Origin of the sequence: Pseudomonas sp. lyk4-R2A-10, assembly GCF_030209075.1 — a bacterium.
Taxonomy (GTDB): Bacteria; Pseudomonadota; Gammaproteobacteria; order Pseudomonadales; family Pseudomonadaceae; genus Aquipseudomonas; species Aquipseudomonas glycinae.
In genome coordinates, this window is record NZ_JARVSR010000007.1 from 1 (window position 1) to 89,275 (window position 89,275).

Annotated in this window: 59 protein-coding genes and 5 tRNA genes; 18 read left to right on the forward strand and 46 right to left on the reverse strand. The window is 61.5% G+C overall.

Annotated features, from left to right (window positions below; genetic code table 11):
* Window positions 1–145: 145 nt before the first annotated feature.
* The 16 genes from QRN46_RS11190 to leuC all read right to left on the reverse strand — a co-directional run bounded on the left by QRN46_RS11190 (window position 146) and on the right by leuC (window position 18,344).
* Entirely contained in the window at window positions 146–922 is a 777-nt protein-coding gene (locus QRN46_RS11190) for an SDR family oxidoreductase (RefSeq protein ID WP_041475192.1), read from the reverse strand.
* On the reverse strand, window positions 919–2,130 hold the full coding sequence (locus tag QRN46_RS11195) for an O-succinylhomoserine sulfhydrylase (RefSeq protein WP_201817704.1): 1,212 nt from the start codon (window positions 2,128–2,130) through the stop codon (window positions 919–921). The genes QRN46_RS11190 and QRN46_RS11195 overlap by 4 nt, the downstream gene beginning before the upstream one ends.
* 80 nt (window positions 2,131–2,210) lie before the next feature.
* The gene (gene purF / locus QRN46_RS11200) at window positions 2,211–3,716 is read right to left on the reverse strand and encodes an amidophosphoribosyltransferase (RefSeq protein WP_007956466.1); all 1,506 of its coding nucleotides are present in this window, start codon (window positions 3,714–3,716) and stop codon (window positions 2,211–2,213) included.
* Window positions 3,717–3,757: 41 nt separating this feature from the next.
* Window positions 3,758–4,318 carry a CvpA family protein gene (locus tag QRN46_RS11205; protein WP_007956464.1) on the reverse strand — a complete coding sequence of 187 codons (561 nt, stop codon included), beginning with the start codon at window positions 4,316–4,318 and terminating at the stop codon, window positions 3,758–3,760.
* 98 nt (window positions 4,319–4,416) lie between these two features.
* Window positions 4,417–5,097, reverse strand: coding sequence for an SPOR domain-containing protein (locus tag QRN46_RS11210; protein WP_285354679.1), 681 nt, complete (start codon window positions 5,095–5,097; stop codon window positions 4,417–4,419).
* A complete protein-coding gene (gene folC, locus QRN46_RS11215) occupies window positions 5,081–6,388 on the reverse strand; it encodes a bifunctional tetrahydrofolate synthase/dihydrofolate synthase (RefSeq protein ID WP_285354680.1) in 1,308 nt (435 codons plus the stop codon). Before folC ends, QRN46_RS11210 begins: the two co-directional genes overlap by 17 nt.
* Entirely contained in the window at window positions 6,385–7,305 is a 921-nt protein-coding gene (accD, locus tag QRN46_RS11220; RefSeq protein WP_011333359.1) for an acetyl-CoA carboxylase, carboxyltransferase subunit beta, read from the reverse strand. Before accD ends, folC begins: the two co-directional genes overlap by 4 nt.
* A gap of 192 nt (window positions 7,306–7,497) precedes the next feature.
* Complete coding sequence (locus QRN46_RS11225; protein ID WP_285354681.1) at window positions 7,498–8,112, reverse strand: phosphoribosylanthranilate isomerase; 615 nt, start codon at window positions 8,110–8,112, stop codon at window positions 7,498–7,500.
* 64 nt (window positions 8,113–8,176) lie between these two features.
* Window positions 8,177–9,001 (reverse strand): tRNA pseudouridine(38-40) synthase TruA, encoded by an 825-nt coding sequence (truA, locus tag QRN46_RS11230; RefSeq protein ID WP_011333357.1) that lies wholly within the window; start codon window positions 8,999–9,001, stop codon window positions 8,177–8,179.
* A 150-nt stretch (window positions 9,002–9,151) separates the two neighbouring features.
* Window positions 9,152–11,803 (reverse strand): motility hub landmark protein FimV, encoded by a 2,652-nt coding sequence (locus QRN46_RS11235; protein ID WP_285354682.1) that lies wholly within the window; start codon window positions 11,801–11,803, stop codon window positions 9,152–9,154.
* Window positions 11,804–12,012: 209 nt separating this feature from the next.
* Window positions 12,013–13,023 carry an aspartate-semialdehyde dehydrogenase gene (locus tag QRN46_RS11240; protein ID WP_285354683.1) on the reverse strand — a complete coding sequence of 337 codons (1,011 nt, stop codon included), beginning with the start codon at window positions 13,021–13,023 and terminating at the stop codon, window positions 12,013–12,015.
* Window positions 13,024–13,135: 112 nt separating this feature from the next.
* A complete protein-coding gene (asd, locus tag QRN46_RS11245; RefSeq protein WP_011333354.1) occupies window positions 13,136–14,248 on the reverse strand; it encodes an aspartate-semialdehyde dehydrogenase in 1,113 nt (370 codons plus the stop codon).
* Between the two features lie 66 nt (window positions 14,249–14,314).
* Window positions 14,315–15,397 carry a 3-isopropylmalate dehydrogenase gene (leuB, locus tag QRN46_RS11250; protein ID WP_285354684.1) on the reverse strand — a complete coding sequence of 361 codons (1,083 nt, stop codon included), beginning with the start codon at window positions 15,395–15,397 and terminating at the stop codon, window positions 14,315–14,317.
* Between the two features lie 69 nt (window positions 15,398–15,466).
* Window positions 15,467–16,234 carry a class I SAM-dependent methyltransferase gene (locus QRN46_RS11255; protein WP_011333352.1) on the reverse strand — a complete coding sequence of 256 codons (768 nt, stop codon included), beginning with the start codon at window positions 16,232–16,234 and terminating at the stop codon, window positions 15,467–15,469.
* 35 nt (window positions 16,235–16,269) lie between these two features.
* Window positions 16,270–16,914, reverse strand: a complete 645-nt coding sequence (leuD, locus tag QRN46_RS11260) for a 3-isopropylmalate dehydratase small subunit (protein ID WP_011333351.1) — start codon at window positions 16,912–16,914, stop codon at window positions 16,270–16,272.
* Between the two features lie 11 nt (window positions 16,915–16,925).
* Window positions 16,926–18,344, reverse strand: coding sequence for a 3-isopropylmalate dehydratase large subunit (gene leuC, locus QRN46_RS11265; RefSeq protein ID WP_011333350.1), 1,419 nt, complete (start codon window positions 18,342–18,344; stop codon window positions 16,926–16,928).
* Window positions 18,345–18,484: 140 nt separating this feature from the next.
* Between leuC and QRN46_RS11270 the strand changes: the two genes are divergently transcribed.
* The 3 genes from QRN46_RS11270 (at window position 18,485) to QRN46_RS11280 (ending at window position 24,521) form a co-directional block, all read left to right on the forward strand.
* Complete coding sequence (locus tag QRN46_RS11270) at window positions 18,485–19,375, forward strand: LysR family transcriptional regulator (protein ID WP_285354685.1); 891 nt, start codon at window positions 18,485–18,487, stop codon at window positions 19,373–19,375.
* 68 nt (window positions 19,376–19,443) lie between these two features.
* The gene (locus tag QRN46_RS11275) at window positions 19,444–22,722 is read left to right on the forward strand and encodes a bifunctional diguanylate cyclase/phosphodiesterase (protein WP_285354686.1); all 3,279 of its coding nucleotides are present in this window, start codon (window positions 19,444–19,446) and stop codon (window positions 22,720–22,722) included.
* A 107-nt stretch (window positions 22,723–22,829) separates the two neighbouring features.
* Entirely contained in the window at window positions 22,830–24,521 is a 1,692-nt protein-coding gene (locus tag QRN46_RS11280; RefSeq protein WP_285354687.1) for a molecular chaperone HscC, read from the forward strand.
* Here the strand turns inward: QRN46_RS11280 and QRN46_RS11285 are convergent.
* From QRN46_RS11285 to gltX, 12 genes are all read right to left on the reverse strand, one after another.
* On the reverse strand, window positions 24,518–27,214 hold the full coding sequence (locus tag QRN46_RS11285; RefSeq protein WP_285354688.1) for a J domain-containing protein: 2,697 nt from the start codon (window positions 27,212–27,214) through the stop codon (window positions 24,518–24,520). The two genes, QRN46_RS11280 and QRN46_RS11285, sit on opposite strands and share 4 nt — an antisense overlap.
* Entirely contained in the window at window positions 27,211–27,906 is a 696-nt protein-coding gene (locus QRN46_RS11290) for a DUF1266 domain-containing protein (protein ID WP_285354689.1), read from the reverse strand. Before QRN46_RS11290 ends, QRN46_RS11285 begins: the two co-directional genes overlap by 4 nt.
* Before the next feature lie 186 nt (window positions 27,907–28,092).
* Entirely contained in the window at window positions 28,093–28,536 is a 444-nt protein-coding gene (locus QRN46_RS11295; protein WP_011333344.1) for an Hsp20 family protein, read from the reverse strand.
* 121 nt (window positions 28,537–28,657) lie between these two features.
* The gene (locus QRN46_RS11300) at window positions 28,658–29,617 is read right to left on the reverse strand and encodes a tRNA dihydrouridine synthase (protein ID WP_085667876.1); all 960 of its coding nucleotides are present in this window, start codon (window positions 29,615–29,617) and stop codon (window positions 28,658–28,660) included.
* A gap of 35 nt (window positions 29,618–29,652) precedes the next feature.
* Window positions 29,653–30,114 carry an acyl-CoA thioesterase gene (locus tag QRN46_RS11305; protein ID WP_285354690.1) on the reverse strand — a complete coding sequence of 154 codons (462 nt, stop codon included), beginning with the start codon at window positions 30,112–30,114 and terminating at the stop codon, window positions 29,653–29,655.
* 47 nt (window positions 30,115–30,161) lie between these two features.
* Window positions 30,162–30,995, reverse strand: a complete 834-nt coding sequence (locus QRN46_RS11310) for an alpha/beta fold hydrolase (protein WP_285354691.1) — start codon at window positions 30,993–30,995, stop codon at window positions 30,162–30,164.
* A 30-nt stretch (window positions 30,996–31,025) separates the two neighbouring features.
* A complete protein-coding gene (locus QRN46_RS11315) occupies window positions 31,026–31,565 on the reverse strand; it encodes a TetR/AcrR family transcriptional regulator (protein ID WP_011333341.1) in 540 nt (179 codons plus the stop codon).
* 183 nt (window positions 31,566–31,748) lie between these two features.
* Window positions 31,749–31,824, reverse strand: a tRNA-Glu gene (locus tag QRN46_RS11320).
* Window positions 31,825–31,902: 78 nt separating this feature from the next.
* Window positions 31,903–31,978 (reverse strand) — tRNA-Ala (locus QRN46_RS11325).
* A 53-nt stretch (window positions 31,979–32,031) separates the two neighbouring features.
* A tRNA-Glu gene (locus tag QRN46_RS11330) sits at window positions 32,032–32,107 on the reverse strand.
* 79 nt (window positions 32,108–32,186) lie between these two features.
* Window positions 32,187–32,262 (reverse strand) — tRNA-Ala (locus tag QRN46_RS11335).
* A 202-nt stretch (window positions 32,263–32,464) separates the two neighbouring features.
* The gene (gltX, locus tag QRN46_RS11340; RefSeq protein WP_007956429.1) at window positions 32,465–33,946 is read right to left on the reverse strand and encodes a glutamate--tRNA ligase; all 1,482 of its coding nucleotides are present in this window, start codon (window positions 33,944–33,946) and stop codon (window positions 32,465–32,467) included.
* Window positions 33,947–34,176: 230 nt separating this feature from the next.
* On the opposite strand from gltX, the gene QRN46_RS11345 reads away from it, so the two are divergent.
* Window positions 34,177–35,226, forward strand: coding sequence for an HlyD family secretion protein (locus QRN46_RS11345; protein ID WP_221615649.1), 1,050 nt, complete (start codon window positions 34,177–34,179; stop codon window positions 35,224–35,226).
* On the forward strand, window positions 35,216–36,766 hold the full coding sequence (locus tag QRN46_RS11350; protein WP_489105191.1) for an MDR family MFS transporter: 1,551 nt from the start codon (window positions 35,216–35,218) through the stop codon (window positions 36,764–36,766). Before QRN46_RS11345 ends, QRN46_RS11350 begins: the two co-directional genes overlap by 11 nt.
* A 60-nt stretch (window positions 36,767–36,826) precedes the next feature.
* Here QRN46_RS11350 and uvrB read toward each other — a convergent pair whose 3' ends face one another.
* Window positions 36,827–38,842, reverse strand: coding sequence for an excinuclease ABC subunit UvrB (uvrB, locus tag QRN46_RS11355; RefSeq protein ID WP_285354692.1), 2,016 nt, complete (start codon window positions 38,840–38,842; stop codon window positions 36,827–36,829).
* A gap of 335 nt (window positions 38,843–39,177) precedes the next feature.
* Between uvrB and QRN46_RS11360 the strand changes: the two genes are divergently transcribed.
* Window positions 39,178–40,374 carry an amino acid aminotransferase gene (locus QRN46_RS11360; protein ID WP_039770139.1) on the forward strand — a complete coding sequence of 399 codons (1,197 nt, stop codon included), beginning with the start codon at window positions 39,178–39,180 and terminating at the stop codon, window positions 40,372–40,374.
* A gap of 112 nt (window positions 40,375–40,486) precedes the next feature.
* A complete protein-coding gene (locus QRN46_RS11365) occupies window positions 40,487–40,687 on the forward strand; it encodes a hypothetical protein (RefSeq protein WP_007956421.1) in 201 nt (66 codons plus the stop codon).
* Here QRN46_RS11365 and QRN46_RS11370 read toward each other — a convergent pair.
* A complete protein-coding gene (locus QRN46_RS11370; protein WP_085655209.1) occupies window positions 40,684–40,914 on the reverse strand; it encodes a hypothetical protein in 231 nt (76 codons plus the stop codon). The two genes, QRN46_RS11365 and QRN46_RS11370, sit on opposite strands and share 4 nt — an antisense overlap.
* Window positions 40,915–41,142: 228 nt before the next feature.
* Between QRN46_RS11370 and QRN46_RS11375 the strand changes: the two genes are divergently transcribed.
* Window positions 41,143–41,218 (forward strand) — tRNA-Asn (locus QRN46_RS11375).
* 121 nt (window positions 41,219–41,339) lie between these two features.
* Here the strand turns inward: QRN46_RS11375 and QRN46_RS11380 are convergent.
* Window positions 41,340–42,860: a nucleobase:cation symporter-2 family protein gene (locus tag QRN46_RS11380; protein ID WP_011333335.1), complete on the reverse strand. Its 1,521-nt coding sequence runs from the start codon at window positions 42,858–42,860 to the stop codon at window positions 41,340–41,342.
* A gap of 348 nt (window positions 42,861–43,208) precedes the next feature.
* On the opposite strand from QRN46_RS11380, the gene QRN46_RS11385 reads away from it, so the two are divergent.
* The gene (locus QRN46_RS11385) at window positions 43,209–43,538 is read left to right on the forward strand and encodes a BrnA antitoxin family protein (protein ID WP_085655211.1); all 330 of its coding nucleotides are present in this window, start codon (window positions 43,209–43,211) and stop codon (window positions 43,536–43,538) included.
* A 3-nt stretch (window positions 43,539–43,541) separates the two neighbouring features.
* Here the strand turns inward: QRN46_RS11385 and QRN46_RS11390 are convergent, their stop codons facing one another.
* The 4 genes from QRN46_RS11390 to QRN46_RS11405 form a co-directional block, all read right to left on the reverse strand.
* A complete protein-coding gene (locus QRN46_RS11390; RefSeq protein ID WP_285354693.1) occupies window positions 43,542–44,369 on the reverse strand; it encodes an arylamine N-acetyltransferase family protein in 828 nt (275 codons plus the stop codon).
* 101 nt (window positions 44,370–44,470) lie between these two features.
* Window positions 44,471–45,265 carry an exodeoxyribonuclease III gene (locus tag QRN46_RS11395; protein ID WP_221615645.1) on the reverse strand — a complete coding sequence of 265 codons (795 nt, stop codon included), beginning with the start codon at window positions 45,263–45,265 and terminating at the stop codon, window positions 44,471–44,473.
* Window positions 45,266–45,340: 75 nt separating this feature from the next.
* Complete coding sequence (locus tag QRN46_RS11400) at window positions 45,341–46,783, reverse strand: mechanosensitive ion channel family protein (protein ID WP_285354694.1); 1,443 nt, start codon at window positions 46,781–46,783, stop codon at window positions 45,341–45,343.
* A 138-nt stretch (window positions 46,784–46,921) separates the two neighbouring features.
* Window positions 46,922–47,788, reverse strand: coding sequence for a pirin family protein (locus QRN46_RS11405; protein WP_011333330.1), 867 nt, complete (start codon window positions 47,786–47,788; stop codon window positions 46,922–46,924).
* Between the two features lie 222 nt (window positions 47,789–48,010).
* Between QRN46_RS11405 and dkgB the strand changes: the two genes are divergently transcribed.
* Window positions 48,011–48,814, forward strand: a complete 804-nt coding sequence (gene dkgB / locus QRN46_RS11410; protein ID WP_285354695.1) for a 2,5-didehydrogluconate reductase DkgB — start codon at window positions 48,011–48,013, stop codon at window positions 48,812–48,814.
* 4 nt (window positions 48,815–48,818) lie between these two features.
* On the opposite strand, the gene QRN46_RS11415 is transcribed toward dkgB, so the two are convergent.
* The 7 genes from QRN46_RS11415 to QRN46_RS11445 all read right to left on the reverse strand — a co-directional run bounded on the left by QRN46_RS11415 (window position 48,819) and on the right by QRN46_RS11445 (window position 59,215).
* A complete protein-coding gene (locus QRN46_RS11415; RefSeq protein WP_285354696.1) occupies window positions 48,819–52,028 on the reverse strand; it encodes a transporter substrate-binding domain-containing protein in 3,210 nt (1,069 codons plus the stop codon).
* 7 nt (window positions 52,029–52,035) lie between these two features.
* Window positions 52,036–52,665 (reverse strand): response regulator transcription factor, encoded by a 630-nt coding sequence (locus QRN46_RS11420; RefSeq protein WP_011333327.1) that lies wholly within the window; start codon window positions 52,663–52,665, stop codon window positions 52,036–52,038.
* Window positions 52,666–52,772: 107 nt separating this feature from the next.
* A complete protein-coding gene (locus QRN46_RS11425) occupies window positions 52,773–53,207 on the reverse strand; it encodes a hypothetical protein (RefSeq protein WP_041475191.1) in 435 nt (144 codons plus the stop codon).
* Window positions 53,208–53,316: 109 nt separating this feature from the next.
* Window positions 53,317–54,033 carry an MgtC/SapB family protein gene (locus tag QRN46_RS11430; RefSeq protein WP_011333325.1) on the reverse strand — a complete coding sequence of 239 codons (717 nt, stop codon included), beginning with the start codon at window positions 54,031–54,033 and terminating at the stop codon, window positions 53,317–53,319.
* Between the two features lie 54 nt (window positions 54,034–54,087).
* Window positions 54,088–56,787, reverse strand: a complete 2,700-nt coding sequence (gene mgtA, locus QRN46_RS11435) for a magnesium-translocating P-type ATPase (RefSeq protein WP_011333324.1) — start codon at window positions 56,785–56,787, stop codon at window positions 54,088–54,090.
* 494 nt (window positions 56,788–57,281) lie between these two features.
* Complete coding sequence (locus tag QRN46_RS11440; protein ID WP_011333323.1) at window positions 57,282–58,619, reverse strand: lysine N(6)-hydroxylase/L-ornithine N(5)-oxygenase family protein; 1,338 nt, start codon at window positions 58,617–58,619, stop codon at window positions 57,282–57,284.
* A 113-nt stretch (window positions 58,620–58,732) separates the two neighbouring features.
* Window positions 58,733–59,215 (reverse strand): sigma-70 family RNA polymerase sigma factor, encoded by a 483-nt coding sequence (locus QRN46_RS11445; protein ID WP_011333322.1) that lies wholly within the window; start codon window positions 59,213–59,215, stop codon window positions 58,733–58,735.
* 318 nt (window positions 59,216–59,533) lie between these two features.
* On the opposite strand from QRN46_RS11445, the gene QRN46_RS11450 reads away from it, so the two are divergent.
* The 3 genes from QRN46_RS11450 to QRN46_RS11460 are packed head-to-tail and all read left to right on the forward strand — an operon-like array spanning window position 59,534 to window position 64,082.
* Window positions 59,534–60,706 (forward strand): efflux RND transporter periplasmic adaptor subunit, encoded by a 1,173-nt coding sequence (locus tag QRN46_RS11450; RefSeq protein WP_285354697.1) that lies wholly within the window; start codon window positions 59,534–59,536, stop codon window positions 60,704–60,706.
* Window positions 60,707–62,680, forward strand: a complete 1,974-nt coding sequence (locus QRN46_RS11455) for a MacB family efflux pump subunit (protein WP_011333320.1) — start codon at window positions 60,707–60,709, stop codon at window positions 62,678–62,680.
* Between the two features lie 7 nt (window positions 62,681–62,687).
* A complete protein-coding gene (locus QRN46_RS11460; protein WP_285354698.1) occupies window positions 62,688–64,082 on the forward strand; it encodes an efflux transporter outer membrane subunit in 1,395 nt (464 codons plus the stop codon).
* A gap of 33 nt (window positions 64,083–64,115) precedes the next feature.
* Here QRN46_RS11460 and pvdP read toward each other — a convergent pair whose 3' ends face one another.
* Window positions 64,116–65,726 (reverse strand): pyoverdine maturation tyrosinase PvdP, encoded by a 1,611-nt coding sequence (gene pvdP / locus QRN46_RS11465; RefSeq protein WP_011333318.1) that lies wholly within the window; start codon window positions 65,724–65,726, stop codon window positions 64,116–64,118.
* A 184-nt stretch (window positions 65,727–65,910) separates the two neighbouring features.
* On the opposite strand from pvdP, the gene pvdM reads away from it, so the two are divergent.
* From pvdM to QRN46_RS11490, 5 genes are all read left to right on the forward strand, one after another.
* Entirely contained in the window at window positions 65,911–67,281 is a 1,371-nt protein-coding gene (gene pvdM / locus QRN46_RS11470; RefSeq protein WP_285354699.1) for a pyoverdine-tailoring dipeptidase-like protein PvdM, read from the forward strand.
* Window positions 67,278–68,573, forward strand: coding sequence for a pyoverdine-tailoring periplasmic protein PvdN (gene pvdN / locus QRN46_RS11475; RefSeq protein ID WP_285354700.1), 1,296 nt, complete (start codon window positions 67,278–67,280; stop codon window positions 68,571–68,573). Before pvdM ends, pvdN begins: the two co-directional genes overlap by 4 nt.
* Window positions 68,574–68,612: 39 nt before the next feature.
* Complete coding sequence (gene pvdO / locus QRN46_RS11480; RefSeq protein WP_041475190.1) at window positions 68,613–69,521, forward strand: dihydropyoverdine dehydrogenase; 909 nt, start codon at window positions 68,613–68,615, stop codon at window positions 69,519–69,521.
* Window positions 69,522–69,608: 87 nt separating this feature from the next.
* Window positions 69,609–71,267: a cyclic peptide export ABC transporter gene (locus QRN46_RS11485; protein ID WP_011333314.1), complete on the forward strand. Its 1,659-nt coding sequence runs from the start codon at window positions 69,609–69,611 to the stop codon at window positions 71,265–71,267.
* Between the two features lie 36 nt (window positions 71,268–71,303).
* Window positions 71,304–75,455: a non-ribosomal peptide synthetase gene (locus tag QRN46_RS11490; RefSeq protein WP_285354701.1), complete on the forward strand. Its 4,152-nt coding sequence runs from the start codon at window positions 71,304–71,306 to the stop codon at window positions 75,453–75,455.
* 153 nt (window positions 75,456–75,608) lie between these two features.
* On the opposite strand, the gene QRN46_RS11495 is transcribed toward QRN46_RS11490, so the two are convergent.
* From QRN46_RS11495 to QRN46_RS11505, 3 genes are all read right to left on the reverse strand, one after another.
* Window positions 75,609–78,089: a TonB-dependent siderophore receptor gene (locus tag QRN46_RS11495; protein ID WP_011333312.1), complete on the reverse strand. Its 2,481-nt coding sequence runs from the start codon at window positions 78,087–78,089 to the stop codon at window positions 75,609–75,611.
* Between the two features lie 346 nt (window positions 78,090–78,435).
* Entirely contained in the window at window positions 78,436–81,648 is a 3,213-nt protein-coding gene (locus QRN46_RS11500; protein ID WP_285354703.1) for a non-ribosomal peptide synthetase, read from the reverse strand.
* Window positions 81,645–89,275 (reverse strand): non-ribosomal peptide synthetase (locus QRN46_RS11505; RefSeq protein ID WP_285354705.1); only part of this gene is annotated, 7,631 nt, incomplete at its 5' end. The genes QRN46_RS11505 and QRN46_RS11500, both read right to left, overlap by 4 nt.

The following is an 89,275-nucleotide window of genomic DNA, read 5'->3' on the forward strand; positions in this document are numbered from 1 at the left end:
AACCGCCGACATTCTGCTTGTAAGGCAGACGCTCTCCCAGCTGAGCTAATCACCCGTTTGCATCTCCGAGGCCGCGAAATTTACGCAGGTAGCGAACCTAAGTCAATAGCAGGATTGAAGTTTTTCTAAAAAAGACGAAATTGCTTCATTCCGTATAAATCATCTTCTTGGTCATGCCGCCATCGACCACGAATTCCTGCCCCGTCACAAACCCCGCATTCTTCGACAGCAACCACGCCACCATCGCCGCCACATCCTCGACCGTCCCTACCCTGCCCGCCGGATGCTGGGCATGATCGGTATCGGTCAGCGGTTCCGCGCGCCGCGCGGATGGATCCCGCGCATCGATCCAGCCCGGGCTGACCGCATTGACGCGAATCTCCGGCCCGAGACTGATCGCCAGCGCGTGAGTCAGCGCCAGCAAACCACCCTTGCTCGCCGCATAGGCTTCGGTATCCGGTTCCGACTGCGCCGCACGGGTCGAGGCCAGATTGACGATCGCCCCGTTGTGCGCACGCAGATACGGCGCGCAGTGTTTGGCCAGCAACATCGGCCCACCGAGGTTCACCGCAAGCACCCGATTCCAGTAAGCCAGATCGAGGCTTTCCAGCGTGATGTTGTGCGGATCGGCCACGGCAGCGTTGCACACCAGCGCATCCAGACGACCGAATTGCCCCAGCACCTCAGCGACACCGAGCGCCACCTGACTTTCGTCCGCGACGTCCATGGCGATGAACCAGGCGTTTTCGCCGAGCACCTTCGCCACTTTCGAACCTCGCACACGATCCAGGTCAGTCAGCACCACCTGCCAGCCTTCGCTGATCAGCCATGCCGCGATGCCCAAGCCGATCCCGCGCGCGGCACCCGTGACCAATGCAACGCGGCCATGGGTGCCGATCTTTGGCGTAGACAACTCGATCACAACGCCGCCAGACCGCGCGACAGGTCGGCTTGCAGGTCAGCCACGTCTTCCAGACCGACCGCGATGCGGATCAGGCTGTCACGAATGCCGGCTGCCTCACGCTCCTGCGGCGCCAGACGGCCGTGGGACGTGGTGCTCGGGTGGGTGATGGTGGTTTTGCTGTCACCCAGGTTGGCCGTGATCGAGATCAAACGGGTCGCATCGATAAAGCGCCAGGCGCCCTCTTTGCCGCCCTTGACCTCAAAGCTCACCACCGCGCCGAAGCCCTTCTGCTGACGCAGAGCCAGTTCGTGCTGCGGATGGCTCTTGAGACCGGCGTAATGCACCTTCTCGATGCCATCCTGCTGCTCCAGCCACTCAGCCAGTTGTTGGGCATTGGCGCAGTGCGCCTTCATCCGCAGGTTCAGGGTTTCCAGCCCCTTGAGGAAGATCCAGGCGTTGAACGGGCTGAGGGTCGGCCCGGCGGTACGCAGGAAGCCGACGACTTCTTTCATCTGTTCGCTGCGACCGGCAACCACGCCGCCCATGCAACGGCCCTGGCCATCGATGAACTTGGTGGCCGAATGCACAACGATGTCTGCGCCCAGCTTCAGCGGCTGCTGCAAGGCAGGCGTGCAGAAGCAGTTGTCGACTACCAGCATCGCACCCTTGGCGTGCGCGATTTCCGACAGCGCGGTGATATCCACCAGCTCAGCCAACGGATTGGACGGCGACTCGACGAACAGCAATTTGGTGTTGGACTTGATCGCTGCGTCCCAGGCCGACAGATCGGCCAGCGGCACGTAATCGACTTCCACGCCAAAACGCTTGAAGTACTTCTCGAACAGACTGATGGTCGAACCGAACACGCTGCGCGACACCAGCACATGATCGCCGGCGCTGCACAGACTCATCACCACCGCCATGATCGCGGCCATGCCGGTGGCCGTGGCCACCGCCTGCTCGGCGCTTTCCAGCGCGGCGATGCGCTCTTCGAAGGCGCGAACGGTCGGGTTGGTGTAACGCGAGTAGACGTTGCCCGGCACTTCCCCGGCAAACCGCGCAGCCGCATCGGCGGCGGTGCGAAACACATAGCTGGAAGTGAAGAACATCGGATCACCGTGCTCGCCTTCCGGCGTACGGTGCTGACCGGCACGTACGGCCAGGGTATCGAACGCTACGCCTTCGAGGTCGCTGTCCAGCCGACCGGCATCCCATTCCTGACTCATGCTGTCACTCCTTGCCCTGTTCTCGATAAATAAAAGTCTTTTGCCAGATACAAAACCGGCCCCTAAGGGCCGGTTGAAACTCAGTTGTTGTACAGATCGATGATCGCACTGACCGCCTGGGTCTTGACCTTCGAGGCATCGTTGCGTGCCTGTTCGATCTTGTTCAGGTAAGCCTCGTCGACATCGCCGGTGACGTACTTGCCGTCAAACACTGCGCAATCGAAGTTTTCGATCTTGATCTTGCCGCCACCGACCGCTTCGATCAAGTCAGGCAGGTCCTGATAGATCAGCCAGTCGGCGCCGATCAGGTCGGCGACATCCTGAGTCGAACGGTTGTGAGCGATCAGCTCGTGAGCGCTCGGCATGTCGATGCCGTACACGTTCGGGAAGCGAACAGCCGGAGCCGCCGAGCAGAAGTAGACGTTTTTCGCGCCGGCTTCGCGGGCCATCTGGATGATCTGCTTGCAGGTGGTGCCGCGAACGATCGAGTCGTCCACCAGCATCACGTTCTTGCCGCGGAATTCCAGTTCGATGGCGTTGAGCTTCTGGCGTACCGATTTCTTGCGCGCAGCCTGGCCGGGCATGATGAAGGTACGGCCGATGTAACGGTTCTTGACGAAGCCTTCGCGGAATTTCACGCCCAGATGGTTGGCCAGTTCCAGTGCTGCGGTGCGACTGGTGTCCGGAATCGGGATGACCACGTCGATGTCGTGTTCTGGACGCTCGCGCAGGATCTTCTCGGCCAGCTTCTCACCCATGCGCAGACGGGCTTTGTAGACCGACACGCCGTCGATGATCGAATCCGGACGCGCCAGGTAGACGTGTTCGAAGATGCACGGAGTCAGGGACGGGTTGGTCGCGCACTGACGAGTGTGCAGCTTGCCGTCTTCAGTGATGTAGACCGCTTCGCCCGGTGCCAGGTCGCGGATCAGAGTGAAGCCAAGCACGTCCAGCGAAACGCTTTCGGAGGCGATCATGTACTCGACGCCTTCGTCGGTGTGACGCTGACCGAACACGATCGGGCGGATGCCGTGCGGGTCACGGAAGCCGACGATGCCGTAACCGGTCACCATCGCCACAACGGCGTAACCACCGACGCAACGGTTGTGCACGTCGGTCACGGCGGCAAACACGTCTTCTTCGGTCGGTTGCAGCTTGCCGCGCTGGGCCAGCTCGTGGGCGAACACGTTCAGCAACACTTCCGAGTCGGAGCTGGTGTTGACGTGACGCAGATCGGATTCGTAGATCTCTTTGGCCAACTGTTCAACGTTGGTCAGGTTACCGTTGTGCGCCAGGGTGATGCCGTAAGGCGAGTTGACGTAGAACGGCTGAGCCTCGGCCGACGTCGAGCTGCCGGCAGTCGGGTAACGGACGTGGCCGATACCCATGTGGCCGACCAGGCGCTGCATGTGACGCTGTTGAAACACGTCACGCACCAGGCCATTGTCCTTGCGCAAGAACAACCGGCCATCATGGCTGGTCACGATACCGGCAGCGTCCTGGCCGCGGTGCTGGAGCACGGTTAGCGCGTCATACAGCGCCTGATTGACGTTCGACTTACCGACGATACCGACGATGCCACACATGCGACGCAACCCCTACTTAATGGATCTGAACTGAACAACACTCACTGAGGCGTTTTGGCCGACGGCAAGAGTTGCTCCTTGAACGGAATATCAGCGGGTACGCTGATTCCGCTGGCAAGCCACTGACTGCTCCACCCGAGAATCAGGTTCTTGGACCAGTCTGCGACCAATAGAAACTTTGGCACGAGCTGTGATTCTTTCCACCACCCGTCCTGCTGTACCGGCCCCAGGCTCAACAGCCCGACCGCCACGACCACCAGCAACACGCCACGCGCAGCGCCGAAGGCCATGCCGAGGAATCGATCGGTCCCGGACAACCCGGTGACGCGAACCAACTCGCCGATAAGATAATTGATCATTGCGCCCACGATCAGTGTGGCGACAAACATGATGGCACAGCCCGTGATCACACGAGCCGACGGTGTTTGAATGTATCCGGCGAGGTACTCGGACAGTGAGCCACCGAACATCCAGGCAACGGCTCCTGCAATGATCCAGGTCACCAGCGACAATGCTTCTTTGACGAAGCCGCGGCTCAAACTGATCAAAGCGGAGATGGCGATGATTGCAACGATCGCCCAGTCAACCCAGGTAAATGGCACAGTGCAGCCTACAGACGGATAAGGCGGCGCATTTTAGCAGAGCGCATGGCTGTCGGTAAGCTGCGATTTTCAGTGCATTTCTATCGAAGTGATAGATATCAGCCGCGCTCGGGCTGGAAGCGCACCACAAACCCCTTGAGGTTCTGCTGGCGGCTCAACAGATCACGCAGACGATCAGCTTCTGCGCGCTCGATCAGCGGGCCGACGAACACCCGGTTCTTGCCATCGGCCGAACGGATGTAAGCGTTGTAACCCTGGCTGCGCAGGGTTTTCTGCAGGCTTTCGGCGCTGGCGCGGCTCGACAGACTGGCCAGTTGCACCGACCAGCTCACCGACAGGCCATTGGCATCGACGCGGCTCTGGGTGGTATCCGGCTTGGCAGACAATGCAGCGATCGGCTGAGCCGGGGCCGTGGTTGGCTTGACCACGGGAACGGGAACGGGAGCGGGAGCGGGAGCCGGCGCAACCGGTTTGGCCACCGGCGCCGGAGCCGGGGCTGGCGCGGCGGAAGCAATCGGCGCCGTCGGCACAGCCTGCTCGGCGACTTCGTCATCGCTCGGCACTGGCTCTTGCGGCAGAACCTGAGGCTCGGGTACGGCCACGGTTTCCATCTGGATCTGCGCCACGGCGGGCGCTTGCGGCGCAGCCGGCGCCTCGACGGTCACCTGACGCTGTTCATCCTGACGGGAAAACAGCATCGGCAGGAAAATCACCGCCAGCGCCACCAGCACCAGGGCACCGACCATGCGCTGTTTGTACGCTTTATCCAGCAAAGCCATTTGCCGCTTCCTCCGTGGAGCGCCGAGACAGCCATTCAAGGGCCTCGGCGACACAATAAAATGATCCGAACAGCAAGATCTCGTCGTCGCTGGTGGCCACTGCACACTGCCCTTCCAGCGCAGCCGCCACACTGTCATAAGACGTGACCGAGGCGCCAAGGTTCTGCAGTGCAACATTCAATTCAGCCACCGGACGCGCACGCGGCGAATCCAGCGGCGCCACCGCCCAGTGCTGGACGCCGGCATTCAATTCACCGATGACACCCTCCAGATCCTTGTCCGCCAACAGGCCGAATACCGCCAGTCGCTTGCCGACCGGCGGACGCGCAGCCAGACGCCGCGCAAGATACTCCGCCGCATGCGGGTTATGGCCAACATCCAGCAACAGGTTCAGACGCTTGCCGTTCCATTCGAACGAGCGACGATCAAGGCGACCGACCACGCGAGTCGCCTGCAGCGCCGCAGCAATCTGCCCGGCATCCCACGGCAAACCGAGCAGCAGATAAGCCTGCAACGCCAGCGCAGCGTTTTCCATCGGCAGATCAAGCAGCGGCAAATCGCGCAGCTCGACGACCCGACCTTCAGCATCGGTACCGCGCCACTGCCAGAATTGATCAGTGATGCCGAGATCGAAATCCCGCCCGCGCAGGAAGAACGGGCAAGCAAGCTCGCGCGCCTTGTCCAGCAGGGGTTGTGGAGGATTCAGATCGCCGCACAGCGCAGGCTTGCCCTGACGGAAAATCCCGGCCTTCTCGAAGGCCACGGATTCGCGGGTATTGCCCAGGTAATCGGCATGATCGACACCAATGCTGGTGACCAGCGCGATGTCGGCATCGACCACGTTGACCGTATCCAGACGCCCGCCCAGCCCGACTTCCAGCACCACCGCGTCGAGCCCGGCCTGTTGAAACAGCCAGAACGCCGCCAGGGTGCCCATTTCGAAGTAAGTCAGGGAAGTGTCGCCGCGCCCCGCTTCGACCGCCGCGAAGGCTTCGCACAGCTGCGCGTCAGTGGCTTCGACGCCATTGAGCTGCACCCGCTCGTTGTAACGCAGCAAGTGCGGAGAATTGTAGACACCGACGTTCAGGCCCTGCGCTCGCAGCAATGAAGCCACGAACGCGCAGGTCGAACCCTTGCCGTTGGTGCCGGTGACCGTAATCACCCGAGGCGCCGGCTGGCCCAGTCCCATGCGGGACGCTACCTGTTGCGAACGCTCCAGCCCCATGTCGATGGCCGATGGATGCAACTGTTCAAGGTAGGCGAGCCACTCGCCAAGGGTGCGCTCGGTCATACGTTGGCAGGCACCGGCGGAACGACGATCGGCTCGATCGGCGCAGCAACGAATTTAGGCGTCGGTTTGCCGGTCAGTTGCGCCAGCAGGTTACCCAGACGCGGACGCAGTTCGCGACGATCGATGATCAGGTCGATGGCGCCGTGCTCCAGCAGGAACTCGCTGCGCTGGAAGCCTTCCGGCAGTTTTTCGCGCACGGTCTGCTCGATCACACGTGGACCGGCGAAGCCGATCAGGGCTTTAGGCTCGCCGACGATCACGTCGCCCAGCATCGCCAGACTGGCGGAAACGCCGCCGTAGACCGGGTCGGTCAGCACCGAGATGAACGGAATGCCTTCTTCACGCAGACGCGCCAGAACAGCCGAAGTCTTGGCCATCTGCATCAGCGAGATCAGGGCTTCCTGCATGCGCGCACCACCGGAGGCGGAAAAGCAGACCATCGGGCAACGGTTTTCCAGCGCGTAGTTGGCGGCGCGCACGAAGCGCTCACCGACGATGGCGCCCATGGAACCGCCCATGAAGCTGAATTCGAACGCCGAAACCACGACCGGCATGCCCAGCAGGGTGCCGCTCATGGAAACCAGTGCGTCTTTCTCGCCGGTCTGTTTCTGGGCAGCGACCAGGCGGTCCTTGTACTTCTTGCCGTCACGGAATTTCAGCCGGTCAACCGGCTCAAGGTCGGCGCCCAGTTCGGTACGGCCTTCGGCGTCCAGGAAGATGTCGATGCGCGCACGTGCGCCGATGCGCATGTGGTGGTTGCATTTAGGGCAAACGTCCAGGGTCTTTTCCAGCTCCGGACGATACAGCACAGCCTCGCAGGACGGGCATTTGTGCCACAGACCTTCAGGGACCGAGCTCTTCTTGACCTCGGAACGCATGATCGAAGGGATCAGCTTGTCTACCAACCAGTTGCTCATGCTTTCTTTCTCCAGTACCGGCGGCCCGAACGCTCTGGTTCGCGGCCCCGCGTATGCCCTTCAGCTAAATTCATGTGTGGCGATGATCGTCCGGACTGCCGGGTCAGCGGAACTGACCTGCGCACACCCCGAAAAGACCCTCAGCCTCTTTTCTACAGAGCTGTGGACGGCGGCAGTCTGCCAGCCGTCACATCAGCGTACGGCGTTGATGAATGCACGAATCTTTGCGTGATCCTTGATGCCCTTGCTCGCCTCTACCCCGCCGCTGACATCCACGGCATACGGCCGCACCCGGGCTATCGCATCGGCGACGTTCTCCGGCGTCAGGCCGCCGGCCAGAATCAACGGCTTGCTCAAACCTTGCGGAATCAATGACCAGTCGAACGCCTCGCCGGTTCCGCCGGGCACGCCTTCGACATAAGTGTCGAGCAGCACGCCGCTGGCGCTCGGGTAGGCATCGCAGGCAGCGGCAATATTATCGCCCGCCTTGACCCGCAAGGCCTTGATGTACGGCCGGTGCCAGCCTTCACACTCGGCGGCGGTTTCGTCGCCATGGAACTGCAGCAGATCCAGCGGCACGGCATCGAGGATTTCCCCGAGCTCGCAGCGGCTGGCATTGACGAACAGCCCGACCGTGGTCACGAACGGCGGCAATGCGGCGATGATCGCCCGCGCCTGCTGCACGGTCACGGCCCGGGGACTTTTAGCGTAGAACACAAAACCGATGGCATCGGCCCCGGCCTCGACGGCTGCCAACGCATCCTCCATGCGGGTAATCCCGCAAATCTTGCTGCGAACGGCTGACATGTCGATAAAAACCCCAAGGCAAATCCGAGAAAGTCCCGGATGGTAACAAATGCGTTCGAGGGCGTCAGCCGTCAAGTTCCGCGAAACCCGTAAGGAAATGTGGCCCGATGAAACGCTCGGGCAACGGGAACTCGTCGTGATACTCGACCTGCACCAGATACAGGCCGAACGGATGCGCCGTGACCCCGCCGGAACGCCGCTCACGGCTCTCCAGCACTTCTTTCATCCACTCCACCGGCCGCTCGCCGGCACCGATGGTCATCAGCACGCCGGCGATGTTGCGCACCATGTGGTGCAGGAACGCGTTGGCGCGGATGTCCAGAACGATCATTTTGCCGTGACGGGTCACGCGCAGGTGATGCATCTGCTTGATCGGCGACTTGGCCTGGCACTGGCCGGCACGGAAGGCACTGAAATCATGGGTACCGATCAGGTACTGCGCGGCCTCGGCCATGCGCTCGACGTCCAGCGGACGGTGATTCCAGGTGATTTCTTCGTTGAGATGCGCCGGGCGGATCTGATCGTTGTAGATCACATAGCGATAGCGCCGGGCAATCGCCTTGAATCGCGCATGGAAATGCGCCGGCATGATCTTCGCCCAACTGACGCTGATGTCGTGGGGCAGATTGATGTTGGCGCCCATGACCCAGGCTTTCAGCGAGCGGTCGACCTGGGTATCGAAATGCACCACTTGCCCGCACGCATGCACACCGGCGTCGGTGCGCCCCGCGCATTGCAGCGAGATCGGCGAGTCGGCGACCTTCGACAGGGCTTTTTCCAGGGTTTCCTGCACGGTGAGCACACCGGTGGACTGACGCTGCCAGCCGCTGTAGCGCGAGCCCTTGTATTCAACGCCCAGCGCGACGCGGAAAAAGCCTTCGGGTGCCATTTCGGCGGCCGGGTTATCTATGTTTGCCAAGTCGGTACAGCCTGCTGATCTACAAAGGCGGGCATTATAAGGCGGCGGGACGGGGAAACCAGACCCAAACAAAAACGGCAGCCTCATGGGCTGCCGTTCTGTTTAGCGCTGAATGCCGACTCAGGCCAGATGCGAAAGCATTTCGCTCGCTTCGCTCTTCTGCTTGTCGTTCCCCTCGCTGATGACTTCATTGAGGATGTCGCGCGCACCGTCGTTGTCGCCCATGTCGATGTAGGCCTGCGCCAGATCGAGCTTGGTCGCGGCTTCGTCGGTGCCGGACAGGAAGTCGAAGTCATCCTCACCCAGATCATCACCCAACGCAGCATCAGCTTCGGTGAAGCTTGGCTCGTTGATGCTGCTCGACAGACGATCCAGCTCAGCGTTGACGTCATCCAGCTCGGCGGCGAACGCATCCGGCTCGGCTGGCGCAGCGTCCATTTCGTCAGCCAGGGACAGGTCGAAATCGGCTGGCAGCTCCAGATCGTCCTGCGGCACGTCGGTAACGGCCGGGGTTTCGACCAGCGGCAGATCCTTCACGCCTTCGTCCAGATCCAGCAGGAAGTCATCGTCTGCCAACTCGACCGGCGCAGGCGCAGGGTCGGCACCGAGATCCAGATCCAGGTCGAAGTCCGACAGGTCGTCGAGGTTTTCCTTGATGTCGGTCTGCTTTTGCAGCACCGACTCGAAGCTCAGGTCGTCGTCAGTCGGGAATGCGTCCAGCTCGACCGGCGTTTCCGGCTCGACAGCCGCCACAGGTTCAACTGGCGTGATGTTGTCGAGATCATCGAGGCTCAGGTCGAAAGCGCTGTCCAGATCGTCATCTGCCGCAGCAGAAGCAGCCGGCGCTTCAGGCTCGTCGAGCAGCAGCTCCTTGACGTATTCCGCGTCCAGCTCGGCGGCAATGGCCGCTGCCGCAAGACTGCTGGCCGCGACGACCGCCATGGCCGGGAAGCGGCTTTTCAGCTCTTCGACCTTGGCGAAGTTGTCGCCATTGGCAACCAGTTGACGCTCCTGACCGACGAAGGCATCGCGATCACCCTGGCGACCGTAAACCTCCATCAGCTTCAGACGCAGATCGCTGCGCTGCGGCTCCAGGCTCACGCCCTCCTCCAGCAACGCGGCGGCCTGATTCAAACGACCGCCGTCGATGTGCGACTGCGCCTTGTCCAGCACGTCGTCGGAACGCTCGGCGGCCGGCGCCACCAGCGGCGCGGCGATCGGCTCGGCCATCACGACGGGCGCAACTACAGCAGCGGCGGCAGGCGCCGCAGCTGGAGCTGGAGCTGGAGCCGGGGTCAGCTTGACGCTGGCGGCTGGCACCTCCAGACCTTCGAAGCTGCTTTCCGGCAGATCGAGATCCTGGGAGAAGGACTGCTCCTCCAGCGCACGTGCCATACGCAGGTGTTTTTCGGCTTCCTGTTGCGCCTTGCGGCGACGGGCCAGCAGCAACAACAGGAGCAGCAGGACCACTGCACCGCCACCGACCAGACCCAACAGGATTGGATTGGTCAGCAGTTCATTGAAGGTTTTTTCGTCATTGGCGGCCGGCGTCGTTTCAACCACAGGCTCGACAACCGGCTCGACCGGGGCCGGAGCAGCGGCCTCAGGCGCAGGTGCGACTGGCGCAACCTCTGCAGGAGTCGCCGGTGGCGTGGTTGCCAGTTCCGCAGTGATCGCAGGAACAACAGGGGCCGTTGTGGCCGGAGCCGAGCCCGAACCTTCGGCCTGCATTTTCGCCAGTTGATTGTTCTTCAGCTCGATCAGGCGTTGCAGCTTGTCCAGCTGGCTTTGCAGATCGGCCATGCGGCTTTTCAGCTCTTCGTTGTCACGACGGGTGGTGTCGAGACTTTCCTGAGTGACCGCCAGTTTGTTGCTCAGGGCCTTGGCATCGCCGGCCGGACCCTTGCCACGCGCCTTGGCGCTTTCGGCTGACACCAGGCTCAGGTTGTCCTTGGCGTTTTGCGCAGCACCGGTATTGGCGCGACCACGATTGGTCGCATCGAGCTGCTGCTGACCGGTGCCCGGCTTGGCCACATAACGACGACCCTGCCGCCAGGCTTCGTTCTGCGCCGCCACTTCGGCAATCGCTTTGGACTGCGGCAGTGCGGTGCTTTGCACCTGATCCGGCAGACGCAGCACCTGACCGGTTTTCAGGCGGTTGATGTTGCCGCCGATGAACGCGTCCGGGTTCAGGGCCTGGATCGCCAGCATGGTCTGCTGCACCGAACCGCCGGTGCGCGCCTTGGCGGCGATTTCCCACAGAGTGTCGCGCGGCGTGGTGGTGTGGGTCGAATGCGTGGCGCCGGTAGTCGGTGCGGTGATGGTTTGCGCTGGCGCGGGTTGAGCGGCGGCATCAGCGGTCTGCGGCGAGAACTTCGACGGATCCAGCAGCACGCTGTAATCACGCAGCAGACGGCCGTTCGGCCACATCACCTGCACGAGGAACTTCACCATCGGTTCCGACAGCGGCTTGCTCGACGTTACGCGCAGCACGCTTTTGCCGCTGGCGTTGAGCACCGGGGTGAAGGTCAGATCATTGAGGAAGGCCTGGCGATCGACACCGGCCTTGGCGAAATCTTCCGGCGAGGCCAGGCTCGGCACCACTTCGGCAGCGGTCAGATCCTTGACATCGAGCAGCTCGATTTCCGCCACCAGCGGCTGGTTCAGGGTCGACTTCAGGGTCAGCTCCCCGAGCCCGAGGGCATGCGCCATACCGGAGGACAGCGCCGAGGCGGCCGCTATTGCTAACACCAGTTTGCGAACTTGAACCATAGCCTCTTCCTTTGTTTGAACGTTCCTCGGCCAGCGAGAAGATGTTGATAGTCGCTGCCGTAAGGCATTGCGCGCGACGACGACAGCATGCCGCGCGCGATCATTTCTTTGATGCCCCGGAAAGTCCCGGAGGGTGTCGCGTCATCAAGCGATCTGGCCAAGCATAGCGCCCGGCTAGAATCAGTCGACAAATTGTTGCCAAGTATCTTTTACAGCAGGTCTTTTATCAACAACTCGGCGACCTGCACGGCGTTGAGGGCCGCACCTTTGCGTACGTTATCTGACGTCAGCCACAGATTAAGTTCCGACGGCTCGTCGACACCGGCGCGCACCCGCCCGACATAGACCACATCCTGCCCGACCGCGTCACCGACGGCGGTCGGATAATCGCCGGCCTCGACCAGCTCGATACCCTCGGCCTCTTCAAGCGCGGCGTTGACCTTTTCCAGGTCGACCGCGCTCGCTGACTGCAAGGTCACGCTAAAGCTATCGCCAAAAAACACCGGGGCTTGAACACAAGTTGCGGAAATCTTTAATAAAGGCTTGGCCAGCACCTGACGCAGTTCGCGCACCAGACGTTTTTCCAGCAGCGTATGACCTTGCGCGTCGGGCGTACCGACCTGGGCCAGCAGGTTGAAAGCCATCTGCCGGTCGAAGAATGTCGGCTCCAGCGGACGCATGTTCAGCAGTTCGGCGGTCTGGCGCGCCAGTTCGGTCACGGCTTCGCGGCCCTGAGCGGAAACCGCCAGATTGGCGGTGACATGTACATAGTGCAGCTCGATCAGATCGAGCAGCGGCGCCAGCACCACGGCCAATGTGGTGGCCGACGGGCTCGGGCTGCTGACCTGGAACGGTGCTTTCAAACCGGCCAGCACATCGGCATTGGCTTCCGGCACCACTTGCGGCGCCTGATCCGCCGGCAAGGCGCCAGACAAATCGACCAGCGAGCAACCCGCCGCGTGAGCGCGGGCGGCGTAACTCAGGGTGATGGCCGGGCCGGCGGCGAAGAACGCCAGTTTGACCTTGCTGAAATCGAACTCGTCGACTTCGCGCACGCGCACGTTCTTGTTGCGAAACAGCACCGAGCTGCCGGCGGATTCGCTGCTGGCCAACAGGTGCAAGGTGCCGACCGGGAAGTCGCGCTCCTCGAGAATCTGCACGAGGGTTTCGCCGACAGTACCGGTGGCGCCGATCACGGCAATATCAAGGGTCTGGGTCATGTTGCTACCTCTGGCGAAACGGGGGGAGCGGCACTTTACCGGGTGGCCGCCACGCAGGCAAAAAAAACCCGCGCCTCGTGCAAGGCGCGGGTTCTTTCATTGCATCAAGCGATCAACGCTCAAGCAGGATCCGCAGCATGCGACGCAGCGGTTCGGCCGCGCCCCACAGCAGTTGGTCGCCGACGGTGAAAGCACCGACGAACTGCGACCCCATGTTCAGCTTGCGCAGACGACCGACCGGTACGTTCAGGGTGCCGGTGACTTTCGTCGGGCTCAGCTCCTGCATGCTGATTTCACGGTTGTTCGGCACCAGCTTGACCCAAGGGTTGTGCTGACTGATCAGCCCTTCGATGTCGGCGATCGGCACGTCTTTGTTCAGCTTGATGGTCAGCGCCTGGCTGTGGCAACGCATGGCGCCGATGCGCACGCAGATACCGTCGACCGGGATCGGGCTCTTGAAGCGACCGAGGATCTTGTTGGTCTCGGCCTGGGCCTTCCACTCTTCGCGGCTCTGGCCATTCGGCAGTTCCTTGTCGATCCACGGGATCAGGCTGCCGGCCAGCGGTACGCCGAAGTTTTCGGTCGGGTACGCGTCGCTGCGCATGGCTTCGGCCACACGACGGTCGATGTCGAGGATCGCGCTGGCAGGATCGGCCAGTTGATCGGCGACAGCGGCGTGGGTCGCGCCCATCTGCTTGATCAGTTCACGCATGTTCTGCGCGCCGGCACCGGACGCCGCCTGATAGGTCATGGCGCTCATCCACTCGACCAGACCGGCTTCGAACAGACCGCCCAGGCCCATCAGCATCAGGCTGACGGTGCAGTTGCCGCCGATGTAATTCTTGGTGCCCGCGTCAAGCTGCTGGTCGATGACCTTGCGGTTGACCGGATCGAGGATGATGACGGCGTCGTCATTCATCCGCAGGCTCGAGGCCGCGTCGATCCAGTAACCCTGCCAGCCGGCTTCGCGCAGCTTCGGGAACACTTCGCTGGTGTAGTCGCCGCCCTGGCAGGTCAGGATCACGTCGAGGGTCTTCAGCTCTTCAATGCTGTAAGCGTCCTTGAGCGGAGCAATGTCCTTGCCCACGGACGGGCCTTGGCCACCGACATTGGAAGTGGTGAAAAACACCGGCTCGATAAGATCGAAATCCTGCTCTTCCAGCATCCGCTGCATGAGCACGGAACCGACCATGCCGCGCCAACCGATCAGACCTACACGTTTCATCGCAACTACACCTTCTTGAAAAGTGGGCCGCTGCTTTGTATTGAATTTCGCAGCGGGCCCGAGAGATTACAGATTCCGCAGCGCGGCGACTACTGCGTCACCCATTTCCTGCGTACCGACTTTAGTGCAACCGGTCGAAAAGATGTCGCCGGTGCGCAGACCCTGATCCAGCACCACGCTGACCGCTTTCTCGATGGCATCCGCCGCGTCCTGCAGATTGAAGCTGTAACGCAGCATCATCGACACCGAGAGAATGGTCGCCAGCGGGTTGGCGATGCCTTTGCCCGCGATGTCTGGCGCGGAACCGTGGCAAGGCTCGTACATGCCCTTGTTGTTGGCGTCCAGCGAGGCCGAAGGCAGCATGCCGATGGAACCGGTGAGCATCGACGCTTCGTCGGACAGGATGTCGCCGAACATGTTGTCGGTGACGATCACGTCGAACTGCTTCGGTGCACGCACCAGTTGCATGGCGGCGTTGTCGACGTACATGTGGCTCAGTTCGACGTCCGGGTAATCCTTGGCGACCTGCTCGACCACTTCACGCCACAGCTGGCTGGACGCCAGCACGTTGGCCTTGTCCACCGAGCACAGTTTCTTGCCACGCACGCGGGCCATGTCGAAACCGACACGGGCGATACGGCGGATTTCACTCTCACTGTACGGCAGGGTGTCGTAGGACTGGCGCTCGCCGTTTTCCAGGGTACGGGTGCCGCGCGGCGCGCCGAAGTAGATGCCGCCGGTCAATTCACGGACGATCAGGATATCCAGGCCGGCAACGATTTCCGGCTTCAGGCTCGAAGCGTCAGCCAGTTGCGGGTACAGGATCGCCGGACGCAGGTTGCCGAACAGGCCCAGTTGCGCACGGATTTTCAGCAGGCCGCGCTCAGGGCGGATGTCACGCTCGATGGTGTCCCATTTCGGGCCGCCCACGGCGCCCAGCAGCACAGCGTCGGCAGCGCGGGCACGATCGAGGGTTTCGTCGGCCAGCGGCACGCCGTGCTTGTCGATGGCGGCGCCACCGATCACGTCATGGCTCAGCTCGAAGCCCAGGCTGTACTTTTCGTTGGCCAGCTCCAGCACCTTGACCGCTTCGGCCATGATTTCCGGACCAATACCGTCGCCTGGGAGAATCAGAATCTGCTTGCTCATGCTTTCCTCGTGTCTTCAGTCGGTGCGCCATCGAGGGGCGCGCCGGGAAAAATGCTTGTCGTTCGAAACTTACTTTTCGGCCCAGAGCACCAGTACATCTGTACTGAACGAACCATCGGCCTCAATCTCAAAATATTCGCGCACTTCGTTGCCCATCGATTGCTGCAACTGGCGGATCGCGGCGCGCATCACTTCGGGTGTGCGCATGCGCTCGACCCAGCTGTTGTACTCCAGACGCAGGCGCTGACGCGTGGTGCTGCGGGTGTGCAGACCGGCCTCGCTGACCTGGCGCAGCCACTCACCGGCGGAATAATCGCGCACATGGCTGGTGTCGCGCAGCACTTCGACGCTCTGCAAATAGGTGTCGAACAGCGGACTGCCCGGCGACAGCACATCGATGAACGCCGCCACGCCACCCGGTTTCAGCACCCGGCGCACTTCGCGCAAGGCCACGCCGAGATCGCTCCAATGGTGCGCCGAATAGCGGCTGAACACGAAGTCGAATTCGCCATCGGCAAACGGCAGACGCTCGGCGGCGCCGTTGACCGTGGACACGTTGCTCAAGCCGCGATCAACGGCAGCGGCGGCCACCACGTCGAGCATCTGCTGCGACAGGTCATAGGCCACCACTTCTTTCACCAACGAGGCGACGTGAAAACTCACGTGCCCGGCGCCACAACCCAGATCCAGCACCCGCGCCTCGCCCTGCCCCGCCAGCTCAGCCTGCAGCAGCGCAAATTCAGTGCCTTGAGCGTGAACGGCGCTGCTCAGGTAGGCGGCGGCCTGTTCACCGAATTGCTTTTGTACAACCTGACTGTGCTGGGCGGTGCTGGTCATGGGTACGTCCTTTTCTGGGTTTCAACCTTTCAGATTCACGCGTCGCGGAACAACCATGGCTGGCTCGCGCGATGCCTGGCTTCAAACGCGGCAATCGCATCGCCGTCCTGCAGGGTCAGGCCGATGTCGTCCAGACCATTGAGCAGGCAGTGTTTGCGGAAGGCGTCGATCTCGAAGCGATAGACCTTGCCGTTCGGGCTGGTCACGGTCTGCTCGTGCAGATCGATCTGCAACTGATAGCCCGGCGCGGCCTCGACCTGTTTGAACAGCTCGTCGACTTCGGCGTCGCTCAAGATGATCGGAAGCAAGCCGTTCTTGAAGCTGTTGTTGAAGAAAATGTCGGCATAGCTCGGCGCGATGATGCTGCGGAAACCGTATTCTTCCAGCGCCCACGGCGCGTGTTCACGGCTGGAGCCGCAGCCGAAGTTTTCGCGGGCCAGCAACACGCTGGCGCCTTGATAACGCTCGGCGTTGAGTACGAATTCCTTGTTCAGCGGACGCTTGGAGTTGTCCTGATACGGCTGACCCACATCCAGGTAACGCCACTCGTCGAACAGGTTCGGACCGAAACCGGTGCGCTTGATCGACTTCAGAAACTGCTTCGGAATGATCTGGTCGGTGTCGACGTTGGCACGATCCAGAGGCGCGACGAGACCAGTGTGCTGGGTAAAAGCTTTCATGCTGCGCTCCTTTAGATCAATTCACGAACGTCGATGAAACGACCGTTCACCGCCGCCGCAGCGGCCATGGCCGGGCTGACGAGGTGGGTACGGCCACCGGCGCCCTGACGGCCTTCGAAGTTACGGTTGGAGGTCGAGGCGCAATGCTCGCCGGACTCCAGACGGTCCGGGTTCATCGCCAGGCACATCGAGCAACCCGGCTCGCGCCATTCGAAACCGGCTTCGAGGAAAATCTTGTCCAGACCTTCGGCCTCGGCCTGCGCCTTCACCAGACCCGAGCCCGGCACGACGATGGCCTGCTTGATGGTCGACGCAACCTTGCGACCCTTGGCGATCACCGCCGCAGCGCGCAAGTCTTCGATGCGCGAGTTGGTGCAGGAGCCGATGAACACGCGGTCGAGCTGAATGTCAGTGATCGCCTGATTGGCGGTCAAACCCATGTATTTCAAGGCGCGGACGATCGAGTCGCGTTTGACCAGATCCATCTCTTTAGCCGGGTCCGGCACGTTCTGATCAACGGCCAAGACCATTTCCGGCGAAGTGCCCCAGCTGACCTGCGGCTTGATCTGCGTGGCGTCGAGCTCGACCACGGTGTCGAAATGCGCATCGGCGTCGGACACCAGGTCTTTCCAGGACTCGACCGCCAGATCCCACTCGGCACCTTTCGGTGCGAAAGGACGACCCTTGACGTAATCCACAGTCTTCTGGTCCGCCGCCACCAGACCCACGCGGGCGCCGGCTTCGATGGACATGTTGCAGATGGTCATGCGGCCTTCGATGGACAGATCGCGGATCGCGCTGCCGGCGAACTCGATCGCATGGCCGTTACCGCCAGCGGTGCCGATCTTGCCGATCACCGCGAGGACGATGTCCTTGGCGGTCACGCCGAACGGCAACTGACCTTCGACGCGCACCAGCATGTTCTTCATTTTCTTGGCGACCAGGCACTGGGTGGCGAGCACGTGCTCGACCTCGGAAGTGCCGATCCCGTGGGCCAAGGCGCCGAACGCGCCGTGGGTCGAGGTGTGCGAGTCGCCGCAGACCACGGTCATGCCCGGCAAGGTCGCGCCCTGCTCCGGGCTGATCACGTGAACGATGCCTTGGCGCACGTCGTTCATCTTGAACTCGACGATGCCGTATTCATCGCAGTTGTCATCGAGGGTCTGAACCTGCAAACGCGAGACCTGGTCGGCAATGGCTTCGATGCCGCCCTTGCGCTCCGGAGTGGTCGGTACGTTGTGGTCCGGGGTGGCGATGTTGGCATCGATGCGCCACGGCTTGCGTCCGGCCAGACGCAGGCCTTCAAAGGCTTGCGGCGAGGTCACTTCGTGAATGATATGACGATCGATATAGATCAGCGCCGAGCCATCGTCGCGCTGCTTGACCAAATGCGAATCCCAGAGCTTGTCGTAGAGCGTTTTGCCGGCCATCAGACGGTTCCTCATCAGCTTGTTTCTATGCCCTGGGCTTATCAATAACCCTTTGGCTTGTGAGGCCGATCCTATGGGGTTAGATTAAATAACTCAAATTCATATTTTTTATGCTTTGGATAACCAACTGGAATGCGAACATGGACCTGGCCAACCTCAATGCTTTTATCGCGATTGCCGAGACTGGAAGCTTCTCCGGCGCCGGCGAACGGCTGCACCTGACGCAACCGGCGATCAGCAAACGCATCGCTGGCCTGGAGCAGCAACTGAATGTGCGGCTGTTCGACCGGTTGGGCCGTGAAGTGGGTCTGACCGAGGCCGGCCGGGCCTTACTGCCACGGGCTTATCAGATTCTCAACGTACTGGACGACACGCGCCGTGCTCTGACCAACCTGACCGGCGAAGTCACGGGTCGCCTGACTTTGGCCACCAGTCACCACATCGGCCTGCACCGCTTGCCACCGCTGTTGAGGGAATACACTCGCCGCTACCCGCAGGTGGCGCTGGATATTCAGTTCCTCGATTCGGAAGTGGCCTACGAGGAAATTCTCCATGGCCGCGCTGAGCTGGCGGTCATCACCCTGGCGCCGGAGCCGCATACGCTGGTCAAAGCCACGCCGGTCTGGGATGACCCGCTGGATTTCGTGGTCGCCCCGGAACATTCATTGATCAGGAACGGCGCCGTCACATTGGCGGACATTGCCGGCCATCCGGCAGTTTTCCCCGGCGGCAACACCTTTACCCACCACATTGTCCAACGGCTGTTCGAGGCTCAGGGCCTGACGCCGAACATCGCCATGAGCACCAACTACCTGGAAACCATCAAGATGATGGTGTCGATCGGCCTGGCCTGGAGCGTTTTGCCGCGCACGATGCTCGATGAGCAGGTGGCGCGCATACCTTTGCCGGGCATACAGCTCAGTCGCCAGCTAGGCTATATCCTGCACACTGAAAGGACGCTGTCGAATGCTGCACGGGCGTTTATGGCCCTGCTGGACGCTCAAATCGATCTGCCAGGGACTCTCGGCTAACTTGTGCTACTCCTATAGAGCTGCCGCCCCTGTGCCAAACGCCCAAATCAGCTCAAGGCCCCTTAACAATGCCGAAATCTGTTGACCGTATTCCGCCGATGCCGCGTATTCAGGCCATTGATCCACGGCGATCCGAGCAGAGCTGGGAGAGTGCGCCGCAATTGCTCGCGGCGCTCAACGGTGCCCGGCTCGGCGCCTGGTACTGGGACATCGAGCGCGGGCAGATCAGCTGGTCGCGCGGCACTCAGGCCTTGTTCGGCTTCGATCCGCGGCAACCGCTGCCCGAAGACCTGGAATACCTCGACCTGCTGCCACCGGAAGACCGGGCGAAAACCATCCGCGCCTTCCACGCGGTGATTGCCGGTGCGCCGCTGGAACAGGCGATGCACCACCGCATCCGCTGGCCCGACGGCAGCCTGCACTGGCTGGAGATCAACGGCAGCCTGCTGCCGGACAAACACGGTCGCCCCCGAATGATCGGGGTGATCCGCGAAATCACCCACCAGCGGCAACGGGAACAGGCGCTCAGCAGTTCGGAGAAACGTTTTGCGACACTGTTTCACCTGTGCCCGAACATGGTGCTGTTGACCCGCCAGGAAGACGGCCTGATCAGCGAGGCCAACCAGTATTTCGAAAGCCTGTTCGGCTGGCCGGTGCAGAGCGCCATCGGTCGTACCACCCTGGAGCTGGGCCTGTGGGTGCATCCCGAGCAACGGGCGGAGCTGGTCAAGAAAACCAAGGCCAAGGGCGAACTGATCAGCATGGAGGTGCAGTTCCGCGCCAGCAACGGCCAGATCCACGACGGCATCCTGAGCGCGCAAAAGGTCGAACTCGAAGGCCAGCCGTACCTGCTCAGTACCTTCCTCGACACCACTGAACGCAAAGCCGCCGAACATGCCCTGAAAGACAGCCAGGAACGCCTCGACCTGGCGCTGGATTCGGCGCAACTCGGCACCTGGGACTGGCACATTCCCAGCGGCATGCTCTACGGCTCGGCCCGCGCTGCGCAATTACACGGCCTGGAGCCGAAACCGTTCCACGAATCGTTCGAAGAGTTTTTCGAGGGCGTACCCGGCGAAGAGCGCGACAGCATGCGCGACGCCTATCGCAGCCTGCGCGAAGGCCCGGCGGGCAATTATCAGCTGACTTACCGCGTGCAATTGCCGGACGGCAGCTCGCGCTATCTGGAAAGCCGCGCCCGCCTCTATCGCGACGACAACGGCGTACCGCTGCGGATGGCCGGCACCCTGCTGGACATCACCGATCAGGTTGAACGCGAGCAACGGCTGGTGGCTTCGGAAGAGAAATTCGCCACGCTGTTCCAGGTCAGCCCTGATCCAATCTGCGTGACCCGACAGGAAACCGGGGAATTCATCGAGATCAACTCCAGTTTCTCCCAGACCTTCGGCTGGAGCGCCAGCGACGTGATCGGCCATACCGCCGAAGAAATCGGCCTGTGGGACGCCTCGGCGAAAAGCCTGCAACGCATAGAACGGGTGATCCGCGAACAGGGCCTGAGCAATGTTGCGATCATCGTTCAGCACAAGGAGGGCCAGTCGCTGACCTGCGTGATTTCCAGCCGTCAGATCAGCGTCGGCAACCAGCCGTGCATCGTTACCACGCTGCGCGACATCACCCAGCAACAGCGCTCGGAAGCGGCGCTCAAGGCCAGCGAAGAGAAATTCGCCAAGGCGTTCCACTCCAGCCCCGACGCCATCACCATCACCGAGCGCGACACCGGACGCTATCTGGAGGTCAACGACGGCTTCTGCCGCCTCACCGGCTACCGCGCCGACGAAGTGGTGGGCAAAACCGTGTATCAGGTCGGCATCTGGGCCGAAGAAAAACAGCGTTCTGCACTGCTTGCGGAGCTGCAGATCAAGGGCCGCGTACACCATCAGGAAATGCTCGGGCGCAACAAGCGCGGCGAGATCCTGACGGTGGAGGTCTCGGTCGAGCCGATCACCCTCAACGAAACCGCCTGCCTGCTGCTTACCGCCCGGGACGTCAGCCTGCTGAAGAACGCCGAGGCGCAGATCCGCCACTTGGCGTATCACGATCCGCTGACCAACCTGCCCAACCGCGCACTGCTGATGGATCGCCTGAGCCAGCAGATCGCCCTGCTCAAGCGCCACAACCTGCGCGGCGCGCTGCTGTTTCTCGATCTGGATCACTTCAAGCACATCAATGACTCGCTGGGTCATCCGGTCGGTGACACGGTGCTGAAAATCATCACCGCACGGCTTGAGGCCAGCGTACGCATGGAAGACACGGTTGCGCGGCTCGGTGGCGATGAGTTCGTGGTGTTGCTCAGCGGACTGGAAGGCACGCGCAATGAAGTCAGTGCCCAGGTGCGCGAGCTGGCCGACACCATTCGCGAGTTGCTGTCGGAGCCGATGTTCCTCGACGGCCAGCGCCTGCAAGTGACGCCGAGCATCGGCGTGGCGCTGATTCCCGATCACGGCTCGACCCCGACCGACCTGCTCAAACGCGCCGACATTGCGCTGTACCGGGCCAAGGATTCGGGGCGCAACACCACGCAGATGTATCACAACACCATGCAGAAAGCGGCCAGCGAACGGCTGCGCATGGAGACCGACCTGCGCCTGGCGCTGTCCCGTGGCGAATTCGACGTGCATTACCAACCGCAAATCGACGCCCGGGACAATCGCATCATCGGCGCCGAAGCCCTGGTGCGCTGGAATCACCCGGAACTCGGCGCGCAATCACCCACCGAATTCATCAAGGTGCTGGAAGACAGCGGGCTGATTCTGGAGGTCGGCACCTGGATCCTCGACGAGGCGTGCGAAGCCTTCAAGCAATTGATCGCCGAAAAGCTGATCGATCCTCTGGCCTTCAGCCTGTGCGTGAACATCAGCCCCCGGCAGTTCCGCCAGAACGACTTCGTCGAGCGCATCGAACACAGCATGAGCAGCCACGGCCTGCCCTGCTCGTTGCTGAAGCTGGAGATCACCGAAGGTATCGTCATTCAGAACCTGGAAGACACCATCAGCAAAATGCGCCGCCTGAAAAAACTCGGCGTGAGTTTTGCCATGGACGATTTCGGCACCGGCTATTCATCGCTGACCTATCTGAAACGATTGCCGGTAGACACGCTGAAGATCGATCAGTCGTTCATCCGCGACGCCACCACCGACCCCAACGACGCCGAAATCATCCGCGCCATCGTCGCCATGGCCCGCAGCCTGGAGCTGGAAGTAATCGCCGAAGGCGTGGAAACTCCGGAACAATTGGCCTTCCTGCAGGGGTTGGGCTGCCATTTGTATCAGGGTTATCTGCACAGCCGGCCGTTGCCGCTGGAGGGATTGAAGGGATTGCTGGAATGACCCAACACCTGCGATTGCTTGTCGCAAGTATTGACCCAGGCCGGTAATTGCCAGGGTTGGCGGCAACCTGTAGGGTCGCGTTTTTTCGCGCTGTTTCGAGATCGATCATGCAGGATGCAACCCTCCCCCGCCCGGCCCTGCTGGGCATTGACCTTGGCACCACCAACAGTTTGATCGCCGTCTGGCAGGACGGTCAGGCCCGATTGATTCCCAACGCCCTAGGCGAGGTACTGACCCCGTCGGTGGTCAGCCTCGATGAAGACGAGACCATCCTGGTCGGCAAAGCCGCACGCGCACGCCTCACGACCCACCCGGAACGCACAGCCGCCGCGTTCAAGCGATTCATGGGCAGCGACCGGCAGATCGAACTCGGCACCAAAACCTTCAGCCCCGAAGAGTTATCGGCACTGGTGCTGGGCTCACTCAAGCAGGACGCCGAAGCCTTTCTCGGTCATCCGGTTTCTGAAGCAGTGATTTCCGTACCGGCGTATTTCAGTGACGAGCAACGCAAACGCACACTGTTCGCCGCCGAACTGGCGGGCCTGAAGGTCTCCCGACTGATCAACGAGCCTACCGCCGCTGCAATGGCGTACGGGCTGCACGAGCAAAAATTCGAACGCACGCTGATTTTCGATCTGGGCGGCGGGACATTCGATGTCACGGTGCTGGAATATGCGTTGCCGCTGATTGAAGTGCATGCGTCCACCGGGGACAACTTTTTGGGTGGGGAGGACTTTACCGCTGCACTGCTGAATGCCTGTCTGAAAAACTGGCGACTGACCCCGTCGATGATTGATCCGCAAGGCATGGCCAGCCTGGGCGATGCCCTGGAACAACTCAAATGCGAACTCGGCGAAGGACCTCAATCGCTGAGCTGGCACCATGCCGACAAACTGTACGAATGGTCGCTGGATGAAGCCGCTGCCGTGAAGATCTGGGAACCGTTGCTGGTACGATTGCGCGCGCCGATCGAACAGGCCCTGCGCGATGCGCGCTTGAAACCACGGGATCTCGACAGTCTGGTGCTGGTCGGTGGGGCAACGCGAATGCCTGCGGTACAACAGTTGGTCGCCACACTGTTCGGACGCCTGCCCTACCGGCATCTTGATCCCGACACCCTCGTTGCATTGGGTGCGGCCACGCAAGCGGCCTGCAAGGCGCGCGATGGCGCGATCGAAGAACTGATTCTGACCGATGTCTGCCCGTATACACTGGGCATCGCAACCATGCGTGGCAAAGGCATCGACGGCGCCTTTTCGCCGATCATCGAACGCAACACCATCATCCCGACGTCACGGGTAGAGCGCTACCACACAACCCATCCCCGGCAGGAGCTGCTGCGCATTGCCGTTTATCAGGGTGAGCGGCCGTGGGTACGTGACAACATCCTCATTGACGCTTTCGATGTCACCTTGACGCCCACCGATAACATTCAGGAGCTGGACGTACGCTTCAGTTACGACATCAACGGTTTACTCGAGGTCGACGTCACGCTGCTCCAGACCGGCGAACGCCACAGCCACAGCATCGACCGCAGTCCCACCGGGCTGAATGAACAAGCACGCAGAGACAGCCATAACCGTCTGTCGACGCTGAAGGTCCATCCACGCGACGCATTGCCCAACCGCACACTGCTGGCCCGTCTGGAGCGGGCATGGATGCAAAGTCTGGGCACGCAGCGCGAACACATTGCCGAGTGGCTGCACAACTTCACCACGGTACTCGGCGGACAGCAGCCGGCCGAGATCGCCAGCCACCGCTCAGAGCTCAACAAGGCGCTGGATCAACTGCGCCTCTAACCGTTAAGTCGCCGCAGAGCAGCCTGCAGACCACCGGACAGCATCTCGCCACCGCCGCTGTCCGGTGGCACCCCGTACCGGTTGGGCAACTTGTCACCGGGAAAGCCGAACAGCAGCAGCGGCAGAAACGGCAAGACCGGCGACACGGCCATGAATATCAGCAATGTGGGCAGGCCTCGTCCCATATCATGCAAACGGCGCAGAGTGGCACCGAATAACAGCAGAACACCCAGTAACAGGATCAGAATGCCAAAGAATGTGGTACCGCTGATCAATCCTGCCACCGGCGTAATCACCACACACCCCAGGACCTGGGCGATAAAAGCCTTGCGCCCCAGCCGCGAACCCAGGCGCCAGATCGCCCCTGCCGGCACCGGCTGAATATCACTTTTGGCCAACATCAAACGCTCCGACCAGGACAGCAAGGCACACAGCGCCAGGCGCAAGCCGATACTGTTCTTCACGTCATCCTTGCCCTGCTGCAATTGGCACAGCACTCGCGTTTTCGGCACTCCGGCAGCGCCATAGCGAACCATGGCCTTGAGCGAATCGAGGGCCTCGTATGCCAACAGTTTGTCGACCCCAAAATCCGTCAACACCTTGCGCGGCGGCCACACCGGCTCGCCCTTGATCAAGCCGTCACGAAACCCTTCGAACCAGTCATCCTCGCAACTGACTGCCGCGATGGACTGCAGCAAGGCACGATGCTGCTCGGCGCTCAGGCTCGGGTCGTGATAGAGCACGCCCCAGAACATCAACAGCCCCAACAGATCGTCGCCACACGCAGCGCGGTCGCTCTCGATGCAGGTGTAAAGCAGGGTATTGGCAGGCAATCGGGCGCTGTCGAGTGCCTGCTGCACGCTGAACAATTGCTGCACCAGCAAGCCGTGCACCGGATCATTGCCTTGCAGCCAGCCCAGTAAACCGTCGCAATTGCCTTGCTCGCGTTGCAACCGCCGCAACAGTGGCTGCAGTCGACTCAAAGGATGAACCGGACTGAACGGCAGACGCTCCAGGCACTGCCCATCGATCATTGGCAGCCAGCGCTCCGGCTGATCCAGCAACGCCAGCAAAAACACGGTTTGAGCGTGCCACTCCCAGGCAGCCTCGCCCAGCCCGACCGGCGGCAACCCTATCCCGCGACGGCTCAACTGAAGGAGCAGATCGAGCTCGGACAAGTCACAGTCGTCTTTGACGGCGCCCAATTTGAATGCTTCGGCGATGCGCTCCAGGGCGGTGTCACTGTAGGGCCGCAAGCGACGCAACCACAGGCGACAGACCTTTTGCAGCTCGCCTGTTGTCAGTGCCTGCGGCAATTGCTGCGATATTGAATCCGCTTCGCTGAATACACTCATAGCCTGCGCAATCGGCGCATTCTCCAACCAGCGCAGATGTTGTCCGGCCTGAACTTTGAACCCGCTCAACACCAGGCATTCAAGCGCATCGACCGGGAGCGGCTGATCCAGAATCCGCTGCAGCAAGACCGCATCACCGCGATGCAGCGCCCAGGCATGCCGGTACAGTTGCAGCAGCCTGCTGTCGGCATTCTCACCCAGCAGTTGGGCAAGCAACGGGAGCTCATCGCCTGTCATGCGCCAATCGACAAAACTTTTCGCCAGGCTATCGAGCTTCAACCGCCCGACACCCAACCAACGGTTCAGCGTCTCGGGGCGTTGTGACGGACTGCCGTATACCTGCGCGTCATCCCCGAGATCCGCAGGCCACTCGGAGAAATCGCCCAGACAATCGAACGCCTGAATCAGCAGAGGCAGAAAAGTCGGTTGCCGCTTGGCGCACAATTCCAGCAGACGACTTTCGGCCATCGGATGGCGGAACTCGTTCCACAGCCTGATCCAGCACGGCAATGCCTGATCGTCCCGCCCCAGCAGACTGCTCTGACACGCCAACAGGTAAAGCCAGTCCACGTCATCCGGTGCTTCCAGCTGTTTTTCGACACAGCACTGCAAAAATATCGGTGCACCGATGCCCGCCTGGGTGAACTGCACCAGCAAACGTTTCATGAACGCAGCATCATCCGGCAACGGCAGACACGTGTGCTGACTGGCGAAGTCAGCGAACTCATGGAGGGGACGCTGGGTGAAAATAAAGTCGAGGCTGCGGGCGTACCAAAGTGTTTCGGTCTGCGCAGCCAATGACCAGGCGCTCATCAGATCGGTATCGAACGGGTCAGGCGTTTCGATTCGCTGCAAAAAGGCTCCCACCCGATGCGCGTCGTTGAACTCCAGATCCAGTAACTGCTGATGCCACGCCATACGCTTGGCCAACAGATTCGCGCAGCGGTAAGACAGAGGGCCGGCATCGGCCATCCGGTGGTAGAGCCCCCAACTGAGTTCATCGAGCTGTTCCAGCGACAGCTCATCCAGCGCCCGGACAAATGCCTGCCACGCCTCGAAGTTGAAACGTCGCGCGGGATCGTCAAGCAACTCGCAGAAATCCGCGAACGCCTGCGGGACCTCGACAACCTCCTGCCCTGACTCTTCAGTTTCTTCCTCGGGCGCTTCTTCCTCGCCTTCCCGCGCCAGACGCAACGCGTTTTCGTAGGCCATACGCAGCACCTGAAAACCTTCCGGATCGGTTTCCGGATGATGCGACGGCAAACGTGCGCGGTAGGCATCACGAATCCGGGTTTCGTCGGAGGTGGGCTCGATGCCCAGGCGAATCCAGCAACTCATGACCAGTCGAACTCCTTGAGCGATGCCGGACGGGGTAACGAACCAATTTCCATGTGCCAGGGCAGGTCGGCCAGAAAGTGCGGGATGTTCTGGGCGAGGCCGCGGGTGATCCGCAGGTTATGAGCACTGTCCCCCTGCCGCTCCAACTCCCAGGCCAGCTCGTCGTCGCTTGTGTTCAGGCAGCACCAAAAGCTGCGACCCACAACAAAGCCATTGAAGTAGGACATCCAGTTACCGTAGTGAAACTGCGCCCTGACGGCCAAACGACTGTGCAGCCAGTTGCTTTCGGCCAGATCAATCCACTGATTGCGCACTGCGCAACGCAAGAGAAACCCCATCCGCCCGTAATCCCAGGACAAGATCCCTCCTGGACCACAACTGCCAAAAGTGCGACTGGCAAACTCATGCAGAACACGCTCGCGAGGGCTCAGCTCTTCGAGCAGGCGCTGCCATTCATTCGGCAGACAACGTTGCCACGCCGAATAGGCGCCACTCAGGTGCTTGGCATGTCCGTCGTCCGTCATCCATTGAAGCATGTCGAACAATTGTCGCCGGTCATCGATTCCCCAGCTGCCTTTCAGATCGATATAGGGGTCATCGCAGAAGGCAGGGTCGTCATACCCGGCGCCGGTGTTGAGCGCTGCCATTGGCGCAGAAAGGGCACACAGCCAGCGCTGTTGAATATCGTCCATGAAAAAAGGCTCCAGGCCGACCGATAAGGATGGGGGTCGGCAAAACTGCGGCGGATTGTAGAGAAACCGCCGCTGGCGGCAAAGTCGAACAGCCATTTTCCTGCGCCCACAAAAAAGGCCCCGACGTATCGGGGCCTTCATTCAGCGGCTTATCGCCCGTTCAGACGATTTGTTTCTGCAAGTGACTCAGTGTTGCAGAGCCGGCTGCGCTCCGTTGATCGGGATGCGCTTGGCTTTCGCCTCTTCCGGAATCACGCGCAACAGGTCGATGCTCAACAGACCGTTGCTCAGGCCGGCGGCCTTGATCTCGATGTGATCGGCCAGGCGGAAGGACAGCTTGAATGCACGCTGGGCAATGCCCTGGTGCAGGAACGTGACGCCTTCATTGGCATCACGCTTGCCGCCACTGATGGTCAGCACGCCTTTTTCGACTTGCAGTTCCAGGTCTTCTTCCTGGAAACCGGCCGCCGCCACGACGATGCGGTATTGATCGTCACCGTGTTTTTCCACGTTGTAAGGCGGATAGGTGCTGCCCGGCTCGTTGCGCAGGGCAGTTTCGAACAGGTCGTTGAAACGGTCGAAACCTACCGAGGAACGGAACAGTGGAGCGAGGGAAAATGCAGTACTCATGGTTCAAATCTCCTGAAAACAATCAGCAAGTTTTTTTGTCTCCGCGACCCGAATTCGGCATCGCGTAACCCTTAGATAGGGACCTGCGTTTTGTTTTCAAGAGATCGTTTGAAGATTTTTTTCAGGCGGCTTCGGCGACCGGCAAACCCAGCAAACGCGAGACCTGATCCGGCTCGGTCTCCCGGCGCAGCACGGTAAACAGCTCGACGGCCTCGGGGTAATTGCGGGTCAGCATGGCCAGCCACTGTTTCAAACGGCCCGGCGACTGGCGCGCGGTCATTTGCGCTTTGGCTTGCAGCCAGAAGTCCTGGATCAGTGGCATCAGTTCGGTCCAGGTCATCTCGACGACCTCCTCACCGGCACGGGCAGCGGCGATCTGACGGGCCAGATCCGGGCGCGACACCAGACCACGACCGAGCATGATGTCTTCGACGCCGCTGATTTCCCGGCAGCGTCGCCAGTCCTCGACGCTCCAGATGTCGCCGTTGGCGAATACCGGCACCTTGACCACATCTTGTACGCGCGGGATCCACTCCCAATGGGCCGGTGGCTTATAGCCGTCGACCTTGGTCCGGGCGTGAACCACGATGTGCTCGGCACCGCCCTCGGCCAGCGCCGTGGCGCAGACCAGCGAGCCGTCCGGGCTGTCGAAACCCAGGCGCATCTTGGCGGTAACCGGAATGTGCGCAGGTACGGCGCGACGCACGTGTTCGACGATCCGGTTGAGCAGTTCCGGCTCCTTGAGCAGTACCGCACCGCCACGGGACTTGTTGACGGTCTTGGCCGGGCAACCGAAGTTCAGGTCGATCACTTCGGAGCCCAGTTCGCAGGCCAGCGCCGCGTTTTCCGCTAGGCACACCGGATCGGAACCCAGCAACTGCACGCGCAGTGGCACGCCGGACGCCGTGCGCGCACCGTTGAGCAGTTCAGGACCGAACTTGTGGAAATAGGCCGGAGTCAGCAACTGATCGTTGACCCGAATGAATTCGGTCACGCACCAGTCAATACCGCCGACACGGGTCAGGACATCGCGCAGGATGTCATCGACCAACCCCTCCATCGGCGCCAGAGCAATTTGCATGGGAAACACACACTCAAGGAAAAACGTGCGGCAGTTTACTGGGTTTCGCGGGTTAAACCCATGTCCGTCGTCTGTATGGCCGGGCCGTAGCCCTCGATGAACTCGGCGGGCATGCGCTTTGGCTTGCCGGTGGACAGCTCGATGCAGACGAAGGTGGTCTGGGCGCGCAGCAGCGTGGCGTTGTCACTGGGGCGAATCAGTTGGAAGTGACGGGTCATTTTCAGGCGCTGATCCCAATCGACAATCCACGTCGCCAGCTGCAGATCGTCGCCTTCGTAGGCGGCGGCCAGGTAATCGATTTCGTGTCGCACAACGGCCATCGCCCGATCCAGGCGCCGGTACTCGACCAGATCCAGACCCAGACGCTGTGAGTGGCGCCAGGCGCAGCGCTCAAGCCAGGTCACGTAGACTGCGTTGTTGGCATGGCCCAACCCGTCAATGTCCTCGGCGCCCACTTGCAGATCAATGGTAAACGGCGTTGCCCGATCCCAGCCCATGCCCTACTCCCGGTCAGATGATTCAACCGGGACAGTGTAACGGATGACTAGGCCGATTGCCGCGCCTGAAGGCTGCGACCGGCCAGCAGTGATAACACGCCATCAATCACCCGAGGGTCGGCCAGTACGCGTTGATGGCCGCCGGTCTCCAGACGCAGCAGGCGACTGTCGAACCAGGATTCGTGGATCAATTGGGATTCCTTGACCGAGACGAACGTGTCGTCTTCGGCATGCACGATCAGGCCTGGCATATCCAGTTGATAGTGGGCGACATCAAGGGTGGCGGCGCGCATGCCGACGTCCTGTTCAACCTCGCGAATGAACGCGGAACGAGCTCTGGGCGGCATGCCGACGTAGCGGGCAAATCCGCGCAACACCCCGAGAATCCGCGCTGGAGCGGCGATGCTCACCAGGGTTTCGGTGCGCAAGCCCAATTGCACCGCGAGCATGGCACTGGCACCGCCCATGGAGTGGCCGATGACCGCTTGCAACGGCGGCAATTCGGCCGCGGCCTCAAGCATCGCACGGGCGAACAGCACCACATTGGCTTCGCGCCCCGGCGAGCGACCGTGGGCCGGACCATCCAGCGCGACAACGGTGTAGCCCGCTTCGACCAGCGCCGTGATCAACGCGGCAAACTGGGTGGGACGCCCTTCCCAGCCATGCATCAGCAAAACAGTCGGGCCTTGCCCCCAGCGCAGGGCCGAAAGACCGAAACGCAAGGTGATGCGTTCGGATTTCGCCAGCAGCGGCAATTCCCAATCGCGCGGTGTATTCGCGCGCGGCGTCATGAACGCCAACCGCATTTTGCTCGCCACCAGTTTCGGTGCGAACCAGCCCAAGGTGCCATTAACGCCGCGAACCCACTTCAACGTGCTCATCGCTCTCTCCCCGGGCTTGTAGCCTTCAGCTCAACGCACCGCCGACTTGGCAGCGCGCAGCAATCGATCGGATAAATCCCCTGGGCCCAACGCCCTGGCGAGCGCCAGACCACCCACCATCAAGGCCACGTCGGCCAACGCTTTGTCGGTGTCTTCCGGCGTTGCGGCCAACTGCGCAATCATCAATTCCAGGTGTTCGTTCAACGCGATCCGGAACGCCTCTGGCAAACGGCCCAACTCGCCGATGGAGGCTGGAATCGGGCACGCCGAATCGCTGGAATCGCGATGCTTGCGCGACAGATAGAACGCGGCTACCAGAGCGCGGCGCTCTTCACCGGTCAGCTCGCTATCCATGTCGGCAATCAGGTCGCGACGGCGACCGAGCAATTGCTTGAACGCCTCAAGCATCATGGCGTCCTTGCTTTCGAAGTGGGCATAGAAGCCGCCGACGGTCAGGCCGGCCGCACCCATCACTTCGCCCACGCTCGGTTCAGCCGGACCGCGCTGGATCAGTGCAGCACTGGCGGCCTTGAGAATGCGTTCGCGGGTTTGAGCTTTCTTGTCGTTCATCGTCGCCTCCGAATATTACGATAGCAATATTATTCTCATAATAATATTCCGCAAGTCACACGCGTGACCGCTGGTCTGAAGCACAGTGTTAAGGAAAAAGAGGATTTGGCCAAACGCCAGACAAACAAAAGGGCCATTCAATAATTGAATGACCCTTATAAAATCCCGCAGAGCGGGTAATCGTGGCGTCCCCTAGGGGACTCGAACCCCTGTTACCGCCGTGAAAGGGCGGTGTCCTAGGCCACTAGACGAAGGGGACACAAACCTTCTATACAAATGATCAGCGCTGAGTACTGATCGATTCAAGGCCGGTGTGGCCAGACCTTGAACTGTAAATTGGTGGAGCTAAGCGGGATCGAACCGCTGACCTCCTGCATGCCATGCAGGCGCTCTCCCAGCTGAGCTATAGCCCCGGATTTTTCGCCTCTCGGCGGAGCGACATCTTGCAACATCACTTCTGTAAAACTGGCGTCCCCTAGGGGACTCGAACCCCTGTTACCGCCGTGAAAGGGCGGTGTCCTAGGCCACTAGACGAAGGGGACGCAAACCCTTCTATACAACTGATCAACGCTGAGTGTTGATCGCTTCGAAGCCGGTGCGGCCAGGCTTCGAAGTGTAAATTGGTGGAGCTAGACGGGATCGAACCGTCGACCTCTTGCATGCCATGCAAGCGCTCTCCCAGCTGAGCTATAGCCCCTCATCGTTGATGTCATCGCTGAGGACGGGGCGAATCTTAAGGGCGTATCGAAAGGCTGTCAAACTTATTTTTGAAAAATTTCAAAATTTTTTGTCGGCATTACAATCACTTACCGCCCTCCCCCCGTAAATTCGGGGGAAAACACCGAAGGACAGGATCAAAAGATCCTGACCTTCGGCGCGTCCTGCAGAGTCAAACGCAATCAGGCGATGGCGCCCAACAGCTTTTCCCACTCTTTGTTTTCTTTCTTCGACACGCCGCCCAGCAGGTCAATCGCCTGGCGCAGACGGAAACGGGTCAGATCCGGCCCGAGGATTTCCATCGCATCAAGCACCGACACCGAACTCGCCTGCCCGGTGATTGCAGCAAACATCAGCGGCATCGCATCACGCAGCTTGAGCTCGAGGGATTCAACCACCGCCTGAATCGTCGCGGTGATGCTGTCCTTCTCCCACTGACGCAGGCTTTCCAGCTTCCACAGGATCAATTGCATCAACTGACGAACCTGATCGCCCGAAAGCTTTTTCGATTCGAACAGCTTGGCATCCGGGTTCACGCCACCGGCGAAGAAGAACCCGGCCAGCGGTGCAACCTGGCTGAAGGTTTCGACACGGCCCTGAACATGCGGCGCGATCTTCATCATGTATTCGGAATTGAATGCCCACTTTTGTACGCGAGCGGCGAACTCTTCCACCGGCAGATCACGCAGCCACTGGCCGTTGAGCCACGACAGTTTCTCGATGTCGAAAATCGGCCCGCCCAGCGACACGCGCTTGAGGTCGAAGTTGTCGACCATTTCCTGCAGCGAGAACTTCTCGCGCTCGTCCGGCATCGACCAGCCCATGCGGCCCAGGTAGTTGAGCATCGCCTCAGGCATGAAACCCATGCGCTCGTAGAATGTCACCGAAGTTGGGTTCTTGCGCTTGGACAGCTTGCTCTTGTCCGGGTTACGCAGCAGCGGCATGTAGCACAGCTCCGGCTGTTCCCAGCCGAAATACTCGTAAAGCAGGATCAGTTTCGGCGCCGACGGCAGCCATTCTTCGCCACGCAGCACGTGAGTGATGCCCATCAGGTGGTCGTCGACCACGTTGGCCAGGAAGTACGTCGGCAGGCCGTCGGTCTTCATCAGCACCTGCATGTCCATGCGATCCCACGGGATCTCGACGTCGCCACGCAGCATATCCGGCACCACGCAGACGCCTTCGCTCGGCACCTTCATGCGGATCACGTGCGGCTCGCCCGCAGCCAGGCGCCGGGCGACTTCTTCCTTGGACAGCAACAGCGCACGGCCGTCGTAACGCGGGGTTTCGCCGCGCGCCATTTGCTCGGCGCGCATCTGATCCAGCTCTTCAGCGGTGCAGAAGCACGGGAAGGCGTGGCCCATATCGACCAGTTGCTGGCAGTACTTCTGGTAGATATCGCCGCGCTCGCTCTGACGGTAAGGACCGTGCGGGCCGCCGACGTCCGGGCCTTCGCTCCAGTCGATGCCCAGCCAGCGCAGGGCGTCGAAGATCTGCTGTTCGGACTCGCGGGTCGAACGCAATTGATCGGTGTCTTCGATCCGCAGGATGAACTCACCGCCGTGCTGCTTGGCAAAGCAGTAGTTGAACAGTGCGATGTAAGCGGTACCTACGTGGGGATCCCCGGTAGGCGATGGCGCGATGCGAGTGCGGACGGTGGTCATGGCATGTCTCGAAAAGAATGAAAAGCAAAGAACGATCAAGCGGCGAATGGTAACAGGCGACACCCGCCCCGCTCCAGCGGGCAGGGCATTTAAGCCAAGGTTGCGTCTGGAACGCCCGTTGGCCGTGGTGAATGGCCGAATATCAACAGACGGCATTTACCGTTCATCGGCTGTATGCCAGATTCGCCTGCTGATAACTTTCCTTACAATTCCTCGACTACAGTTTGCCCATGCCTGCCCAACTCAAGCGTCGCCTGTTCATTTTCCTGCTGCTGGTCCTGCTGATTGCCGGGGGCTTTTTCGCCCATTGGTTTTTCAAGGGACGCTTTTATGAAAGCACCGACAACGCCTATGTCCAGGGTGAAATCACCCGCGTGTCGAGCCAGTTGAGCGCACGCATCGACGAAGTGCTGGTGCAGGACAACCAACATGTGGAAAAGGGCCAACTGCTGATCCGTCTCGAACCGAATGATTTCCGTCTGGCCGTCGATCGCGCCAACGCCGCCCTCGCCACCCGTGAGGCCGAGCGCCTGCAAGCCCAGAGCAAATTGACCCAGCAAGCCAGCCTGATTGCCGCCAGCGACGCGCAAGTTGCCACCACCCAGGCAACGCTCGGCCGCTCGCAGGTGGATTTGTCGCGGGCAGAAACCCTGCGTAAACCCGGCTACGTCTCCGAGGAGCGGGTCACCACCCTCTCCGCCGACGCCCATATCGCCCGCTCGCAAGTGGCCAAGGCCCAGGCCGATGCCCAGAGCCAGCGCCAGCAGGTCAACGCGCTGACCGCCGAGATCAAACGCCTCGATGCACAGATCGCCAACGCCCGTGCCGACCTCGCCCAGGCCGAACTGAACCTGACCCGCAGCGAAATCCACGCGCCGATCAGCGGCCTGATCGGCCAGCGTGCCGCGCGCAATGGGCAAGTGGTACAGGCCGGCGCCTATCTTTTGTCGATCGTCCCGGACGAAGACATCTGGGTGCAGGCCAACTTTAAGGAAACCCAGATCGGCCACATGCAGCCAGGCCAGAAGGCCGAGCTGCTTTTCGATGCCTATGGCGATACGCCGGTCGAAGCCCGGGTCGACAGCCTGTTCGCCGCCTCCGGCGCGCAATTCAGCCTGTTGCCGCCGGACAATGCCACCGGCAACTTCACCAAAGTCGTGCAGCGAATTCCGGTCAAGCTGACGTTCAAGGCCGATAACCCGTTGCGCGGCAAGATCCGTCCGGGCATGTCGGTCACCGCCACCGTGAACATCAAAGACGCCCCGGACAATGGCCGGTGATCAACTGATCCGCCCGGTCGGCGAACCGACCCGGCGGGACTGGATCGCGGTGATGAGCGTGATGCTTGGCGCCTTCATGGCGGTGCTCGACATCCAGATCACCAACTCGTCGCTCAAGGATATTCAGGGCGCCCTGTCGGCGACGCTGGAAGAAGGCTCATGGATTTCGACGTCTTATCTGGTGGCGGAAATCATCATGATTCCGCTGACCGCCTGGCTGGTGCAGTTGCTGTCGGCACGGCGGCTGGCGGTGTGGGTGTCGCTGGGGTTTCTGATTTCTTCGCTGTTGTGCTCGATGGCCTGGAGTCTGGAGAGCATGATCGTGTTTCGCGCCATGCAGGGCTTCACCGGCGGCGCGCTGATCCCGCTGGCGTTCACCCTGACACTGATCAAACTCCCCGAACACCACCGCGCCAAAGGCATGGCGATGTTTGCCATGACCGCCACCTTCGCCCCATCCATCGGCCCGACCCTCGGCGGCTGGCTCACGGAAAACTGGGGCTGGGAGTACATCTTCTATATCAACATCCCGCCGGGGCTGATCATGATCGCCGGGCTGATGTACGGGTTGGAGAAGAAAGAAGCGCATTGGGAGCTGCTGAAAAGCACCGATTACACCGGCATTCTCACGCTCGGCATCGGCCTCGGTTGCCTGCAGGTTTTCCTTGAGGAAGGCCATCGCAAGGACTGGCTGGAATCGAGCCTGATCGTGACGCTGGGCAGCATCGCCCTGCTGAGCCTGATCACCTTCGTGATCGTGCAGATTTCCAAGCCCAACCCGCTCATCAACCTCGGCATCCTGCGCAACCGCAATTTCGGGCTGTCGAGTATTTCCAGCCTCGGCATGGGCGTCGGGTTGTACGGTTCGATCTATCTGCTGCCGCTGTACCTGGCGCAAATCCAGAACTACAACGCCCTGCAGATCGGCGAAGTGATCATGTGGATGGGCGTGCCGCAGCTGTTTCTGATTCCGCTAGTGCCGAAACTGATGAAATTCGTCTCGCCGAAATGGCTGTGCACAATCGGTTTCGGGCTGTTCGGGCTGGCGAGTTTTTCATCCGGGGTGCTCAATCCGGATTTCGCCGGGCCGCAGTTCAACCAGATCCAGATCATCCGTGCCTTGGGTCAGCCGCTGATCATGGTGACCATTTCGCTGATCGCCACGGCGTACATCCTGCCGCAGGACGCGGGTTCGGCGTCGAGCCTGTTCAACATTTTGCGCAACCTCGGCGGCGCCATCGGCATTGCCCTGCTCGCTACTTTGCTGGATGCGCGCACCAAGACCTATTTCGATTATTTGCGTGAAGCGGTGGTGCCGACCAATCCGCAGGTGGCCGAACGCCTGGCGTCGCTGACCGATCGGTTCGGCAGTGACACGGCGGCGTTGGGCAAGTTGAGCGAGATCGTGCATCAGCAGGCGCTGATCATGGCCTACAACGATGCGTTTCATTTTGTCGGGATTGCGCTGGGGATCAGCATGTTGGCGATTTTGCTGACCAAGAAATTGCCCGCCGGACTGAAGGCCGGCGAGGCACATTAACCTTGAGCGGACGCAGAGCGTCCAGGGCTGCGTTCCCACGCAGAGCGTGGGAACGATCCGTTAAACGGCCAACAGCCGCTCACGCAGCTTGGCAATTTCGTCGCGCATCTGCGCTGCCGCTTCGAATTCCAGGTCGCGGGCCAACTGGTACATCTTCTCTTCCAGTTGGCGGATGCGCTTGGTGATCTCGCTCGGCGAGCGCAGTTCGGCTTCGTACTTGGCGTTCTCTTCTGCGGCCTTGGCCATTCCTTTGCGCTTCTTGCTGCGCGAACCGGGCACGGTGGCGCCTTCCATGATGTCGGCGACGTCCTTGAACACGCCCTTCGGCGTGATGCCGTTGGCCAGGTTGAAGGCGATCTGCTTTTCGCGACGGCGCTCGGTTTCGCCGATGGCCCGCTCCATCGAACCGGTGATGCGATCGGCGTAGAGAATCGCCCGGCCATTGAGGTTACGCGCCGCCCGGCCGATGGTCTGGATCAGCGAACGCTCGGAACGCAGGAAGCCTTCCTTGTCGGCGTCAAGAATCGCCACCAGCGACACTTCCGGCATGTCCAGACCTTCACGCAGAAGGTTGATCCCCACCAGCACATCAAAGGTGCCGAGGCGCAGGTCGCGGATGATTTCGACCCGCTCGACGGTGTCGATGTCCGAGTGCAGATAACGCACGCGCACGCCGTGATCGGCCAGGTAATCGGTCAGGTCTTCGGCCATGCGCTTGGTCAGCGTGGTGACCAGCACTCGCTCCTCCAGCGCCACACGCTTGGTGATTTCCGAGAGCAGATCGTCGACCTGAGTCAGCGCCGGGCGTACTTCAACCTGCGGGTCGACCAGACCGGTCGGGCGCACCACTTGCTCGATCACCCGACCTGCGTGTTCGGCTTCGTAGTTGCCGGGCGTGGCCGAGACGAAAATCGTCTGTGGGCTCACCCCTTCCCACTCGTCGAAGCGCATCGGCCGGTTGTCCAGCGCCGATGGCAGGCGGAAGCCGTACTCCACGAGAGTTTCTTTGCGCGAGCGGTCGCCCTTATACATCGCGCCGACTTGCGGCACGCTGACGTGGGATTCGTCGATCACCAGCAACGCATCGGCCGGCAGGTAATCGTAGAGCGTCGGCGGCGCCGCACCAGCCGGGCGTCCGGACAGGTAGCGCGAGTAGTTTTCGATGCCGTTGCAGTAGCCGAGTTCGAGGATCATCTCCAGGTCGAACCGGGTGCGCTGCTCAAGACGCTGGGCTTCCACCAGTTTGTTGTTGTTGCGCAGGTATTCCAGGCGCTCCTGCAACTCGACCTTGATCCCCTCGATGGCGTCGAGCAGGGTTTCCCGGGGCGTCACGTAGTGGCTCTTCGGGTAGAAGGTGAAGCGCGGCAGCTTGCGGATGACTTCGCCGGTCAGCGGGTCGAACGCAGAAATGCTCTCCACCTCGTCATCGAACAGCTCGATGCGGATCGCTTCCAGGTCGGATTCCGCCGGGTAGATGTCGATCACATCGCCGCGCACACGGAAGGTCGCACGGGCGAAATCCATGTCGTTGCGGGTGTATTGCAGGTCGGCCAGGCGCCGCACCAGCGCACGCTGGTCGAGCTTGTCGCCGCGATCGACGTGCAAGACCATTTTCAAATAGGTTTCCGGGCTGCCCAGACCGTAAATGCACGACACCGTGGTGACGATGATCGCGTCCTTGCGCTCCAACAAGGCCTTGGTCGCCGACAGACGCATCTGCTCGATGTGGTCGTTGATCGACGCATCCTTCTCGATAAAGGTGTCGGACGACGGCACATAGGCTTCGGGCTGGTAGTAGTCGTAGTAGGAAACGAAGTATTCGACGGCGTTGTTCGGGAAGAACGACTTGAACTCACCGTACAACTGCGCGGCCAGGGTCTTGTTCGGCGCCAGCACCAGCGTCGGACGCTGCACCTGGGCGATCACATTGGCGATGCTGAAGGTCTTGCCCGACCCGGTCACCCCGAGCAGCGTCTGGTGCGACAGCCCGGCTTCGATGCCTTCGACCATCAGGCGAATGGCTTCGGGTTGATCGCCGGCGGGGTCGAAACGGGTGACGAGCTGGAATTCAGACATAAACACCTCTGGAATCGCGACGCGGCGGGCAACCGCAGCACCACGAGAAAGACCGCAAACGACCGATGTCGCGCAAGGAAAAACGAAGATTGTGCTGAATGTGGAGCCGATTGCCTCGCCTTTCAAGGCAAACGTCCTACATCCGGTAAAGTCTCCGACAGGTTCATTCGACTAACGGTCGAGAAATAATCGGAAAAACTTACCTTAAAAGCCGAATCGCCTGTCGCCATTGATCGATGATGGCCTCTATACTAGCTCCCCGTTTGTGCACCGCTCTAGTGCATTCGGCTGGAGCGCCACACGTCCCTCCACTCTCCAATAGAGCTGCCGTAAAAATGAGCCTGTTCTCCGCTGTCGAAATGGCACCCCGCGATCCAATCCTGGGCCTCAACGAAGCATTCAACGCCGATACCCGGACCAACAAGGTCAACCTCGGGGTGGGTGTGTACTGCAACGAAGAGGGGCGAATTCCACTCCTGCGCGCCGTCATCGAAGCCGAAACCCTTCGCGCCGCTCAGCACGCCTCCCGTGGCTACCTGCCGATCGACGGCATCGCGGCCTACGACCAGGCCGTGCAAAAGCTGCTGTTCGGCAATGATTCGCCACTGCTGGCAGCCGGCCGCGTTGTCACCACTCAGGCCGTCGGCGGTACCGGCGCACTGAAAATCGGTGCCGACTTCCTCAAGCAACTGCTGCCCAATGCCGTCGTGGCGATCAGCGACCCGAGCTGGGAAAACCACCGCGCGCTGTTCGAAACCGCCGGTTTCCCGGTGCAGAACTACCGCTACTACGACGCCGCCACCCACGACGTGAACCGTGCCGGCCTGCTGGAAGACCTCAACGCCCTGCCGAACGGCTCGATCGTCGTGCTGCACGCTTGCTGCCACAACCCGACCGGCGTCGACCTGAGCCCGGCGGACTGGAACAACGTGCTGGAAGCGGTCAAGGCCAAAGGTCACGTGCCGTTCCTCGACATGGCTTACCAGGGTTTCGGTGACGGCATCGCCGAAGACGCCGCTGCCGTGCGTCTGTTCGCTGAATCCGGTCTGACCTTCTTCGTATCGAGCTCGTTCTCCAAGTCGTTCTCGTTGTACGGCGAGCGCGTCGGTGCACTGTCGATCATCAGCGAATCGAAAGAAGAAAGCGCCCGCGTCCTGTCGCAAGTCAAACGCGTGATCCGCACCAACTACTCCAACCCGCCGACCCACGGTGCAAGCATCGTTGCCGCTGTGCTGAACAGCCCGGAACTGCGTGCTCAGTGGGAAGCCGAACTGGCTGAAATGCGCCTGCGCATTCGCGGCATGCGCGAGCAGATGGTTGCTCTGCTGGCGAAGAAAGCCCCGCAGCGTGACTTCAGCTTCGTCGGTCGCCAGCGCGGCATGTTCTCCTACTCCGGCCTGACCACCGAACAGGTTCATCGCCTGCGCAACGAGTTCGGCATCTACGCCCTGGACACCGGCCGCATCTGCGTCGCCGCGCTGAACCAGAGCAACATCGAAGCCGTGACGGACGCCATCGTTCAGGTCATCTGATCCGGCGTGGCACTGAAAACGGGAAGCCTTCGGGTTTCCCGTTTTTTATTTGTCTGAAGAAAAGCCGCCATACCCTCTAGACTGCACCCAAACGATATTTCAGAGAGACGACATGAAAAACGATGACCTGCGCGCCGACCGTGATGATCTGGATGACTTCATCCCCCGCGCCCCGGCCAAGCGCGGCAACAACCTGGTGCTGCAAGTCGCGGCCGGGGTTTTTCTCGGCGGGCTGGCGCTGTGGCTGGTGCAACTGGGCGCAACGATGCTGTACGCCAAACTGATGCTCGGCACCTTCACGTTCGGCGGTTAAACCAGCTCCGCTGCACGCTGAGTCGCCGCGTCGTCATAAACGACGTAGAGCGATTCGGCGATCTGGCTCTTGATGGCCTTGGTGCTTTCCAGGCCGAGGACAAAACCTTCGGCCTTGCCGCCTGCGCGGTTCAGCTCTTCAGCCGTGGCGGCCTGGGTGATCGCGTCGAAGAGTTTTTCGGCGTGCGGGCCGACGCCTTTGGGCAGGCTGATTTGTGCGGTGCTCATGCGAACACCTCGACAGGACAATGGGTGAGGATGGGACTATTCATGGCGCATACCTTTTCGGCGAATGGCCGGCAGCGCGTGTGACCACTTCCGGGCGGCCATGGTAGACCTCTGCCACGGTTCTGGTAACCGCCAATCGCCGATAAACCGCCGCCCGTCCTGACCTTTCCAACAAATTTACATCTCGCGCTTGACTAGTCTTTTTAAATCAGTAACATACGCACCAATTCCGCAATAGCTCAGTTGGTAGAGCAAGTGACTGTTAATCACTGGGTCCCTGGTTCGAGTCCAGGTTGTGGAGCCAAATACAAAGCCCCTGAATCGAAAGATTCAGGGGCTTTTTTGTGGGCATTGAAAAAGCCAGCGCCATAAAAAGGGCCGATCAGTTTCGCAACTGATCGGCCCTTTTCATTCAACTACAACGGTCAGACGTGTTCGCTGCTCTTGGCATGTACCTTCGGCGCGCCATGACCGTGATCCGCATCCGGATCGATCACCGGCACTTCATTGCCGTCGCAGTCATGCAGTTTGCCGTCGCTGAAGTAGTCACCTTCACGCAGCGCGGCCAGATCGCGATAACGCAAGGTCCGCTCTTCTGCTGCCGCAAACACCGACTGCTGATCCGAGTTGCCCGCCGTGAAATGGTTGAACGCCAGGTTCAGCAAGATCGCCATGATCGCTGACGAGCTGATGCCCGAATGGAAAATGGTCGCGAACCAGCTCGGGAAGTGATCGTAGAAGTTCGGCGCGGCAATCGGGATCATGCCGAAGCCGATCGAGGTGGCGACGATGATCAGGTTGACGTTGTTGCGGTAATCGACCTTGGACAGCGTGCGGATACCACTTGCCGCCACGGTGCCGAACAGCACGATACCGGCGCCGCCGAGTACCGAGGTCGGCACGGCTGCAATGACCCGGCCCATGAACGGCAGCAGGCCGAGGATCACCAGGAAGATACCGCCGGTCGCCACCACGTAGCGGCTCTTGATCCCGGTCACCGCCACCAGCCCGACGTTCTGGGCGAAGGCGCTTTGGGTGAACGAGCCGAAGATCGGTGCAAACATGCTCGACAGCATGTCCGCCCGCAGGCCGTTGCCCAGACGCTTGGAGTCGACTTTGGTGCCGATGATTTCACCGACCGCCAGGATGTCCGCCGAGGTTTCCACCAGGGTCACCATGACCACGATGCACATCGACAGGATCGCGGCGAAGTGGAAGGTCGGCATGCCGAAATGGAACGGCGTCGGGAAGCCGAACATCGGGCCTTGGGTGACGCTGGAGAAGTCCGCCATGCCGAGGAACACCGCCAGCACCGTGCCGATCACCATGGCCAACAGGATCGACAGACGCGAGATGGTGGAGCTGCCGACCTTGCTCAACAGAAGCACCAGCACCAGCGTCACCGCCGCCAGACCGATGTTCTGCATGCTGCCGAAATCAGGGGCGTGACTGTTGCCGCCCATGGCCCAGCGTGCAGCCACGGGCATCAGCGTCAGGCCGATGGTGGTGATCACGATGCCGGTGACCAGCGGCGGGAAGAACTTGGTGATTCGCGAAAACACCGGGGTGATCAGCAAACCGATCAACGACGCGGCTATCACTGCGCCGAGCACCGACTGGAAGCCGCCCTCCCCGCCACTGCTGACAATCGCCACCATGGTAGCAACGCCAGAGAACGACACGCCCTGCACCAGCGGCAACTGACAGCCGAAAAACGGTAAACCCAGGGTTTGCAGCAACGTGGCCAGCCCCCCCGCAAACAATGAAGCAGCAATCAACAGACCGATGTCCGCCGGCGAAAGCCCGGCGGCCTGACCGATGATCAGTGGCACCGCGACGATACCGCCATACATGGTCAGAACGTGTTGCAGGCCGTAAGCCATATTCGCGCCGACCCCGAGATTCTCGTCCTCGGGCCGTTGGTGTGAAACATGGGGCGTTTTCATGGTGGGGGAGTTCCCTGGTTTTTGTTATGCACACACTGTATGCAAGAGTCAGGACAAATGTCCATAGACTTGTATACAACTTATCAGTCACATAATGGTTAGCTAGCCACCCAACCTTCTATCCCGCTACTTTCATCCCCCACAAATCCGGCAGCACATTCTCAATCGAGTGCACGTTTTATCCGCCTGGGCTGAAGTGTTCATGGCGACCGACGGCACAATCGTTTCCTTTTTATGCGTACAAAGTATGCATAGCGAAGTCATTCAAGATTCAGTTCGACAAAAGCAAGAATGCTGCCAACCCATTCGAGCCCAGCGAGCGATGGCAACTTTGCGCAGAGATGATCAATGAAAGATGGATACAATTTCAGCGACGGTAAACGCGGCGACATTGCTCCCACCAAGGGTAAAACGCGCATCACCATCATGCTCGATGACGCGGTGATCGAAGCCGCGCGCGAGGTCGCTGAAAGCGAGGGGTTTGGCTATCAGACGGTCATCAACAACACCCTGCGCCATGCATTGCTTAACAGCCGTGGGGCAGCTGTTGAACTCGAAGATTCAAGCGGGCAATTCAAGCAAGGCATCACCGCCACCGACCTCAAGAGCCTTGAGAAAAAACTGTCGGCGGCCGTGAACGAGATCCGGCGGGTACTGGAACCGGACGTCAAACCGTAGCGTTCAAACTGGCCGAATCAAGCGCGCCAGAGCCTCTCGTGCACCGGGCTGGTGCGGCAAGCGCAGGCCAAATTCCCGTTCCAGCAATTCGATCAGTTCATCAACATCTGTCACTTCGCGCCGCTCGCTCTCGACGCCGATGCGGTGAATGGCGAAACTGCCGTTGTTCAAGGTGCGCCGCCAGCCGTCGCCCGTACGCGCCACCATCAGGCGCTGGGCAAATGGCGAGTCCGGGTGGGTCGAGACGTACCAGTTGCCGAGGGTGTAATCGATGTCTTCCTGGCGCTGCAGATCGAACAGGTACATCGGCCGCCATTCGCCAGCGACCCTGGCCCGCAGCATGTAGCCATCGGCCTGCACTTCGATGCGATACGGTTCGTGCGGCGTGGATTGCTCGGCGTCGGTATCCAGCACCAGTGGCGCGGTCGGCACCATGCCGCCGAAGCCGACGTCGGTGATGTAGCGCACGTCGTCAACGGTCACCAGGCTCAAGCGATGGGTGCGCGCGGTCCAGCTGCCTTCGGGCTGATTCATGACCACGCGCCCGCTGATGCCCCGTGCGTCGAACCCCAGCTCCAGCAGCAAGGCCAGAAACAGGTTGTTCAGCTCGTAGCAGTACCCGCCACGGGCGTTGTTCAGGACCTTGCGCTCAATGGAGGGCAGATCGATCAGGACGGGTTCGCCACTGAGCGTCGACAGGTTTTCGAAAGGAAAGGCGCCGGTATGGCGCAGTTGCAACGAGCGCAGGGTTTCAAGTGTCGGTGCCGGGGGCGCATCGAATCCCAGGCGTTGCAGGTACTGTTTCAGATTCGTCAGGCGTGGCTCGCTCATGGCTGGGTCCTTTTGCATGGGGGCGCGGATCGTACCGCCGATAGTCGCCATGTATACGGGATCCGGGCATCGAATCGACAATTGAATTAACCAATCACCGGCTAGCGCCTTTTACGCGAATCGATGCAAATCCACGTCGGCGCGTGGTCGCTGGCATGCGGTTCGTTGCGCACCCAGGCATCCACACCGGCCTCGTGCAGATAAGGGCTCAGTGTCGGATTGAGCAGCAGATGGTCGATCCGCAACCCGGAGTTCTTCTGCCAGTGCTGACGGAAATAGTCCCAGAACGTGTACAGCCGATCTTCGGGATACAGATGCCGCAAAGAGTCCGTCCAGCCCTGATCCAGCAGGCGCTGGTAGCACTCGCGGCTCTCCGGTTGCAACAACGCATCCTTGAGCCAGGACCGTGTGTTGTAGATATCCAGATCGGTGGGCACCACGTTGTAATCGCCGGCCAGCACCACCGGGTGATCGCTGCTTTGCAGGTCCCGGGCGTATTTGATCAGACGCTCGAACCAGGCCAGCTTGTAGTCGAACTTCGGCCCCGGTTGCGGGTTGCCATTGGGCAGGTAAAGGCACCCCACCAACACCCCGTGCACTGCCGCCTCGAGATAGCGGCTGTGTTTATCGTCGGGATCGCCGGGCAGGCCGCGCCGGCTCTCCAGCGGTTGCGTATCGCGGGCAAGAATCGCCACGCCGTTCCATGACGCCTGGCCGTGCCAGATAGCGCCGTAGCCGGCGGCCTCCAGATCGGCGGCAGGAAACGCGCTGTCCACCAGTTTCAGCTCCTGCAAACAGGCGATGTCCGGCTGCTCGCGCCTGAGCCATTCCAGCAGATTTGGCAGACGGGCACGCAGGCCGTTGACGTTGAACGTGGCAATGCGCATTTTTTTCATCGTCCGGGCTCCTGCCATTGACCGATAGAACCTGTGACACCGGTCCCCCCGCAGCGGTTGCGTTGGATCCTCCTTTTACACGCGATTGCGCAGCCATTGCAGGAAGCCTTTTTTCGGTACGACCACCGGCGTATCTTCCGTCAGGGATTGCGCCTTGTGCAGGCGGAAATCGAGCAGCGCCTTCATCGCATCGTTGATGTCGTGACGGGCATCGAGGCACGGCTTGAGATAAGACTTCTCGATGCGGTACAGCGCGCAGAAGGTCTTGGCGGAGAAGTCGGCCGGCAATGAGGTATCGGACACAATCCCCGCCTCGCCGATCACTTCGCCCGGCCCCATCCGTCCGGACTCGAACGGCGTGCCGTGGCGCTTGAGCGTCACCGAGACCACGCCGGACTCAATGATGAACAAGTGATCGCTGACCTCCCCACCCGCCAGAATCATCTCGCCGGCACGGAAGGTTTGCAGGGTCATGTTCTGGCTGAAGGTTTCTTTCTCCTCCTGACGCAGGGTGGAGAAAATCGGCGAGCTGTCGAGCAACGCCCGAGGTCGCGAGAGATTGCTCGGAACACCCGGCTCATCACTCGACAGCAGATTGACCCCGGACGCTTGCAGATGCCGGTAGGCCAGGTCGAACAGCTGATTGCGCACCACGCGCTTTTCACTCATCGAGGCGACGAACCCGCTGATTTCATATTCGGTGCCTGCACTGCTGGAGCTCTTCAGCGCAACACTCGGCGCGGGGTTCTCCAGCAGTTGGCGACAGCCCTGCATCGCGCGCTCCAGGGCATCGATCACCGAACTCGGCCGCGCATGGGGGCTGACCTGCACGCTGACGGCAACCCCGAACATGTTGCTCGGCCGGCTGAAGTTGATGATCTTGGCCTTGGCCGCCAGCGAGTTGGGAATCACCGCCATGCTGCCCTGACTGGTTTGCAGGCGCGTGGCGCGCCAGTCAATGTCGGTGACCCGGCCTTCAGTGCCGTCGATGGAAATCCAGTCATCCAGTTGATAAGGCTTGGTGGTGTTGAGCACGATCCCGGAAAACACGTCGCTCAGGGTGCTCTGCAAGGCCAGACCGACGATGATCGCCAACGCCCCGGACGTTGCCAGCACGCCTTTGACCGGCAGATCCAGCACGTAGGCCAGCGCCGCGATGATCGCAATCAGGAAGATCACCGCACCCAGCAAATCCTGCAACAACCGCCCGGTGTGCCCGACCCGCTGCATCATCACTGCGCCGATCAACACCGTCAGAGTGCGCGCGCCGAACAGCCACCAACCAATCTGCAAACCGGTCGCCGCCAGATGCAACGGCACGTTGTCAGCCCACGGCGCAGGCTCCATCGGGTTGAGCCCTTCGTTGAACAGCAGGATGCTGAACAGGGCGAAAATCAGCACCCGCACCAACAGTTTCCACGCGCTGCCGTGGGCGCTGATCAGACGCCACAGACCGAGATCGATCAGGATCAGGATCAAGGCGCAAAACAACGGATGATCGGTGAGCAGAGACAGCATCAAACAACTCCGACAGGGGCCAGTCGCGAGAAGATCGCACAGATTGGGCTCAGTGTAGGAGTAATTGATTTGGCGGGATGAGCGCCACTGCGCGTGCGCAAAAAAACCGGCAGGCGCACGTGGCGCCTGCCGGTTTTTTTAGCTGTGCATCTGGCCGAAGCGGCCGGACTGGAAGTCGGCGAAAGCCTGATGGATTTCCTGCTCGGTGTTCATCACGAACGGGCCGTGGCCGACAATCGGCTCGTCGATCGGCTCGCCGCTGAGCAGCAGCACCACCGCGTCCGCGCTGGCTTCAAGGGTGATGCGATCGCCATCACGCTCGAACAGCGCCAACTGGCCTTCGCGCATCGACTCCCCACCGTTGATCTGAACCGAACCCTTCAACACCACCAGCGCGGTGTTGCGGCCTTCGTGAAGATCCAGCGTAAGCAGCTTGCCGGCGTTCAGGCGCAGGTCCCACACGTCGATTGGCGTAAACGTGCGGGATGGGCCCTTGTGACCGTCGAACTCACCGGCGATCAGGCGCAGGCTGCCGGCACCGTCATTGAGCGCGATTTGCGGGATATCACTGTCCAGGATGGTCTGGTAACCCGGCGCGGCCATTTTGTCCTTGGCCGGCAGATTCACCCACAGTTGCACCATTTCCAGATTGCCGCCGGTTCGAGCGAAGTTTTCCGAGTGGAATTCTTCATGCAGGATGCCGGAAGCCGCCGTCATCCACTGCACATCGCCCGGACCGATGGTGCCGCCGCTGCCGGTGGAATCACGGTGCTGCACTTCGCCTTCGTAAACGATGGTCACGGTTTCGAAGCCACGGTGCGGATGCTGCCCCACGCCACGGCGCTCAATAGTCGGGGTGAAATGCGCAGGTCCGGCATGATCCAGCAGCAGGAACGGGCTGATGTGCTTGCCCAGGTTGTCGTAGGAAAACAGGGTGCGCACCGGAAACCCATCGCCGACCCAGTGGCCGCGAGGGCTGGTGTAGATACCGATCAGTTTTTTCATGGTGGGCTCCGAAATCAGGTTGATCATGGGCTGATCATAAATTCGCCACGTATTTAGTACTAGTCAGCCAAAACCGTCCTCATCGTTCTATTGATGGAACGATGAGCGATCAATGTGATTCGTGCTTTTCAGTCAACAGTACTTTGCCCCGACAGCGGTTTTTCCCGAGGAATCAGACGCGGATACTCCTGCCCATACCCACTGCAACCCTGGAGTTCCTGCATGTCTGTTCCCGCTTTCGGTCTTGGTACGTTTCGCCTGCAAGGTCAGGTGGTCATCGATTCGGTGAGCACTGCCCTTGAACTGGGTTACCGGGTCATCGACACCGCACAGATCTACGAAAACGAGGCCGACGTCGGCGCAGCCATCGCTGGCAGCGGCATTGCCCGTGAAGAGCTGTTCATCACCAGCAAGATCTGGATCGCCAACTTCGCCAGGGATCGCCTGATCGAAAGCCTCAAGGCGAGCCTGCAAAAACTGCAGACCGACTACCTTGACCTGACGCTGATCCACTGGCCGTCGCCGGAAGATCAGGTGCCCGTCGAAGAGTTCATGGGCGCGCTGCTGGAAGCCAAACGCCTGGGCCTGACCCGGCAGATCGGCGTGTCCAACTTCACCATCGACCTGATGAAACAGGCGATTGCTGCGGTCGGCGCAGAAAATATCGCCACCAACCAGATCGAACTCCACCCGTACCTGCAAAACCGCAAGGTCGTCGAGTTCGCGCAAAGTCAGGGCATCCAGATCACGTCGTACATGACCCTGGCCTATGGCGAAGTGCTGAAGGATCCGCTGATCGTGCAGATCGCCGAGCGTCTGCAAGCCACCCCGGCGCAGGTCACTCTGGCGTGGGCGATGCAATCGGGTTACGCGGTGATTCCGTCGTCGACCAAACGTGCCAACCTGCAAGGCAACCTTGGCGCCATGGCGCTGACCCTGAGCGACGCCGACATGGCGCTGATCGCCACACTGGATCGCGGCCATCGCCTGACCAGCCCCAAAGGCATCGCGCCGCAGTGGGACTGACCGATCAGGCCTGAAGCTGCTGCGCGAGGTCGTGCATGGCCACGCGCAGCGAATCGATGGCGGCCGTCAATGCCGCTGCGGGCTGATCGTCACGGCAAGCCTGCTCGAGCACCCGACACGCCGAGACCACGCGCTCGGCACCAATCATGTGCGCCCCGCCCGTGACGTGATGCGCCAGATCACGCAAGGCATCACGATCAAGACCTGATGCTTCCAGACGCTGCAGGTCGATGCGCAGGCTGTTACGCACCTCCTCACGCAATTGTTCGATCAGCGGGTTGTCCGCGCCTGCCAGTTGCAACAGCGCACTCAGATCGAACTCGGACACCGCCGACTCGTCCAAGCTCTCGACCTGCGTCTCTGCTCCGGCGGCCATCAGCGCCTGACTCAGCTCGCGCAGCAGCACCGGCTTGAACAGGCAATCGTTCATTCCGGCCGCCCGGCAGCGCTGCCTTTCTTCGATTTGCGCATTGGCGGTAAATCCGAGAATCAGGCAGGGCGCCCTGCCCGTCGCGGCTTCTTCCTGACGCACCGCGCGCGTCAGTTCATAACCGTTGAGCCCCTGCATGTTGATATCAGTGATCAAAGCATCGAACGATTGCCCGCGCCACAGTGCCAGCGCGCGCTCACCGCCATCGGTGTCAACGGGGCGATGGCCGAGTTCACTCAACTGCCGGCACAACAGCAGGCGATTGACCGGATGGTCGTCCACCACCAGCACGGCCAGTGAATTTGTCATTGCTACCGCAGGTGCCGCTTCTTCCTTCTGCACCCGCGGCGCCAGCACCGGCAGCTCCAGTCGCAGCATGACCTGAGTGCCGCGGTTCAACTCGCTGTTCATCCACAAATCGCCGCCCATCAACCGGCACAGGTTGCGGCTGATCACCAGCCCCAGGCCGGAGCCGCCGTGCGCCACAGACCGATGATCGCCGACCTGTACAAACGGGCTGAACAACCGCTGCTGATCCTCGGCGCTGATCCCACGGCCACTGTCTTCAATGGCCACACCCACTTCAATCAACCCGCCGTGCTCGCCGAACACGCGCAAACACAGGCTCACTTCCCCGGCTTCGGTGAATTTGATTGCATTGCTCAACAGATTCGAGACCACTTGTTTGAAACGCAGGGGATCGAGCATCACCTCGACGTCGCTGCGCTCATCCAGTTCGACATGCAACAACAATTGCTTCTGCCGGGCCAGGCCTTCGAAAATCCGACACACCGACGCCACCACCTCACGTAGATTGGCGCGCTTGGGGGCCAGCGACAGATGCCCGGACTCGATGCGGGCGATGTCGAGAATATCGCCGATCAATGCCAGCAACTGCTGCCCGGCGCTGGACGCCACTTCGATCGCCTGGCGATCGGTCACGCCTTCATCGGCACGCTTGAGGGCGAGTTCGAGCATGCCGATCAGCGCGTTCATCGGTGTGCGGATTTCATGACTCATGGTCGCCAGAAACGTGCTCTTGGCGCGATTGGCTTCGTCGGCTGCGTCCTTGGCTTCCTGCAACTGCTGAAGCCATTGCTGGCGCTGGCGGATCTGCCGACGCTGAAAGGCGATCCAGCCCAATGCCAGCAACAGCAGACCGGCGGCTACGGCAAACCCGCGCAATATTTGCTCTCGATGGCGCTGCCAATAGCTGTCCTGCAGCACCACGTTCCGACTCCATCTCGCGACCAGACCGTCGATTTCCTGAGGTGCAATGCCCAGCAGCGCCTTGTTCAGAATCGACTGCAGCTGCGGGGCATCGGGCGCCGTGGCCATGGCGATCCGGGCCGGTTGATCCCCCAGCGTAGAGGCTATGCGCAAGCGCTCACGGTACTGGTGATCGATCTGATAACGCGCCACCAGCAACGAGCTCAATGTCGCATCGGCCCGACCATCAAACAGCGCCCGCGTACCGTCCGCCGGGCTCGGCAATTCGATCAGGTTGATCTGCGGCACGTGTTCCAGCAGGTAATCACGCAGCGGATTGCCGCGATAGAGCGCCAGACGTTTACCCGCCATCTCTTCGAGACTGCGCGGCGCCTGTGCCTTCGACTCGGTGATCAAGACAAAGGGACTGTTGGCGTACGAGCGAGTGAACAACATTTGCGTTTCGCGCTCGCGGCTCGGTGTCATCACCGGCAACAGGTCCAGCTCACCGTTTCTGAGTTGCTCGACCTGACGATCCAGAGATTGACCGCGCACCACCTCGAATGTCAGGCCGCTGCGCTGACTGATCAGGTTGAGCAATTGAGCGACCAGACCACTGAAGCGGCCATCGGTGTCAAAGAATGTCAGCGGTGCAAAATCATCGACAGCGCCGACCCGTACCACCGGATGCTGATCCAGCCATTGTTGCTCGCTGTCACTCAGGCTCACCCGCGACTGCGCCGCTATGTCGGCTCGACCGGCGCTCCAGCGCAGTTCCATGGCCAGGCGCTGCTCCATGGGAATGGCCAGCAGGGCCTTGTCGACCAGACGTTTCAAGCGGATGTTGCTGCGAGCCAGAGCAAAGCCGAACGGGTTGGCGTCGAGGCCCGAGGGCCCGGCCAGTTGCAGGTCGTTTTGAAAATGGGTGTTGATCAGGTAGCTGGCGCTGATGAAGTCACCGAGGTACAGATCATCCCGGCCGAACGCCACGGCGCCGAGGGCATCGAGGATCGATCGATAGCGCTGCAGGGAAGCTTTCGGGTAAGCCTCTTCGATGGTCGAGGCTGGCAGGTAATCGTCCACCATGGCGATGCGCTTGCCGGCGAGATCATCCGGTAACGCCTCATTGAGCCGGGTCACCCACATCGGCTGATCCTCGGCGTAGGCGCGCGACAGCATCAGTTCGGGATCAGCGATCTCGAAGTTGTTCGACGTGCCCAGCAGGTCTACCTCACCGGCCTTGAGCGCGGCCATGGCGCTTGCGCGGTTGGCATGACACCAGACTTCGACGTCGATGTTCAAAATCTGCGCAATCGCATCAGCGTAATCGGCCGTGAGGCCTTCCAGCTCATGGCGCTTGCGGGTCAGTTCAAAGGGCGGGTAGTCCGGCCAGGAGGCACCGATGCGCAATACCGGGTGCGCACGGAGCCACTGTCGATCCTGCTCATCCAGTTGAATCTGCACACCCTCAAGGCGGGTGCGGGAGACGATTTCCAGCCGTTGTGCCTCGGTCGCGTGCACTGTGCTTGCAAGCATCAGTATCGACAGAAGAACGAACCGCAGAGGCCATATCATGGGCAGCCTATGGAAGCAGACCGTTGCGTTTGACAAACTCTCGCAACACCACCAGTGAGCTTACCCCGAGCTTCAGCATCAGGCGGGTCTTGTAGGTGCTGATGGTTTTGTGGCTAAGGTTCATCGCAAGCGCAATGTGCTTGTTGGACTCGCCTCTGGCCAGCTTCAGCATGATCTCCATTTCGCGAGTGGACAGAAGTGCAATCAACTCTCGTTCATCGCGATGTGCTTCGGATTGCCCGGTATTGACCACAGGCATTTCGGGGAAGTAGGTATAACCCGAACGGACGGCTTTGATTGCATTTTGCAAATGCTGCATCGAGGCGGATTTGGCGACAAAAGCCATCGCCCCTGCACGTCGACAGCGCATCAGATAGTGTTCAGGGTCGGCCGAGGTGAAAATCACCACATTGCAGACCAGCCCGACGGCTCTGATGCGGGCTAACACCTCCAGGCCGCCGAAGCCATCGAGTTTCAGGTCGAGCACTACCAGTTTCGGCGCGTGCTCACGCAGCATCGGCACCACATCGACACCTCTGCCAGTCACATGGATCGGTGTGTAACCCGCAGACTCCAGAACCAGGCGTAGGGCACCCACCACCACTGGATGATCATCAACGATCAATGCTGAACCCATGATCACTCCCGGGGCGAATACATGACACGACGCCACCGATCTGGCTTGAACGGGACTATTGGTAGCTGCGCTACAACTGTTGCACGGTATGCACCCTGAATCACCTGTCAGATCTGACAGTTGTGCGTTCGGCCGATCTGTGATCGAACACGCGAAGAGCGCCCAGACGAACCCTCGACCGAGTTCATCAACTGTTCGATGGCGCGGATGGAAGGCAATGCTTCAGGGCTAGTGATGATCTTTGCCCCAAATCGCCTGGAAACACCTGAAGAGTCCGCCGATTCACCATAGACCAGCGCCCTTCGGACGAGTGGGTGATCAAACAGAAAACCACGCAGATCCGCGATCCCGGTCGCCAGCTCGGCATTAATCACCAGGACATCGAACGGCTGACAGCCGTAATCGACCAGCGTCAGCAGTTCGGCAAGGCTCTGTACCGGTGCAATGCGGTAGTAATCGAGACCATTGAACAGCCGCTCGATCTTCATCCGGTGAAAATGCTGCAGGTCGGCGATCAGGATGCGCAGGGTTTTGTCGGTCAACGTGGAAGTCCGGGTAGTCGCTTCAAGTGGCGGCAAGACTACCCAAGCATCGGGATGCGCTCTGTAGGACTTTTCCGAAAAACACCGTCACTCATCCGGATTGAAAAAGCTATTCCGTGGTGCTCGGACTCCAGAACGCCTGCACCACCAGGCTTGAAGTGGAAATCCGCTTCACCAGTGCGTCCAGTTCATCGCCGTCCACCGACGTGGTTGCGAGCGTGGCTTCGATCTCGATTTCGTCGGCACCGAAGGCGTGCACATCGACATCACTGGCCGGGTAGTTGCTGCGTTCAAGCTCCGCTTCAAGCAGGGCGAACACGGCCGTTTGCTGCGAGCGCCGGGCAATGACATAGACGATGTTGGTGACTTCCGCCGAGACCACATCGAGCGGCTGACGGTTGATGTTGTTGACGATCGGCCGCAGCAAGGTATTGGCGGCGAGCACGAACAAGGTGCCCAGCACCGCTTCGGCCAGCAGGTCGGCACCGGCACAGGCACCGACGGCTGCCGAGGTCCAGAGCGTGGCGGCGGTGTTGAGGCCGCGCACGTTGCCCTCTTCGCGCATGATCACCCCGGCACCGAGAAAGCCGATGCCGGAGACCACATACGCGACCACCCGGACCGCGCCTTCGGCACCGGCGAGACGGTTGGCCATGTCGACGAAAATCGCCGCGCCGACCGCCACCAGCACATTGGTGCGCAAGCCCGCCGTGCGTTGCCGGTACTGGCGCTCGAAGCCGATCAGGCCGCCGAGGATGAACGCCGCGCTGAGGCTGACCAGCGTGTCGAGCAATGAGCTGAGGTTGAGATTGTTGATCGCTTGCATGTCGAACTCCTTGAAACCGCCCCCCTTGCTCCCACAAGGGGGGAATCTTGCCTGTTACTGCCAGCCGAACCGGCGGATGTAGAAGCCTTTAACTGCTTGAGTCAGCGCCATGTACGCCAGCAGGATCACCGGCAGGAACACGAAGTACATCGACGGCAGCGCCTGCAGTTTGAAGTAGTGCGCCAGCGGCCCCATCGGCAGGAAGATGCCCACGGCCATGATGATCCCGGTCATCACCAGCAACGGCATGGCCGCGCGGCTTTGCAGGAACGGAATCTTCGGCGTGCGGATCATGTGCACGATCAGCGTCTGGGTCAGCAGCCCGACCACGAACCAGCCGGACTGGAACAGGGTCTGGTGATCCGGGGTGTTGGCATCGAACACGTACCACATCAAGGCGAACGTTGTGATGTCGAAGATCGAACTGATCGGGCCGAAGAACAGCATGAAGCGCCCGACGTCCCCTGGCTGCCAGCGTTGCGGCTGTTTCAGCATCTCGTCGTCGACGTTGTCGAACGGGATCGCGATCTGCGAAATGTCATACAGCAGGTTCTGCACCAGCAGGTGCATCGGCAGCATCGGCAGGAACGGAATGAACGCGCTGGCCACCAGCACCGAGAACACGTTGCCGAAGTTCGAGCTGGCAGTCATCTTGATGTACTTGAGCATGTTGGCGAAGGTCCGCCGCCCTTCCAGCACGCCCTCCTCCAGCACCATCAGGCTCTTTTCCAGCAGGATGATGTCGGCCGCTTCCTTGGCGATATCCACCGCGCTGTCCACGGAAATCCCGATGTCGGCGGTGCGCAGGGCCGGGGCGTCGTTGATGCCGTCGCCCATGAACCCGACCACGTGGCCGTTGCCCTTGAGGATGCGCACGATGCGCTCCTTGTGCGACGGCGTCAGCTTGGCGAACACATTGGTGGTTTCCACGGCCACTGCCAGTTCCGCGTCGCTCATGCGTTCGATGTCGTTGCCCATCAGCAGGCCTTGCTGGGCCAGGCCCACTTCGCGGCAGATCTTGGCGGTCACCAGCTCGTTGTCGCCGGTCAGCACTTTCACGGCCACGCCGTGCTCGGCCAGGGCCTTGAGTGCCGGGGCGGTGCTTTCCTTCGGCGGATCGAGAAACGCCACGTAACCGATCAGCGTCAGTTCCTGCTCGTCGCCCAGGCTGTAAGTGTCGCGACCTTCAGGCATCGACCGTGCTGCCACTGCTACCACACGCAAGCCTTCAGCGTTGAATGCTGCGGTGACCTGACGAATTTTCGCCAGCAATTCATCGCTCAAGGCTTCGTCGACTTCACCGTGACGAACCCGGCTGCACACCGACAGAACCTCTTCCACCGCGCCTTTGCAGATCAGTTGATGCGGCTGACCGCGCCCTTCGACCACCACCGACATGCGCCGGCGGTTGAAGTCGAACGGGATCTCGTCGACCTTGCGAAACGCCGTGCCGACCTTCAGCTCGCGGTGGATTTCCACGTGTTCCAGGACCGCCACGTCGAGCAGGTTTTTCAGGCCGGTCTGGTAGTAGCTGTTGAGGTAAGCCATTTCCAGCACGTCATCGGAGTCTTCGCCCCAGACATCGACGTTGCGTGCCAGGAAGATCCTGTCCTGGGTCAGGGTGCCGGTCTTGTCGGTGCACAGCACGTCCATGGCGCCGAAGTTCTGGATCGCATCCAGGCGTTTGACGATGACTTTCTTGCGCGACAGGAACACCGCGCCCTTGGCCAGCGTCGAGGTGACGATCATCGGCAGCATTTCCGGGGTAAGGCCCACGGCGATCGACAGCGCGAACAGCAGCGCTTCGGTCCAGTCGCCCTTGGTGAAACCGTTGATGAACAACACCAGCGGCGCCATGACGAACATGAAACGGATCAACAGCCAGCTGACTTTGTTCACCCCTTGCTGGAACGAAGTTACCGCGCGATCCGTCGCCCCGACCCGCTGCGCCAGCGCACCGAAATAGGTGCTGTTGCCGGTGGTGAGAATCACCGCCACCGCCGTGCCGGACACCACGTTGGTGCCCATGAACAGGATGTTGTCGAGCTCCAGCGGATTGCGCGTGTCACGATCGGCCTGACGCGGGAATTTTTCCACCGGCATCGATTCGCCGGTCATCGCCGCCTGGCTGACGAACAGATCCTTGGCGCTGAGCACCCGGCAATCGGCGGGAATCATGTCGCCGGCCGACAGCACGATCAGATCGCCTGGCACCAGTTGCTTGATCGGCAGTTCAGCGCGCGGCGCATCCCGGCGCAGCACGGTGGCGGTGTTGCTGACCATCGCCTTGAGCGCGTCGGCGGCCTGGTTGGATTTGCTTTCCTGCCAGAAGCGCAGCAGCGTCGACAGCACCACCATCGAGAAAATCACGATGGCGGCCTTGAGGTCTTCGGTCAGCCACGAGATTACCGCCAACAGGGTCAGCAGCAGGTTGAACGGGTTCTTGTAGCAGTGCCACAGGTGGGTCCACCACGGCAGCGGTTGCTCGTGCTCGACTTCGTTGAGGCCGTGCTGCGCGCGCAGCACATCGACTTCGAAATCGGTCAGGCCATCGGTGTGGGTGCCGAGGTTCGACAGCAGCACGCCGCTGTCGCAATGGGCGGCGTCCACCAGTGTATTGGCGAGAGTCGGCGGCACTTCACGGCTGACCGTGGTGTCGCTGAGGGTTTCCAGCAAGGCCAGGCGACGGAAATGCCGGGCGATGTGGCGGGTCCGCAGGAAGCCTGCGAAAAATTCCTTGAGCGTAAGTTTCATGGCTGTTGCCCCTATGGTCAGCCGGGAAACCGTCGAGCAGGTACGTCCTCGTCTCGGGCACCGGAAAACCGGCACGGCAAGGCGTGGCGCGCCGGTCAGAAAAGACAGGCGTGTCGATAGGGCTGCAATGACGACGATGAAGTCGACTTCACAGGCTTTTCAGTGTCGATGAGAAGGACGTCGGTACATGACCGGGACCGGTCATGATCGGGATGCCGCTGCTCGCTGTTCGGCGAGACAACGGCACAAAGGAATGCGCGTTATCTTGCCGAGAATCTGCCGGTTACAAGGACCGGCCGACAACTGTCACTCGAACAAGTACCCACTGTGGGTCTCCGCTATTGATGAAAACGCGCGAAGCTTACGCCCCGATGTCTGGAGAGTAAACCCGCAAAAGGAAGTGTGTCGGGGAATGTGGCGGGTGTTCAGGAAGGGTTCAGGATTGGCCTGAAGATCGTTCCCACTGTGTGGGAACGATCAGGCTGAAAGGATGCTTAGCTGGCAGTCGCCAGCAACAGATCCATCACCGAACGGCTGTGCCCGCGGTTCTTGCCATGCTCATACAGCGAGCCGGCGATCTCGTCCGCGCGGATCGGCAGGATCGACAGCAGCGTATCGCTCAGACCATGGCTGGCCTGGCAGAAGCCCTGCATGTACAGACCGGCCTTGCAGCGCTCGTCGGTGATCAGGCGGTAATTGCGGTCGACCTCGAAATCGCCCAGGTACTCCTCCAGCGGCGCCAGCAGTTTGCGGTGCATCTGACGCTCGTAACCGGTGGCCAGCACGACCGCATCGTAGGCACGTACGGTGACTTCGCCGGTGGCATTGTTGCGCACGGTCAGTTCAATGCCATGTTCGGTGGCAGTGGCTTTCTCGACCGTGGTCAGGGTGCGGAACGCGTGACGCGCCACGCCCGAGACTTTCTGGCGATAGAAGATGCCGTAGATACGCTCGATCAGGTCGATGTCGACCACCGAGTAGTTGGTGTTGTGGTACTCGTTGACCAGACGCTCACGCTCGCTGCTCTTCTGCTGGAAGATCAGGTCGGTGAATTCCGGCGAGAACACTTCGTTGACGAACGGGCTGTCGTCCGCCGGTTTCAGCGCCGAGCCGCGCAGGATCATGTCGACCTGCACCGACGGGAACGAGTCGTTCAGATCGATAAAGGCTTCCGCTGCGCTCTGCCCGCCACCGATGATTGCGATGCTCATCGGCTGGTTGTTGATGCACGGCTGCTTGGCCATCTCGGCCAGGTACTGCGAGTGATGGAACACCCGACCATCGCCCTTCAGTGCCTTGAACGCCTCGGGAATGCGCGGCGTGCCGCCGGCGCTGACCACCACCGAACGCGCAGTACGCACGAACTGCTGGCCGTCCGTGCCACGGGAAATCACCCGCAGCGCTTCGACCTGATGGTTATGCAGCACCGGCTCGATGGTCAGCACTTCTTCGCCGTAGCGGCTCTGCTCGGTGAACTGCCCAGCCACCCAGCGCAGGTAGTCGTTGTACTCCATGCGGCACGGGTAGAAGGTGCCGAGGTTGATGAAGTCCACCAATCGGCCGTGGTGCTTGAGGTAGTTGACGAACGAATACGGGCTGGTCGGATTGCGCAGGGTCACCAGATCCTTGAGGAAGGAAATCTGCAACTCGCTCTGGGTCGACAGGGTGTTGCCGTGCCAGCTGTAGTTGGGTTGTTTGTCGAGAAACAGCACATCCAGTTCGCCCTGGGTCGGGCCGCGCTCTTGCAGAGCGATGGCCAGCGCCAGGTTCGAAGGGCCGAAACCGACGCCGATCAGGTCGTGAACGATGGGCGATGCAATTGCCTGTGTCATTTCCAGTGTCCTCTGGACGAAAAGCCTGAGTGACCTGACCGGCCTTGAGCAGGACAGCAGATCGTCTGTTGAGTAGGAACGAGGACAGTGAAATAAAATTTAACGACGACGGCTCAATGGGCGTCCCATTGCTTGATGCGCAGGCGGCAATGCTTCATGGCGTTGACGATGTGTTTTTCCACCAGGGCCTTGGAAATGCCGAGGTGCTGGGCGATTTCGGGGTGCGACAGGCCTTCGATCTTGCGTAGCAGAAAACTTTCGCGGCACAGCGGCGAAAGTTCAGCGAGGGCGCGCTGGAGCATCTCCAGTCGCTGGCCGTGATCGAAGGTGTTGTGGGGGGATGGAGTGAAATAGCGCTCTTCGCTGTCGAGCACTTCCAGCGATTCGACCTGACGCAGGGCATTGCGTCGATGGTCGTCGATCACCAGATTGAGTGCGGTGCGATAGAGAAATGCCCGAGGCTGCTCGATCGGCGTTTCGCTGGATCGCTCCAGCACCCGCAGATAAGCGTCATGCACCACGTCTTCGGCCACCTGACGGTTGCCGAGCCTGGCGTTCAGGAAACACACCAACTCGCGATAGTAGTTTTCCAACATGATTCCCCGCCGCAGCGTGCGGTTTCGATCCTTGAGCCAGATCCGCGACTGTCGAAAAAGGCAGTGGCACGGTAGTGGCAATTTCAGGTGCGTAATTTATAGTAATTCTCATATAGATTTAAAGTGCTGTTTCCATTTGCCCGACAAATTGTTGCCAGCTATACCTGTTACCGCGTTTTTCAGCGCTTAAATTCCCCACCCCGTCTCTCGTTTAAAGGACAGCCCCCGTATCTGTCGCGTCCTGCGACAGCGTTCGACCGTGGCCCGCTCGCGGTGCCTGCTGAACGACGGGCCTATTTCCACTGGCCGGAACCCTGCATGAAACGTCCCCGCCCCGCCCGACGCGCCCTGCTCATCGCCCTTTGCCTTATCCCCGTCATTGCTATTGCCGCCTGGCAGGTGTTGCCGCCCGGTCGGGACAAATTCACCACCGTGCAGGTCTCTCGCGGCGATATAGAAAGCAGCGTGACCGCACTCGGCACCCTCCAGCCTCGCCGGTATGTAGATGTCGGCGCCCAGGCGTCGGGGCAGATTCGCAAGATCCACGTGGAAGTCGGCGACGTGGTCAAGGAGGGTCAGTTGCTGGTAGAGATCGACCCGGCCACGCAAAAGGCCAAACTCGACGCCAGCCAGTTTTCCATCGAGAACCTGAAGGCGCAGTTGCAGGAACAACAGGCCCAACATGAACTGGCGCGTCAGAAGTATCAGCGCCAGCAGAAACTGGCTGCCGGCGGCGCCACCCGTGAAGAAGACGTGCAAACCGCCCGCGCCGAACTGAAAGCCACGCAGGCGCGCATCGACATGTTCCAGGCGCAGATCCGTCAGGCACAGGCGAGCCTGCGCAGCGATCAGGCCGAGCTCGGTTACACCCGGATCTACGCACCGATGGCCGGTACCGTGGTCGCACTGGACGCTCGCGAAGGCCAGACACTCAACGCCCAGCAACAGACACCGCTGATCCTGCGGATCGCCAAGCTGTCGCCAATGACGGTCTGGGCTGAAGTCTCCGAAGCCGACATCGGCCACGTCAAACCGGGCATGAGCGCTTATTTCACCACCCTCAGTGGCGGCAACCGGCGCTGGAGCAGCACCGTGCGGCAGATCCTGCCGGTGCCGCCCAAACCGCTGGACCAGACCAGCCAGGGCGGTGGCAGCCCGACCAGCACCAGCAAAAGCGGTGCCGGTCGTGTGGTGCTGTACACCGTATTGCTGGATGTCGATAACGCCGACAACGCGCTGATGGCGGAAATGACCACACAAGTGTTCTTCGTCTCCAACGAGGCAAAAAACGTCCTCACCGCACCGGTTGCCGCCCTGCACGGCAGCGCCAAACCCGACAGTCAGGTTGCCCGGGTCGTGGCGCAGAACGGCGACATTGAGCAACGCACCGTGCGTACCGGCATCAGCGACCGTTTGAAGGTGCAGATTCTCGACGGTCTCAGCGAAGGCGATCATCTGTTGATCGGCCCGGTCGACGGCAGCGGAGGCTGAATGCAAACGCCCCTGATCGACCTGCAGGACATCCGCAAATCCTACGGCGGCGGCGACACGCCCGAAGTTCACGTGTTGCGTGGCATCGATCTGTCGATCCATGCCGGCGAGTTCGTGGCGATCGTCGGTGCATCCGGCTCCGGCAAATCGACGCTGATGAACATCCTCGGTTGCCTCGACCGGCCCACATCCGGCGAATACCGTTTTGCCGGTGAGAACGTCGCCGGCCTGGACACCGATGAACTGGCCTGGCTGCGTCGCGAGGCTTTCGGTTTCGTGTTTCAGGGTTACCACCTGATTCCGTCGGGCTCCGCCCAGGAAAACGTCGAGATGCCGGCCATCTATGCCGGCATTCCGGCTGCCGAGCGCCATGCACGGGCCGCCGCCCTGCTTGAGCGCCTCGGTCTGGCCTCACGCACCGGCAACCGCCCCCATCAACTCTCCGGCGGCCAGCAACAACGGGTGTCGATTGCCCGCGCCTTGATGAACGGCGGCCATATCATTCTGGCGGACGAACCGACCGGCGCCCTCGACAGCCACAGCGGCAAGGAAGTCATGGCGCTGCTCGACGAGCTGGCGAGCCAGGGTCATGTGGTCATCCTCATCACCCATGACCGTGAAGTGGCGGCGCGCGCCAAGCGCATCATTGAAATCAGCGACGGCCTGATCATCCGCGACAGCGCCAAGGAAGATCCCACCGTGCAGGCCAGCACCAACCCCGGCGCCTTGCAGGCCGTGGATCTGCGCAAACGCCTGAGCGAGGGCAGCGAAGCGAGCGGCGCCTGGAAAGGCGAACTGGTCGATGCGGTGCAGGCGGCGTGGCGCGTCATGTGGATCAACCGCTTCCGTACCGCGCTGACGCTGCTGGGGATCATCATCGGCGTCGCATCGGTGGTGGTCATGCTCGCCGTCGGTGAAGGCAGCAAACGCCAGGTCATGGCGCAGATGGGCGCCTTCGGCTCCAACATCATTTACCTCAGCGGCGCCGCGCCGAACCCGCGCACGCCACCAGGCATCGTTACCCTCGATGAAGTCGCCGCACTGGCCAGCCTGCCGCAGATCACTCGCATCATGCCGGTCAACGGCGCCGAAGCCGGGGTGCGCTTCGGCAACCTCGACCATATGAGCTACATCGGCGGCAACGACACCAATTTCCCCGAGATCTTCAACTGGCCGGTGGTCGAGGGCAGCTACTTCACCGAGGCCGACGAGCGCAACGGTGCAGCCGTGGCGGTAATCGGCAAGAAGGTCCGCGACAAGTTGCTCAAGGACGTGAGCAATCCCATCGGTCAATACATCCTGATCGAGAACGTACCGTTCCAGGTGGTCGGCGTACTGGCCGGCAAAGGCGCCAGCTCCGGCGACCAGGACAGCGACAATCGCATCGCCATCCCCTACTCCGCTGCCAGCGTTCGACTGTTCGGCACGCACAACCCCGAGTACGTAGTGATCGCTGCCGCCGATGCGCGCAAGGTCCATGAAACCGAAATGGCCATCGAGCAATTGATGTTGCAGTTGCACAACGGCAAGAAGGATTTCGAGCTGACCAACAATGCCGCGATGATTCAGGCCGAAGCTCGCACGCAAAACACCCTGTCACTGATGCTCGGTTCGATTGCCGCGATTTCGCTGCTGGTCGGCGGCATCGGCGTGATGAACATCATGCTCATGACCGTGCGCGAACGCACTCGCGAAATCGGTATCCGCATGGCCACCGGCGCCCGTCAGCGCGACATCCTGCGTCAGTTCCTGACCGAGGCGGTGATGCTCTCGGTGGTCGGCGGCATTGCCGGCATCGGCCTGGCGCTGCTCGTGGGCGGTGTGTTGATACTCAGCGAAGTCGCTGTCGCATTTTCCCTGGTGGCCATCGCCGGCGCCTTCGCCTGCGCACTGATCACCGGGGTCGTTTTCGGCTTCATGCCCGCTCGCAAAGCTGCCCGGCTCGACCCGGTCACGGCCCTCACCAGTGAATGATCGATCTATGAAACCGCAACTGAGCCTGTTGACCCTTTGCCTGATGCTGAGCGCCTGCGGCAGCCCCGTGCCACGCCCGGAAAGCGGCGTGACCGCCCCCGCCGCGTGGCAGTCGCCGACCGGGCAATCGGTGGCGCAGACCAACCAGCAATGGTGGACGCATTTCGCCAGCCCGCATCTGAACCTGCTGATCGGGCAGGCGCAAAGCGGCAGCCACGACCTGGCCGCCGCCATTGCCCGCGTACGTCAGGCACGCGCAAGCACAGTGATCGCGGGCGGTTCGCAATTACCGGAACTAACCGCAGGCCTGAACGCCAACCGCCAGAAACTGCTGCGCGGCAACGGCTACAGCCAACTGGATGCCGACAGCAGCAACAAGGCCGTGGACTACTTCGACGCCAACCTCAGCGCGAGTTATGAAATCGACTTCTGGGGCGGTCAGGCCGCCACCCGCGAGAGCGCCCGCCAGGGCCTGCGCGCGAGTGAGTTCGATCAGGCCACCGTGGAATTGACCCTGCTCAGCGACGTCGCCAACCGCTACACCCAGGCGTTGTCATTGCAGGAACAAAGCCGCATTGCCGCGCTGAACCTGGCCAACGCGCAGAGTGTCTTGCAACTGGTGCAGACCCGCTTCAATGCCGGCTCCGCCACCGCGCTGGAACTGGCTCAGCAGAAAAGTCTGGTGGCCGCGCAACAGCGGCAACTGCCGACGGTGCAGCAACAGGCCGAGGACGCGCGAATCGGTCTGGCGGCACTGCTCGGGCGACCGGTGCAAGAGCTGCCACCGAGCCTCGAGTCGTTCGACCAACTGCAGTGGCCACAAATCGCTGCCGGGCTGCCCAGCGACCTGCTGACCCGACGCCCGGACATCGCCCGCGCCGAAGCGCAACTGGCAGCCGCCCGGGCAGACGTCAAAGTCGCCCGCGCCGCCATGCTGCCCAAGGTCACCCTGAGCGCGCAGCTGGGCTCCGGCGCCAACCGCTTCGACGATGTGATGCGTAGCCCGTTCTACAACCTCACCGCCGGGCTGATCGCACCGATCTTCAATAACGGTCGCCTGTCCGCAGAACGCGACAAGGCGACCGCCCGCCAGGAAGAACTGCTGGAAACCTATCGCGGCGCGATCATCAACGGCTTCGCCGACGTGGAAAAAGCCCTGAACAGCATTCAGGGCCTGGATCAACAACGGCAATGGCAGACCGAAGAGCTGAATCAGGCACAGACCGCGTTCAACCTCTCCCAGAGCCGCTATCAGGCCGGCGCCGAAGACTTGCTGACCGTACTGGAAACCCAGCGCACGCTGTACGCCGCGCAGGATCTCAACGTGCAACTGCGGCTGGCGCGGATGCAGGCGAGCATTGCGCTGTACAAAGCGTTGGGTGGGGGTTGGGAGACGCGCTGAAGAACAAAAGATCGCACGCTGCGATCTTTTGTTTTAAACCTTGGCTTTCAAATGACGCGCATACCACGGCCGTTGCGGCACGCGGCGGAACAGCGCGGCAAGTTTCTTCTCGTCGCCGATGAAGGTGATGCGCAGCGCCAGCTTCATGGTCTCGGGATCCATCTCCACTGACTTGCCCACCTGCAACCCCGGCGTGGTGCTGCAACCGTGGGTGGTCGGCCCCAGCCACGGATCCGCGACCTCATTCCAGCGCCCCGGCGCAAACCACTGCACACCGTTGACCACTTGCCGGGTGACTTCGCCCGGGTGAAAACGCTCGTGAGCGCGGAACCAGTCCTCGATGCGGTCATCGATCCAGCCGTGGAAATGCCAGAACACCGGGTTGACGTGGGATGAAAACGGATCGCCGAGGAAGTCGTTTTCCGCCGCAAACCAGCGCGCGGCGAAATCCGCCGGATCACGGGCAAACGGCACCGGCTGGCCGTTGGACGGATCACGCGGCACCGAGGCCCAGCGCATATGCAGCCAGTCATGCAGCCCCAACTCCACTTCAGAACCGAACTGACCCAGCGTGAGTTTGGCCAGATAAGCCGGATCGCGGTATTGCGATTCCCATACCTGAAAGTTGCTTTCGTAGGTCTCGGCGGTTTTCAGGTCGCTGACCCACTGGCTGTATTCGTTGTCGCCATCGGCCAGCCACGTCGGCGGCAGTGCCGTGCCGTCGTGGTTGTCGAAGTAACGGGCGAAACCGACCCGGTCGCGGATCAGCTCGGGCTGCGGCAGCGGGAAGTATTCCCACGACGGCAGATCCTGCATCGAACGCGCCGTGCCCAGCATGTGCCGGTGCATGAAGAAAAAGTCGACGCCCGAGCCGTTACGATCCTTGCGATCGCCACGGGCATCGCGCTCCTTGCCGCGCGGGCCGGGTTGCCAGCCGAGACCGCGCAACGCATTGCGTTTGTCTTCGGCCAGGGTGTGCCACTTGTCCCGCGTGGCGTGCCAGACCTGGTGAAACAACCGGTGTTCGGGGGAGATCAGCCACGCCAGCAGCGTCGGGTTCAGCGGCGTACGCTGCCGCGCTTCGGGGAATAACTGTTTCACGGCAATGAAGCGGTTGTCCTGCATCGGCAAAGCCAGCGGCCGATCCAGACGTGACACCCGACCGCTGAGGCTGCCGCTGCCGGCGTTGCCGAAGTCGGCCCAGACTTCGTCGAGGATCATTTGCAGTTCGTAGTCGATATGGCCGTTGGCACTGATCAGCCGCCAGCTCAACTTCGCCGCGTCGCCCTCGGCCAGATCACCGATTATTCGGTAACGCGGTGTTTCGCCAGAGCGCAGACGCTCGGGCGTATCCAGAAAGCCGCAGACACCGCGCCCCTTCTGGCCGATGTCGAGAAACACTTGCAGACCGCTTGCCGGCAGCCCTTCGACACCCGCGTCGCGGCCCTCGAAACGGATATCCCAAACCCCGCGCAACTTGTTCGCCAGGCGTTGACCGGCCGTGTCGGCCACGTCGAACGACGCCTCGCCGGGGGTGATCGTGGGGTCCGGTCTGGTCCATTCACGATGACCAAAATACGCCGCAGGCACCGCAGCGCCGGTCAGCGCCAGGCCTGCCATGAACCATCGTCGAGAAATCTTCATTGCCCTACCTGTGTCAGCCATGAAGCAGGCTTTATCCAAGCTAGAACGTACGCTGCCCCGACAAATTTAAGGGTGCCCGCGCCACAGGGCGATGCGACTAAATTTCGTTGCCAATCACTCGTTCTTTCCAGATAGCAATGGCCCCTGCGCCAGCACCTCGACGGCGAACCTGACTGAGATGGCAATGACAAAACCACGTTCGAAAAAGGCTCTTTTCATTGGCCTGCCACTGGCCCTGGCGATCAGTGCCGCAGCAGGCTTCGCAGCCTGGGATTACTGGCTCAACGACAATCTCGGCTATCCGGTCAAGGTGATGGACCAGGCCCGCGAGATGCACCAGCACCTGCTGTCCTTCGACAGCCACATCACCGTCCTTCAGGACTTCGGCACCCACGGCAATGAAGCCGACAAGGACGGCCCCGGTCAGTTCGACCTGATAAAAGCCAATCGCGGGCAACTGTCCGGTGCAGCACTGACGATTTTCGGCTGGCCGGAACTGTGGAACGGCGCCAATGCGCCGCACAAGCCTACGGCGGGTTTCGTTGCAGAGGCGCGCAACCAGCAGGAGATCCGCTACAAGATCATCTCCGGGATGGTCCGCGACTTCCCCAATCAGGTCGGGATTGCCTACACGCCCGAAGATTTCCGGCGCCTGCACGGTGAAGGCAAGTTCGCGATCTTCATCAGCATGCTCAACGCCTACCCGCTGGGCCACGACCTGAACCTGCTGGACCTGTGGACGGCGCGCGGCATGCGTATGTTCGGTTTCAGCTACATCGGCAACAACGATTGGGCCGACTCGTCACGGCCGCTGCCGTTCTTCAATGATTCGCCGGATGCACTCGACGGCCTCTCCGACCTCGGCAAACAAGCGGTCAAGCGTCTCAACGATTTGGGCGTGATCATCGATGTGTCGCAGATGTCGACCAAAGCCCTGGAGCAAGTCGCGCAACTGAGCCGCACGCCGATGGTGGCCTCGCACTCGGCGCCACGGGCGATGGTCGACATCCCCCGCAACCTCAGCGACAAAGAACTGCAACTGATCAAGAACAGCGGCGGCGTGGTGCAGGTGGTGGGCTTCTCGCAGTACCTGCGCCCGCTGACCCAGACCACCCAGGACAAGCTCAACGAACTGCGCAAAAGCTTTGACCTGCCGCCACTGCCCAACCTCGCCGTGGCACTGATGCCGGGCGACCCGATCATCGCCGCATGGCCCGAGGCCAAGTTCGGCCAGTACGCCAGCCGCCTCTACGCGATCCTCGACGAAGAACCCAAAGCCACGCTCAAGGACTACGGCGACGCCATCGATTACACCGTGCGCAAGATCGGTATCGACCACGTCGGCATCAGCTCCGACTTCAACGAAGGCGGCGGCGTCAAAGGCTGGGAGAACGTCGGCGACATCCCCAACGTCACCGCCGAACTGATTTCGCGCGGCTACTCCGAAGCCGACATCGCCAAGCTCTGGGGCGGCAACTTCCTGCGGGTCTGGGATCAGGTGCAGAAAGCCGCCCGACCTGCGCTGATTTCACAGCAGGACAAGATCAAGCCATGAGTGATCGTCGTACGTTTCTCAAGCAGGCGGGGATTCTCGCCGCCGGCCTGCCGCTGGCCTCGGGCATCGCCCACGTCGCCAGCACCGACAACACCACGAATGTTGCGCCAGCGGCGCCGGCACAGGACAAGTGGACGCAATTACGCACACTGTTCGAGCAGGATCCCGACTGCCTGCACTTCTCCAACTTCCTGATTACCTCGCACCCCAGACCGGTGCGTGACGCCATCGCCCTGCACCGCGCCGCCCTCGACAAGAACCCGGGGCTGGCGATGGACTGGGACCTGGGCGTGATCGAGCAACGCGAGGAAGAGGTACGGGTCTGGGCCGGGCGTTATCTGCAAGCCGACGCCAGACAGATCGCCCTGACCGGCAGCACCACCGAGGGCCTGGCGATGATTTACGGCGGCGCCCATGTGCGTGCCGATCAGGAAATCCTCACCACTCAACACGAACACTACGCCACCCACACCATCCTCGCGCTGCGCACACAGCGTGAAGGCACCAAGGTGCGCAAGATCCGTCTGTTCAAGGATCCGCACACGGCGACCAAGGCCGAAATCCTGGCGGCGATCGACAGCAACATCCGCCCGGAAACCCGTGTATTGGGCATGTGCTGGGTGCATTCGGGCAGCGGCGTGAAACTGCCGATCGGCGAAATCGGCGCGCTGGTCGACAAGCACAACAAGGGCCGTTCGGACGACAACCGGATCATTTATCTGGTGGACGGCGTGCACGGTTTCGGCGTCGATGACCTGAGTTTCCCGGCCATGAACTGCGACTTCTTTATCGCCGGCACCCACAAATGGATGTTCGGCCCACGCGGCACCGGCATCGTCTGCAGCCGTTTCGACCAGGTCAGGTACGTCACGCCGATCATTCCGACCTTCTCCGAAGCCACCGCGTTTTCCACCACCATGACCCCCGGCGGCTATCACGCCTTCGAGCACCGCTGGGCCTTGAACGAAGCGTTCAAATTGCACCTGCAACTGGGCAAGGCCGACGTCCAGGCGCGTATTCACGGCTTGAACAGCTATCTGAAAAAGCGCCTGCAGGAACATCCGCAGATCGAACTGGTGACGCCGCTGAGCCCCGAACTCTCCGCCGGTTTCACCTTCTTCCGGGTCAAGGGCAAGGACTGCGACAAGATCGCCGCCTACCTGATGCAGAACAAGGTGATCGCCGATGCCGTCGACCGCGACGTCGGCCCGGTCATTCGCAGCGCGCCGGGCCTGTTGAACACCGAACAAGAAATCGACCGTTTCATGACCGTGCTCGTCAGCCAGATCTGAGCACCGTGAACGCCTTTAAACCTGTTATCGAGAGAAATGATGAACAGTGAGCTACGTAGTTTTTCCATCAAGTCGCTCCCCGCGCTGACCCTGGCCGCCCTGCTCGCCAGCCTGTTGCCGGGACTGGCGCAGGCGGCTGAACCGCTGCAGCCGGGCAAGGTGTTCAAAGACTGCAAGGACTGCCCGGAAATGGTCGTGCTGCCCACCGGCACGTTCACCATGGGCACCCCGGAAGACGAAGTCGGCCGCGAACCGGACGAAGGCCCGATGCACCCGGTGACGTTCGCCAAACCGCTGGCCATCAGCCGCTTCCAGGTCCTTCGGGGCCAATGGGACGCCTATCTCAAGGACACCGGTTATCAGATGCCCGACGGCGATGATCGCGAGGGCCGCGCGTGCAAGGCCGGGATTCCGGATTACGCGGGCAGCGATCCGCGCAAGCAGTACACCGACAAGCATCCGGCCGTGTGCATGGACTTCGCCGAAGTCAACGCGTACGTGGCGTGGCTCTCGAAAAAGACCGGCAAGCAATACCGTCTGGTCAGTGAGTCCCTGCGCGAATACGCCGCGCGTGCCGGCAGCGCCGGGCCCTTCCCGTTCCCGTTCGATGAGGGCAAGGAATACAGCATCGCCAAACACGCCAACACCTACGGCGCCGCCGATGGCTACAACTTTACCGCGCCGGCCGGCAGCTTTCCGGCCAACGCCTTCGGCGTCTATGACATGCACGGCAACGTCTACGAATGGACCGCTGACTGCTACAACGAAAACTACGCCGGTGCCCCGAGTGACGGCAGCGCGTGGCTGACCGGCGACTGCAGCATCCGGCGCATCCGCGGCAATGACTGGGGCGAGGCGCCGGTGTTCTCGCGCTCCGGCAACCGCAACGCGGTCTACCCCAAAGTGCGGGGCGACTGGCTGGGCTTTCGTGTAGCCCGCGACCTCTGATCCACCCCGGCGTCGACCATCGGGTCGACGCCTTCCCGGTTTTTCTCGAATCATCGCCCCCAGCGGCCTTCAAAAGCGGAATCCACCATGACCACAAAATCCCGTGGCGCCATCAGCGAAGTTCTCAGCCTGCTCAAGCCCTATTGGCTGGTGGTCCTGATTTCGATCATGCTCGGCATGGTCGGCGGCCTCAGCGTCACGGCGTTGCTGGCGACCATCAATGACGCCCTGAACGCCAACGGGAGCCCGTCACTGGGTGTGCTCGCCAGTTTCGCCGGGCTCTGTGCACTGGCGCTGCTGAGTTCGATCCTGTCCGACATCGGCACCAACCATGTCGGCCAGCACATCATTGCCGGACTGCGAAAATCGCTCGGTGAAAAAGTCCTGCTGGCGCCGATCGAGCAGATCGAACGCTTCCGCAGCCATCGCCTGATCCCGGTGCTGACCCATGACGTCGACACCGTCAGCGACTTCGCGTTTTCCTTCGCGCCACTGGCCATCGCCTTCACCGTCACCCTCGGTTGCCTGGGTTACCTGGCCTACCTCTCGGTGCCGATGTTCGCGCTGTTGCTGGTGGCGATCATCATCGGCACCGTCGTGCAGTACATCGCCCGAGCCAAAGGCATCAAAGGCTTTGAAGCCGCCCGTGAAGCCGAAGACGAACTGCAAAAGCACTACAGCGCCATCGCGGCCGGCGCCAAGGAACTGCGCATCCATCGCCCGCGCCGTCAGCGCATGTTCAGCCAGCGCATCGAAGGCACCGCCGATTACATCTGCAACACCCACATCCGTTCGATCAACACCTTCGTGGTCGCCAAGACGTTTGGCTCGATGCTGTTCTTCGTGGTGATCGGCCTGGCACTCGCCCTGCAATCCTTCTGGCTGGGCACCGACAAAGCGGTGCTCAGCGGTTTCGTGCTGGTGCTGCTGTACATGAAAGGCCCGCTGGAATACCTGGTGACCACCCTGCCAGTGGTCAGTCGCGCCAACATCGCCTTCAAGCGCATTGCCGATCTGGCGGAGCAGTTCTCCTCCCCGGAACCCCATCTGCTGTTGAGCGACACCGCCAGCGTCAAACCGGTGGTCGAGCATCTGGAACTGCGTGATGTTCACTATGCATTTGCAGCCGTGGGCGACAACAAACCGTTCACGCTCGGCCCGGTCAATCTGTCGATCCGTCAGGGCGAGATTGTGTTCATCGTCGGCGAGAACGGCGGCGGAAAAACCACCCTGATCAAATTGCTGTTGGGGCTGTATGCGCCAAAGGGTGGGGAAATCCTGCTCAACGGCGCACCCGTGGTGGCTGAGAACCGTGACGATTACCGTCAGTTGTTCACCACGATTTTTGCCGACTACTACCTGTTCGACGAACTGGTGCAAGGCGATCAACAAGTGCCCGAGGACGCCAACCGCTACCTCGAACGCCTGGAGATTTCGCACAAGGTCAGCATTCGCGATGGCGCGTTCAGCACCACCGACCTGTCCACCGGCCAGCGCAAGCGTCTGGCTCTGCTCAATGCCTGGCTGGAGGAACGTCCGGTGCTGGTGTTCGACGAATGGGCGGCCGATCAGGACCCGGTGTTCCGGCGGATTTTCTACACCGAGCTGCTGCCGGAACTCAAATACCTGGGCAAGACCATCATCGTGATCTCCCACGACGACCGTTATTTCGACGTCGCCGACCAACTGGTACGCATGCAAGGCGGCCAGGTCATCAGCGAAAAAGCCCCGGCAGCCGTCTGCTGAACCGGGCCCGCCCCTGTCGAGTGTTAAGAGAAAGCCATGAACGAACTTCTTGATGATGACCTGCTGGCGCTGCTGTTGGCCGATGCCGACGCCGTCGAGCCAGACCCGGTCGCCACCCGCCGCGCGCGCCTGGATCGGGCGCCGCTGTCGTACGCCCAGCAACGCCTGTGGCTGGTGCAGCAACAGGCACCGACGAATACCGCCTACAACTTGCCGCGCGCCCTGCGCCTGGACGGTGACCTCGATCCGCAGGCGCTGGAAACCGCGCTCAACGCGGTGATCGACCGCCACGACATCTTGCGCAGTGCCTTTCGCGAAATCGACGGTGTGCCGACCCAGGTGGTCGAGCGCCAGACACGCCTGAACCTCAAGCGCCAGGACCTGTCCTCACTGGATGAGGACACCCGTCGCCTGCACCTCGAACAACGCCTGCAAACCCAGGCCCTGCAACCGTTCGACCTGAGCCGCGCGCCGCTGATCCGCACCACCCTGGTCAAGACCGCCGAGCGTGAACATGTGCTGCTGCTGAACATGCACCACATCGTGTCTGACGCCTGGTCCAACGCGATCCTCATGCAGGATCTGGCGCGCGCCTATGCTCAGGCCAGCGCCGGCCTCGCCCCGGTGCTGAGCGAGTTGCCGATCCAGTACAGCGACTACGCGCAGTGGCAACGCAGCGAATACCTCGACGGCGTCGCCTGCAAGCGCGCCGACCATTACTGGCGTCAGTATCTGGGTCGCGAACTGCCGGTGCTTGAACTGCCCGTCGATCATGCCCGCGCCGAAGGCCAGCAACACTTGGCCGGGCGTCATTCTCTGAGCCTTGAGCCCACAGCGCTGCAAGCCCTCAACCGCTTCTGCCAGAACGAAGGCCTGACCCCGTTCGTGCTGGCGATGGGCGCGTGGCAATTGCTGCTGGGCCGTTACAGTCAGCAACGCGAATTCACCGTCGGCGTGCCCAACGCCAGCCGCAACCGCAGCGACAGCCAGGAACTGGTGGGCTTTTTTGTCAGCAGTCAGGTGTACAAGGCGACGCTCGACGGCCAGCAACCGGTGCGGGACTTCCTGCACGCCTTGCGCGCGCATTCACTGGCGACCCTGGAACACGCCGATTACCCTCTTGAGCTGTTGTTCGATCAACTGCAACGCGGCAGTGCCACCTCGCTCAATCCGCTGTTCCAGGTGCTGTTCAACTGGCGCACGGGCGGCGGCGAGCCGGCGGCCGTGGAATGGGCCGGGCTGAACCTGCAATTTCTCGATGCCGGCGAAAGCCAGGCCAAGTTCGACCTGTCGCTGGACGTCGACTTCAATCCGCAGAACCTGCAAGCCACCTTCGAATACAGCCGCGACCTCTACACCTCCGACACCATCGAGCGCATGGCCCGGCACTGGCAACAACTGCTGCTGCAACTGATCGCCAGCCCCGATTTACGCCTGGACGAGTTGCAGTTGCTTGAAGCCGAAGAGCATCGGCAGACCCTCGCCGAATGGAACCCGCAGCAGACCCGAATCGCCCCGTCGCTATGCCTGCATCAGTTGATCGAAGCGCAGGTCGCGCGCGATGGTGCCGCCATCGCCCTGACCTTCGGCGCACAACAGGTCAGCTACGCCGAGCTCAACCGCCAGGCCAACCGTCTGGCCCACCGCTTGATCGCCAACGGTGTCGGCCCGGATGTGCTGGTGGGCATCGCCGCCGAGCGCTCGCCGCAAATGCTGATCGGCCTGCTGGCGATTCTCAAGGCCGGCGGCGCCTATGTGCCACTGGACCCGGCCTACCCGGCAGATCGCCTGGCCTACATGATCGAGGACAGCCGCATCGACTGGGTGCTGACCCAGTCCCACCTGCGTGAACAATTGCCATTGCCGGCCCACGTGCGCTGCGTGCTGCTCGACGACGCCACGAGCCTGATCGACGCCGCCGAGCACAACCCCGACGTCGCCGTTCAGCCGGACAATCTGGCGTACGTGATCTACACCTCCGGCTCGACCGGCAAACCCAAGGGCGCCCTGCTGGCGCATCACAACGTGGTACGCCTGTTCGAAGCCACCAGCGGTTGGTTCGGCTTCGATCAGAACGATGTCTGGAGCCTGTTCCATTCCTATGCCTTCGACTTCTCGGTCTGGGAGATCTTTGGTGCGTTGCTGTACGGTGGACGCCTGGTGATCGTGCCGCACGCCGTCAGTCGTTCTCCGCAAGACGTCTACACGCTGCTCTGCGAAGAAAAGGTCAGCGTGCTGAACCAGACGCCGTCGGCGTTCAAGCAACTGATGAAAGTCGCCTGTGAAGCCGACCAGCCGTTGACCCAGCACCTGCGCTACGTGATTTTCGGCGGTGAGGCGATCGAGGTGAAAAGCCTGCGCCCCTGGTTCGAACGCTTCGGCGATCAGACCCCGCAACTGATCAACATGTACGGCATCACCGAAACCACCGTCCACGTCACCTACCGGCCGCTGTCACTGGCTGACCTGAACGCCGAGTCCGCCAGCCCTATCGGCGTGCCGATTGCCGACCTGTCCTGGTATCTGCTGGATGAAGGCCTCAACCCGGTCGCCAAAGGCTGCACCGGTGAGCTGTACATCGGTCGCGCCGGGCTGGCCCGGGGTTACCTGAACCGCACCGACCTGACCGCCACGCGCTTCATCCCCGACCCCTTCGACAGTGTTGCGGGTGGGCGTCTGTACCGTACCGGCGACCTGGCGAAATACTGCAACGACGGCAGCATCGAATACGTCGGACGGATCGACCATCAAGTAAAAATCCGCGGCTTCCGCATCGAACTGGGCGAGATCGAAGCGCGTCTGCTCGATCAGCCGCAGGTGCAGGATTGCGCGGTGCTGACCCACGACGGCCCGAGCGGTCTGCAATTGGTGGCCTACGTCATCGCAGCGGATTCGACGGAACTGCGCGACACCCTGATCGCTGCTCTGCGGGCGCAATTGCCCGATTACATGGTGCCTGCACACTTGCTGTTCCTTGAGCGCTTCCCCTTGAACGCCAACGGCAAACTCGACCGCAAAGCCCTGCCGGAACCGGATGCCAGCCTCTGGCAACGAACCTACGTGGCGCCGGGCAATCCGCTGGAAGAAGCGCTGGCCGGTCTTTGGCAGCAATCGTTGAACATTGAGCGCGTCGGGATCACCGACAACTTCTTCGAGTTGGGCGGCCATTCGATTCTCGCGATCCAGTTGATCGCCCAGCTCAAGGCACAGCTCGATATCGAAGTACGTCTGCAAGAGTTGCTGGCTCACCCGACCATCGCCGAACTGTCCGCTTTCGTCGCTCGCCAGCATTTCGCAACCGCGCAGTGTGTGGTCGAACTCAACAACGCACCGGCCGACGCACCGGCACTGTTCTGCCTGCACCCCAGCGGTGGCATCGTGTTCTGCTATCAGCCGCTGGCCAAACGCCTGAACAACCGGGCGAAAGTCTACGGCGTGATGCATCGCGGCTTCGCGCAGCAACACAACGACGCGCAAACCTGGTCGGAGATGATCGCCGACTACAGCCGTGAAATCGTCAACACCCAGCCGCAGGGGCCTTATCACCTGATGGGCTGGTCGTTGGGTGGCCCGCTGGCCATGGACGTGGCCGCTACGCTGGAGTCTCAGGGTCACGAAGTGGCGTTTCTGGGGCTGGTCGACGGCACCGTGCCGGCGTCGGCCTTCCCTGCCGACCTGCCACGCTTCCAGCGAACGGACGACGAAGCGCTCGGCGTCACCTCCGAAGAAGTGCTCGATGCCGTGCACTACTTCAATCTGTTGTTCCCGACCCTGGCACCGCGCACCGCTGCCTACCTGCAAACGTCGCCGCACGGCAGCGTCAAGGACTTCTATGACTGGGCGGCCGGTCAGGTCGAACCGGGCCAAGGCGACTTGCTGGCCGTTGTGCAGAACATCAAGAGTGAAGTCATGAACGCCCAGGCGTTCTCGGTGCACGAACGTCTAGTGGAAGCCTTTGACGCCTTTACCTTCAAGCCACTGCGAGTCAAACCGAGTTGCTGGTGGGCGGTGCCGGAAAAAACCGCAGAAGAACTGGCCTTCAGCCAGGCGCTGATTCAGCGCTACAGCCAATCGGGCGAACTGAACTGCTCGATACTGTCACCTCTGGAACACCGCAGCATGATCTTCCAGGATGAACTGCTTGAACCCCTGATCGATACGTTCCTGAGCAACAGTCGAGTGCGCTGAGCCTCTGTGCAGGACCTGAAAAACCCCGTCAATCATTGATTGACGGGTTTTTTCTTTGGCCGCTTTTTCGTTCATCCGTCGCTGGAGCCTTTCTTCCGGGCAATAAAAAACCCGGCCTGCAATGGCAGGCCGGGTTCGGGTGTTAGCGGTGGATCAGAACTGCGGTTTGTACGTCACGCTGAACATCACGTTACGCGGGTCGCCGTAGTAGCTGTTGCTGTTGATCTGGGCGAAGGCCGGAATGATGTAGCGCTTGTCGAACATGTTGTTCAGGTTGACCGCCAGATTGACCTCATCGGTGGCCTGGTAGGCAACACGCGAACCCCAGATGGCAAAGCCCGGCAGATCGAAGCTGCGGTCGAAGCTGACCGTGCTGCTCTGGGCATTCACGCCGGCACCGACGCTGACCTTGTTGAAGTCGCCCGGCAGGGTGTAGTCACCCCAGAGACGGAACATGTGCATCGGCGTACCGGTGGCGAAGCGCTTGCCCTTGAGGTCGGAGTCTTCAAGGAACTTGGTGGTGTTGTAGGTATAGCCGCTGGAGATCTGCATGCCATCGAACAGTTCACCGGCGATTTCCGCCTCCAGACCCTGGCTGCGAACCTTGCCCGACGCCGTCGAGCAGTACCAGCCGTTGCAGGCCTCAGGCCCTTCGATGTCGGTGGTCAGGTCAGACACGGCGCGGTTTTTCTGGATGTAGCGGAACAACGCCAGGGAGGTGTTGAAGCGGCCATCCATCAACTCGCCCTTGATCCCCAGCTCGTAGTTGGTGCCTTCGATCGGCTTGAGCGCAGTCTTCTCTTTGGTCAACTGGGTTTGCGGAATGAACACTTCGGCAACGCTGCCGTAGGCCGACCACTGTTCGTTGAGCGCATACACCATGCCGACGTAAGGCGTCACACGGCCGGTGCTCTTGATCGAGTTCTTCTCGCCGCCTTCCTGCAATTCGCGGGCGAAGTAGTTGTCCTGGTCGAAGGAGAAGTCATACCAGCTGGTACGCGCCCCGAGGATCAGGGTCAGCGGATCGGTCAGGTTGATCTTGTAACTGCCGTAAAGGCCCTTCTGGCGAACATCGTAGGTGCTCACGGCCAGGTTGGCGGCGTCGGCGATCATGTCGAACGACTTCTGCGGACGATTGTGATCGATGTCGAAGATGTCTACGCCGGGGGTGAACTGGCGAGCGTATTTGTCATCGCTGGTGAACTTGGAATAGTTGGCGCCCACGGTCAGGCCTTGCTTGAAGCCGAAGCCTTCAAACTGGCCGTCGAGGTAGATATCGAACGCACGGTTCTTGTTGGCAAAATCGGTCGCGTAGTCGGAGAAACGCGGACCGGTACTGCCACCCACCGGCACCACGCCGGCGATGAACTGGTAGGTCGCCTCGTTCGACTCGTTCATGGCGATGGCCGAGGCCTTGATTTTCCAGCTGTCGTTGAAGTGGTGTTCAAGGTCGGCGTACACCGCAGTCTGGTCGTTCATCGAACGGTTCCAGGTTGCACCGGTATAGGTCGAGCGCGGCAGATTGATGTTGCTCGCGTCGGCGTAACGCGGCAGGCCCAGCAGGTATGGACGGCCGTGGCTCTTCTTGTTGCTGAAACCGATACCGAGCACGGTGTCTTCATCCAGGTCGAAGTCCAGGGCGCCGTACACGGTCTGTTCCCAATTCCAGGCGTAATCGGTGAACGAATGGTCTTTTTCATAGTTGACCACTGCGCGACCACGGATGGTGCCGGCATCGTTCAGCGGGCCACCTACGTCAGCCTGGGAGCCATAACGGTCCCAGCTGCCCGCCTTGGCAGAAAGGGTCACGGTCGGTTCGGCCTGGCCGCGCTTGCGCACCATGTTGATCGCGCCGCCCGGACTGTTCGCGCCTTGCAGCAGGCCGGCCGCGCCACGGATCACTTCCATGCGGTCGTAGATCGCCATGTTTTCAGTGATGTAGCTGCCCAGCGCATACACGTTGCGCGGGATCGGCACGCCGTCGTACTGGATCGCTTCGATGTCGAAACCACGGGAGTAAATGAAAATGCCCGGGCCCGGCGACTTCAGCGCGGTCAGGCCGGTGGTGGCTTCGACTGCCTGGGTCAGATTGCTGATGTTCTGGTCATCCATGCGCTTGCGGGTCAGGACGCTGACCGACTGCGGGATGTCCTTGAGTTTCTGCTGGCCCTTGCCGATGGTCACGGCACCGGTGGTGTAGGAATGGGTGCCTTCGGTGGTGGTGCCCAGCGCGCTGGCGTTGATCGTGGTTGCACCCAGCTCCAGCCCCTTGGCGCTGCCACTGCGCACCAGCATCAGGGTGTTGCCTTCCACGGTGAAGCGCACGTCGGTGCCGCGCAGGAGCTGGCCGATGGCCGACTCCGGTGTCATGTTGCCTTTGACTGCAAAACTCTTGAGGCCCGCCAGATCATCGGCGCTGTAGATGACCTGCATGTTGCTTTGCTCGCCAAACGCCTGCAGCGCCTGTGGCAGGGACTGTGCCGCGATATTGAAGGCTTTGTCCTCGGCCAGAACCTGAGCGCTGAGCGGCAGCAGGCACGCCATGCCCATTCCCGACAGCACAGAGCGCGAGCGCAACGTTCGGGACATCACCAGGGCCTTGAGCAGGGGTTTCAATTCGTGAATTGCGGACATTGTGCTCTCTATTATTGGTCGAAGTGGAAAAGCCTGCGGGGCGCCGAGCGCCCCTCGAAATGCACACCTGCGCTGCGGGATCGTTCAATCATGTGAATCGATCGACTGGCCCCTCCCCGGGCAACAGTCGCCCGCGCAGAGACGCGGGCCGGTCACGGGTTGCGTAAGAAATCCGTTTGTTGCCGCGTGAAAACCTGACTGAAAAGGCCCTTTTTCGAGTCGATTCACGCGCTTACGTTAGTAAGACGGAGCAGACCGGAAAAACCGGAATGCGTTTGTTTATCATTTGTGAAATAAATTAAAAAAAACCGTCGCACTGAGGCGACGGTTTTTCCTGGCCGGACGGTTAAACGTCCTGGGCCACCTTGGCGGCTTGCAGCTGCCGGGCCTTTTCGGTCAGCAGGGCTTTTTCCTCGGGGCTCATGGACTCGAGACGCACCCGCGCCTGAGCCAGTTTGTCCAGCTGCCCCGGACTTGCTTCCTGACCGCGCAACGCTTGCGCAAGCCCGGCCACGGTCGGATGGTCGAAGACCACGCCCGGGTGGATTTCGCACTGCAGCAGCTTGCGAATCCCCGCGACCAGTTTGATCACCAGCAACGAGTGGCCACCGGCAGCGAAAAAGTCGCGATCGATACTCAGGCGATCCTGCCCGAGCAACTGCGCCATGCGTCCGGCCAGCAACGTTTCGAGGGCGTCACGCGGCGCGACGTAATCGTCGTCGACGCCTTGATCGGCCAATTGCTGCAAAGCCTTGCGGTCGATCTTGCCGTTGGCCAGCCTCGGCAGGCGTTCGATGAAGCGAATCTGCTGCGGCACCATCACCGCCGGCAGTTGCTGCGCCAGTTGCTCGCGCAGACTGTCCGCGGCCAGCGATTCACGGGCCACGACAAACGCCTGCAAGCCTTGCTCAGGACTGTCCCCGGCAACCACCGCCGCTTCCTGCACGGACGGCTGGCGCAGCAATTGCGCCTCGACTTCCGTCAACTCGATACGGAAACCGCGCACCTTGATCTGATGATCGCGCCGCCCGTGCAAGACAATCGCCCCCTCAGGCAGGTAGCGCGCAAGATCGCCGGTGCGATACAGGCGTTCGCCGCTGATGAACGGGCTGTCGATCAACAGTCCCGCCTCGGCGTCGACATTGACGTACCCGCGAAACAGCTGCGCACCGCCAACATACATCTCGCCAACGACACCGACCGGCGCCAATTGCTGCTGCGCGTCGAGCACGTACACCTGATTGTTGTCGAGCACCTGGCTCAGCCATCCGGCGCCCTGCCCCGGCGCAACCTTGTGCACCATCACGCCGACCGTGGTTTCGGTCGGGCCGTAATGGTTGAACACCTGGCAATCGCTGCGCACCTGCGCGATTCGCTGAATCAGCGGTGCGGCAATCGCCTCCCCGCCCAGCACCAGGGTTCGCGGCAAATGCGGGGTTTCACTGTCGAGCAGTGCGGCCAGATGCGACGGCACGATTTTCAGGCAGTCGATGGCATGCGCCTGCACATAGCCGGCGAAGGCCTGCGCGTCCTGCATCTGTGCATCGCTGGCCACATGCAGCGCTGCACCGTTGAACAGCGCGCCGAACAACGTGGTGTTGCCCAGATCCGCCGCCACCGTGGAGGTCAGACCGAAGTGCCGGTGACCGTCCAGCCCCAGTGCCGAGCTGACACTCGCGGTGTAGTTGAGCAAATGGCGGTGCTCGATCGACACGCCTTTCGGCGTGCCGGTAGAACCCGAAGTGAACAGCACGTACGCAAGATCGCTGCCCTGCGTTTCATGGGCCGGAGCCGGCGCAGCGTCCGTTGCCAACAATTGATCGATGGAACGCACCGGCAGCGCACTGTCCTGCCATTCAGCGACCTGCGTGGCGTCGGTCAGCAACAGACCGGCACGCGCTTGTTCGAGCATCAGTTGCTGACGGGCCACCGGCCATTGGCGATCCAGCGGCAGATACGCCGCGCCGACTCGCCAGATCGCGAGCATCGCCACCACCAGCGCTGCCGAACGCGGCAAGGCCAGCGCGACGATCGAATCACGGCCCACACCCTCGGCATGCAACCCCGCCGCCAGCCGCTCGACTTGGGCCTGCAACTGCGCGTAGTTCAGGCGGCCGGTCTCATCGGTCAGTGCCAGCGCTTCTGGCGTGGACTGTGCCCACTCGGCAATGCGTTGCGGCAGCATAGGTGTTTCAACCCAAGCGCGGGCAGACGGATTGATCGACAGCAAGCGCTGACGCTCGGCGTCGGTCAGCAGGCTGATCGCTCTCAACGGCACGTTTGCGTCGGCCGCGAGCTGGTCCAGCAGCGTGACATATTGATCCAGCAGCACCTGCATGGACGCCGCGCTGTAGCGCTGCGCGGCATATTCAAGCGCAACCGCGCTGGCCACGTTCTCGGCATTCAATTGCACTTGCAGCAGCAACTCGAACACCCTACCGCGCCCGGTCTCCACCGACTGCGCTGTGTAACGGGTCGCGCCGATCACTACCGGCTGCGCCTGACGATGCAACGCAAAACCATAGTCCGGACGTGCAGCCGCCGGTTGCAGCTCAGGGGTCCAGTATTCCTGCCAGAGACGATGTTCTTCCAGGCGCGCGGCGACTGTCGGCAGCCATTGTGCGAATGACTGATCGGCCTCCACGGGCAGATTCAGCGGCAGGGTTTTCTCGAACACGCCGATCGCACCGGAGAAATACTCATAGTCTTCACGACCATCGTGGCGCCAGCCCATCAGCACTTCGTCGCGACCGCTCAAACGCGCCAGCAACAGCCACCAGGCACTTTGCATCAACACCGTCACCGGTTGTGCAACGGTCTGCGCCAGGTGCTCAAGCCCCGCGATCAATGCCGCGTCGAGTGGCTTTTGAAGGGTCGCCGAATCCGCGCCCGATACCGTGGACACGCGCGCCGCCAGCCAAGGCGTCGACAGGCTCGCATCGAGGCCATTGAGCTGTGCCTGCCAATACGCCCGGGCGGTCGCGGCATCCTCGTCGAGGATCACTTCGCTGCGCCATTCCAGGTACTGACCGAACTCACCCGACTCTTCGTCTTCAGGCCATTCACGCTGTTCATACGCGCGCAGCAAGTGCTGATAGAGCAGCGTCAGCGCGTTGCCATCCAGGCTGTGACGAGCCGCGCCCAGCAGGAGCGCCCAACGTTGTTCCGGCAATGCGTACAACACCGCTTGCGCACCGGCAGATTCGCCGTGAACAAAGGCGCGCTGCGCCCACTCGGTCAATTGCGCCTGAATGTCGGCTTCGCGGGCCGGTGCGTTTTGCACGGTCAGCGGGAAGCACCCGGCGGCGACGCTGAACTGGCGCAGGCCATGAAAACCCGGAGCCTTGGCCAACCGGGCCAACAGCATCGGTTGCTGCGCCAGCACCTGGTCGAAAGCCGCTTGCAGGCGCGCCACGTCGAGCTCGCCGGCAATATCGATGCGCAAGAAACGTGCAGCGTCGGCCCAGCATGCAGCGCCCGGCAGCTGCTCACAGAGCATCTGTTGCTCGGGGGTCAACGCTTGCCCCACGTCCTGTTGTTCCATCACCACCTCGTTCATGCCTCTGTTCCTTCGGTTGCGCGGACCGGCTCGCCACGGGCGCCTTGCAGGTCGCTGTGGTCGAACATGTCGCCCATGGCCACGACAATCTTGCGCGGCCCTTCGAACGGATCGCGGGCATGCGCCACCAGCATGTTGTCGAGCAGAATGGCGTCGCCCTTCTGCCAGTCGAACCGTACGGCGCATGCCTCGTAGAGTTCGCCGATGCGCTGCATCACCTCGTCCTCGATCGGCGTGCCATCCCCGTAGTAAACGTGGCGCGGCATCCGCTCCAGACCGAACATCGACAGCAGGTCTTCACGCACATCCGGCTCCAGCCAGTAGATGTGGTGCAGTTGCACCTGGTTGAAGAACGATTTCGCACCGGTCACCGGGTGACGAATGATCGCCGGGCCGGGGGTACGGGTTTGCAGTTCGTCGTTGTCCAGCCAACGCCATTCGATACCGCCGGCCCGGCAACGGGCCTCGACTTCGGCACGGTCTTCGGTCTTGAAGAAGTGCTGCCACGACACGTCCAGTTTGTCGGTGAAGGTGCGCACATACAGCAGACCCTTTTCCTCGAACTTGTCGCGCAGGTCCGCCGGCAGTTTTTCGTACATCAAGCGGCAATCCACCACCGGCGTCGCGCCGCCAATCGGTGCCGCCACTTCGCAATAGAACATCTGCTTGCGCGGCCAGCGGTCCTGATGGGAGCTCTCGTTGTGGAACAGAATCATTTTGCGTTCCGGGTACGGCGTGGAGCGGTAGGTGTTCTTGCCGCCTTCTTTCTTCGGCAGGTCGCCGTACTGGCCGTACAGACCGGGCTGGATCGCTTCGGCGAAGGCTTCAAAGCCCTGAATGCCGTCGAGTTCGAAACCGCGGAACAGGATGCCGGCGTGGGTGGCCAGCTTCGTCTCGATCAGCGGCCGGTTGTTCTTGATCCACTCGATCAGGTCCAGTTGCGGGTCGTTCGGTTCCACCAGCAGCGGGAACGGTTGTGGCGCTGCCATCAACGATTCACGCACCGGCGCCGGGCGTGCCTTGGCCACCGGGGCAGCGCCGCGCTTGAGGAATTTGCCCAGTTTGTCGGCCTTGGGTCCGGGGGCAGACGGCCGGGTGGCCGCTGCTGAATTGTCGACTGGCATGCTGATAGCTCCCAATTGAATGTCCTGATCAGCGACGATCTGTTCCAACAGGGCTATCCAGGCCTTGACCAGGTACTGAATGCGCTCATGTCCGAACAAGCTTGTGGCGAATTGCCAATTACCCAGCAATTGCCCTTCTTCTTCGTCAACGAACAATGCCATGTCGAATTTAGAATGGGTCTCCAGCGACGGCAGCGCTTCGACGTCCAAACCGCCCATGGCCTGGGTGCGGCCCGGCAGGTTGTTCATCACGAACAGCACCTGCACCAGCGGATTCATACCCTTGTGACGCGGCACACCCGATGCATCGACGATCATGTCGAACGGCAGGTCCTGGTGCTCCAGCGCTTGCAGCAGCGTGTCCTGGGTCTGCGCCAGGAAGCCGCTGAACGAGGCCTGACTCACAAACCGCGAACGCAGCGGCAGCACGTTGACGAAGAAACCGATCAAGCGCTCCAGCTCCGCCCGCTCACGCCCGGCCACGTCGGCACCGACCAACACGTCCGCGCCTTCGCTGACGCGGTGCAGCAATACCTGGAACGACGCCAGCAACGTGCTGTACAGCGTCACACCGGCCCGTGAGGCCAGCGCCCGGACGTCACGAGTCAGCCGAGCGCCGAGGGCGAATTGCACCGCGTCGCCAGCGTAGGACGGCGTTGCACCGCGCGGGTTGTCCAGCGGCAGGCTGAGCTGGCCGTTGTAGCCCGCCAGTTGTTCTTTCCAGAACCTCGCCTGCTGCCCGAGCACGCCTTGTTGTTCCAGCGCCTGTTGCCACAGGGCAAAGTCCGAATACTGCACGGCGAGTGCCGGCAAGGCATGCGGTTGGCCGGCGCTGGCGCGGTCGTAGATTTCCACCAGCTCGTTGATCAACACCCCCATCGACCAACCGTCGGAAATGATGTGGTGCATCGAATACAGCAACACATGTTCGTTCGGGCTCAGGTGCAGGATGCGTCCGCGCAACAGCGGCGCCTGCTCCATGTCGATCGGCGTGTTGGCGTTGTCGAGGACGGCTTGCGCCACCTGTTCTTCCTGATCGCTGCGCGACAGGCCGGACAGATCGATCAGCGGGAAATCCAGCTCGACCTCATCGACGATCACGGCAATCGGATCACCCTCATCGTCCTGCACATAAGCGGTACGCAGCACCTCATGACGACGCACCACTTCGGCGAAACTCGTCAGCAGGCGCTGCACCGACAAGTCACCGCGCAAGCGCAACGCCATCGGCATGCCATAGGCAGACGTGCCGCCGGAGAGCTGCTCGGCAATCCACAAGCGGCGCTGCACCAGCGACAGCGGCGCGCTGCTCTTGGCGCCGTGCGCCTTGAGCTCGACCTGACGTGAATCGAACGCCGCCAGCTCGGCCCCGACGTTGGCCTGCATGACCGCCGCCAGATCCTTGAGCACCGGCGCGCCGAACAGATCGCGCAGGCTCAGCGTCAGACCGGTGACTTTGCGCAACCGGGAGACGGCCTGGGTCGCCAGCAACGAATGACCGCCGGCCTCGAAGAAGTGCGCGTTGCGCCCGATCTGCTCACGCTCCAGCACGTCCTGCCAGACCTGCGCGATCTGCTGCTCCAGCGAGCCCTGTGGCGCGACGAACTCTTCGCTCGACACCTGAGTGTCGGGCAGTGGCAAGGCCTTGCGATCCACCTTGCCGCTCGGACCGATCGGCATTTGCGCCAACAGCAACACGTGGCTTGGCTGCATGTAGTCCGGCAGGCTGTTTTTCAGCCCGTCGCGCAATACTTGCAACCACGCGGCATTGGCGTTGCCAGCCAATGCCTCATCGTGCGGCACGACGTAAGCCACCAGCTGCTGTCCACCCGCCCCCGGCTGCGCCAGCACCAATGCTTGACGCACACCGTCCTGACGCAACAGGCAAGTCTCGATCTCGCCCAGTTCGATGCGGAAACCGCGCACCTTGACCTGATGATCGAGACGCCCGACGTATTCGATCAAACCGTCAGCGTTGACCCGCGCCAGATCGCCAGTGCGATACAGCCGCCCGCCCAGCGTGCTGAACGGATCAGGCAGGAAGCGATCGGCCGTCAGGTCAGGACGCTGGAAATAACCCCGCGCCAACAGTTCGCCACCGACCAGCAACTCGCCCACCACACCTTGCGGCACCGGCTGCCCGGCGCTGTCGAGGATATGAATCGTGCGCCCGGCCAGACCATGACCGATCGGCAACGCTGCCGGCAACGGCTGGCTGTCCTGCACGTAGTCAACGCAGTCGAGCACGGTGCTGGTGACTGTCGCCTCGGTCGGGCCATAGGCGTTGATCAGTTGCACCTGCTCAAGCCCTGCACGCCGATACGCCGCGATGGCTTGCGGCGGCATGGCTTCACCGCCCACCACCATCTGGCGCAGACGACCGTAGTCGCGCGGGCCATGATCGGCGAAGTCCTGCACCACCACGTTCCAGTACGCCGTTGTCAGGTCGGCGATGCTGATGTCCCGGGCAAGAATTTGCTGATACAGGGTTTCGCTGTCCCACACCTCGTTGCCGCGCAGCACCACCGCCGCGCCACAGATCAGCGCCGGGTAGACCTGCTCGACAAAACTGTCGAAGTTGAACGTCGCAAACTGCAACACCCGATCACGGGCCGACAGGCCCTTGTAGGCCTCGGACACACGGGTGTGCCGCGCCAGCGCCTGGTGGCTGATGCCCACGCCTTTCGGGCGCCCGGTCGAGCCGGACGTGAACATCACGTAAGCCAGGCTCTGCCCGTGCACGACGGCTGACGGGTTGCTGTCGAGCGACGGCCATGCATCGCCGTCCACGGTCAGCGTGCGCACACCGGCCACCACAGGCAGTCGCTCCAGCAGGTGCTGCTGGCTGAGCATCAGGCGCAGGCCGCTGTCTTCGATCATCGCCAGCAGCCGGTCGGCCGGGTAGCCGGGGTCCAGCGGCACGTAAGCACCGCCTGCCTTGAGCACGGCCAACAGGCTGATGATCATGTCCATCGAACGATCAACCGCAATCCCCACCAGCACATCGCTGCCGACGTTGTGTTGCAACAAGCCGTGGGCCACGCGGTTGGCGGCCGCATTGAGTTCGGTGTAAGTCAGTTGTCGGTCTTCGAATATCAGGGCGATGGCATCCGGGGTTTGTGCCACTTGCTGTTCGAACCACTGATGCACGCAATGCTCGCTGGCCGGTGCGTCGATGGCGGCGAGCATCGGCCCGGTCGCCAGGGCCAGTTCGCCCAGACAGGTCGACGCCGGTGCCTGCACCATCTGCTGCAACAGGTGATCGAGCTGGCTCGCCAGTTGCTCGACCGAACGCCCGTCGAATTGCTCACGGTCGAAACTCAGGTGCAGCGACAGCTGTGCGTCGAGGCTGACCGCGAGGGTCAGCGGGTAGTTGGTCTGTTCGTGATTGGCTACTTCGCCAAAGCGCAGATCCTGCGGCGCACCTTGTTGCAGCGCTTCGGACACCGGGTAGTTTTCGAACACCAGGATGTTGTCGAACAGCGCTTCACCGCCCTGCCCGGCCCAGCGCTGAATCTCGAACAGCGGCGTGTGTTCCTGCTCGCGCAGTGCCAGGTTCTGCGCCTGCACCTGTTGCAGCCAGGCACTCAGCGTTTGTTCGGCACGCGGACTGGCGATCACCGGCAAGGTGTTGATGAACAGGCCGATCTGCTGCTCGACGCCGGCCAGTTGCGCCGGACGCCCGGACACGGTCGCACCGAAGCTGACGGTGTCGAGCCCGGTGAAGCGTTGCAACAGCAGCAACCAGGCGCTTTGCACCAGCGTGTTGAGGGTGACTTTGTGGCCACGGGCAAACTCGTTGAGCTGGCGCGTGCGCACCTCGTCCAGCACATGGAAACGCTCGCCATGGCCCTTGACCGGCTGCACCGCGGCAAACGCGCGCGCCAGTCGGGTCGGCTCTTGCAGGTCGGCCAGTTGCGCGTTCCAGAACGCCTCGCTGACCTGCGCGTCCTGTCGGGCCAGCCACTGAATGTAATCGCGATATCGGCCTGCACCGCCGGCCGGTGGCTGACCGCTGTAGCGTTGCAGCACTTCGCCGAGCAACTGCGAATTGCTCCAGCCATCCATCAAAATGTGATGGCTGGTGTAGATCAGCCGGCAGCTATCGGCCGCGGTACGCACCACCACCAGACGCAACAACGGCGCGGTACCCAGCTCGAAACCTTGCTGCTGTTCGGCCAGCGCCAGGGCGGCGATGGCTTGCGGCAGGTCTGCGCGGTCACGCCAGTCGAGCACGCTGAACGGCACGGTCAGGTGCTTGTGGATGACTTGCACCGGACGCTGGAATTCACCGTCCCAGACAAAACTGCTGCGCAGCACATCGTGGGCATCCAGCGCGTCCTGCCACGCCGTACGGAAGCGTTCGATGTCCAGGCCTTGAACGTCGACGCACATCTGATTGATGTAATCGCCGGCCTGTTGCTCGTACAGGGTGTGGAACAACATGCCCTGCTGCATCGGCGACAGTGGATAAATGTCTTCGATCTGTTGCGGCGCCAGCGCCAGCGAATCGAGCTGCACCTGAGTCAGGTGCGCCAGCGGGAAGTCCGACGGTGTAACGCCGTGGCTGTCGCGCTGGCAGCAATGCTCCAGCAATGCATTCAGTTCCAGCGCGTAGGCATCGGCCAGCGCCTGAATGGTCGCGGTGTCGAACATCTGCGAACTGAACGTCCAGCCGACACTCAACTGACCGCCATACACCTGACCGTTGAGGGTCAGCCAGTTACCCAGCGCCGCCAACGGGCTCTGCTCGGCACCGGCCGGTTCGTTGGCCGGGCTGAACAATGCACCGCCATCGTCAGCGAAACCGGCGTCGAACTGCCCCAGATAGTTGAAGGTGATGCGCGGCATCGGCAGCGCTTGCAGGGTCTGACGCGCCGCGTCGTCGCCCAGATAACGCAGCGCACCGAAACCGATGCCTTTGGCCGGAATCGCGCGCAGTTGCTCCTTGACTGCCTTGATCGACCCGGCGAGGTCGGCAGTCGGGGTCAACCGGACCGGGAACAGGCTGGTGAACCAGCCCACGGTGCGGCTCAGATCCAGTTCATCGAACAGGTCTTCACGGCCGTGGCCTTCGAGCTGAATCAGGGTCGATTCGCTGGCGGTCCAGCGGGAAATGACCCGTGCCAGCGCAGTCAGCAACAGGTCGTTGACCTGGGTGCGATAGGCCGCCGGCGCCTGTTGCAGCAGTTGGCGGGTCTGCTCCTTGTCGAGACGGGTTTCGACGCTCGCGGCGTAGCGGGTTTGCAGTGCACCGTCAGCGTGATCCAGCGGCAGTTCAACCTTCGCGCCTTGCAGCTGCGCCTGCCAGAACCCCAGCTCCGCTTGCAGTGCCGGGCTGGCGGCGTAGGTTTGCAGACGTTGCGCCCAGGCTTTCGCAGCGCTGGTCTTGGCCGGCAACTTGAGTGCCTGACCGGCCTGCAACTGCTGATACGCCTGTTGCAGATCTTCCAGCAGGATGCGCCACGACACCCCGTCGACCGCCAGGTGATGGATCACCAGCAGCAAGCGCTGGCTGCCGTCGGCCAGGGTCGCCAACACTGCCCGCAGCAATGGGCCGTTTTCCAGGTCGAGGCTGCGTTGCGCCTGTTCGCCCAGCTGTTCCAGCGCGGCATCATCCGCCACCGCGTGTTGCCAGAGCAGTGGTTCGCTGCCCGGAGCACGGTGAGTTGCAGACCACTGGCCGTCACGCTGGCTGAACACCAATCGCAAGGCATCGTGCTGCACCAGCAGCGCCTGCAACGCATGTTCGACGTGGGCGGCATCCAGCGTTTCGCGCGGCTTGAGCAACACCGACTGGTTCCAGTGATGCGGCTCGGCCATGGCGCTGTCGAAGAACAATTGCTGGAACGGCAGCAACGGACTGTCGCCCGTCACCGGGCCCTGATCGATGCTCGGACCGGCCACACCGACCTTGGCCACCGCTGCCAGACTCTGCACGTTCTGGTGCAGGAACAGATCCTTGGGACTGAAATGAATGCCGGCTTGCCGGGCGCGGCTGACCACCTGAATCGAGATGATCGAATCCCCGCCCAGCTCGAAGAAGTTGTCGTGAATGCCCACCTGCTCCAGGCCCAGCACGTTCTGCCAGATCGCCACCAACGCTTGCTCGATCTCACTGGTCGGTGCGCTGTAGGCTTTCTGGCTGACGCTCGGATCGGCCTTTGGCAGGGCTTTGCGCTCGAGTTTGCCGTTCGGGCTGACTGGCATCTTCGCCAGCAACAGCCAGTGTTGCGGGATCATGTACTCCGGCAGGCTCTGGCTCAGGTGCTCCTTGAGACGGCGCTGGAAGGCCTGACGGCGATCATCGTCCGCCTCCAGCAGCAATTCGTCGTTCGGCACCACATAGCCCACCAGCAACGAACCGTCCTGAGCGATGACCACGGTCTCGCGTACGTCATCGTGTTCGGCCAGGCGCGCTTCGATTTCGCCCAGTTCGATACGCAGACCACGGATCTTTACCTGATGGTCCATGCGCCCGGCGTACTCGATCACGCCGTCGG

Bases quoted from the DNA above. Each gene is read 5' to 3' on its own strand.
- QRN46_RS11195 (WP_201817704.1), bottom strand. From the start codon at position 2,130: ATGAGTCAGGAATGGGATGCCGGTCGGCTGGACAGCGACCTCGAAGGC.
- purF (WP_007956466.1), bottom strand. From the start codon at position 3,716: ATGTGTGGCATCGTCGGTATCGTCGGTAAGTCGAACGTCAATCAGGCG.
- QRN46_RS11210 (WP_285354679.1), bottom strand. From the start codon at position 5,097: ATGGCTTTGCTGGATAAAGCGTACAAACAGCGCATGGTCGGTGCCCTG.
- folC (WP_285354680.1), bottom strand. From the start codon at position 6,388: ATGACCGAGCGCACCCTTGGCGAGTGGCTCGCCTACCTTGAACAGTTG.
- accD (WP_011333359.1), bottom strand. From the start codon at position 7,305: ATGAGCAACTGGTTGGTAGACAAGCTGATCCCTTCGATCATGCGTTCC.
- QRN46_RS11225 (WP_285354681.1), bottom strand. From the start codon at position 8,112: ATGTCAGCCGTTCGCAGCAAGATTTGCGGGATTACCCGCATGGAGGAT.
- truA (WP_011333357.1), bottom strand. From the start codon at position 9,001: ATGGCACCCGAAGGCTTTTTCCGCGTCGCGCTGGGCGTTGAATACAAG.
- QRN46_RS11235 (WP_285354682.1), bottom strand. From the start codon at position 11,803: ATGGTTCAAGTTCGCAAACTGGTGTTAGCAATAGCGGCCGCCTCGGCG.
- QRN46_RS11240 (WP_285354683.1), bottom strand. From the start codon at position 13,023: ATGACCCAGACCCTTGATATTGCCGTGATCGGCGCCACCGGTACTGTC.
- asd (WP_011333354.1), bottom strand. From the start codon at position 14,248: ATGAAACGTGTAGGTCTGATCGGTTGGCGCGGCATGGTCGGTTCCGTG.
- leuB (WP_285354684.1), bottom strand. From the start codon at position 15,397: ATGAGCAAGCAGATTCTGATTCTCCCAGGCGACGGTATTGGTCCGGAA.
- QRN46_RS11255 (WP_011333352.1), bottom strand. From the start codon at position 16,234: ATGACCAGCACCGCCCAGCACAGTCAGGTTGTACAAAAGCAATTCGGT.
- leuD (WP_011333351.1), bottom strand. From the start codon at position 16,914: ATGAAAGCTTTTACCCAGCACACTGGTCTCGTCGCGCCTCTGGATCGT.
- leuC (WP_011333350.1), bottom strand. From the start codon at position 18,344: ATGGCCGGCAAAACGCTCTACGACAAGCTCTGGGATTCGCATTTGGTC.
- QRN46_RS11270 (WP_285354685.1), top strand. From the start codon at position 18,485: ATGGACCTGGCCAACCTCAATGCTTTTATCGCGATTGCCGAGACTGGA.
- QRN46_RS11275 (WP_285354686.1), top strand. From the start codon at position 19,444: ATGCCGAAATCTGTTGACCGTATTCCGCCGATGCCGCGTATTCAGGCC.
- QRN46_RS11280 (WP_285354687.1), top strand. From the start codon at position 22,830: ATGCAGGATGCAACCCTCCCCCGCCCGGCCCTGCTGGGCATTGACCTT.
- QRN46_RS11285 (WP_285354688.1), bottom strand. From the start codon at position 27,214: ATGAGTTGCTGGATTCGCCTGGGCATCGAGCCCACCTCCGACGAAACC.
- QRN46_RS11290 (WP_285354689.1), bottom strand. From the start codon at position 27,906: ATGGACGATATTCAACAGCGCTGGCTGTGTGCCCTTTCTGCGCCAATG.
- QRN46_RS11295 (WP_011333344.1), bottom strand. From the start codon at position 28,536: ATGAGTACTGCATTTTCCCTCGCTCCACTGTTCCGTTCCTCGGTAGGT.
- QRN46_RS11300 (WP_085667876.1), bottom strand. From the start codon at position 29,617: ATGCAAATTGCTCTGGCGCCGATGGAGGGGTTGGTCGATGACATCCTG.
- QRN46_RS11305 (WP_285354690.1), bottom strand. From the start codon at position 30,114: ATGGGCTGGGATCGGGCAACGCCGTTTACCATTGATCTGCAAGTGGGC.
- QRN46_RS11310 (WP_285354691.1), bottom strand. From the start codon at position 30,995: ATGAGCACGTTGAAGTGGGTTCGCGGCGTTAATGGCACCTTGGGCTGG.
- QRN46_RS11315 (WP_011333341.1), bottom strand. From the start codon at position 31,565: ATGAACGACAAGAAAGCTCAAACCCGCGAACGCATTCTCAAGGCCGCC.
- gltX (WP_007956429.1), bottom strand. From the start codon at position 33,946: ATGACCACCGTCCGCACTCGCATCGCGCCATCGCCTACCGGGGATCCC.
- QRN46_RS11345 (WP_221615649.1), top strand. From the start codon at position 34,177: ATGCCTGCCCAACTCAAGCGTCGCCTGTTCATTTTCCTGCTGCTGGTC.
- QRN46_RS11350 (WP_489105191.1), top strand. From the start codon at position 35,216: ATGGCCGGTGATCAACTGATCCGCCCGGTCGGCGAACCGACCCGGCGG.
- uvrB (WP_285354692.1), bottom strand. From the start codon at position 38,842: ATGTCTGAATTCCAGCTCGTCACCCGTTTCGACCCCGCCGGCGATCAA.
- QRN46_RS11360 (WP_039770139.1), top strand. From the start codon at position 39,178: ATGAGCCTGTTCTCCGCTGTCGAAATGGCACCCCGCGATCCAATCCTG.
- QRN46_RS11365 (WP_007956421.1), top strand. From the start codon at position 40,487: ATGAAAAACGATGACCTGCGCGCCGACCGTGATGATCTGGATGACTTC.
- QRN46_RS11370 (WP_085655209.1), bottom strand. From the start codon at position 40,914: ATGAGCACCGCACAAATCAGCCTGCCCAAAGGCGTCGGCCCGCACGCC.
- QRN46_RS11380 (WP_011333335.1), bottom strand. From the start codon at position 42,860: ATGAAAACGCCCCATGTTTCACACCAACGGCCCGAGGACGAGAATCTC.
- QRN46_RS11385 (WP_085655211.1), top strand. From the start codon at position 43,209: ATGAAAGATGGATACAATTTCAGCGACGGTAAACGCGGCGACATTGCT.
- QRN46_RS11390 (WP_285354693.1), bottom strand. From the start codon at position 44,369: ATGAGCGAGCCACGCCTGACGAATCTGAAACAGTACCTGCAACGCCTG.
- QRN46_RS11395 (WP_221615645.1), bottom strand. From the start codon at position 45,265: ATGAAAAAAATGCGCATTGCCACGTTCAACGTCAACGGCCTGCGTGCC.
- QRN46_RS11400 (WP_285354694.1), bottom strand. From the start codon at position 46,783: ATGCTGTCTCTGCTCACCGATCATCCGTTGTTTTGCGCCTTGATCCTG.
- QRN46_RS11405 (WP_011333330.1), bottom strand. From the start codon at position 47,788: ATGAAAAAACTGATCGGTATCTACACCAGCCCTCGCGGCCACTGGGTC.
- dkgB (WP_285354695.1), top strand. From the start codon at position 48,011: ATGTCTGTTCCCGCTTTCGGTCTTGGTACGTTTCGCCTGCAAGGTCAG.
- QRN46_RS11415 (WP_285354696.1), bottom strand. From the start codon at position 52,028: ATGATATGGCCTCTGCGGTTCGTTCTTCTGTCGATACTGATGCTTGCA.
- QRN46_RS11420 (WP_011333327.1), bottom strand. From the start codon at position 52,665: ATGGGTTCAGCATTGATCGTTGATGATCATCCAGTGGTGGTGGGTGCC.
- QRN46_RS11430 (WP_011333325.1), bottom strand. From the start codon at position 54,033: ATGCAAGCGATCAACAATCTCAACCTCAGCTCATTGCTCGACACGCTG.
- mgtA (WP_011333324.1), bottom strand. From the start codon at position 56,787: ATGAAACTTACGCTCAAGGAATTTTTCGCAGGCTTCCTGCGGACCCGC.
- QRN46_RS11440 (WP_011333323.1), bottom strand. From the start codon at position 58,619: ATGACACAGGCAATTGCATCGCCCATCGTTCACGACCTGATCGGCGTC.
- QRN46_RS11445 (WP_011333322.1), bottom strand. From the start codon at position 59,215: ATGTTGGAAAACTACTATCGCGAGTTGGTGTGTTTCCTGAACGCCAGG.
- QRN46_RS11450 (WP_285354697.1), top strand. From the start codon at position 59,534: ATGAAACGTCCCCGCCCCGCCCGACGCGCCCTGCTCATCGCCCTTTGC.
- QRN46_RS11455 (WP_011333320.1), top strand. From the start codon at position 60,707: ATGCAAACGCCCCTGATCGACCTGCAGGACATCCGCAAATCCTACGGC.
- QRN46_RS11460 (WP_285354698.1), top strand. From the start codon at position 62,688: ATGAAACCGCAACTGAGCCTGTTGACCCTTTGCCTGATGCTGAGCGCC.
- pvdP (WP_011333318.1), bottom strand. From the start codon at position 65,726: ATGAAGATTTCTCGACGATGGTTCATGGCAGGCCTGGCGCTGACCGGC.
- pvdM (WP_285354699.1), top strand. From the start codon at position 65,911: ATGACAAAACCACGTTCGAAAAAGGCTCTTTTCATTGGCCTGCCACTG.
- pvdN (WP_285354700.1), top strand. From the start codon at position 67,278: ATGAGTGATCGTCGTACGTTTCTCAAGCAGGCGGGGATTCTCGCCGCC.
- pvdO (WP_041475190.1), top strand. From the start codon at position 68,613: ATGAACAGTGAGCTACGTAGTTTTTCCATCAAGTCGCTCCCCGCGCTG.
- QRN46_RS11485 (WP_011333314.1), top strand. From the start codon at position 69,609: ATGACCACAAAATCCCGTGGCGCCATCAGCGAAGTTCTCAGCCTGCTC.
- QRN46_RS11490 (WP_285354701.1), top strand. From the start codon at position 71,304: ATGAACGAACTTCTTGATGATGACCTGCTGGCGCTGCTGTTGGCCGAT.
- QRN46_RS11495 (WP_011333312.1), bottom strand. From the start codon at position 78,089: ATGTCCGCAATTCACGAATTGAAACCCCTGCTCAAGGCCCTGGTGATG.
- QRN46_RS11500 (WP_285354703.1), bottom strand. From the start codon at position 81,648: ATGAACGAGGTGGTGATGGAACAACAGGACGTGGGGCAAGCGTTGACC.